We start from the raw sequence: 115,343 nt of genomic DNA, 5'->3' as shown, positions 1-115,343 counted from the left end.
TTTTTGTCTCTGTAGAAAAACCCGTCACATGTGGCACAGGCAGATACGCCAAACCCCTGAAACTTATCCTCAGAGTCTAAGCCCAGCCATTTAGCCTGTGCACCGGTGGCGATAATCACTGTATCGGCTGTATAGGTTGCGCCGCTATCGCCTTTAAAGGAGAAGGGCGTTGCTTTCAAATCCGCGTCCGTAATGATATCCGATATAATTTCAGTTCCAACATGGGCTGCTTGCGCCTCCATTTGTTCCATCAGCCATGGGCCTTGGATAGCTTCAGCAAATCCAGGGTAGTTTTCTACATCTGTTGTAATAGTAAGTTGACCGCCGGGTTGAAGGCCGCGGACCAAAACAGGTGAAAGCATAGCTCTGGCAGCATAAACAGCAGCCGTATAACCGGCAGGGCCGGAACCAATAATTAAGACTTTTGAATGAATAGAATCTGACATGTCTTCTTATGCTTAGAATCCCGACATATGGTCAAGATAAAAAATTGACTCCCAAATTTTTTGAAGAAATTAAGTGTTTAAAACTTAACTAAGAAAAAATATTGCGCTAAAAGGTAATAAAATTACAATGCTCATAAACCAATCTGGCCTCTCGATATTATGAAAAAAGAACTCGATAGAATAGATATTAAAATCATTTCCGCTTTACAAACTGATGGGCGGATGACCAATGTCGATTTGGCAGATAAGGTCGGAATTTCTGCCCCACCTTGCTTGCGTAGGGTACGCGCACTTGAAAAAGCTGGCTATCTCACTGGCTATCATGCCGATGTTGACTCGGCCAAGCTGGGCTTTACTGTCACAGTTTTTGCCATGGTTGGCCTTCACAGTCAGGCAGATAAGGATTTGCAAGCTTTCGAAGAACTGGTGCGGAGTTGGCCAGAAGTCCGCGAATGCCACATGTTAAACGGGGATATTGATTTTATTCTCAAATGTGTCTCTGAAGATTTGTCTTCTTTTCAGATGTTTCTAACCCAGAAACTTACGCCTGCGCCTAATGTCGCAAATGTCAAAACATCTTTGACAATACGTCAGACCAAAAAACAGCCCGGCGTGCCGCTCTAGAACTTAAGTACCGCTTTAAAGGGGCTAGATAAATTTAACGTCGAGAATTTCGTAGAATTTACTTCCGCCGGGTGTTCTTACTTCAACGCTATCACCGACTTCCTTGCCAATGAGACCGCGCGCAATTGGTGACGAAATTGAAATGCGGCCCTCTTCCACATTTGCTTCATAATCTCCAACAATCTGATAAGTCATTTCCTCGTCAGTATCCTCATCGACAAGGCTGACTGTGGCCCCAAATTTGACGTTATCCCCCGACAGAGAACTGATATCGATGATTTCGGCACGGTTCAGCATATCTTCCAGTTCAAGAATACGGCCTTCATTATGGCTTTGCTGTTCCTTTGCAGCGTGATATTCGGCATTTTCAGATAAATCACCATGCTCACGCGCTTCGGCTATGGCCTTGATGATGCGCTGGCGTTCAGGACCCTTGAGAAATTTAATTTCCTCATCAAGTTTTTGATAGCTTCCATCTGTCATTGGCACTTTTTCCATGACTCAGACCCTTTTCATCAAAACGGAAAGCCAAAATACCTTCCGCATACACTCTAAACCTAATGTTCGGACATAAAGCCCGTTTAGGTCAACTCTTTATGTGATATTGGCGGTGTAATCCTGCAAGCTTCGGACATTAAGCGGGCCAGCGCGAACAGCTTTAATCCCTGAAATTGCCGCTTCAGCGGCTGCAATAGTTGTGAAATAGGGAATTTTCATCTCAAGTGCCGTTCGTCTGATAGATTTACTATCCGCCAATGATTGTTCACCTTCCGTGGTGTTGATGACTAACTCGACAGTGGCGTCCTTCATGGCGTCAACAATATGCGGTCGACCTTCCAGCACTTTGTTCACCTGTGTAACACTAAGGCCGTTTTCTTCTAATAATTTACAGGTACCGGAAGTTGCCAGTATCTTAAACCCAAGTTCAAGTAGTTCTGCGGCGAGAGAAACAATTTTGTTTTTATCGTCATTTCTGACCGAGATAAATGCTGTTCCTTCAACAGGGAGAACTGTACCGCCACCGATCTGGCTTTTGGCAAAAGCGGTAGCAAAATTCGTATCCAGCCCCATTACTTCACCCGTTGAGCGCATTTCCGGCCCAAGTATTGTATCAACGCCAGGGAAACGTCCAAATGGGAAGACCGCTTCTTTCACAGCTATATGCTCAAAGTTGGGGGCAGCCAGACTAAAATCTGAGAGTTTCTTACCAGCCATGATTTTTGCGGCGATGCGGGCAATTGGCTGACCCAAGACTTTTGCCACAAATGGTACCGTCCGACTGGCGCGCGGATTGACCTCAATCACATAAATTACGTTGTCTTTGACGGCAAACTGAACATTCATCAAGCCGATAACGTTCAGAGCCAAAGCCATTTCTGTTGCTTGGCGTCCCAATTCTTGAATAATTTCCGCTGGGAGAGAATGTGGTGGCATTGAGCAGGCGCTATCACCTGAATGAACCCCTGCTTCTTCGATATGTTCAAGGATACCTGCTACATAGACATCCCCACCGTCGCACAGCACGTCAACATCGACTTCGGAAGCATCACGCAAATAACCGTCAATAAGCACTGGGCTGTCTCCAGAGACAACCACGGCTTCGCGCATGTATCTTTCGAGTTGTTCTTCGGTATGAACAATCTCCATCGCCCGCCCACCAAGTACATAAGACGGGCGAATAACGACAGGGAAGCCAATTTGCTGCACAATTTCATACGCCTGTGTTGCGCTGCGGGCAATACCGTTTGGTGGTTGTTTAAGCGATAAGCGATCCAGTAAATCTTTAAATCTGTCTCGGTCTTCCGCCAAATCAATCGCATCCGGCGATGTACCGAGTATCGGGATGTTGTTTTCTTCAAGTGCTTGCGAGAGTTTTAGTGGGGTTTGCCCCCCAAATTGCACAATGACACCTGCTAATTCACCTTGAGATTGCTCACAATGAAGAATTTCCAAAACATCCTCTTCAGTGAGTGGCTCGAAATACAAACGGTCAGAGGTGTCATAATCGGTGGAAACTGTCTCAGGGTTGCAATTGACCATGATGCTTTCAATCTCGATATCACCCATGGCATAAGCCGCATGGCAACAACAATAGTCAAACTCGATGCCCTGACCAATTCGGTTTGGGCCACCGCCCAGAATAACCGCCTTCTCTCGCGAAGATGGTTCGGCTTCATTCTGATTGCCGAATGGGGAGATGGTTTCATAGCTTGAATAGAGATAGGGAGTCTGGGCGGCAAATTCAGCCGCACAAGTGTCAATACGTCTGAAGTTTGGTCTCAAACCCAGTGCTTGTCTGGCTTGACGAACATCACTTTCGCTTTTGCCAATCAGTTCGGCTAGGCGGCGGTCTGACAATCCCAACTTTTTGATGGCGCGGAAATTGTCTATATCATCTGGGAGACCGAATTCTCTGATTTTGGCTTCCATATCTATAATGTTTTTAAGTCGCGCCACAAACCAAGGGTTAAAGCCGGAGAGTGTGCAGATTTCTTCCTCGCTCATACCCGCGCGAAGAGCATCTGCAATATGAAGTAACCTATCCGGTGTTGGTGTTTTCAGGGCGGCATGCAACTGGTCGGTTGTCGCGTCAATGAGCCTCTCGTTTAATCCTGTGAGACCTGTTTCAAGAGAGCGCAAGGCCTTTTGCAGGGATTCTTCGAAACATCTTCCGATTGCCATGCTTTCACCGACTGACTTCATGGCGGTGGTAAGAACAGGTTCGGAGCCAGGAAATTTCTCAAATGCAAAGCGCGGAATTTTGGTTACGACATAGTCAATTGTTGGTTCAAAACTTGCCGGGGTAACGCCGGTAATGTCATTTCTTAATTCATCCAGCGTATAGCCAACAGCGAGCTTTGCGGCGACTTTTGCAATTGGAAAGCCCGTGGCTTTAGAGGCGAGCGCTGATGAACGCGAAACGCGCGGGTTCATTTCGATAATTATTAATCGCCCATCTACTGGATTAACCGCAAATTGCACATTTGAACCACCGGTTTCAACACCGATTTCCCGCAACACGGCAATCGAGGCGTTGCGCATGATTTGGTATTCTCTATCGGTCAATGTCAGGGCAGGCGCAACTGTGATGCTGTCCCCAGTATGAACACCCATCGGGTCAACATTTTCAATGGAACAAATAATGATGCAATTATCCGCCCTGTCGCGCACAACTTCCATCTCATATTCTTTCCAGCCGATAATGCTTTCTTCAATTAAGACTTCTGTGACGGGAGAGGCTTCAAGTCCTTGTTCGACAATTTGGACAAACTCTTCGCGGTTATAAGCAACTCCGCCGCCGGTTCCACCCATGGTGAAAGAAGGACGGATAATGGTTGGTAAGCCAACAAATTCAATATTTTTAAGGGCTTCTTCAACCGACTTTACAACTTTTGAGCGCGGACTTTCTAACCCGATTTTTTCCATTGCCTCACGGAACAAAAGCCTATCCTCGGCTTTGTTGATGGCTTCCAAATCCGCGCCGATAAGTTGCACATTATGTTTTTCCAATACGCCAAGCTCAGCGAGGGCAATGGCTGTGTTCAAAGCAGTCTGACCGCCCATTGTCGGCAAAAGCGCATCCGGTTTTTCAATTTCTATAATCCGTGTCACCATATCGGGTGTGATGGGCTCTATGTAAGTTGCGTCCGCTAACTCAGGGTCGGTCATAATGGTGGCAGGATTAGAGTTAATCAGAATGACGCGATAGCCTTCTTCTTTGAGGGCCTTACAGGCTTGTGTGCCAGAATAATCGAATTCGCATGCCTGTCCGATGACAATTGGTCCTGCGCCTATCATGAGAATAGATTTTATGTCGGTCCGTTTCGGCATTCTCAATTCCCCATAGCCGTAACGAAACGGTCAAAAATATAATGGCTATCCTGTGGGCCTGGCGAAGCTTCAGGATGATACTGAACAGAGAAAACCGGCTTATCCTTAAGTGAGATACCGCAATTTGTGCCGTCAAAAAGGCTTATATGGGTTTCAACAACATTGTCAGGCAGGCTATCTCGATTGACTGTAAAGCCATGGTTCATTGAGGTGATTTCAACTTTGTCCGTGGTGAGGTCTTTGACGGGGTGATTGGCGCCATGATGACCTTGCAGCATTTTCTCGGTTTTGGCTCCTAGCGCGAGCGCAAGCATTTGGTGTCCGAGGCAGATGCCAAATATCGGTTTGCCGCTGGCGACAAGTTTCTGAATTTCCGGTACAGCATAGTTGCCTGTGGCGGCAGGGTCGCCGGGGCCATTGGATAGAAAAATGCCGTCAGGGTTATGGGCTAGTACATCTTCGGCGGGGCTATTTCCGGGTAATACGGTAACCCGACAGCCTGCAGATGACAGGCAGCGCAAAATATTTTTCTTGAGACCGTAATCAAGAGCAACAACATGCTTTGATGTGTCGGTTGTGACGAAACCATCACCCCAACGCCAACGGCCTTGATTATTTTCATAGCTCGTTTTTGTGGAAACATTGATAGCCAAATCCAGACCTTCTAGACCACAGAACTCTTTTGCCTGAGCCTGCAATGCTGCCATATCAAAATTGCCATCAGTGGCATGGGCGATAACGGCATTGAACATTCCGTTTTCGCGGATGTGACTTGTTAATGACCGCGTATCGACTCCGCTTAACCCGATAAGATTCCGCGCGGTTAGCCAGTCATTAAGATGCGATGCACTTCTATAATTTGCTGGCAAAGTGATATCTTCTCGGATAATCAGCCCTAGAGCAGCATCTTCATTATTTTTATTGGTGATTTCAGTGTCGTCGCGATTGGTGCCGACATTCCCAATATGAGGGAAAGTGTAAGTCACAATCTGTCCAGAATAGGAGGGGTCAGTAAGAATTTCTTGATAGCCGGTAATGGCCGTGTTGAAGCATACCTCGCCTGCAACTGAGCCCACTGCACCAATGCCGACTCCAAAAATAGATGTGCCGTCTGGGAGAACAAGAACCCCGGTGGGTTTGCGTGTTTCCCAGCCCGCCATCAGTATGTGTCTCCAGTTAATAACACAGGTAAAAAAAGAAAAGGAGAAGTAATAAAAAAGCCGGGATATGTGATTTTCGTTTTTATTGTGGCGGCTTTTATATTTTGCATATTATCCTCGGATAGAGTTTTACGCGGGCTCAAAATTTTGTCTTTTGACTGATAGAACATCAGCCAAATTGACGGGAAATTAATTAAAACATGAAGGCGGGTCAAGGAGGAAATCTTCAAAACCATAAGTAACAGAAAACAAATGTGAATTAAAATTTCCTGTTGTACGCTAAGCATGTTTTTTTTAACTAAAAATTAGTTCAAGAACGTGGCCATTAGACACGATTCTCTCCTTCAGTTCATAAGGCATCCAGCGATACGACAAAAAAGCTTGAGGATAATCGTTGCATGAACACACGCTTTGAAGTATTTTCCGCCAGCTTACAAGCATAATGCTCATGAGCAGGTTTTTTAAAACCATTAAGGTGTTTTATGCGTGATCAAATCAACGAAGCTTTAAAAGAGGCCGTTAAGGCTAAAGACAGCAGGAAAAGCTCAACACTCCGCCTTATCAATGCTGCGATTAAAGACCGGGATATTGCAGCGCGGAGCAGCGATAACACAGAGGGTGTTTCGGATGATGAGATTCTTGAAATCCTCTCCAAAATGGTTAAGCAGCGGGTTGAGTCTGCGGAAACATATAAGCAAGCAAACCGGCAGGAGCTTGTAGATCAAGAACTCGAAGAGATTGAAATCATTAAGATTTTCTTACCGCGTCAACTTGACGAAGACGAGTCACGTGCCGCCGTTGAGAGTGTTATCAATGAATTGCAAGCCAGCGGTCTAAAAGATATGGGTCGTGTTATGGGTGAGTTAAAAGCGCGTTATACCGGCCAGATGGATTTTGGCAAAGTTAGCAGCATTGTGAAAGATTTGCTCGGCTAGAGAGTTTTCCCCAGTTCATGTGCGGGAGAACCATTTCAATGAGAATTTGCTACTGACGTGTCAGGTCTCTGACAGTAAGATAGAAAAATGGCCTATCCGAGAAGCTTCATAGAGGAAATCAAGAATCGCGTTTCCGTCTCGGATATCGTCGGGCAGAAAGTTAAGCTCACCCGGCGCGGACGAGAGTTTGTCGGCCTTAGTCCCTTTAAAAATGAGCGCACACCGTCTTTTACTGTGAATGATGAAAAGCAATTTTATCATTGTTTTTCAACGGGTAAGCATGGGACTGTTTTTGATTTTCTGATGGAGACAGAAGGTTTGGGTTTTCCTGAGGCGGTGGAACGCCTTGCCGCGCGGGCGGGTATTCAGGTCCCCGCTCAAGATCCGCGCATGCAGGAAAAAGAAGAGAAAAATGCCTCTCTGATTGATGTTTGTGAAATGGCTTCCGTGTATTTTAAAACTCGGCTTGGTGGGGCAACAGGTCGTGAGGCATATGAATATCTTGTCAAAAGAGGTTTGGATGACAAGCTTATTCAATCATTTGGTTTAGGTTATGCGCCGGCTGATCGTGTTGGTCTTACGCGGCATTTAAGAGATCAAGGTATTGCTGATAAAGATATCATCGAAGCAGGTTTGGCAGTTCAGCCTGAAGGGCGAAGCGATCTGATTGACCGATTTCGCGATCGAGTGATGTTTCCGATAAAAGACTCGCGTGATCGAATTATTGCATTTGGCGGGCGCGCTTTGGAAGCTTCAGTGCCTGCAAAATATCTGAATTCTCCCGAAACACCGTTGTTTCATAAAGGGCGGGTGTTATACAACTTCGCTAAGGCACGTCAGTCAGCTTTTGACACCAAAACGCTTCTTGTTGTTGAAGGGTATATGGATGTTATCGGCCTTGCACGCGGTGGCTTCAATAATGCTGTTGCTTCACTGGGTACGGCGGTCACCGAAGAGCAAATATCATTACTCTGGCGGTTGGTTGAGGAGCCTGTTCTGTGTCTGGATGGTGATGAGGCAGGGTTACGTGCTGCTTATCGGGTTATTGACCGCGCCTTACCACTCTTAAAACCCGGATATTCCCTGCGTTTCGCTGTTTTACCACAGGGTAAAGACCCGGATGACTTGGTCAGGGAAGGGGGGGCAGAGGCATTTAATAATGTCCTTGAGCGTGCCAATAGTCTGATTGACATGCTCTGGGAACGTGAACTTGCTTATGCGCCTTATGACACACCGGAAAGACGTGCGGCTTTCTCGAATAGGTTACGAAAAGCAGTAAGGCAGATAGAGCATATGGATGTTCGAAAATTCTATGGTGAGGAGATAAAAAAACGCCTGGATGCGCTATTTGATCCTGCCAATCGAAATACGCAAGCAAACGGTGGGCACTCTTATGGTGCAAATTATGCCCGGCAAAAAAGTAGTGGCACATTCTATAAATTTAAATCAGGTGCATCTGCCGAGGCGCGCCGTTCAGCTCTGGTAAGTGGGGCCGTCATGTTACCCCCACGAGAAGCAATGATAATACTCGGCTTTATCCGACATTATAACCAACTTTTGGCGCATCTAAGTCAACTTGAAAAGCTTGATTTTGTTACGGATGATTTAAAATCTCTTCGTGATGCGATTGTTGACGCAATTTCTCACAATGCCCCCCTTGACAGTGGCGGTCTTAAGGGGCATTTGATAGGAATAGGATTTGAAAATCTCATGACGCGGCTGGAGCAATTACCCGATGCGCGTATGTTGGATTTTGTCCGCCCCGAAAGTGATCCTGAAGACGTTGTTTCCGGCTGGCTTGACGCGGTTGAACTGCAGCATAGGTTAATAACATTAACCGCAGAAAAACGCGAAGCTGAAACGGATCTGGCCGCCGATACAACTCAGGAAAACTTTGAACGCTTAATGGCTATTGAAAACGAAATAAGTACCCTAGAAAGCAAAACATTAAACTAGGGTTGGGAAATGTGTGGGGAAGCGATATAAATGAGCGCGAAAGCTAAGAAAAAATCAGAAGAAGCTGAAACAAAAGACTCTTCTGACAGCCCGTTAATTGACTCTGATGTTGCTGTTCGCAAAATGATTAAGTCCGCAACACAGCGAGGCTTTATCACTGCGAGTGAGCGAGACAAAGTGCTGACATTGGATAAATTTACCTCTGAACAAATTGAGGACATCCTGTCTCAGCTTTCAGAGCTAGGCATAAATGTCATTGAAAATGATGATGAACATGATGATGAGGATGAGGATTCAGAGTCCGACAGTCTTGTAGAAAGTCAATCTACAGCCGTTGTTAAATCTACAAAAACCGGAACTGGCGGCGACCGCACGGATGACCCTGTGCGCATGTATTTGCGCGAAATGGGTTCCGTAGAGCTTTTATCTCGTGAAGGTGAAATTGCTATTGCCAAACGGATAGAAGCTGGACGCGAAACAATGATTGCTGGACTGTGTGAAAGTCCGCTGACGTTCCAAGCTATTATCATCTGGCGAGATGAGTTGAATGACGGCAAAGTACTTTTGCGCGATATTATCGATCTTGATGCTACTTTTGCCGGGCCAGATGCTAAGAAAATTGACCGAAGTGCGGAAGGTGCTGCGCCGCCGCCATCTGGAGCGCCGACTGGTGAGGCCGAAGGTGTGCCGAGCGACGATGAGTCCGATGAAGAAAGCAATCTGTCAATCTCTGCAATGGAAAATGAACTGAAGCCGCAAGTACTTGAGACATTTGATGTCATTGCCAGTATCTATCAAAAATTACGCCGAATTCAGGATCGCAAAGTTGAACTGAAATCCGGTAATAAGGAACTTACTAACGCACAATTGAAAAAACTGGAGGAAATGACCTCCGAAGTTATTCAGCATGTAAAAGTGCTTTCGCTCAACAACAGTCGGGTTGAGGCGCTTGTTGAACAACTTTATATGATTAATAAACGGCTTTTGATGCTTGAAAATCAAATCTGGCGCATGGCCGACAAATCTGGTGTCGATCGTGAAGAGTTCCTTAAGCATTATCAAGGTAATGAATATGAATCTGGTTGGACACGACGTGTTTCAAGGTTAACCGGCAAAGGTTGGAAAAATTTCATTACCGATAACCGTGTCGAAGTTAATGCTCATCGCGATGAAATTCAGCAACTTGCAGGGGAGACAGGGCTGGATATTGCAGATTTCCGTCGTATTGTTCGTAAAGTTCAAAAAGGTGAACGCGAAGCGCGTATCGCTAAAAAAGAAATGGTCGAGGCCAATTTACGTCTCGTTATCTCAATTGCCAAAAAATACACCAATCGAGGTCTGCAATTCCTGGATTTGATTCAGGAAGGCAATATCGGCCTGATGAAAGCCGTAGATAAATTTGAATATCGTCGTGGTTACAAGTTTTCAACTTATGCGACATGGTGGATCCGCCAGGCCATTACGCGTTCCATTGCCGACCAGGCACGGACTATCCGTATTCCTGTCCACATGATTGAAACCATTAATAAAATTGTTCGCACATCACGTCAGATGCTTCATGAAATAGGACGGGAGCCAACACCTGAAGAATTATCAGATAAGTTGTCTATGCCTCTTGAAAAGGTTCGTAAGGTTCTCAAAATTGCCAAAGAGCCGATTAGCCTTGAAACACCTATTGGTGATGAAGATGACAGCCATCTTGGTGATTTTATCGAAGACAAGAATGCCATATTGCCGATTGATGCAGCGATTCAAAATAATCTGCGAGAGACGACGACACGGGTTCTTGCTTCTTTAACGCCGCGTGAAGAGCGTGTGCTTCGGATGCGTTTCGGTATCGGAATGAATACAGACCACACTTTGGAGGAAGTTGGACAACAATTCTCCGTAACTCGTGAACGTATTCGCCAGATTGAAGCAAAGGCATTGCGCAAGCTGAAGCACCCATCACGTTCCAGAAAATTACGGAGTTTTCTAGATAGCTAAGGCCAGTGGTGCCTTGACAATTTAGCTCAATCGGCGCAAAAGTGCCCACAACTTTATTGATATTTAGGTGCTGGCAAATGCTGCTCACACTCATGAAATCTAAAATACACCGTGCGCGGGTTACTCAATGTGACATGCACTATGAGGGGTCTATTACAATTGACCGTGACTGGCTGGATGATGTGGACATTCTGCCTTATGAGCAGGTTGATGTTCTGAATATCAATACCGGCGCACGTTTTACCACTTATGCTATTGAAGCTCCGCGTGGGTCTCAGACCATTGGTATTAACGGTGCTGCCGCGAGGCTAGTGCAGCCGGATGATCTGGTAATTATCATTTCCTACATACAACTGGCTCCCGAAGACGCAAAAAGTCATGACCCAAGGGTTTTGACTCTCACGCCGCGCTAGTTTTTTCTGTTTCAAAGTGTTAGATATTTCTCGGAGGGCCTGTAGCTCAGTTGGTTAGAGCGAACCGCTCATAACGGTTTGGTCGCAGGTTCGAGTCCTGCCGGGCCCACCATTCTCCTTAAAATTGTGTAAGTAGGTTAAAGCGTGAAAGTCTCAAAGTTTACAATTTTTGATGTGCCATTTCTCATCCCCATTCTAAGCAGGGGCAGCCGTTTCTTGGGGTCTCTTCTGGGTTGGAGTATTGAAGGTGAATTTCCTGATTATCCTAAAATGATGCTGGCTGCCGTGCCTCACACTAGTAATTGGGATTTTCTGATGTTTATTTACGCGATTTTAACTAAGCGTATTCAGCCGAATGTCATGGGAAAGCACACTCTTTTCTGGTGGCCTTTGAGTGCATTTATGAGTTTCTTCGGAGTTGTCCCGATTGATCGAACAAAAAAGGGGGGAGTGGTTGAGCAGGGCATTGAGTATTTCAATTCTGTCGAGAAAACTATTATGCTTGTTACGCCAGAGGGAACGCGTTCTTATCGTAAGGAATGGAAGTCTGGCTTCTATCATATTGCCTGGGGGGCAAAGGTTCCGCTGATTTTATGTAAAGTTAATTTTAAAACACGGACTATTTTTATCGGAGAAGAATTTGCTATGACTGGTGATTTCGACAAGGATATTATCGGGATAAAAGAATATTTTAAAGACTGCGTTCCGCTGATAGCTGAAAATTTTGGTATTTAGCTCTTTTCAATAGGCGTCTCATGAGCCAAGCTGACCGCATAAATTGATGTAACTTCGGAGGGGAATATGGAAATCAGTACAGCACTACTTCAACCTGTTATTGTTTTGGGCCTATGGTCTGTTGTGATGATGGTCGTCACGATTTCTGCGCGTGTAAGGTATATGTCCAATCTGGATATTGCGCCGGAAGAAGCCAAGCATACATCCGATGTTGCTCCCAAACTGCCGAGCAATATTCGTCAAATTGGTGATAATTATAACCATCTGCACGAGCAGCCCACAGTGTTTTATGCTGTTGCTATTGCCATAGCGCTTTCTGGTCATGGTGAGGGTATTCAGGTTCAATTGGCTTGGGCTTATGTTATTCTGCGGATAATTCACAGTCTTATTCAATCCATCTATAACAATGTCATGCACAGATTCATTGTCTTTTTCATTTCTGGCATTCTTATCGGTGCTATGGCGACAATTGAAATTTTAAACTGGATCTAAAATGGCTTCATACCAATATGTCTATGTTATGGACCAGTTGTCCAAAACCTATCCCGGTGGGAAACAGGTTTTAAAGGACATCAGGCTTTCCTTCTTTCCAGGTGCTAAAATCGGGGTTGTTGGGGTCAATGGCTCAGGTAAATCTACCCTGCTTAAAATCATGGCAGGTTTAGACTCTGAATATTCAGGCGAAGCATGGGCGGCTGAAGGCGCAAAGGTTGGATACCTTGAGCAAGAACCTCAGTTGAATCCATCCAAAGATGTTTTGGGCAATGTCATGGAAGGTGTTGCTGAAAAGCTCGAGAAAGTTGAGCGTTACAACGAACTGGCTATGAATTATTCGGACGAGACCGCCGATGAAATGGCTTCTTTGCAGGATGAGTTGGACAGCCAGAATCTCTGGGATTTAGACAGTCAGGTTGAACAAGCTATGGATGCCTTGCGCTGTCCACCATCTGATGCTTCGGTGGATAATCTGTCCGGTGGTGAAAAGCGTCGTGTGGCACTGTGTAAGCTTTTATTGTCAAAACCGGATATGCTTCTGCTTGATGAGCCAACCAACCACCTCGATGCTGAGACCGTTGCATGGTTACAGCATTACCTTTCAGATTACGCCGGCACGGTTGTTCTTGTAACGCACGATAGATATTTTCTGGATCAGGTCACAGGCTGGATACTGGAGTTGGACCGTGGTTCCGGCTTCCCATATGAAGGAAATTACTCCTCTTGGCTCGAGCAAAAACATAAAAGACTTGAGCAAGAGGCTAGAGAAGATGCAAGTCGCCAGAGAACCTTGTCGAGAGAACTTGAGTGGATTCAAGCCTCACCAAAAGCGCGGCAAGCCAAGAGCAAGGCTAGAATCTCGGCCTATGAGGATTTGGTTAATCAGAAGGAACGCGAAGAAGTTGGTCGCGCACAAATTTCTATTCCTGCCGGCCCACGCCTTGGCGGTGTTGTTATTGAAGCCGACAATTTGACCAAAGGGTTTGATGAAAAATTATTGATTGATAATTTGTCGTTTCAGCTTCCTCCGGGGGGAATTGTTGGCGTTATTGGGCCAAACGGTGCAGGTAAGACGACATTATTTAAAATGCTGACAGGCGTTGAAAACCCTGATGATGGAAATTTAAAAGTCGGGGAAACAGTTGTTATGGGGTATGTCGACCAGAGTCGGGATAATCTTGATGATGGCAAAACTGTCTGGGAAGAGATTTCTGACGGGAATGATATCATTGAGCTGGGTAATGGCGAGGTTAATTCCCGCGCTTATGTCGGGGCATTTAACTTTCGAGGCGGTGACCAGCAGAAAAAAGTGGGTCTGTTATCAGGTGGAGAAAGAAATCGTGTGCATCTAGCAAAGATGCTTCGCTCAGGAGCAAATTTGCTACTGCTCGATGAGCCAACCAATGATCTTGATGTTGAAACCCTTCGCGCACTTGAAGAGGGGTTGGAGGATTTTCCGGGATGTGCGGTTATTATTTCTCACGATCGCTGGTTTTTGGACAGGCTCGCTACGCATATTTTGGCTTTTGAGGGCGACAGCCATGTGGAATGGTTTGAAGGTAGCTACTCAGACTATGAAGTCGATAGAAAAGCCCGTCTTGGGACGGATGCTGAAGTGCCCAAGCGTATAAAATACAAACAATTTAGTCGCTAGTTTTGGTTGACCCTGTTGCTATTTGTTGGCGCAGATTATCTAGCAAGACATCAAAATCTTCATTATTGTTTTTGAGGATAGACAAGAATGTCTCGCGCTGTTCGAGTGCCATCCAGATGCCTAAAACACGTAGATCAAAGAGTGTAATTCTGCCGTCTTTCTCTTGACGCAAGCGCCATACAATCGCAATTGGGTCACTACCATCCTTGAAGCGTAATTCAGTTTCGACAAGATAGTCTTTTTTCTTCTTTTCACTGCCAAGCACAATAATCTGCTGGTCCTCATAAGTACCCAGCCTGTTGGCATAAACTTTCGTAATCATGGTTTCAAAAAGCGATTGAAATTCTTGAAGTTCTGCCGGTGAAAGTTGGCGTCTATATTTGCCGAGTGTAAAGGCCGCAATGCGCTTCAGATTGGCTTTTTCGTTGAGTAATGTTCGGAATGCATCTTCTTTTTCTGTGGTTGAAGTATAGCTGAGAATATCGATTACTCGATTGGAGACATCCATAACAAATGCTTCAGCTTCAGGCGACTTCTCGGCCATTACCGGAGAAAGGGACAGGAAAAATACCGAACATAAGATTATAATTTTTCTAATCATGATAGTTACCTGAACTTGAACTCAGAATTAAAAATCTTCGAAATCGTCAATTTCAGGCAAGGCGTCAATATCCGTTGCCCCATTTGTAATTTCCGACTCTCTGTTTTGCATATATAGGCTTCTGACGGTTGCGTAGTAATCGACAGATGTATTTTCCAACTCCTCTAGCAATTCTAAGGCACCTTCGCGTGCGTGAATACCTGAAATAATCGTTACCCCTAGTCTTATGTCATCTTCATTGTCATTGTTTCCAGCCCAGTAAACTGGATTCATAACTGTGTCACCCGCACGACCAATTAAGTCACGCGGATTGCCGGGGCCGAGTATTGGTAGAAATATGTATGGACCCGAACCAACACCATAAACGGCAAGTGTTTGACCAAAATCTTCTTTCTCTTGTTTGACGCCTAAACCGGTCGCCACATCAAAAATGCCGATGAGACCAATAGTAGAATTTACAGAAAATCTTACCAAAGTATTTCCTGCAGAGTCTATGTTGCCTTGTAATGTCTGGTTTATGAAAGTAACTGGCAAGGACAGATTTGATAGTACATTACCAACTCCCGTCTTGACCGGCTGGGGGAGAACACCATAGACCTGTGCCGTTGGTTTCAGAATAGCTTTGTCCAGCCCTTGATTGACGGCAAACATGGATCTGTTGAAAGATTCAAACGGATCAGATTGATCCGAATTTGAACTGGCACATCCATTAAACAAGATTAAAACTGCTAAGAGATATGGGATTTTCGAATTCATAGAATTACCAATAAAGAATCTAAATTTACGCAGAGTATACATAAAAAATTAATGACAAGAAAGCTGGACAGAATTAATGTTTAGATATAAACATATCTTTATATGATTTGTAAATTTTTTAATAATTTCATATTACAGGTTTTTTAGGGGTTTTAAATGGAAAGCTTACTGTCAGCACTTAAAGCCGCGGGTGAAGAAACGCGTCTGAGACTACTCGCAGTGCTAAATTATGGTGAATTAACCGTTACAGAGCTTACCCATATTTTAGGGCAAAGCCAGCCGCGGATCAGTCGTCACTTAAAACTTCTGACTGAAGCGGGACTTGTGTTACGTTATCCGGAAGGGAGCTGGGTATTTTATCGCCTGTCAGATCAAGGACACTCGGCAGATATCGTTTCTGCTGTTGTTTCCATGTTGCCGGGTGATGATTTAATTCTGCAACGTGATTATGACCGTTTTCTTCAGGTGCAATCCAATCGTTCGGAAAAAGCACAAAATTATTTTTCTTCAAATGCAGAAAACTGGGAAACCCTAAGAAATCTTCATATCGCCGATAGTCAAATCGAATCCAAAATGCTGAAAATGCTTGGTGATAGGGAAATAAACGAGTTTGTCGATTTTGGCACCGGGTCAGGACGTATGCTTGAATTGTTTGGCCCGCGCGCAACAAAAGCTGTTGGTTTTGACTTAAATGCGGAGATGCTGGCTCTTGCGCGTATGCGGCTTGAAGAATTGTCTCTCACAAACTGTCAGGTTCGCCTTGGAGATGTTACTTTGCTTCCATTACAAAGCGCCTCGGCTGATCTTATTATTATCCATCAGCTTCTGCACTTTTTAGATGACCCTGCTGCGGCAATTTCCGAGGCTGCTAGAATCCTTGCACCAAATGGTTTGCTTATGGTTGTTGATTTTGCGCCCCATGAAATAGAAACTTTGCGCGAGCATCATGAACATAGACGTCTCGGATTTTCCCAAGATGAAATACTAAGAATTTTCGATGATGTTGACATTATGTCACAAGACTATGTCCATTTGGATAAGCGAGGGACTAAATTGGGCCCCTCTGACAGCCTCACCGTTACCATTTGGTCTGGTGTTAAAAGTAATATTGCAGTCTTAAACCCAGACACACAAAGCAAACAATTAAGCAAAAAACAGAAAAGAAGCATATGACCTCTATGTCTTTTGAATTTTTTCCGCCCAAATCTGCTGAGACTGAAGCGAAACTTTGGGATGTTGTTAATGAGCTCTCCGTTATCGGGCCTGATTTCGTGTCAATTACCTATGGTGCTGGAGGATCGACACGCGACCGTACGCATAAATGCGTAAAGCACATTGTTACAAAAACGGATTTAAAGCCGGCTGCACATCTCACTTGTGTTGCGGCATCCAAATCTGAAGTAGATGAGGTGATTGAGGATTACGCACATGCAGGCGTTAAGCATATCGTTGCTCTACGCGGCGATATGCCAGATATGGCAGCTTTTAGTCCTCATCCAGATGGGTATAGCGGCTCTGTTGAATTGGTCGAGTCTCTAGCAAAGCGTGGCGGTTTTGATATTACAGTCAGCGCTTATCCTGAAAAGCACCCCGAGTCGGATAATATGCAAACAGATATTGACCTTCTGAAAGCAAAAATTGATGCGGGTGCAACGCGCGCTATTACACAATTTGTTTTTGATACTGAAAAATATTATCGTTTTCGGGACTTATTAGTCGATAACCAAATCAACATTCCGGTTATCCCAGGCATTATGCCAACCACAAATTTTAAAGGTGTGTTGCGGATGTCGGAAGCCTGTGGTGCATCTGTGCCTGAGTGGATGAAAAATAAATTCGACGGGCTGGATGAAGATCTCGAAAGTCGCCGCGCGCTCGCCATCGAAATCGCGACAGATCAATGCCGAGATTTAATTAAAAGCGGTTTTGAAAATTTACATTTTTACACACTCAATCAAGCAACTGTTACAAAAGCCGTTTGTAATGCCCTAAGTTTAGAAAAAGTTGGAGGTCACTCATGAGTTGGGATCGCGCAAAAAGAATTGCGGAACTGCCGCGTCTAACTGAAAAGCGTATCCTAACCCTCGATGGGGCGATGGGGACAATGATTCAACGTCACAAGCCTGATGAAGCAATGTATCGTGGCAGCCGCTTTTCTCAATTTAATATGGACCTCCAAGGTAATAACGATCTTCTGTCTCTGACCCAGCCGGATATGATACGGGAGATTCATGAAGTGTATCTCGACTCAGGTTCCGACATTATTGAAACAAATACTTTTTCTTCAACCAGAATTGCGCAAGCTGACTACGCGCTAGAAGACTACGCCTACGAAATGAATTTTGAGGGTGCAAAACTTGCGCGCCAAGCATGTGATAAATTCGAGGCGACTGACCCATCCCGCCCGAGATATGTGGCGGGTGCTATTGGGCCGACAAACCGAACGGCGTCCATATCACCGGATGTAAATGACCCCGGTATGCGCAATATATATTACGATGAATTGGTTGAAAATTATGTTGAAGCGACGCGCGGACTTATTGAAGGCGGCTCTGATATCATCCTCGTTGAAACAGTTTTTGACACGTTGAATGCAAAAGCGGCTCTTCACGCTGTTCACATTGCATTTGAAGAGACAGGTGTTGAATTGCCCTTGATGGTATCAGGTAGTATTACGGATCGTTCTGGTAGAACTCTGTCAGGTCAGACGACGGAAGCTTTCTGGAATTCAATTAAACACTCTAGGCCTTTCGCTGTCGGGCTAAACTGCGCTTTAGGTGCCGAAGAGATGCGCCCTTATGTTGCTGAATTTTCGCGTATTGCGGACACAAATATTTGTATTTATCCCAATGCGGGTTTGCCGAATGAATTTGGTGAATATGATCAGCTTGCAGAAGAAATGGCTGAAATTGTTGGTGAATTCGCTGAGTTGGGTTTTGTAAATATTTTAGGTGGTTGTTGCGGGACAACACCTGACCATATCTCTGCGATTTCCGCTGCAGCAGCGCAAAACAAACCACGGCCTATCCCAGAAATTGATAAGCGGCTGCGACTCTCCGGTCTGGAGCCTTTCACCATGACTGATGATATCCGTTTTGTGAATGTTGGAGAGCGAACAAATGTCACCGGTTCAGCAAAGTTTAGGAAACTCATCACTGAGGGTGATTATGAAACGGCTTTAGAAGTGGCGCGTCAACAGGTTGAGAATGGCGCTCAGATTATTGATGTGAATATGGATGAAGGCATGCTCGACAGTGAAGCGGCTATGACCAAATTCTTGAACCTTGCGGCAACCGAACCTGATATCGCACGTGTGCCAATTATGATTGATAGTTCCAAATGGTCAGTTATTGAGGCTGGCTTGAAATGCGTTCAGGGCAAGGCTGTTGTGAATTCTATTTCGCTTAAAGAAGGTGAAGAGGAGTTTTTGAGTCACGCAAAACTGTGTTTGCGCTATGGGGCCGCCGTTATTGTCATGGCCTTTGATGAGCAGGGGCAGGCTGATACGGCTGATAGGAAATTTGAAATTTGTGCGCGTTCTTACCGATTGCTGGTAGATGAAGTTGGCTTCCCTCCTGAAGATATTATTTTTGACCCGAACATCTTTGCTGTCGCCACTGGCATCGAAGAGCATAATAATTATGCGGTTGATTTTATCGAAGCTACTAAGAGGATCCGTACTGAGCTTCCCGGAGCACATGTTTCGGGAGGGGTGTCAAATATATCCTTTTCGTTCCGTGGCAACGATGCTGTTCGCGAGGCAATGCATTCAGCTTTTCTCTACCATGCTATTCATTCTGGGATGGATATGGGGATTGTGAATGCAGGTCAGCTCGCAATTTACGAAGACATTGATGCAAAATTAAAAGCCGCAGTTGAGGATGTGTTGCTCAATGCGAATGATAACGCTACCGATAACCTATTGAAAATCGCCGAAGAGTATCTTGGTCAAGGCGGCGCCAAGCAAGAAGCCGATCTAAGTTGGCGTGAGACATCTGTCCCGGACAGGCTGATGCATGCCCTCGTTAACGGCATTGGTGATTATATTGAGGAAGACACTGAGCTTGCCCGCCAAAGTTATGACCGTCCGCTTAATGTGATTGAAGGCCCGTTAATGGATGGCATGAATAGGGTTGGGGATTTGTTTGGTGACGGTAAGATGTTTTTGCCTCAAGTGGTCAAATCTGCCCGTGTGATGAAAAAAGCTGTGGCTTATCTTGAACCCTTTATGGATATGGAAAAAGAAGAGGCTCAAAAATCTGGCGCAAATATTCAATCTTCCAGCAAGGGTAAGGTTTTGATGGCTACGGTTAAGGGCGATGTCCATGATATCGGCAAGAATATTGTGGGTGTCGTTTTGCAGTGTAATAATTTTGATGTCATAGACATGGGGGTCATGGTACCTGCAAATGATATTATCGATCGCGCTGTTGAGGAAAAGGTTGATATTATCGGTCTCTCTGGCTTGATCACGCCTAGCCTTGACGAGATGTGCCATGTCGCTTCTGAGATGGAGCGTCGTGGTCTCAATATTCCACTATTGATTGGTGGCGCGACGACCTCAAAAATCCATACAGCCGTGAAGATAAATCCAAATTATGAACGTGGGCAGACCGTTTATGTGACTGATGCCAGCCGCGCAGTAGGTGTTGCCAGCCGTCTTTTGTCAGACGAAACTGCAGAAGATTATCGCAAGGAAATTCGGTCTGATTATGAGAAAATGGCAGAGAACCATGCGCGCGGACGTAATGAAGATAAACGTTGTCCGATTGAGCAGGCACGGGAGAATGCCTTTAAGAACGATGATGTGAAGCCAGTCAAACCGTCATTTCTTGGGACGAAGGTGTTTGAGGATTATAATCTAGCTGAATTGCGCGACTATATTGATTGGACGCCTTTCTTCCAAAGTTGGGACTTACACGGGCGTTATCCTGCCATATTGTCGGATAATGTTGTTGGGGAAGCGGCAAAAAATCTCTTTAAAGATGCTAATGATATGCTCGATAAAATGGTCGAAGAGAAATGGGTAACGGCAAAGGCTGTAATCGGTTTTTGGCCTGCGGCACGTGACGGCGATGACATCATCGTCTATGAAGATGATACCCGAAACGCTGAATTGGCAAGGTTGCATACTTTACGTCAACAAATGCTGCGTACAAATAATCGTCCGAATTTTGCTCTGGCGGATTATATCCAGCCAATCGGCGGCAAGCCGGATTATATTGGCGGCTTTGCTGTTACGTCAGGCCATGGTGAAGACGAGGTCGCTAAAAAATTTGAAGCAGATGGAGATGATTATAGCTCCATCATGTCGAAAGCTCTTGCAGATAGGTTGGCGGAAGCGTTTGCCGAACGCATGCATCAGCTGGTGCGTACAGAATTTTGGGGGTATGAACCTGACGAGGCGTTAGATAATGATGCACTTATTAATGAAGAGTTTAAGGGTATTCGACCGGCTCCGGGTTATCCGGCGCAGCCAGATCATACCGAGAAGGGCACTTTATTTAAGTTGCTGGATGCCGAGACTGCTATCGGGCTATCGCTGACGGAAAGCTTTGCTATGTGGCCCGGGGCTTCTGTATCTGGGCTTTATTTCAGTCACCCTGATAGTGCTTATTTTGGAGTTGGTAAAATAAACAGCGATCAAGTTGTTGATTATGCCGAGAGAAAAGGCATGACGCTCGAAATCTGTGAAAAGTGGATGGCGCCGATACTTTCTTATAAATCCTGAACCTCAAGGTCTTATGCCTGACTCATCTTACGAAAGCTGATAATCTTCTGTCATGTCGATATGGGGAAAATTTGCGGGTGCTGTTGTTGGGGCTTATTTTGGCGGTCCTTTAGGGGCTGTGGCTGGTACTGTTGCCGGTCATTATGCCTTTGACCGTGAGCTGGATAAAGAGGTTGCTTTCACAATCGCGCTCATTGCTTTATCGGCCAAAATGGCAAAGGCAGATGGTATTGTTTCCCCTGTTGAAGTGGATGCTTTTTACCGCATTTGCCGTGTTCCTGAAGGTGAGCAACGCAATGTTGCTCGCGTCTATAAGTTGGCTCAAGAAGATATTGCTGGTTTCGAAGCTTATGCGCGTCAGGTGGCTGAAATATTTGCTGACCGCCCTAAAGTTTGTGAAGATGTTTTAGATGCGCTTTTTTATATTGCCTATGCGGATGGCACACTCAATCATGCAGAAGAAGTATTCCTTAGGCGCGTGGCAGAAAATTTTGCTCTTAGCGAGGCAGACTTTTCGCGTATTCATGCCAGACATAATCCTAATGTTTTTGATCCATTTGCCGTTCTTGGTATTGACCCAAACGCTTCTTTTGATGCCGCGCGATCAGCGTGGTTAAAGGCCTCGCGCGAAAACCATCCTGATCAGTTGCAAGCCCGTGGTGTACCAGTGGAGATTCTGCACTTGGCGAATGACCGAATGGCGATTATTAACAGTGCATGGGAAATGATCAGAAAAGAACAGTTTAATAAAGATGTCTAAGAGCGATGACTTAAAAAAACAGGCGGCCCTTCGCGCTTTGGAGCTTGTTGTCTCTGGCATGAGGCTAGGCCTTGGCACTGGGTCTACGGCTAAGCATTTTGTTGCCGGTCTTGGTGAAAAATGTGCGGCAGGGTTAGATGTAAAATGTGTGCCGACCTCCGAAGAAACGCGTAAGCAAGCTGAAGGTTTAAATATCCCACTTTCAAACCTTGATGAACTCGGCGGGCTAGATTTGACTGTGGATGGTGCAGATGAAATGGATGCAGGTCTGACGCTTATCAAGGGAGGCGGGGCGGCATTGCTTAGAGAGAAAATTGTAGCTGCGGCCTCAACCCGGATGATTGTTATTGCAGATGAAAGCAAGCTAACTGAACGTCTTGGCGCCTTCCCCTTGCCTGTGGAAGTTAACCCTTTTGCACATGAAACAACAGCACAGATGATTTGCGAAGCAATTAGCACCAATGGCTTGTCCGGCGATGTAACTTTGCGTGGTGATGATAATCCAATCATGACCGATGGCGGTCATTATATTTATGACTGTGCTTTAGGGCATATTGAGGATGCGTCTTCTCTATCTGAGGCTTTGCTCAATGTGCCCGGTGTTGTTGAGCATGGTCTTTTTCTCGGTCTAGCGACCGGCGCAATAATAGCATCTGATACCGGCTTAAAAGAGTTTGGTGAGATATGAGTTTTGATTATGACCTGTTTGTGATTGGGGCTGGAAGTGGTGGCGTTCGGGCAGCACGCATGAGTGCATCCCATGGTGCCAAAGTCGCCATTGCTGAGGAATACCGTGTCGGGGGTACTTGCGTCATTAGAGGTTGTGTACCTAAAAAGCTTTTTGTTTACGCTAGTCATTTTGCCGAAGAATTTGAAGATTCCGTCGGTTTTGGTTGGGAGGTAGGTTCACGCTCTTTTGACTGGCCTACGCTCATTGCTAATAAAGACACTGAAATTGATCGCTTAAATAAAATTTACATGCGAAATTTGGAAGCTTCTGGCGTGGAAATATTAAACGGTAGGGCTGTTTTCAAGGATGCACACACAATCTTGGTGGATGGACGTGAAATCACTGCAAATTATATCTTGGTAGCTACAGGCGCCACACCCTTCATGCCCCATATTGAGGGGATTGAACATGCCATTAGTTCCAACGACGCTTTTCATCTTGAGGATTTTCCTTCCGATATCACGATTGTCGGCGGTGGATATATTGCTGTTGAATTTGCCGGTATCTTCAATGGGCTAGGTTCGGATGTTATGCTTGTTTATCGTGGCGAGGAGATATTGCGCGGCTTTGATGGCGATATTCGCACCCATGTTCAAGAAGAAATGATTAAAAAAGGCGTTGATGTTCAAACCGAGAATGATGTGACCTCTATTCAAAAAAATGATGATGGTTTTGAGATCACCTTAAAGGACGGTACGAAAAGGAAAACATCATGTGTTATGTATGCGACGGGTCGGATTCCATATGTCCAAGGATTAGGGCTGGATGTTGTTGGCGTTGAACTCGGCGCAAAAGGGGAAATTAAAGTTGATGCTTATTCCCAAACCTCAGTCGAAAATATTTATGCTGTTGGTGATGTGACTGACCGAAGCCAACTGACGCCTGTCGCGATTAGGGAAGGGGCGGCTTTTGCTGAAACAATCTTCAACAACAACCCGCTTGCTGTTGATTATTCAAATATCCCTACAGCCGTTTTCTCTCAGCCGCCCGTAGGGACTGTCGGTATGACCGAAGAAGAAGCACGCGATGAGATGCTTGAGATTGATATCTACAAATCAGTGTTCCGCCCAATGAAACACACATTATCTGGCCGCGATGAAAAAACACTGATGAAGCTGATTGTCGACCGCAGGACTGAAAAAGTTCTCGGCCTTCATATTGTTGGCCCTGATAGTGGAGAAATGATTCAAGCTTTTGGTATTGCAGTAAAAATGGGCGCTACCAAGTCGCAATTTGATGCGACCGTCGCAGTGCATCCAACAGCTGCAGAAGAGATTGTAACAATGAAACAACCTGTAAGTTAAAAAAGAAAGTTACGTTTCTTAATTAAGCGACTTTGGTGTTTTCTTCGTGGTGGCGTTTCAGTTTCTCACTGATGAGGAAAGCCAATTCGAGAGCTTGTGAACCGTTCAGTCGCGGGTCGCAATGCGTGTGATAACGGCTGGACAAATCTGCTTCTGTGATGGCTTGTGCGCCGCCTAAACATTCAGTCACATTTTGACCTGTCATTTCAAAGTGGACACCGCCAGGATGCGTACCTTCTGCCTGGTGCACACCGATAAACTGCTCTACTTCCGTTAAAATACGATCGACAGGGCGTGTCTTATAGCCATTCGAAGCCTTAATCGTATTTCCATGCATCGGGTCGCAAGACCAGACGACTTTACGGCCTTCAGCTTTAACTTTTCTAATAAGAGCTGGGAGATGATCTTCAACCTTATCATGACCAAATCTTGAAATAAGCGTGATCCGACCTGCTTCATTTTCTGGGTTGAGTTTATCAAGTAGTACGATTAACTCTTCTGGATTGAGACTTGGGCCGCATTTCAAACCAATAGGGTTTTTGATGCCGGATAAAAATTCAACATGCGCGCCGTCAGGCTGGCGCGTCCGGTCTCCAATCCAAAGCATATGAGCAGAGGTGTCATAGAAATCACCACTTGTGCTATCTAAACGGGTGAGGGCTTGTTCATAGACAAGTAAAAGCGCCTCATGGCTGGTGTAGAAGTCAACCATGCTCATTTGCGGTGCGGTCAGGCTGTTAATACCACAGGCATTCATAAAGCTCATCGCAGCATCAATCTGATCGGCGATTTCCTGATAGCGTTCGCCTTGTGGGCTTTCAGCGACAAACCCAAGGTTCCAACGGTGTACTTCATTCAAATCTGCGTAGCCGCCCTTGGCAAAGGCGCGGAGCAGGTTGAGTGTCGAAGCAGATTGTCTGTAAGCAGATATCTGTCTGGTCGGGTCTGGAAAGCGAGCTTCTGCTGTGAATTCAATTCCGTTAATGATATCACCACGGTAGCTTGGCAATTCGACACCATCCTGAACTTCTATATCTTCAGAGCGCGGTTTGGCAAACTGACCGGCCATTCGTCCGACTTTAACAACTGGAAGTTTGGTGCCAAATGTCAGCACCACGGCCATTTGAAGCATCACACGGAATGTGTCACGAATATAATCTGCCTGATGTTCGACAAAACTTTCAGCACAATCACCACCTTGTAATAAAAACGCATCGCCATTGCACACATTTGCTAACTGGCTCTTCAAATTCCTTGCTTCACCGGCAAAAACTAATGGTGGAAAACCGGCCAGGCGTTCCTCCACTTCTTTCAATGCTTTTTCATCATTATAAGTTGGCACTTGCTTCACAGGCTTTTTGCGCCAACTGTCTGGTGACCAGCTCATTTTGTAAACCTCATTAATTTAAGATGGCACTAACCTATTAAAGTTATTCCATTTTCAACTTTCTTTTGTCAGCTTTTCAGACAAAATTCAAGGGGAAGGAGGTTGGACTTGTTCTCAGCCGTGACTAACGCTAAATACCTGCTATGGAAGAAAAAATAACCATATCGCTGGCACAACTTAATCCCAAGGTCGGAGATGTCTCCGGCAATGCGGGTTTATTGCGTGCAGCACGCGCTGAAGCTATCAAAGTTGGTTCTGATTTTGTTGTTTCCAGTGAGTTATTTTTGTGTGGTTATCCACCTGAAGATTTGGTGATGAAACAAGCATTTGTGCGTCATATAATGGATGTTGCTGAACAGTTAGTTGCTGAAACAGCAGATGGGGGGCCGGCATATATTTTCGGGTTACCTTTTGTAGAAGATGGCGCGCTTTATAACAGCGTCATGGTGGCAGAAGGTGGGCGCAGTCATATCCGACATAAAGTGCATTTGCCAAATTATTCAGTTTTTGATGAAAAACGACTTTTTCTCACCGGATTATTTCCTGATCCCGTCACCGTTTCTACATCTGCGGGTGATTTGAAAATTGGCTTACCGATTTGTGAAGATATTTGGTTCGAAGATGTGTGTTCGCATTTAAAATCATGTGGGGCGCAAATTCTAGTATCTCCAAATGGTTCACCTTATGAAACCGGCAAACAAGAGAGACGTTTGGCGCATGCGATAGAACGATGCCGCGCTACCGATTTGCCATTGGTTTATGTTAACCAGCTTGGGGGGCAGGATGAGTTGGTCTTTGACGGCGCAAGTTTTGTGATGTCGTCGGCAGGTGAAGTCCAAATTCAATTACCAGCCTGGCAAGAAAACATTGTTCACACCACTTGGTCTTTAACTCAGGGTACAGCCACATGCTTAAGTGACGATAAGGCTCTATTGGAAAAGGGGTTGGCTGCAACCTATCAAGCGGCGATGCTGGGTTTACGCGATTATGTGCGTAAAAACGGATTTCCGAGTGTCTTACTAGGTTTATCTGGCGGAATAGATAGTGCAATTTGTGCGGCATTGGCGGCTGATGCTTTGGGGCCAGAGCAAGTGCATTGTATAATGTTACCTTCCAAATTTACCTCTCAGGAAAGTCTTGATGACGCAAAAGAATGTGCTGACTTACTCGGAGTGAAACTAGATGAAGTTTCTATTGAAGATAGCGTCGGTGTTCTTGAGGGTTCTTTATCGTCGCTATTCGGCGATTTGCCGAATGATATTACGGAAGAAAATATCCAGTCACGGTTGCGCGGTACATTGCTGATGGCTCTATCAAATAAATTTGGTTCGATGGTGGTGACGACGGGCAATAAGTCCGAAGTGTCAGTTGGCTATGCGACGCTTTACGGCGACATGAATGGTGGTTTTAATCCGATCAAAGATATTTATAAGACCGAAATTTTCGCGCTTGCAGCATGGCGCAATTCACATTTTCCTGTCGGCGCTTTGGGGCAAAAGGGCAAAGTCATTCCGGTTTCCATTATCGAAAAACCGCCAACGGCTGAATTGCGCGATAACCAGAAAGACGAAGATAGTTTGCCACCTTACGACGCGCTGGATGATATTTTGTCAGGGCTTGTAGAAGAGGAGCTTGGTTTTGACGAGATTGTTTCTAGAGGTCATGACCCTGATACTGTGAAACGCATAGAGCATTTGTTATACATCTCTGAATATAAGCGGCGTCAGGCGGCGCCTGGTGTCAAAATAGGACATCGAAATTTTGGGCGTGACCGTCGTTATCCTATTACGAACGGTTTTAGAAACGCACGCCTTAAGGGCTGAAGAAAGGTACAAAAATGTCAATTATTACCCGCTTTGCGCCAAGCCCGACTGGTCGCCTACATGTCGGCAATGCCCGAACCGCATTGTTCTGCGCGCTCTTTGCCAAAGCCAGTGATGGGCAATTTATGCTGCGTTTAGATGATACTGACTCTGAAAGATCCACTGAGGCTTTCGCGCAAGGTATTATTGACGATTTGACATGGCTCGGTTTGCCGTATGATTTAACTGCAAAACAATCTGATCGTTTTGATGCCTATGATGCAGCTTTTAATAAGCTAAAAGAGATGGGGTTAGTTTATGCTTGTTATGAAACGCCCGATGAACTCGACCTGAAACGCAAGCGCCAACGCGCCAGAGGTAAACCCCCGGTTTATGACCGCGCTGCTCTGGAGCTAAGTGATGAAGATAAAGCCAAACTTGAGTCCGAGGGTCGAACGCCGCATTGGCGTTTTAAATTATCCGGCAATAAAGTGAGTTGGCAGGATTTGGTACGTGGCGAACAGCTTGTGGACACCTCCAGCCTTTCTGATCCGGTGCTTGTTCGCGCTGACGGCACATATCTCTATACTTTGCCTAGTGCGGTGGATGACCTTGATTTCAACATAACGCATATTATTCGCGGTGAAGACCATGTAACAAATTCTGCGGCTCAAATCGAATTGATCACCGCCCTTGCTGGAGAAGGTGTTGATATTCCTGTTTTTGCTCATCACCCGCTACTGGTTATGGCTGACGGGAGTGCATTGTCAAAACGACTTGGGTCGTTATCGCTTGAGTCATTGAGAGAAGGGGGTGTTGACCCGATGTCGATAAACAGTCTGATTGCGAGACTCGGCACACCTGACCCGGTGGAAGCGCATGCTGAAATGGATGCGATTGTTGCTGGTTTTGATTTGACGCGCCTAGGTAGAGCCCCCGCGCGCTTCGACCCAGCGGAATTGCAAAGATTGAATGTTAAATTACTACAAAGCCTGCCCTATGAAAAAGTGGCTGATAGATTGTTATCTTTGGGTATTCAGTGTGATGACATGCAAACTGGCGCATTGTTTTGGGAGACCGTGAGGGGGAATATCGACAAGCTTGAGGATGCTCTGGCGCTCTGGCAAATCATTCAAGGCCCCGTGGAAAGTGTAATCGACGCTGGAGACAGTGCTTATCTCGAAACGGCTTTGGACTGTTTACCCGATGAGCCATGGGATGAAACAAGTTGGTCACAATGGACGACGAAGCTTAAGCAATCGACAGGCCGAAAAGGTAAAGAACTTTTTATGCCCCTTCGTAAAGCGCTTACCGGTCAGTCCCACGGACCCGAAATGCAAAACCTGCTGTTGCTTATCGGCCCGACGCATGTCAAGAATCGTCTCAAGGGATAATAATTGAGACAATGAGTGAAAACGACAGCCTTGAGAGGCTCTACTTATTTGACACAACTTTAAGGGACGGGCAACAGACGGCTGGCGTTGATTTTTCTGTTGATGATAAAATAACCATTGCCAAAACACTCGATGAGTTAGGTCTGGATTATGTTGAGGGCGGCTATCCCGGTGCCAACCCGACCGATACAAATTTTTTCTCTAAGTCCCATGATTTTTCTCATGCAAAGATGACTGCCTTCGGCATGACAAAGCGAGCAGGAAGGTCGGCGGCTAATGATCCGGGGTTAGCGCAAATCTTGGGTGCTGAAGCGCAGGCTGTTTGTCTGGTAGCGAAAAGCTGGGATTATCATGTTGATGTCGCGCTCAAGATAAGCCTTGAAGAAAACCTTGAATGTATTTCTGAGAGTGTGAAAGCCATTGTTGAACATGAAAAAGAAGCCATGATTGATTGTGAGCATTTTTTTGATGGGTATAAGGCCAATCCTGACTATGCGTTGTCTTGCATTGAAACAGCACTTGAAGCTGGCGCACGCTGGGCAGTGCTATGCGATACAAATGGTGGCACATTGCCGGGCGATGTTTATGATATTGTCACAGCGCTTTCGGCTCGTTTCCAAGGTGATAGGCTGGGCATCCATGCTCACAATGATACCGAAAACGCAGTTTCCAATTCTCTTGCTGCCATTGATGCCGGCGTTCGACAAGTACAGGGTACACTTAACGGGCTTGGTGAACGTTGCGGTAATGCGAATATGGTGTCGCTCATTCCAAGCTTGCTTTTAAAGCCAGGTTATGCCGATAAATATAAAACCGGCATTAATCTCGCTCATTTGAAAAAACTCAAAAAAACCTCGCTCTTGCTGGATGAAATTCTTAATCGTACGCCAAACCGTCATGCTCCCTATGTCGGAGATAATGCCTTTGCTCATAAAGGGGGGATTCATGTTTCTGCAGTGATGAAAGACCCCTCCACTTATGAACATGTTGACCCCGAACAAGTAGGTAATGCGCGTATTATTCTTGTCTCCGACCAGGCGGGACGAAGTAATATTTTGGCACGTCTTGAGGCTGCGGGTATTTCTGTCGGAGAGGATAAATCTGCCGTTGAACGGATTCTTTCCGGCATTAAAGATAAGGAACTTGAAGGGTATAGTTTTGACAGCGCCGGCGCGTCTTTTGAATTATTGGCACATGAAATGCTGGGAACCTTACCGACTTATTTTAATGTGCTGAATTACGAGGTAAAAGTCGCTTGGGATGAAGCCAACCCCGCACCACGTGCGACGGCGATAGTTAGTTTGAATATTGACGGTCAGAGTGTAACCACTACCGGGGAAGGTAATGGCCCAGTTAATGCGCTAGATATGGCTATTCGAGGGGATTTAAGACGATACGCCCCCTATCTTGCGGATATGCGTCTCGTAGATTTTAAAGTCCGTATTCTTAATACCGGTACTGGCGCGGTGACCCGTGTGTTTATTGAAAGTGCTGATGGTGAAGGGCAATCATGGCGTACTGTCGGGGTGTCGGAAAATATAGTGGCAGCCAGTTTTCAGGCGCTTCATGACAGCATTGTCTATAAGTTGATGAAAGAAGGCGTCTCGCCTAATCCGGCAAATACTGATTAAGTCTCAGTTTCTAATTCCATCATAACATCATCAAGAGTGGCGCAGACTTTTAGCAAGTCCCGACTGCCAGGATAGATAAATCCAGCATTTTCGAATGCATCCATCATGGTGAAAAATGGATCCCAGAAGCCGTTAAGATTTATGATGTAAATTGGTTTGTTTTGTTGCTTTAAAAGGTTCATCGTAAACATCTGCATCAATTCATCAAGCGTACCTATCCCGCCTGGTAACACAATAAATGCATCCGAACGTTGTTCCATTTGTTTGATTCTATCGCGTAAGGTTTTTGTTTCAATCACCTGAGAGATCTCGTCGAAGCGTATTTCACGTTTATTAAGGAATTCAGGGATAATGCCGGTTACATGCCCACCTTCTTTCAGAGCAGCGCGTGCCAGATGCCCCATTAGTCCGACTTGACCGCCACCATAAACCAGATTAATGCCTTTTTTAGCAAGTGATTGCCCTAGTTCATTGGCAATCTCTTGAAATTCAGGCAAATTGCCATCTCTCGATCCACAAAAAACACAAACAGACTTGGTCATAAAAGAACCTCAGTTTAGTATATTATCAAGTCTTAATGATGATTCTGACAAATCTGTGACGTTAAAGCATGATATTATTAATTACAGAACAAGAAGGAGCTTTTAATGCATAACTTCCTATCCCTGATACTGCCGATACATCCGGAGGGATACAGATTTATTCTTATTTTTGCAGTCGCAATGGTCGCTCTGTTTTTCGTTTCAACTTTTTTAGGTTGGCTCGGTGTGATTGGCATCGTTTTTTGCGCCTATTTCTTTCGTGACCCGCTGAGATATGTTCCCAATCAGGAGGGGCTAGTCGTCAGTCCTGCAGACGGCGTTGTAAATATGATAACTGAGGCCGTGCCACCGCAGGAGCTTGAACTTGGCGAAACACCTATGACACGTATTTCAATTTTTTTGAATGTGTTTAACTGTCATATTAATCGTGTCCCACATACGGCGAAAATTAAAAAATCACTTTATCGAACGGGAAAGTTTTTGAGCGCTGATCTGGAAAAGGCCAGCGATCAAAATGAACGCCAGTCACTTTTATTGGAACTCCCTGACGGTAAGGAAATGGTAGTCGTTCAAATTGCCGGTCTTGTCGCACGACGCATTTTATGCTGGGTAGAGGAAGGAGAAAGCCTCAAAACTGGAGAACGATTTGGCCTGATACGATTTGGTAGTCGCGTCGATATATATTTGCCGGACGGTATTGCGCCGAAAGTTGCTGTAGGTCAGCAGGTACTCGGTGGTGAAACAATTATGGCTGATTTAGCGGACAAAGATAACCAAATTCAACGCGTCGCAGATCCGATATAATGTTTCGGGTTTAATAGGTAGTAATTTAGTCAATAAAGGGCAGCCATAAGGCTGATAGAGTCATTAAAAAATCCAACTCACAAACAAGCCAAAACCCTAAAGTTAAGCCAAATAAACAAAAGGGGGGGAAACAGAGGAATTTTGTTTATTTCAGAACCCTTGTTCCCAGCATCATCACCACTCTGGCACTTTGCGCAGGACTAAATTCGTTCCGCTTCGCTCTTGAGGGGCGTTATGAATTGGCGGTTGAATTTATTTTCCTTGCTGCTTTGCTTGATGCGATTGACGGGCGCGTTGCGCGTGCGCTCAAGGCAGAGAGCAAAATTGGTGGGCAACTCGACTCTCTCGCAGATTTTTTTAATTTCGGTATTGCGCCGATTATGATGATTTATTTCTGGCAACTTAATGAGATAGAACGACTAGGCTGGTTGGTTGTGATTTTATATACGGTTTGTACGGCTCTGCGTTTGGCGAAATTTAATGTTCTTCAAGACGATCTTTCATCTGATGATGGTGAAACCATGCCGATTTGGACTCAAAACTTCTTTGTGGGTGTTCCATCTCCTGTAGCTGGAATTATGGTTCTTTCACCCCTTTATTTATCCTTTTTAGGGTTTGATATGTCTTCCTTTTTGATGTCTATTGCTTGTTTGGTTGTCATCCTTTCTTTGCTGATGGTCAGCAGTATTCCAACCTTTTCGCTTAAGCATCTCAAATTTAAAGTACCACGCGTTTATTTGATTTCTATTTTTCTTACATTCGTACTCATAGCCGGAGCATTGTCTACTTTTCCTTGGATTATGATACTTATTTTATGTGCTGCGTATTTGCTGAGTATTCCCGTTGCTATCTATAAATATCGTCAGATGGAACGCACTTTATAATAATTTTTATCCATTTCTAAGCACGGCATATTGCTGTTTAAATTTTGGAAAAACCTCCTTGCGGAGATAATCCGGCAACATAATCAAAACCGGAATTGTTATCAGCGTCAACACGGTTGAAAAGCCGAGACCAAAAACAATAGAAATCGACATATTTGTCCACCATGCCGAAATCGGATTATTTAATTCGATAGAGCGGGTGAAAATATTAATACTGGTTCCCATTGCCATGGGGAGCAAGCCGATAATTGTCGTGCCAGTTGTGATGAGAATAGGGCGAATTCTTTGTCCGGCAGCGCGTAAGACAGCCTCTTTTAATTCTATACCAGATTTTTCTAGCCGTTGATGCGTATCAATCAAAACAATCGAATTATTCACGACAATGCCTGCAAGAGCGACAATCCCGACACCAGAGAAAACTACAATAAATTGTTCTCCAGTCGCCATTAGTCCGATGAGGACGCCAATGCTAGATGAGGCCACTGTCGTCAGGGTTAAGATGGCATAGTAGAAGCTGTTAAACTGAAGAAGTAGGATAATAAACATCAAGGCTAAACCGCCCAACATGGCATTTCCGAGAAAGCCGGCAGCGGCTTCCTCTTCCTCGCTACTACCACGAAAACGGAAAAGGTATTCAGGCCCGAAATTTTCTTCATCAAGCCATTGCTGGATTTCCGACATGGCCTCAGCAATAGGATATTTCTCATTTGTGACAGGGTTAATTAGAACATTGGCTTTTACAGTAATTTGGCGATAACCATCTGTCCTGTCGATTTGGATTTTGCGTTGGTCGGCTGTACGGCTAACAAAATTACTGATTGGCACACTTCCTAGAGGTGTATTAACGCGTAAGCTATCCATATTTTTAATGTCCCGATATTCTTCGGGATAGCGAATACGAATTTCTACTTCATCATCAGCATCAATTGGTCTGTAAGTCCCAAGTTCCACACCATTGGTAATCATTTGAACCATGGCGCCAACAGTGGATATGTCCGCCCCAAAAAGCCCCGCTTTTTCGCGGTCAACTTTAATCTTCCATTCAATTCCGGGTGATGAACGATTGTCTTCAACATCGGTGAGCAGTTCATCAAAGCTTTTGAATTTGGCATTGGCCTTTTCGGCAATATCAACCAATCCTTCATAATTATTCGATCTGATTTCAAGTTGGATATCTTTCCCAATGGGAGGGCCGTCTTCTTGCTCACGAATTTCCACAATGATGCCAGGGAAATCTTTAGTTCGATCTTTAATTTTTTGGATTATTTTTTTTGAGCTTTCGCGAACTGTGAAATGCTGAAATTCAATAAAAATTGATCCAATAAGATCTGTCGGATTTTCGTTATTCCCGGAGCCACCATAAGCGATGTTAGGCCCGAATTGTGTAAGCGCGGCTTGTATCCCTTTTATCTGCATGACTTCTTTTTCAACAGAGCGCGTAAGTTTTTCTGTGTCATCGAGAGATAGATTACCTCTTGCACGCACCAGAACAATTGCCTGTCTGGGTTCAATCTCAGCAAAATACAGCGTGTCTTTTTCGAAAAATCTGTAAGTTATTATAATGGATGCGAAAATCAGCATTAGTGCTACAAAAGTTCGAAGCGGATTCACCATCAGCCGTTCTAAAATCCTAAGATATCTTCCCGTCAAGGTTGTTTCATCAATGATAAAATCAGGGTTGGCCGCTGATAAAGCTGTAAGCGTCCTGTCGCCTGCTTGTTCAGTTTTACCGTAAAGGCCACCTATAGCTGGTAGGAAGAAAAGCGCCATAACCAATGATGAGGTTAAAACAAAAATAAGCGTGCGAGGCAGGTAGCTCATAAACTCACCTGACACACCAGGCCAAAATAACAGAGGGGTGAAGGCTGCCAGTGTTGTGGCCGTTGATGATAATATTGGGAAAAACATCCGTTCGGCTGACCGCGCATAAGCTTGCTTGCGATCTAGCCCCTCTGCCATTTTTCTATCGGCATATTCAACAATTACAATAGAACTATCGACCAGAATCCCGACACAAAGGATGAGTGAAAACATCACCATCATATTAAGTGAGTTACCGAAAAGGCTTAGCAGAACAAAACTCATCATAAAACTTGTTGGGATTGCGATGCCAACCATCATCGCCGAACGAAATCCCAGTGCGCCGATAACGATGAGCATCACCAGCACAATCGCATTGGCAATTGAACTTTGAAGGGAGCTAATCATATTGAATACATGAGAAGACTGATCAAAGCTAAAATTCACATAAATATTTTCTGGCCAATTAGCAGTATATTCTATTGTTCTTTCCCTGACTTGATCAGTCATTTCCAAAACATTGGTACCCGTTTTGCGTTTAACCTTTAAAATTAATGCTGGATCGCCATTATAAAATGTCCTGGTTTGTTGGTCTTTATATGTCCGCCTGATTTCTGCAATATCAGAGAGGGTAACAACCGCATCCCCTCTTACTTTTACGGGGAGTTTGAAAACATCTTCAGCGGTTTCAAATAAACCCGGCACAGAAATTGTGAATCTTCCAAGGCCAGTATCCATTTGCCCAGCTGGAATGACACGATTGTTATTGGCGATAATCGCATATAAATCATTATGCGAAATCTGATACGCCTCCATACGTGCCGGATTTATGGTCACTTCAAGCTGCTCTTCCCTGTCGCCCATAATTTCGGCGCCCAGAACATTGGGTAGGTTTTCTAATTCATTTTTAAGAGTTTTTGCCCGCCGGATAAGTTCGCGCTCACTGACCTTCCCGGACAAGGCAACGAAAAGAGCTGGGAAAGCCGTTACGTTGACTTCTTTAATTAAAGGTTCTTCACTCTCCTTCGGGAATTTTGGTTTAACCAGATCTACCAGGCGAGTCGTTTCCAGTAAGGCCTCATCGACATCTACGTCAACATCATATTTAACGATGACAGCGCCGTAATTTTGTCCGCCAAATCCAAGGACTTCATCAAGTCCCTCAGCCAGCATCAGTTCTTTTTCCAGCGGACGGACAATGAGCCTTTCCGCATCCTCAGGCGAGATACCCGGATGAATTACTGATACATAAATATATGGAATTGGAATATCAGGTTCAGCCTCTTTGGGGATGTTAATGAGAACAGCTATGCCAGACAGCAGAATTACGCCCATCAGAAAAACGACGGCTCTTCCGCGCTCAATAGCGGATAACACAATATTGTACATTATTGGACTAATGCCTCACCAGTAGAGGCGTTATCCTTTGAAACTCTGGTTTCTGTTACCTTGAGAGGTTGACCGTCAATGACGAATTCCTGCCCAACAGTAATAAACTTTTGGGGGCCATTTAGTCCTTTTATCCAGACACCCTCTGGCCCGTCAGATAAAATTGTGATTGGGTGGAAACGGGCAAGATTATTCTCAACGGTCATCACACCCACATCACCGGAGGTATCTAAAGTAATAATTCCATGCGGAAGCAAATAGGCTTCAGTAATGCCGGCTTCCACCTCAAGATTGGTGCTGACGCCATCTCGTAACAAATAATCGGAATTATCTACTTCAACTTCCATGCGAAAAGTGCGGGTTACTGGATCGGCTTTTTCAGCGAGATAGCTAATAACGCCTTCAACGACTTCTCCTGTAGCCAATGTCGCCTTTCCTTGCGCGCCGGTTTTTAGAGAACTGACTTGTTTTTCAGAAACTTGAGTGACGACTTTGAGAGGGTTTTTGTCAATTACTGTGCCGCAAGGTTGTCCTATTGTTATAAAGTCACCTAATTCGACATGCCTAACATCCAGAACACCATCAAATGGCGCACGTATCATTGTACGTTCTAGCTCGATCTGACGTTGAGCAACAAGAGCTTTTGCTGTGTCAAAGGCGGCTTGCGCCGCCGCAGCACGGCTTAAAGAAAAGTGACCTTTTTCAACTAATTTTTCGGCGGCTTTGAAGTCTATTTCTTTGGCGCGCATAAGCGCTTCGGCTTCAGCGAGTTTAGCCTCACGAGCACCAACGCGGATTTTGCAAATTAGCTCGTTCTTTTTGACTTTTTGACCTTCTTTAACAGGGAGGGCATCAATAATGCCCGACGTCTCGGAGGCAATGCTCACACTTCTTTTAGCCTTGGTATAACCGCGGATAGAAAGAATTTCATTAAAATCTTCGGCAAATATTTCTTTGGAGACAACTTTAACGGTTTCTGCATTATTGCTTTTTTCTGAAATACTTGAGGGGACTTCTAAAGCTGGACCGGATGGTACAAGAAATCCACTTATCAGCCACACAAAAACGCCGACACTTGCGATAACTGACAGCTTGACGGTTTCCGGCAACGGTCTCATCACTGGAATTTTGTCTATGTAAGCAATTATGTAAGCAAAATACTTCATCCTAAACCTTTACGGATGTTCTTTGCAAAAGGTTCACTGAATAAAATACATTTTATTTATTTTTAAGCAACTAAAAGGTTTTTTCGATAAATTCTGCAAAATTGGCAAATTGCGCTACCCAAATTTGGCTTTTCATGTCTATTATCTGAGTAACGATTCAGTTCGATCCACTTGAGTGGCTAATAATTACGGAAAGCTATTATGGCTGAAAAAGACGCCCAAAATGGGTATGTTAGTTCGACTATACCGGCAAATATATCGCCTGACAGCGATGTACGCCCGCAAATGCATACTGATGATAAGCTTGATACAGGTGTTAATCTAGAGATTGACAGTTATTTAAGGGTTAAATCAGGTGATAATCAAAGTAGCGGGCAAGAGCAAACTTCGTCCGAAAAAAACAAATACCCTCATAAATCCCGTAAAAACCCCCACAAATCTAAGTCTCGAGAAACCTATGCTGCGATTGACCTTGGCACAAATAATTGCCGATTGTTAATCGTCGAGCCACAAGGAAATAGTTTTAAGGTCATCGACTCTTTTTCGCGTATTGTGCGTCTGGGTGAGGGGTTGGAAAGCTCCAACAATTTGTCCGCCGACGCCATGCAACGCACGATTGACGCTTTACGTGTATGTGCAACGAAAATTCGTCGTCATCGTGTTCGATGGATGCGTTGCGTCGCCACAGAAGCTTGCCGTAGAGCAGAAAATGGCCAGGCCTTTATTAATCAGATAGAAAAATCGACACGTTTGCGCTTTGAAATTATCGACGGTAAAGACGAAGCGGAACTTGCTGCGATTGGATGTGGCGCTCTCTTCGACAGGCAATTTCCACATGCTATCGTGTTTGATATTGGTGGAGGGAGTACAGAAATAACGTGTTTATCTTTGAAAAAAGGACGATATGAACTTCAGGATATGATTTCCCTACCATTGGGCGTGGTTCGTCTATCTGAAAAATATGATGGCAAAAATATGTCGCAGGAGATTTATACACAAATCAGAGATGAAGCTGAGAAAACAATACGCGCTTTTGCTGAGAAACAGACATTCCATGCCGATAATTTGAACGACATTCAACTTATCGGGACATCCGGCACAGTCACCACGCTTGCTGCCATTCACAAGGGAATAAAAAAATACAACCGCAATATTGTTGATGGTACGGTTATGAAGCGTGAAGAAGTTGTTGCCGTTATTCAATCCTTAATGAACATGTCCCATGAAGAACGGCAGAATAATAACTGTATTGGTAAGGAAAGAGCCGATTTGGTGCTTTCAGGGTGTGCCGTGCTAGAGGCGATTATCAGAGCTTGGCCTCTGGAAAATCTTAAAATCGCTGATAGAGGAATCCGCGAGGGTATTCTTCTCAGACTGATAAGGAAAACCCGTAGACGCCAAAAAATGCGGCGTGCAAGAAAAGCCAGAGGAGCGTCATAATGCCAAAATCTGGACGTGACGGACGGCTTAGAACAAAAGTTAAAACAGCAAAAGGGCGCAAAATCTCTTCTACGCGCTGGCTTGAGCGACAGCTAAATGATCCCTATGTCGCGCAGGCTCAGAAGGAAGGCTATCGTTCACGGGCGGCATATAAACTTATTGAGATTAACGATAAATACAAACTTTTAAAGCCCGGACAATGTGTTGTTGACCTGGGATGCGCGCCGGGCGGCTGGACGCAAGTAGCCGTAAAAAGAACGAAGTCGGATAGAAATTCTGGCGCTTATGTTATTGGCATTGACATTCAGGACGTTGATATGCTTGCCGGTGCTGAGATTTTAAAAATGGATTTTATGGATGATGCTGCCCCGGAAGAGATTTGTAATTTAGCCGGTCGTGCACCTGATCTCGTTTTGTCAGATATGGCAGCGGCTGTGACAGGGCATAAAAAGACAGATCATTTACGCACTATTGCGCTGGCAGAAGCAGCAGCTTATTTTGCCATTGAAAATCTTGCTCCTGATGGTGCGTTTTGCGCTAAGGTCTTTCAGGGCGGAACAGAAGCAGATTTATTATCTGAATTGAAGAAAAACTTCACGCGCGTTATCCATGTAAAACCCAAAGCCAGCCGTAAGGAATCATCTGAGCTCTATGTAATTGCGCTTGGGTTTAAACCCAGTGCTTAATAGGTTTCTCATTTTTTCGATGCTTTGATGCCGTTGTTTTTATTGATTAAAAAAATTAATTGAAAAAGTCTGATATTTTTTAGACCTTAGTCATGTTTGGTGTTAAGAACACTTGCCAAGCAACAGTGACGATTTAAATATGGTCATAACCGGATATTGGCAATGAGCAAAAACATAGAAACCTTTCAAGAAGCCCTCACATTTGATGATGTTTTGCTCCGCCCTGCGGCTTCTAACATCCTGCCTTCTCAGGCCGACACAACCACAAAACTGACAAAAACTATAACGCTGGGTATTCCTTTGCTATCTGCTGCTATGGATACGGTAACGGAGTCTCAACTTGCTATTGCGATGGCTCAAGCCGGGGGGCTTGGTGTTTTGCATCGTAATATGACACCTGCTGAACAAGCCGCTGAAGTTCGCAAGGTAAAGAAATTTGAGTCCGGCATGGTCGTTAACCCTGTTACGATTTCTAAGGATGATAAACTTTCCGATGCCCTCGACTTGATGGCGGAACATAAAATTTCCGGTATTCCCGTAACGGAAGCGTCGGGCAGGCTTGTTGGCATTCTCACTAACAGAGATGTTCGTTTTGCCAGTGAACCTAACAAGCCCGTCTCTGAATATATGACAAAAGAAAATCTGGTAACTGTCCGCGAAGCAGTAAGCCATGAAGAGGCGAAGAAACTGCTTCATTATCATCGTATCGAAAAACTTTTGGTCGTTGATGATGATTATAAATGCGTCGGCTTGATTACTGTTAAAGATATGGAAAAAGCGCGTCTGCACCCAAATGCAGCGAAAGACCCGCAGGGCAGATTGCGCGTTGCTGCCGCCAGCACAGTTGGTGATGAGGGTTATGAGCGTGCTGAAATTTTAATTGATGCTGAAACGGATTTGATTGTGGTCGATACCGCGCATGGTCATTCCGTGCGTGTAGCTGAAATGGTGACACGGATTAAGAAAAACTATCCCGACGTTCAGGTGCTAGCCGGTAATGTGGCGACAGGAGAGGGGACACAATCTCTGATTGATGCCGGTGCTGACGCAGTTAAGGTTGGTATTGGGCCAGGGTCAATTTGTACAACGCGAGTGGTCGCCGGTGTGGGGGTTCCTCAGTTGACGGCGATTATTGATGCAGTCAGTGTCGCTGAGAAAGCAGGTATCGGTATTATAGCTGACGGCGGGATTAAATATTCAGGTGATATGGCAAAGGCAATCGCAGCTGGCGCCTCATCAGTGATGATTGGATCTTTATTGGCTGGGACGACGGAAGCACCTGGAGAGGTTTTCCTTTATCAAGGGCGGTCATATAAATCTTATCGCGGCATGGGTTCTGTTGGTGCGATGGCACGCGGATCAGCCGATAGATATTTTCAGCAAGATATTGCCGATACTATGAAGCTCGTGCCTGAGGGCATAGAAGGTCAAATTCCCTTTAAGGGTATGGCTGGGGATGTCATACACCAGCTGGTTGGTGGTCTTCGTGCCGCCATGGGGTATACGGGCGCAGCAAATATAGAGAGTTTCCAGAGAGATACGAGCTTTGTGAAAATGTCTTCAGCGAGTTTACGTGAAAGTCACGTTCATGATGTGGTAATTACACGTGAAGCACCAAATTACAAAGGGTCTGGGCAAGGTTAGGTAAGGCTTGAGTTTTTCAGGAGTAATTGAGGCATGATGAAACGATTTTTGATTTTACCTGTGACGGCTTTATTCTTCTTGGGCATATTTTTGGTGTCTCAACCCCTCACGGCCGCTACCTCTGATATGGAAATGCTGTCTAAAAAGCTTTACCTTGAGGCTGATTTAGCTTTCAAAAATAAAGAGCTTGATAAAGCCGATAATCTTCTCACGCAATCATTGCTTGCCAATCCTGCCAATGCTGATGCTTTTTTCCTCAAAGGACACTTATCAAGTTTGAATGAGGATCCTGCAGAGGGGTTACGACTTATCTCGCGTGGTTTGAACATCAACCCAAAGGATTTGAAGGCTCTTCTTTGGGCAGGTGAGGCAGCGGTATCGTTGGAAGATTTTGAAGAGGCTGATATTCACCTAAAACGTCTTGAGAAACTGTGCGGTGACTGTGCCGAACAACAAACGCTTTTATTAAAGATTGAAGATGCCTCAACTCAAGATCAAGATGAGGCTGAAAAAAATAAACCCGAACAGTCGGAAGAATAAATGGATCGCATTCTGATAGTTGATTTTGGCAGTCAGGTAACTCAGCTTATTGCCCGACGAGTCAGAGAAAGCGGTGTCTATTGTGAAATTGTTCCTTTCCAGAGTGCCTCGGAAAAATTTACAGAAATTGATCCAAAGGCCGTTATTTTATCAGGCGGCCCTAATAGCGTTGCTGATCTGGATACGCCGCGTGCCCCAGATGAAATTTTAAGTTCCGGCAAACCGTTACTCGGTATTTGTTATGGTCAACAAACTCTATGTGCCCAGCTTGGTGGGCGTGTTGAAACGTCTGATGAACGTGAGTTTGGTCGTTCTATGCTATCTTTATCAAAAGCCAGCCCTCTCTTTGAAGGTATCGCAAGTCCGGGTTCTGACATTCAAGTCTGGATGAGCCATGGCGATCGCGTTATGTCGCTCCCTGAAAAATTCGAAGTGATTGGCACATCCGAGAACGCACCTTTTGCTGCTATTGCAAATGAAACGGACAAAATCTATGGGGTTCAATTCCATCCCGAAGTGGTGCATACGCCTGATGGCGCTAAAATGTTACGGAATTTTACTCATCATATCGCTGGATGTGATGGAAAATGGTCAATGGCAGCTTTCAAGAAAAAGGCTATTGATCAGGTGCGTGCACAAGTTGGCGAGGGGCGGGTAATTTGCGGTCTCTCCGGCGGGGTGGATAGTTCTGTTGTTGCCGTATTGCTCCATGAGGCGATTGGGGAGCAACTAACCTGTGTCTATGTTGATACTGGCATGATGCGTGCAGGCGAAAGTGAGCAGGTGGTTAGCTTGTTCCGTGACCATTACAACATCAAGCTTGTTCATAAAGATGCCTCTGATTTGTTTTTATCCAAACTCGATGGTGTCTCTGATCCCGAGCAAAAGCGTAAGATTATTGGTGCAACTTTTATTGATGTTTTTGAAGCTGAGGCAGAAGCTATTGGTGGCGCTGATTTTCTGGCACAAGGCACGCTTTATCCCGATGTTATCGAAAGTGTGTCTTTCACTGGCGGCCCGAGTGTGACGATTAAGAGCCATCATAATGTTGGTGGCTTGCCTGAGCGCATGAATATTAAGTTGGTTGAGCCGGTGCGTGAGCTGTTTAAAGATGAAGTGCGTGACTTAGGGCGTGAGCTAGGTTTGCCAGATGCTTTTGTCGGGCGGCATCCATTTCCCGGCCCTGGTCTGGCTATTCGTCTTCCCGGTGAAATTACGTCAGAGAAATTGGATATTCTAAGAAAAGCCGATGTCGTTTATCTCGATGAGATACGCAAGCAAGGCCTTTATGATGAGATATGGCAAGCATTCGCAGTCTTGTTACCAGTGCGAACTGTAGGTGTTATGGGTGATAGCCGGACTTATGATTATGTATGTGCGCTTCGTGCTGTGACTTCTACCGATGGTATGACAGCGGATTATTATCCTTTCACACATGAATTTCTTAGTCGTGTTTCAACGCGTATTATTAATGAAGTACGCGGCATTAACCGCGTTGTGTATGACGTGACATCTAAGCCACCTGGAACAATTGAGTGGGAGTAATGATGCGTACGCTAAAAATCAGCACCTATTTAGCAGCAGATTTAGAGACGGTTAAGAGTTATTTAATGACGCCAGCGCTACTCAATTATTTGGTGGCTGGTTTAATGAAATTCCATCCTATCGAACCAAATTTCTTTCCGTCAAAATGGGTTGAGGGTAAGTTCTCTGTAAAAATGTTCGCATTTCATTTTTTACCCATCGGAAAACAAATTGTAGGTATAGAATTTCCACAAAAATTCGATCATTGGGTTCTCAGAGATAATGGAAGTGGTTCTATAGCAAAAACTTGGGATCATCTAATTTTTTTAGAATCGAAGGGAGGCGGAACTCGATATACAGATGAGGTTTCTATCGATGCTGGTCTTTTCACATTACCAATCTATATCTACGCATTCATTTTTTACTCCTATAGACAAATGAGATGGCGGAAACTAGTAAATCTCAATTTTAGGCCTCTGAATGATCAACTAATCGAGTAGATGTTGCGGGGAAATGGTGGAAAACTGAAAGAGAGTAGCCAATCCTTTCAGTTAAGTTCCTATAGCGTAACTTTTTTAGAAAGAAATATTTGGAGTAGGGCATTAGCACTTGTAAAGTTTACAAGTCTAAAAGTGCTAAAATACTGATTACATTAGGAATTTGAGGGAGTTACAAAAGCAGAAATGAAGAACGAAACTTGTAAACTACTTGTAAACTCAGTTTTGCCCCTCGCAAACCCTTGCTACATAAGGCTTTGTAAAAGTGTAACTATTGAGTGGGAGTGATTAAAAATTCAATAAAATCAATAATTTAAATTATAAAGGCAATATCATATGTACTGTTTGAAAGTAGATATACCGGAAGATATATGCAAAATAGACGACGAACTGAAAGCAATATATCATAGCAGTGATACAGTTTGCATATGGGTTTTTAAGACAAGAGATGATAGAAATAATTTTATGGATGAAACCAAAGGAATGATTAAAGCCGATAGAGAAAACCATTATTATATGAACTATGCTTAGGTTCTTTCAAAGTAGTTTCAAAGTATTAAAAAATTCAATAAATTCAATAAAATCAATATATTATAGTAATAATATTATTGAGTGGGAATAACCGAGATTGCTGAAGCCTACGTTTGCTGACTTTTGAAGTTACAAACTATTATTTGTCACTATGTAACCCTCATTAACAAAGGGTTTTTTCATAATTCCTCGCAAGAGTGGGGATAAGGTGATTAATAAATAATTTTTAAATCAAGTGTATTTAAGGAAATTTAGTTGAACAAATTTTTTCAAGGATTTGCATACTCAACACTAGTGGGTTTTAAAAATACATTCAATTTCTCCGGCAAATCGAATAGGGGAGATTTTTGGTTCTTCTTTCTTTTTTTTCTCATAGCTTATTTATGTGTATGGATTTTGGACGAGTTGTTTTTCGACGTCACTGTCGACCTTAATGACTTGCCCCTAATGACCTTTATGCCACTTGGGTACATTGACCCCGAAGTGGGTTTAATAGTTTTGCTGTTTCGGCCTGTAATGGTCGTACCATCAATGTCTGCAACTATCAGAAGATTGCACGATGTTGGAAAAAGCGGATGGTGGAGTATTTTATGGATTTTTCCACTGCCGATATTGGGTTGGTTTTGGTTGGTACCTTTACTTTTGCGACCAACCAAGGACTCGGCAAGAGCGGTTGAGTAGGATTAGTCCGTTCAAATATTCAAGATTAAATTTTATGAAGTTAGTTAGTTAGATAGGTATTGGTTATTTTTTTGGAGAGTGCTTTTGAAGTTTATTAAATCCTTTTTTTCTTGGATCGGACTATTTTTGGAAAAGGCAAGGTTTTTCATCTTAAACCTCGGTACAGCCTTCATTTTGATCTTATTTATTCTCATAATTATCAACGTGCTAATTTCCAAGCCTGAAGTAAAAGACTCTATCGGCAGTGTGTTAATAATTGATCCTAAGGGTAGTGTGGTTGATCAAGAGGTGTTTAATAAATATTTTTTATTTAATGCCAGAGACGCTTCAGCTGAACAAATTCAAACAAGAGATCTTATACAATTAATAAGATCGGCAGCAGCAGATGACGACATTCCTGCTGTACTGATTGATTTCTCATCTACGAGTTTTGCTGGCCCAACCACAGCAATCAATATTGCAAAAGAATTAAAAGCTCTTCGAGAGTCTGGTAAAAGAGTTATTGCTTTTAATGATCATTTATCTACAGCTTCTTATTTAATGGCATCACAGGCTTCAGAGTTATGGGTTCATCCTGTTGGAAGCGTCAGCGTTCGAGGTCTTGGTGGATTAAACGCGTATCAAAGAGAACTATATAAAAATCTAAAAGTTAATTTTCACAATTATTCTCAAGGAGAATTTAAGTCTGCGCTTGAGCCAAATACAAGGTCAAACATGTCAGAAAATGAAAGAAACCAGAGACAGGCATTGTTAAATCCAATATGGAATGAAATGAAATCTCTTATGGCAGACGGGCGCAGCATTGAGGCCAGCGTGATACAATCTTTTGCGGACAATTTCGTTGGATTTATTGGTGAAGCTGCATTAGGGAATATTGATTATGCCAAAACGAATAATATCATCGATGGCACAAAATCATTTCCAGAATTTCGTCAGTATATGATTGATGAATTTGGTCTAGACGAAGAGGCTGAGATCGATACTTACAAATCTATTTCCTATAAGGATTATGAAAAGCATATAAATAGAAAAGATATCTACAGTGATAATCAAATATCTGTAATTACCGCTGAAGGTGCCATTATGGAAGGCGAAGTTTCTAGAGGTGTGGCGGGTGCAAACGAGCTTATAAGGCAAATCAGGTCTGCATATGAAGAAAACAATACAAAAGCAATAATTCTGAGGGTTAATAGCCCAGGTGGGTCTATTATTGCCAGTGAAATGATAAGAGATGAGCTACTAGCTGCAAAAAAAAAGGACATCAACATAATTGTATCTATGGGCGATTACGCTGCATCTGGGGGGGTTTATATTTCAACTCCAGCCGATTACATTTTTGCTGAACCGACAACCATTACTGGCTCTATAGGCGTAGCATTTGCTATCCCAACATTTGAAAAAGTAATTGATTTTATTGGTGTTAACTTTGATGGCGTTGTTACATCTAAACATGGTGGCTGGAATTTGGCTCAAGCTATTGATGATGATTTGGATAAAATCTTTGTGAGTTGGGGGGCAGATGCCTACCGCCGATTTATTCATTTTGTATCTGAGTCAAGATCTCAATCACCTAAAGATATTGAAAAAATTGCAAATGGCAGGGTCTGGATTGGAACAAATGCTAATGCAATAGGTTTGGTAGATGAAATCGGAGGAATTGAAGAGGCTATCAAATATGCGGCAAACATGAATGCACTAAAAGACTATCAAGTTAAGTATTATGGAGATGAACTTACTTACGGAGAAAAAATAATCAAAAAATTACAAAAAAATAGTGAAATTTCACAAAGGGTGCCCAGTGTTCTGTCTGCTCTTGATGGTTTAGTAGGACTCTTAGAAACATTTATAAGTATCAAAGAACCAAAAGCTTTATTTACTTGTATGGATTGCTTGGTTGAACTCGATTAATTGATAACTATCGAGAAGGTTATAAAAGAATTTATAAGGTAATTATGAAAAACTCTCACTATATTAATGGATTGCTGTTTCGGACAAAACTTTTTGTTTTATCTATATTATTAACAACCTCAAATTCTTTTTCTGCGGAGACGAACTTAAAAATAAATATTTTAAACTTAGACAAACCAGGAGTGTTATATCTAAGCGTTTGTCAAGATAAGGAAAGTTTTGAAAGGACAGTTAAAGAGACTGAAGAAAAAAATTGTATTCGTGCCTCACAGGAAATGAGTCCTCAAAATTCTCAAACAACAATGAAGTTGCCCTTTGGCGAACATGCAATAAGTCTGTTTGTTGATTTTAACGGAAATAAAAAAATAGATAAAAATTTTTTAGGGATTCCAAAAGAGCCATATGGGTTTTCTAATAATGTTATTGGTAAAATGTCTGCACCAAAATTTGATCAGGCTAAATTTAAGATCTTAGGGCCTACCTCGCAAAATATAAAACTTAGGATTGGTATTCCTAAGCAAGATTAAAAAAATATACCTAATGATTTTATTATTATCATGAGGAAAAAATGCGGTTAGCAACAATATTATTAATATCATTTTTCATTAACTACAAAGCGTTAGCTGAAACGTATTTTCCTGGCGACACCTGGGAAACAAGAACTGCTGATGATGTCAATCTTAGCAATAAACAAATTGATAAGCTGTTTAGATTAACTTTTAACGACCATGCAACTATGGGTGCTGTTCTAATTAAAGATGGTTACATTGTGAAAGAGCAATATGCGAATGGATTTGATAAAAATTCATTTGGCACTTCATGGTCTACAGCGAAAAGTTTCTATGCAGCATTAATTGGTATTTCAATTGATAGAGGTGAAATTTATAGTCTTGATGACCCTGTCAGCAAGTATGTTGAGGAATTCGATAAACCAGAAAAGAAAGATATTTCTATACGGCAAATTCTTAACATGACAAGTGGCCTTGAATTTCCAAGTCATGAACATGAAAAGATGTTTTTTGAGAAAGATCACATGAAATATGCACTTAATATTGATTTAGAGAGTAAACCCGGAGCAAAATTTGAATACAACAATGTCAACTCGATGTTGATAGGTGAGATTTTAAGGAATGCGACTGGCAAAACAGCAAAAACTCTTATTAAAGAAAGAATATTTAGCAAGATTGGTTTGGATAACTTTACTGCATGGGAGGATAGCGCTGGAAATACTCTTACTTATTGTTGCTTAGACATGTCTGCCAGAGATTACTCAAGATTTGGATTATTGTTTTCAAGGGACGGTAATTGGGATGGAAACAATGTGATTTCTAAAGATTATGTTAATGAAACACTTAAACCATATTGGGGAAGCACACCTAGTATGGGGTGGGTACATAGTGACACTAGAGGCTATAGCTTACAATGGTGGATTTCAAAATATGATGAACAAGCTAAGATTTATAATACTAGCGGCAAATTTGGACAGTTTATTTTCATAGATAAAGACAGAGATATTATTTTTACACGTATAACAAAATACTATCCAACTAAAGGAGATGTTCAAAACTTTGGACCTCTTAAATTTTTGAAATTTTTGGGTAGTGTTGATGCTGCCATCGGTTTAGCAAGGTTTCTTAATAATATAGGTTTAATAAATTTTTCGGGGGGGGATATTCAAACTCCGGTTACCCTTGAAGAGGGTGAGTCAAATGAGTTTTACGAGCAATATATCGAAATTGTAAATACCTTAGCTACACTTCAAGCGAATTAAACTTTGAAAACTTTATTTATTAAATATGGACCAAGTTTCTCAAGTAACCGTTGGAGATGCGTTTGCACAGTCCTCTGCGTCAAAGAATAATATCAATTTTTACACCAGTAACTAAATAGTATGGTGATTAACCGATGTTCACTCCTTTACTAATTCTTTTAATTTTAGTTTTTCCATTATTTGTTGCTTATTCTTATTCCAGCTTTAATGGATATCCTATAAATATTAAAAAATATTCTTGTTGGGGTTTAGGCTTTAACTTTCTGTTCTTTTCTCTAGGACATTTTGTATTAACTGACGGAATGATCGAAATGTTACCTATGTGGGTTCCTTTGAAAACCTTATTAATTTATTTTACAGGATTAATAGAGTTATTTGTTGGACTTATGCTTTTTATCGCTAGATTTCAGACATTTGCAGCAAAATTGGGAATTTTGATTTTTATTATTTTTTTTCCAGCAAACGTTTATGCAGCAATCAACGGAATAGGTCTTGGCGGGCATCAATGGGGACCAATATATCTTTTGATAAGAGCACCTTTACAAGTTCTTCTGATAGCTTGGGCATATTTTTTATGTTTAAAAGATATTAAATTCAATAATATAAATTTGAGTGATTAGACCCTATCCAAAGACCCTTAAAACAATCTACTTAGATAAATTATCAAACATAATAATTTTTTTTGACAAAGATGATCATCTAATTTTTAGTTCTAGTAATCAATAATTCCTGATTTAAGGTGTTTATATGGAAAACATTTGGGACGTTATCTGTATAGGTGCGGGTTCTGCGGGGCTGCCTTTAGCAATTCAAGTTGCTAAAAGAAATGGTAAGATTCTTCATATTGAAGCTGATAATAGAATTGGCGGAACTTTACATTGGTCAACTGGACAAGTGGCAGCTGCTCAAACAAAGCTACAGAAAAGGATGGGAATTCAAGACTCTCCTGATGAGCATTATGAAGATGCGCAAAGAATTGGTAAGGGAAAAATAGACCCAACAATTTTGAGACTATTTGTTGATAATGCCGCAGCAACTTTAGATTGGTTAGAAGATTTAGGTTTTTGTCCTGCACCTAATATGCCTGTTGCTGGAGAAAATCATGAGGCATACAGAACAAGAAGATACCTTTGGGGTGAAAAAGGCGGAATATCTTTTTTAGAGATACTTAAACCAATTTATGAAAAATTTTTAAATGAAGGAAAAATTACTTTAAAGACACAGACAAAATTTACGGAATTAATTTTAAATAATTCTGGTGAGGTAACCGGTGTAAAAGTAATTAATAAAGATGGTAGCCAAGAAAATTTTTCGTCAAAAAATATTGTACTGACTACTGGTGGGTATGCATCAAATAAGGATGAATGGGAACTAAATACCCCTCAATATCCTTTTTATTCTCATTGTAACCCCTTTTCTCAGGGGGATGGTTTGAGGGCTGCAAGATCAATTGGGGCGGATACAGGTGGGGGTGAAAATTTCTTATGCACATTTTCGGGCTGGCTTGAGCGACCTCAAGATCCACTTTCAATTGAATTTTTGATGTTGTCACCAAAAGACAGAAATATTTGGGAAATTTTTGTAGATTCTAATGGTAAGCGTTTTATGCAGGAAGACCATCCTAGTATTGAATATCGTGAACATGCACTAATGAAGCAACCTGAAATGAGAATGAATATTATTTTTGATGATAAGATTATTCAAAATGCTACGCCAATTTCATTATTAGATTTTGATAAATATAAAAGTAAGTTTGGTAATCATGACAATTTTGTGAAGGCAGATACTATTGAACAGCTAGCTGAAAAAATTAATGTGCCATTCGGTAATTTATTGAAAACAATTGAAAATTATAATCATGCAGTAGAAAATCAAATTGATCATGAGTGGAATAAGTTTTTTCTTATACGAAAAATAGAAACCCCACCATTCTATGCAATCAAAAGTAATGGCTTTACAATTGTCAGTCCTGAAGGATTAAAGGTAAATGATCAACTAAATGTAATAAATAAAGAAGGAAAATGTATTAAAAATTTATACGCTGCAGGAGAAATTTTAGGATTTGGTAATACATCAGGCCATGGTTTTGTGGGAGGAATGTCGCTTACACCTGCAATGACCTTTGGCAAGATTTTAGGTGAAAATATTCTTAAATGGTAAATATAAAAAGGCGGGAGTAAACCTTTTACATATACGATTTCAATACTTGTGATCCAGCAATTATTTTTTTTGCTCGATAACTAAACAGAAATAAATTTTGTATTGTAGGCTCATGACTGGGGTGTTACCTCGCAACCTGAGTCGAGGCCTAGCACGTGGGTCATACGCCCCAATCCCATCCACATAGCAACGCAATAGGTTAAATCCGTCAATTCCGCTTCTGAGAATTCGGTACGCATCTCATTCCAGAAGGCATCATCGGCTGACAGTTTTTGAGGGTCTGTTCCCATAAGCTTGGCATATTGTATGGCGAGTTCTTCTTGTCGAGAGAGTCCGGTATAATCATCATCTAGTAGGGCCAAATAAAATTCTTCATCAGGTGCATCACCATTTTTGTCGACACCATTCTCTATGCCGAACTGGCTGACATCTCTTGCAGCACGCCAGTTCATGCATATTTTGCAGCCATTAATCATTGCTGTAACAATTCGGGCAGCCTCAAATGTTCTTAATGGTAGCTTGCTATTTGAATAAACGGCTTTAGCAAATGCTCCGCCTGCTTTGGCGATTTCAGGAATATAAACAGCACCCGGATCAAACTCGGTTGCCGTCGTTGTATCTGGTAAAGAAATTCTCATAAGCACCTCCACTATCACCTAAAAATCTAAACAAAAAACCTATTCTCGCCAAGTTATTCTTACCTCTTCTCTGGGCTATATTCGTTTTGGCTTGCCAAGATTTGGCCTTTTGGTTGAATATGGTCTCCAATATTGAGGGATATTGAAGGGAGATAACATGTCAAATAACGAAGAAAATAACAGGTTTACTATCCAGTCTTTCAAAAGCGTTGAATGCTTTGACGTTTCAGCAGATGTGCTTGTTTGCGGTTTTGGTGGTGCAGGCGGTAGTGCTGCTCTTGAAGCGGCTTTAGCTGGTGCTGAAGTGGTACTATTTGAGCGCGCAAGTGGTTCAGGTGGCTCAACAGGTATGTCGAGTTGTGAAATGTATCTGGGCGGCTCCGGCGGTACAGCCTTACAAAAAGAACTGGGTTATGAGGACAGTACTGAAAATATGATTTCATATCTTGAGATGGCGCTTGAGGAGCGCGGTGACCCAGAGAAAATCAGAACCTATGTAGAAGGGGCTGCGGACCATTATGATTGGGCTGTCAGTCTCGGTGTGACTTATAAACCTGCTGTGATGCTCGAACGTGACGTCGTGCCGTTAACGGATGAGTCATTACTGTTTACAGGTAACGAGCGCACCGAAATTTTTAAGCGCAAAGCTGACCCAGTCCCGCGCGGACATGTACCTTCTCATGAAGGTGATTTTGGTGGGCGAATTTTTATGGATGCCCTTACAGATGCTGTAGAAAAGGCTGGGGTCGATATTCATTATGACAGCCGGGTCATAAGATTGCTGGTAAAAGCGGATGGCCGTGTTGCTGGTGTTGTCGCGCGCGAGGATAATAAAGAGGTTTTTTATGAGGCGCGGCGCGGCGTCGTATTGGCTTCAGGCGGTTTTATTATGAATAAGGAGATGACGGCAAAATATATTCCTGAAATTCATAGCTGGGCGACACCTTATGGCAATCCGTTTGATATGGGCGACGGCATTCGCCTGGGGATGGCTGCGGGCGGTTCGGTGATAAATATGGATCAGGCTTTCTTGTCCTTTCCGCTTTACCCGCCAGCCAAGCTGACCAATGGCATTATGGTCAATTTACAAGGCGACAGATTTGTTAACGAAGATGCCTATCTTGCCCGGCTTGGGCATTATTCAAGCTTGCAGGATGAACAGCGCACTTATCTTCTCGTCGATCAGGATGATTATGATCACCCGATGTACATTGAACGTCTTGATGTTGTGGCTGTGGGTGACACAATTGAAGAAATTGAACGCGAGTCTGGTCTTTTCCCCGATGGGGCATTGCAAGAAACCGTTGCCTTTTACAATAAATTTGCTGAGACGTCCCAAGATCCAAAATTTCATAAATCCCCAGAATGGATAAAGCCGCTCAAAGCTAAACCTTTTGCTTTGCTGGATTTGTCATTTGAAAATCAGACTGCGGTTATAATGCCGGGTACAACAGGACCTTTGACTTTTTCACTTGGCGGGCTGGATACCTTGCCAAGCGGGGAGGTCATTAGTGTTTCAGGTTCAGTCATCCCTGGCCTATATGCCGCTGGACGCGTAACAGCCGGTTTGCCGCGCACGTCAAAAGGGTATGCCAGCGGCATGTCTGTGGGGGACGCAACATTCTTCGGGCGGCTTGCAGGTAAAAGTGCTGCGGCTAACGCGGGCCAGGTTTAAACAGTTTTAACAGCTTGTAGGACGGGTCTGATGTTCCTGGACATCCAATATGCACACCGTCAATCATAGGGTGATCAAGTGCTACATCCGAGGGGTCACTCACATAAACCCAATCAGCGTCAATGCATCGGCTGGAAAACTTCCAGACACCTTCACGCTTTTCGTAAATATCAAAGTACCGCCCGCCGATTAAGACATCATGTCCGTTCGGGTCATCTTCTGGCTGAACCTTGTGAAACGCAATGATATAAGTCTCGCCTTCGGCATAATTAGGGTTTTCAGGATCAAAAAAGATATTATGGGTCGTTACATTGTGATGAAGGATTGCCATTGCTTTTTGAATTTCAGGGAGCATATCAATGAATTCCATCGCTGGGCCCTTGAAGAAATTGCCATGATCGTCAAAGGCATCCTCGTGATATAATGACCGCATGAGTTCATGGTCATGTCTGTCGGCTGCACGACAGTATATTTGTACAAGTTCTCTAATAGCTTCTTTATCTAGAAGCTTTTGAAGTTCGTTCTGCGCATCTAATGGTGTTTTCGACATAAAGTTCTCCTTTTTTGGTAATAACTTTATTAACCACACTCATAAACTACAACATGAAAACTTAATAAAAACATACTGTGATATATTTGCTCAAATCATTTTTTTGGGTTAATTTCCGCACAATATTGGGTTTATGAGTATAACCCTCCAGGCAAAGGAGACGGATATGTCCGTTCAAAAGGTTCAGAAACGCTTTACGGTCCCCAGTCTCACCTCACGTAAGGCTGCCGGGGGAGACCCTATCGTTTGTCTGACATCTTATCATGCCCATACAGCCCGCTTGATTGACCCCTATGTTGACCTCCTGCTCGTTGGCGATAGCCTTGGTATGGTGATGTATGGCATGGAAAGTACGCTTGGTGTCACTCTGGATATGATGATCGCCCACGGTGCGGCAGTTGTGCGCGGCTCAGAACGTGCATTAGTTGTAGTAGATATGCCTTTTGGAACTTATGAAGAAAGCCCCGAAGTGGCTTTTAGAAATGCTGCTCGCATTATCAAGGAAACTGGCTGTCAGGCAGTTAAGCTTGAAGGTGGGCAATCAATGGCGGCTACCATTGCCTACATGCATGAACGCGGTATTCCCGTAATGGCACATATCGGCCTGACACCTCAAAGTGTCAATGTGATGGGTGGATTTAAAACTCAAGGCCGTACACATGAAGAATGGGCAGAACTGGAGGCAGATGCAGCCGCGGTTGCAAAGGCAGGGGCATTTAGTGTTGTTCTCGAAGGCATGGCGGCCCCCTTGGCTGATAAAATTACTGCCGAATTGACCATTCCGACTATCGGTATTGGGGCCTCCTCACAATGCGATGGTCAAATATTGGTGACCGAAGATATGCTGGGTTTGTCGCCAGAAGTGCCGCGTTTTGTGAGAGAATTTGCGACATTGGGGGCACAGATTGCCGGTGCGGCGGAAGCCTATGCGCGTGAAGTGCGTGCAAGAACTTTTCCAGCAGAACAACATACCTATGGTATGAAGAGAAAAGTTGATTAATCTAACGTCCTTGCGACATCACAATTTCTGGAGTGACCTGTGAGTGAATTATTTGATGAAATAGAAGCTGAACTTCGCAGCGATCGCCTAAAGGCATTTTGGGATAGATATGGTTCTACCATTATTATTGCACTCGTAGCGATCGTTGTCCTTGTTGCTGGAACGAATATTTATAGCTCTTACAGAACTTCGCAAAATATTAAAGCTTCAGAAAGATATGAAGCACTTATCATGCAAATTGGTGATGCCAATCAGGAGACCAGTATCCAGCTAATTTCGGATTTTATTCAGGTTGAAAATAACGGATATGGAAAAATCGCCGCTTTTCATAAAGCGCGTCTCCTTCATCAATCAGGTGATACCGATGCCGCAGTTAATGCTTATGATATTTTATCCGATGACGGCTCCTTACCTTCGTCTTTGAATGCGCTTGCTGAACTGAGTGCGGCTTCTCTGTTGGTCGGATCTATTGAAGCATCCGAGCTGGATGCGCGTTTACAAGATCTGTTGTCCCCCGATAATGCCTTTCGTCATTCGGCACGTGAATTGGCCGGTCTGGCTTATTTCCTATCTGAGGAATATCTGACAGCGCGTGAGATATATGATATGGCACTTGCCGATAGCGAGTTGCCCGAGTCTCTCAGGGCGCGTATCATCATCATGCGAAGTCTTGTTGTTGATGAATTGCTGAATAATAAAACTTGAAAGTAACTTTATGCACCATCTGAAAACCAACCCGCTTAAACTGCTTATCGTTGGCATGATTACGACATTCATGGTGAGCGCTTGTTCGGATGATAGTCGTGAGGAAGCTAAGAAAAAACTCAAAGGTGACCGTATTTCCGTGCTCAGTTATGAGCGTAGCCTGCGCGCTGATCCACGTTTGTCAGGTGTGCCGATTGTACTTCCCCAACCATATGAAAATGATAGTTGGCATCAGCCCGGTGCCTTTGCTGACAATGTTGCTCATCATTTAATGATTAATGATGAGACACGGAAAAAATTCTCTGTCTCATTTGTGAGCGGCAGTACGAAAGATTTGAAAATGACTGCGACGCCTGTCATTGCCGAGGATATGATTTTCGGCCTTGGTGCGGATATGCGCCTGACAGCGGCAAATGCGCATACTGGTAAAAAAATTTGGACGATAAAAGTCTATCAAAAGGGCGCGGAAACAGAAGACGGCTTTGGCGGCGGTATCTCTTACTGGGGAGGGCAGATTTTCGTGGCCACTGGCTTTGGAACACTTCTTTCGGTTGACGCTAAAACAGGCCGAATAAACTGGCGTGAGACAAGCGCAATACCTTTTAAAACATCCCCCACAGTAGATGACGGTAAGGTTTTCGTTGTCAGCCATGATAACCAGCTTCAGGTATTTTCCACTGATGACGGGCGTCGTATCTGGACGCATTTGGCGATTGTTGAACCCGCCACTATTCTCTCCTCACCAAGCCCTGCCGTTTCTGGCGATATTGTGGTGACTGGATTTAGCTCTGGTGAAGTTGTCTCTTTGCGTGTGGCGAATGGCACAGTTAACTGGGAAGATATGCTTTCCCGTGCGGGACAGTTAACACCTTTATCAGATTTAAATCCGATTGTCGGGCGTCCAGTCATTGACCGCGACAGGGTGTTTGCCGCTAGTCATGGTGGGCGCATGGTCTCAATTGATTTGCGTACTGGCGAGCGTGTCTGGATGGCAGAGGTTAAATCCATAGAGACACCATGGGTGGCGGGAGATAATTTGTTTCTTGTGACGACAGATGCCAAAGTGATTTGCCTGTCCAGAGGGCAGGGGCGTATTCGCTGGATCACGCAATTACAAGATTATGAGGATGATGATAACAAGGATGATCCTGTATCTTGGTCAGGGCCTGTTCTTGCTGGCGATAGGTTACTTCTGGCATCCTCCCTTGGAGATTTGGTTTCCATCTCGCCCTATACAGGTGAGATAGTAAGCCTTTCAGATGTTGGCGATCCGGTATCCATTTCACCGATAGTTGCGAATAAGACAGTTTATGTTTTGACCGATAAAGGTAGGCTGATTGCTTATCGCTAACAGGTCGCTTTTTTAAGTCAGGGAAGAAACTGATGAGCTTTACGCTTGCTATAGTCGGGCGTCCGAATGTCGGTAAATCAACGCTTTTCAATCGTTTAACGGGTAAAAAACTTGCCCTTGTGGATGATCGCCCCGGTGTAACACGCGACCGGCGGGAGGGTGAGGCGCGTTTGGGGGAATTGCGTTTCACTGTTATTGATACTGCGGGACTTGAAGATGCAAAGACCGGCACACTTGAAGCTCGCATGCGTCAACAAACCGAAATTGCCATAACGCAAGCAGATATGGTGCTGATGCTTGTAGATGCCCGAACTGGGCTTCTTCCCGAAGACAGATATTTTGCTGACCTTATTCGGAAATCCCCGCATGAGGTTGTGCTGGCAGCAAATAAATATGAGGGTGATAAAGCTGAGGCAGGGTTTTTAGAGGCCTATGAGCTAGGTTTTGGTGAACCAATCGGCTTGTCTGCTGAACATGGGCATGGAATTGGTGAACTTTATGATCGTGTTAAAGCAGCTATGGGTTCTGAAGCTGATCTTTTTGAGGAAGAAGAGGACGACGAAGCTTTTGATCCGGATACCCCTTTTGAGGTTGATCCGGATGTTCCATTGCGGGTTGCAATTCTAGGTCGTCCAAATGCCGGTAAGTCTACCTTAACCAATCATATGCTGGGCGAAGAGCGCATGTTGACAGGTCCAGAAGCGGGTATTACGCGAGATGCGATTGGCATTGACTGGCAGTGGCAAGAAGGTGACCAGAAAAGACCCATAAAGTTATGGGATACTGCGGGTATTCGCAGGAAATCTCGTGTATCTGAAAAGCTTGAGAAACTCTCCGTCGCCGATGCTTTACGTGCTGTTAAATTTGCTGAAATTGTTGTTTTGCTGATTGATGCTGATACCCCATTTGACAAACAGGATGTACAACTTGCTGATCTGGTTGAGCGCGAAGGGCGTGCCATGGTTATTGCCATTAACAAATGGGATCTCAAGCTGGATAGAAATAAAGTACGAGAAATTATTCGTGACAAGCTGGAATTCGCTTTACCTCGTCTGCGCGGAATTCCTGTTATCACGATGTCTGCGAAAACCGGAAAGGGTGTTGAGAGGCTCATGCCAGCTGTCATTCGACAGCACGAAATCTGGAATGGGCGTGTCCCGACAGCTCGATTAAATAAATGGCTAGCGGATGCCATTACTCGCCACGCGCCACCGGCTGATAAAGGCCGCCCTGTTCGTTTGCGATATGTCACTCAAGCAAAAGCTAGACCACCAACATTCGCGGCTTTTTCAGGTCGCGGCCATGCAGTTCCTGAAAGTTATATAAGGTATTTGATTAATTCTTTGCGTGAAACATTTGATTTGCAGGGCGTGCCAATCCGGTTTTTCATTCGTAAGGGTAAAAATCCTTATGATGATAAGTCCTAAATAAAATATACCTCTATATTTTCAAGTAAACACGCAACAAGTGCGGCAAAATTTTACTTTTCTGTTTTATAAGACGGATTAAATTCATGTTTACGTTATATACTAATATTGTTTTAGGGTAATATTATGATGATAAATCTAAAGAAATTTAATCCAATGATCTTTTTTAAAAGAATTGACGACTGTAAACATTCAAATTCACTTTTTTTCGTTATGTTTGCCTTTCTTTTGACCGCATGTGCATCTGCGCCACCTTTTGAGGAAAGAGCAGAAGGTTTAATTGGTCTTGATGAAAAAGAGCTTCTTGCTTGTTCAGGATTGCCGAATGCAAGCTTTACAATGCAAGATGGTGTTCAAATTCTGGTTTATTCAATAAGAAGATCAGAAATTAAAGATTATGGTTTTGGTTCATATTGGGGTCATTGGGGAGGTTGCAAACCATACTATGGCAGTTTTACAAACCGATGCAGTCCCTTTGGTATTGCCGGCGATCTTGAAGTGAGAGAACGTAGCTGTCAGGTCGGCTATTGGATTAAAGACGGCAAAGTTACAAACATTATGGGTGAAAACACCGTCGGGGGTAACGGACTGTGTGGACAGATTCTTAATCGCTGCCTAAAGCCACTTGAACAGGCTGAAGAAGGAGCGAGTGGAGATCAGGCAGAAAACAAAACCGATAAACCGAGCTACTAAAGAAGTTCACCTTTTGGATATAATCTCACCAGTCTCCTGATAATCGGGTGAACAAAGTGATACAATTTGTGGTGCAATATCTTCGGCAGTCGGCAAGGTCGAAGGGTTTTCTCCTGGCATGGCCTGTGCGCGCATTGCCGTTCTGACCGGGCCGGGCGAATAGAGATTTATTTTCAAAGAAGTATTTTTTTGTTCATTAGCCCAACTCTTTACCAGCGCGTCCAGTGCGGCTTTAGATGTACTGTAAGCGCCCCAAAATGGCTTGGTAGAATAAGCCGCGCCTGAAGTTAAAAACACTGCCCGCCCGTTATCAGATGCAAGTAAAAGTGGCTCCAACGCTCTAATGAGACGTGCGTTGGCGGTTACATTAACGGCAAGAGTTTTTTCAAACTCATCGGGTTTCATGTGGGCGACGGGTGAAATCGGCCCGAGAATACCTGCATTTCCGACAAAAATATCCAGTTTTCCCCAGCGCTCTGCAATCACCCCGCCCAGTCGGTCAATGGCTTCATAATCGGTTAAGTCCATAGGGACACCTGTTGCCTCACCGCCTGCATTGACAATCTCGTCATAGACCTCTTCAAGTCCTCCCTGAGTTCTAGCAAGCAGAAGAATATGAATATTCTGTTCTGCAAGGGCTAGTGCTACAGCTCTGCCGATACCGCGATTGGCACCTGTCACCAGCGCGACACGCTGGCTGTCCGTGGTGATTGAATTCATTAACCCTGTTCCTGAAGTAATGAGAGCTGACGGAAATCCTCATCTCCCTCACGGTCCGTAAGGGCAGTCGGGTAATCACCCGTAAAGCAATGATCAGTGAATTGCGGCAGGTCTTTATTCCGGCCTTCTTCATAGCCCATAGCACGATACATGCCGTCAATAGTAAGAAAGGCGAGACTATCCGCCCCGATATATTCTTTCATTTCTTCCATTGAATGTGTTGCTGCAAGAAGCTGATCCTGCGTTGGCGTATCAATACCATAGAAATCTGGATGCGTGATTGGGGGGCATGCAATCCGCATATGGACTTCTGTCGCACCTGCCTCGCGCATCATCTGAACAATCTTCACAGATGTCGTGCCGCGGACAATACTGTCATCAATCAACACGACCCGCTTGCCGGTCACATGCGCTTTATTGGGGTTATGCTTACGTTTCACCCCAAGTTGTCTTCCCAGTTGGGTTGGCTCAATAAAGGTTCTGCCGACATAGTGGTTTCTGATTATGCCCATCTCAAATGGGATATTGGCATGCTCGGCAAAGCCAATAGCTGCCGGCACACCACTATCGGGCACTGGAGTTACGACATCTGCTTCGACATAACTTTCTTTGGCAAGCATTGCCCCAAAATTCTTACGGCAATTATAAACACTCTTACCCAGGAGAATGCTGTCAGGTCTCGAGAAGTAAATATATTCGAAAATACAAGGGCGTGGCTTCATTTGTGGGAATGGTTTGATGCTTTCAATACCGTCTTCATTAATGACAACAATCTCGCCATTTTCTAAATCACGTACAAACTGCGCGCCTATGATATCCAACGCGCAAGTTTCCGATGCCAGCACAGGTGATCCGTCCAGGTCACCAAGTACCAGTGGTCGAATACCTAGCGGATCCCGCGCGCCAATCATTTTTTTATTAGTCAATACAACGAGACTATATGCGCCCTGAATTTGGAAAAGCGCATCAATAAGTCTGTCAATGGTCCTCCCACGCTTACTGCGCGCGACAAGTTGTAAAATTGTTTCCGTGTCGGAGGTGGATTGGAAAATCGCTCCCTGTTGAACAAGCTCATTCCTGAGTGTTAATGCATTTGTCAGGTTGCCATTATGCGCACAAGCAAAGCCACCCCCAGCAAGGTCGGCAAAAAGTGGCTGCACATTTCGTAAAGCTGTTTCGCCTGTTGTGGAATATCGGACATGTCCAATGGCGGAAGTACCTTCTAGGCGATCAATCACGCTGGCTTTCGTGAAATTATCACTGACCAGACCTAAACGTCTCTCGGACTGAAATTTCTCACCGTCAAAAGAAACAATGCCTGCAGCTTCTTGACCTCTATGTTGAAGGGCGTGAAGGCCAAGTGCAGTCAGTGCGGCGGCATCAGGGTGATTATAGACTCCGAATACACCACATTCTTCGTGAAGTTTATCACCGTGAAGAGATTGAATAAGGGATGTCATTTCACTATCGGTCAATGCATCGTATCCTTTGCCGTTTACTCAATTTACTCAACGGTTTCTTCTATAAGAGCATCAAGTAATTCGCGTGTTTGTTCATTATAGCCTGCACTATCATCTTTGTCAGATAATTTGCCAGAAAAATTATCTTTTATATCTGGCGGCAAGTTTGGCATATTGTCGTCTATGGCATTTTTCAGTACGTCCGTTTTCATTAAATCATCAATATCCGGGACTCTGTCGGATAAATTATCAAATGGGATAACGCGAACCAGAATAGCTGTTGAAGATTTCAGGACGGGTTTGGATTTTGCCTCACGCACCCATTCCGGGTGATCATCAGGTGGCAATAGCAATAAAAGAATGAGATAAGCAAAAGATACTATCACAACGCCACGGGTGACGCCAAAAACCAGTCCCAGAAGGCGATCAAGCATGCCGATTGGACTCTTTTTTAATTTATCAGTAAATGCCTTGGAAGCGAGGCTAAAGCCGATGAGAATGATAACAAAAACCACAACCAGGATGACACCATCTGCAATCCAAGCCGGAGAAATGAACTCTCTAACCATGTCCCGCAATAATGGCAAAGCAAACAATGCACCGTAAAAAGCAGCAATCCAGCCAATAATAGACAGCACTTCGCGGGTTAAGCCGCGTATCAGTGCAATAATGCCTGAAAGCGAAAGAACCGCTATGACGATGTAATCAAGTGCTGCTAATTCAGTCATATTTTTTATTTAACATGACTCGTCTGTAGGGGTGACATTCATCTGTTTCAATAAGTCGGTCAGCTTATCAAGATCGTTCACTTCAAGCGGCGGTTTTTCAATATTAGCTGGCAAGGCTGTATTGGCGGAGTGGAAACCAAGTTTGGCAGCTTCTTTAAGTCGTAACCCTGTCTGGCTCACCGGGCGGATCGCACCTGAGAGACTGATTTCGCCGAAGGTTACACTGTTTGGCGCCAGGGGCTGATAGCAAATTGAGGAAATTAAAGCCGCAGCAACGGCTAAATCCGCGGCGGGTTCATTGACTTTGAGACCACCAGCAATGTTCAAGAACACATCCCGTCCAGCAAAGCTGATGCCGCATCGCGCTTCCAGCACAGCCAACACCATTGAAAGTCGGTTTGAGTCCCATCCGACTACTGCACGCCGGGGCGTGGCAAGAGATGAAGGCGCTGCAAGAGCCTGAATTTCGACAAGTAGCGGGCGTGTCCCTTCTAGTCCGGCAAATACAACTGAGCCTGGAACATTATCTTCCCGTGCTTCCAGAAAAAGTGCCGATGGATTCGCGACTTCTACCAATCCGGCACCGCGCATTTCAAAAACACCAATCTCATCTGTCGGGCCGAAACGGTTTTTCACGGCCCGTAAAATTCTGAAATGATGTCCGCGGTCGCCTTCAAAATAAATAACAGTATCAACCATATGTTCGAGCACACGCGGCCCTGCAATTTGGCCTTCCTTTGTCACATGCCCGACCAGCACAAGTGAAGTATCTGCCGATTTAGCATAATGAATCAAATCCTGCGCTGAGGCACGAACCTGACTGACAGTGCCGGGTGCGCTTTCTATAACAGGTGACCAGATAGTCTGAATGGAGTCGATAATGACAAGATCCACATGCCCGTCAGATTTTTCTGACTTTAAAGTGGCGATGATGTTTTCAACATTTGTTTCTGCGCCGAGCTGAACGGACGCGTTTGATAGGCCAAGCCGTGCAGCGCGCATTCTGAGTTGGGCGATAGCTTCCTCACCGGAAATATAAACTACTCTTTTTCCATATGCGGCGAGGGCAGCAGCAGCTTGCATAAGAATGGTAGATTTTCCGATACCCGGGTCGCCACCAAGTAAAATGGCCGAGCCTGGTACAAAGCCGCCACCAATTACCCGGTCAAATTCATTCAAACCGGATAGGGTTCTATCGGGTGTATCACTATCGCCGGACAGGCCAGTTAAACTAATTTTTTGCGCCTTCGTCGCTGCTTTCAGGCCTTTACCTTTGGGTGGTGTTTCATTGCTGCGTTCTTCGATAATTGTGTTCCACGCGCCACAGCTTTCACATTTTCCTGACCATCTTGGCGTTACGGCTCCGCAGGACTGACAGACAAATTTTGACTGAGTGCGCGCCATTTAAGCCCCAGAGATTTCTATTGGCCCGTCTGCAAGCCCGTTAACGAATTGCACAAGGAATGGGTCATCGCTTTGATCAAGTGAATCTACATTGCCCGTCCAGATAATTTTACCCTGATATAAAAGCGCGGCCTTATCTCCTATCGTGCGAACACTGCTCATATCATGGGTAATGGTCATTGTTGTGGCGCCAAGCTCATTGACGCAGTCCCTGATAAGGTGATTAATCACATCTGTCATAATCGGGTCGAGACCCGTGGTTGGTTCATCAAAAAAGATAATGGGTGGTCGTGTGGCTATCGCGCGCGCCAACCCGACACGTTTGTGCATACCGCCCGAAAGTGAGGCTGGATAGAGGTTAAGAATATTTTCACCCAGACCAACCAAGGCAAGGCTTTCCTTTGCAAGTTCATAGGCTTCATCTGCCGGCATATTATTCCCTTGCATTGCTGCAAATGACACATTTTGCCAGACGGGAAGGCTGTCAAACAAAGCACCGTTTTGGAAAAGCATGCCAAACTGCCGGTTCACCAGATCTCTTTTTCCGCCCTTTAGCCCGACTGTGGGGAAACCGTTAATTTCAATCTCTCCTTTTTCGGGTGTCAGTAATCCAAGAATGCTTTTCATCATGACTGATTTGCCACTGCCCGAGCCACCTATCACGACTAGCGAACTGCCTTTTTCAACGGATAAATCAACCCCTTTAAGCACATGCTTAGGGCCAAAAGATTTATGCACATTTGACAGTTTAATCATGTCCGTCATTGAGAATGTCCGGTCATGATGAAAATAACAGAGAAGTCATAAGATAATTGGCAGATAGTATGAGAATGGAGGCGGAGACAACTGCATTCGTTGTTGCGCGTCCAACCCCTTGAGCACCACCGGCGCTATGATAGCCGTTATAGCACCCCATAATGGCGATGATAAAACCAAACACTGCCGCTTTAATCAGACCCGAAGTAATGTCATCAGGCGTGATAAAATCAATTGTTAATTGCATGTAAATTGCGGGGTTAAACCCTAATGATTGGGTACCGACAACAAAGCCGCCCATAATGCCAATAATGTCAGCAACCAGTGCCAGTAATGGCATAGACAGAACGGCAGCAATCACACGTGGCGCAACAAGATATTTAAATGGCTCAGTTGAGAGTGTGGTCAGGGCATCAATCTGCTCTGTGACGCGCATGGTACCAATTTCGGCTGCAATAGCGGCACTGACACGACCTGCCACCATCAAGCCACCCAATACCGGGCCAAGTTCGCGGGTGATGCCTAGTGCCACAATGCTTGATACAATTGCTTCGGAATTAAATTGGTTGCCACCATAATAAATTTGCAAGGCCAGCACCCCGCCCGTAAAAAAAGAGGTGAGGGCGACGACTGGTAAAGAAAAGTACCCAATGCGTATCATTTGCTGCCCAATTAGGCGAAGATAATAAGGGGGTTGGATAATCGCTAGAAATGATTGAGCGATAAAAACAGCCAGTCGGCCAGTATGCGCCAGAAAGCCTAGAAAAAATTTACCTATTCTTGCCAGTGGGTTCATTATTATCTCCGGTTATGGCTTGTCGGATTGTTTATAGTACCGCTTATAACGTGTGCCAAGTCGTGTCAAAATTTCATAGCTTATTGAATTGGCTCTTTTAGCAACATCTGCAAGCTTTATATTCTCGCCAATAAGTTCAACCATCATACCTTTTTCGAGTTTTCCGTTAAAGTCGGTTACATCAATCGTTGTCAAATCCATTGATATACGTCCAATTAAAGGAAGCATTTGTCCTTCAAGAGCTACAGTGGCACTTGCGGGCTTGTTCTCTAAATCCCCTAAATGTCTGAAGATACCGTCTGCATAGCCGATACCGAGAATTGCAACTTGGCTATCACGTTGGGCGATGAAATCACACCCATACCCGACAGTTTCGCCCTGCTTCACATCACGAATTTGTAAAATCGGTACATGCAGGGACAATACATTTTGCAAACCTGCATCGGCAGTATCGAATTCAACACTACCGTAGAGGCCGATACCGGCTCTAATCAGGTTATAATGAAAATCGGAACCCAGAAAAATACCGCCACTATTTGCGAGACTGGCTGTTACATCCGGGAAAAGTTGCCGTGCAGCCTCGAATTTTTCCAACTGAGAACGGTTTTTGGGGTGCTCTTTATGTTCCGAGCAGGCCAGATGGCTCATTATCAGTCGCGGGGTAAATAGGCCGGCCTTCACCTGATCTGCTATTTCAGGCCAGTCATCGGGGCAAATGCCAAGGCGGTTAAAGCCTGTATCAATATGAATGGCGGCGGGGAGGTTAGAGCTTCTGTCAGCGCAAAGTGTTATCCATCTTGCCACTTCTTCTGCAGAAGCAAGGCAGGGGGCAAGCTTTTTATCTGCCAGTTCTGCACCGTCACAAGTCAGGCCATTCATAATATATATGTCGCTATCATTTGTGATGGCTCTCAGTGCGGCGGCTTCATTAGCGGTAGCGACAAAAAAACTTTCGCATCCTGCTGCTTTTAATACGGGTACGATGTTATCTATGCCCAGACCATAGGCATCAGCCTTGACGACTGTCGCCAGTTTCGCATTTCCAGATTTTTTCTGAAGTGCGACGTAATTATGAGACAAGGCCGTGAGGTCAATCGACAGGATTGGACACAACTCATTAACTGGAAATTTAGAGCTTACACTATTCGTCAATATAACCGTCCGGGTAACCATCCGGCAGATGTGTATCTTTCACCAAATCATGGAAGCGTGTGAATTGAGCTTCAAACGCCATATCGACGGTCTTAGTTGGCCCGTGACGGTTTTTCCCAATAAGAAGTTCGGCTCTACCCATTGCCTGATCCATATCTGCCTGCCATTTAAGATGCTCTTCAGTGCCCGGCTTGGGCTGATTTTTATTAATGTAATATTCCTCTCGGTAAACAAACATAACAATATCAGCATCTTGTTCAATAGACCCCGACTCGCGTAAGTCTGCAAGTTGAGGGCGCTTGTCATCTCTATTTTCAACCTGACGCGAAAGCTGGGATAGTGCGAGGACTGGAACTTCGAGTTCTTTGGCGAGAGCTTTCAGGCCTTGTGTGATGATGCTGATCTCGTGAACTCTATTTTCAACACCGCCTGATGATGACGCACGAACAAGTTGAAGGTAATCAACGACGATGAGTCCCAATCCATATTGTCTTTTGAGCCGTCTTGCGCGGGCTGTAAGAGTTGAAATCGGAATAGCGCCAGTGTGGTCAATATAAAGCGGTAGAGACTGAAGTTCCTTTGCCGTATTAAACAGCCGGGTATATTCTTCATCTGTCAGACTTCCTTTCCGAATGGAGTCGGATGAGATTTTAGTTTGCTCTGCAATGACACGCGATGCGAGTTGTTCGGCTGACATCTCTAGAGAGAAAAACCCAACAACAGCACCGTCTTTTACAATCTGACGTCCATCGGGCTGAATTTCAACATTGCCGTCGGCTACGGCGCGGGCATATTTGCGTGCAATGTTAAAAGCGATGTTGGTGGCTAAGGCCGTTTTACCCATGCCGGGGCGCCCTGCCAAAATCAGCAGATCACTTTCTTGTAACCCGCCCAGTACATCATCTAAATCTATAAACCCTGTGGAAATGCCTGAGAGTTTTCCTTCACGCTTATAAGCCCGGGTGACCATTTCAACTGCCCCGCTGACAGAATTGTCAAAGCTCATAAAACCTGAGCTGTGATGGCCTTTTTCAGCAATTTCGTAAAGCGCTTGTTCTGCAGTCTCAATTTGTTGTGATGGGCTGTCGTCAATCTCTGCATCATGTGCCGTGACCACCATATTCTCGCCAAGTTTGATGATTTCACGACGTAAAGCGAGGTCATAAATGGTTTTACCATATTGCTTAGCATTAATAATGGTGGTGGCGTTACTGGCGAGTTTAGATAAATATGCTGTACCGCCAAGTTGGTTAACACCCTCATCATGCTCAAAATAGTTTTTGAGTGTTACGGGTGATGCGGCATTGCCATTATCAATAAATTTTGCAGCGGCTTCAAAAATTCTGCCGTGAACTGGGTCATGGAAATGATGAGGTTCCAGAAAATCTCGAACACGGTCAAGGACATCGTTATTGACGAGCAGAGCCCCCAAAAGCCCTTGTTCTGCTTCGATGTTATGCGGGAGTGAGCGATATTCTGCTTCCTGATTGTTGTTGAGAGGTTGAATAATGCTTTCCATACAAATTTAATATCAGATAAAAAATAAAAAAAATGCAAAAAAAAGCTCCGCGAAAACTTAATTTCAGCGGAGCTTGTGAACAGTGGGGAAAAATCAAAAATAAAATTTTTCTCTAGCTTGACAAAGGCTACTCGGTGCTATCTTCGGCCTCTTCTGGAGTAATTTCTTCAGTACTTTCAGCCTCAGAGTCGTCTTCTGTTTCTGGAGCAGCTTCAACTTCTGGAGCGTCTTCGCTTTCAGTCTCATCGGAAAGATTCACATCTGCGCCTTCCTCAAAAACTTCCTCGGCTTGAAGCATGATTTCTTCTTCTTCAATCTTTTCGATAGTGACATCTTCGCCTTTACTTTGACGTTCAGCCTCTTCTTCAGTACGGGCGACGTTGACTGTCACTGTAGACGACACTTCAGGGTGGAGTGTCACCTTGGTTTCATGAAGACCAAGAACTTTAATAGGTGCGTCGAGGCCAATTTGACCACGTTCAAGATTAAAACCTTTTTCTGTTAAGGCTTCAGCAATATCGCGTGGACTAACAGACCCGTATAGCTGGCCGGTTTCGCCGGATTGCCTGATGATGATAACTGTCTCGCCGTCCAGCTTGGCTTTCACGCCTTCAGCTTCTGATTTCTGCTCGAGATTTCTAGCTTCAAGCTGGGCGCGTTCATTTTCAAAGCGCTCCAGGTTGGATTTATTGGCGCGTAAGGCTTTGCCCTGAGGTAACAGAAAGTTTCGGGCATATCCATCTTTGACAGTGACGACGTCGCCCATCTGTCCAAGTTTTGCAATTCTTTCGAGCAGTACAACCTGCATTTTATTCTCCTTAGTCGTCAAACTAAACGGCTAAATCGTTTGACGTCCATTCCGTTTAAAATCTTGATCTGATACCTATGCGGGACTCAACAAGCCCGGTAATGCTTACGAGAATCGCAACCCAAGGCACCAGAAAAACAATAAAATAAACAGCCGTAATGAAAACTCCACGACCATTCCATGTGCGGGAGATAGCATGAATTACCGCAAGACCCAATAGAAAATATGCGGTTAAACACAAACAAACCAGAACAAGGAAAAACACCGAAACCCAGTCTGAAGATATAAATATCAGCAGAAGGAGACCAGTCAGAACATATTCTAACTTGCCCGGCAGTTGCATCACCGAATAATCGGGTGTTGGTCGTAAATTAATTTTAAAAAACTTGGCTATTGTCTGTGCAGTTTGCAGACTACCCAGGATAATTAACATCCATGTTAATGGCGTCAAAACAATAATTGTCTCGGCCAGAATTCTGACAAGATTATCCGTTAATTCTACTTGATAAAGGGTTTCAATATCGCGGATAAAATTCTCATTACTAAGTATCATTGTTTGCAGGATACCAGGTAAACCGCCCGTATTATTTGCCGATAAACCAAAAGCCAAAAAGGAAAAGCTGGCGCAAAAAGCTATGGCCCAGATGATTAAACGCTCAGGCGGATAATAGACACGTTCATTGACGGAAGTATCTGCATCTGAAGAGGCGGTGTTTTCGTTATCTGCTTGCATAGAGCGCGATAACAAAGCTTGGCGGACAAAGAAAATGGCGGGCAAACCAATAGTGATAGCCATGCCAATAGCAATACCAATATTCAGCCACAGGCCGAGTAAAATAAAAGAAATGATTATACTGGCAATGGTTGAATACAGGCCCCAAGCCAGCCCAACCAACATGCTGGGTATCATCGCAAAGGGGGAAAGCAGCACACTCACCGTCAAAAGAGCTGTTACCAACCCAGCGATTACATTCCTTAAGAGAAAGTCATATGGCATATGCGACCCCAATCAGGGCTTGAACTACTCGACTGTATAAGGCATCAGAGCCAGAAAACGTGAGCGTTTGATAGCTTTTGCTAACTCTCTTTGTTTTTTGGCTGAGACGGCGCTTATCCGGCGGGGGACAATTTTGCCGCGTTCGGATACATATTTTTGAAGCAAGCGCACGTCTTTATAGTCAATTTTAGGAGCGTTCTCGCCTGAAAAAGGACAGTTTTTCTTACGACGGTTAAATGGCTTACGACCAAAACTCATGAGTCTTCTCCTGAATTTGAACTTATCTCTTCGCTGGCGGATGAACCTTCACCATCATTGTAGTCGCCACCGCGTCTTTTTCTTTCATCTTTATTTTTGCTGCTCAGAGGAGCAGAGGGCTCCGTATCATGTTCATCAACACGAATGGTCATGAAACGTAAGATGTCATCATTGAGACTCATTTGACGCTCCATCTCTGAAATCGCCGAATGATCAGCTGTGATATTAAGAAGCGAATAATGGCCTTTACGATTCTTTTTAACACGATAGGCAAGGCTTCTAAGGCCCCAATATTCTGTTTTTTCGACGCTACCACCCTGTTCAGAGAGAATGGCTGTCAAGTTTTCGGTAAGACTCTCAACCTGTTGCTGAGAAATATCCTGACGGCAAATAAACACATGTTCGTATAGAGACATATGCCTTTCCTTTCTTTAACCTTACCGGATGATTCCGATAAGAAGACCAATGTGAACTCGGCGCTGAGCCTCCAGCAAGCCCCAATCCGGTCTGAGGGAAAGGCTTACAGGGAACGCGAGAGCGAAGACACGGGAATACGGATTTAAACCTGTCACAATAAATCTAAAAATGAAAAGATTTAATGTGATATTCCGTTCAGCCTTCAGCCGAGCAAATTCACGAAGGGTGATACACGGTAAAGCACTATGTAGCAAGGGTTTTTTAATTGAGAATTTATAGTACTTGGCAATCTCCGTCGCGATATGTAAGTAATGTGCTTAAGACAAGGAGGGATTATGAGCCGAGCTATTATTTTTCCCGGTCAAGGGAGTCAGTCAGTAGGCATGGGACGTGGGCTAGCCTCGCAATACCCAGAAGCCAGAGAAGTTTTTGAGGCTGTAGATGATGCATTGGGCGAGAAGCTGTCTGCTGTCATCTGGAATGGTCCTGGTGAGGAATTAACTCTAACAGAAAATGCGCAACCCGCTTTAATGGCCGTTTCGCTTGCGACTTTTCGTGTTCTTGAAAATCAAGGGTTTAACCTTTCCATTCATGCCGATTATGTCGCTGGTCACAGCCTTGGCGAATATTCAGCTTTGGCTGCGTCGGGTGCGTTAACACTTGCGGATACAGCAAAATTACTTCGGATACGAGGCAAAGCCATGCAACAAGCCGTTCCTGTGGGTGTTGGTGCAATGGCAGCCCTATTGGGGCCAGATTTTGATACTGTTGTTGAGATTGCTGCTAAAGCAAGCACCGATGAAGAAATTTGCAGTGCTGCTAATGATAATGCCCCAGGCCAGGTCGTGATTTCTGGTTCTGCTGCTGCTGTTGCGCGGGCAATTGACCTGGCAAAGGAAGCTGGCGCGAAGCGGGCCGTTGAGTTACCAGTTAGCGCACCTTTCCATTGTTCACTTATGTCACCCGCCGCTGATGCAATGCGCGATGCTCTGGCGGATGTTGAGATTTCAGCACCCCAAATCCCTATAGTCACCAATGTGACGGCAGCTTCTTGTTCCGACCCAGAAGAAATACGTTCTCGGCTTGTTGAGCAGGTTACTGGAAGTGTCAGGTGGCGTGAGTCCGTAGAATGGCTCTGTCAGAATAACGTGACTGAACTGGTTGAAGTCGGTAGCGGTAAGGTGCTGACCGGGCTGGCGCGACGTATCACTAGGGAATTAGTTGCTTCAGCGATTAATGAGGCCGAGGACGTTGACGCATTCATAGCAAGCCTTACATAGGCCAACATTAAAAAAGAGAGAGAAAAACAATGTTTGATTTAAGCGGAAAAACAGCTCTGATTACCGGAGCATCAGGCGGTATTGGTCAAGATATTGCTGCACGGCTTCATGAAGCGGGTGCTAAAGTAGGACTTGCCGGTACTCGTGAGGCGGTCCTCAAAGAGTTAGCCGACAAGCTTGGCGATGGAGCTATGCCTTTGGTGGCTGACCTATCAACATCCGAAGGCATTGAAAGCCTTATAAAAAGTGCTGAGGAGGCACTCGGCGGTATTGATATTCTTGTCAATAATGCAGGTATCACGCGTGATAATCTGGCATTACGGATGAAAGAGGAAGACTGGAATGATGTACTGGATGTTAACCTAAAAGCAGGTTTTCTATTATCAAAAGCGTGTCTTCGCGGAATGATGAAACAACGCCACGGACGTATAATTGGCATCACCTCAGTAGTAGGGACCACCGGAAACCCTGGGCAGGCGAACTACGCCGCTGCTAAAGCTGGCATGGTTGGGATGAGCAAAGCGCTTGCACAAGAAGTTGCCTCACGCGGTGTCACAGTTAATTGTGTGGCTCCTGGTTTTATAGCTACACCAATGACAGATGTTCTGCCTGACGAACAAAAAGCAACACTGACTGCGGCTGTTCCGGCGGGTCGGCTTGGTAGCGGTAATGATATTGCCGCAGCTGTTCTTTATCTGGCTTCCGATGAGGCTGAGTATGTTACGGGTCAAACGCTTCATGTGAATGGCGGCATGGCGATGATATAAAGGTAAAAATTTCAGTGCTTAGACTGAAAGTTTTATATATTCCATTTTATTTCCTGTATAAGCGTCGCTTTACAGGAAATAAAAAGGGTGTTATTCAGCCGAATTAAATTTTGAAGGATGGTTCATTCTTATTTAGATTTTACATAAATGAATGAATCCTGCTATTGAGTTACAAATTTCAACCATCAATTTAAGGAATTTTGAAATGAGCGATGTTGCCGAACAAGTTAAAAAAATAGTTGTTGAGCATTTGGGTGTAGATGCGGGTAAAGTTGTAGAAAACGCAAGCTTTATTGATGATTTGGGTGCTGACAGTTTGGATACGGTTGAGCTAGTCATGGCGTTTGAAGAAGAATTTGGTATTGAAATTCCTGATGATGCCGCTGAAACAATTTTGACAGTTGCAGATGCCGTTAAGTTTATCTCAGAGGCTTCATAAGTCGCCTACTGATCATAATTTCATAACGATATTGTCTCCTGTCTCTAATAAGATTGGGGTTTAACTTGAGAAGAGTTGTCATAACAGGACTTGGGACTGTCAATCCTCTCGGTGCTTCTTTTGATGAGAGTTGGCAAAACATCCTGCTTTCTCAATCCGGGGCGGGTCGTATTGAGGCTTTTGATGTCTCAGACTTACCTTGTCAGGTCGCTTGTCACGTTCCGGATAGTTTTAATGCTGATGACTGGGTTGAACCCAAAGACCAAAAAAGAAGTGATACCTTCATTATTTATGGCATTGCAGCTGCCACAATGGCACTTCAAGACTCTGGTTTTGTAGCTGAGACGGATGAGCAGCAATATAGAAGCGGTGTTTATATTGGATCTGGCATAGGTGGACTTGCCAGCATTGAGGAGACGGCTTTACTTCTGAATGAAAAGGGCCCTAGACGTGTCAGCCCTTTCTTTATTCCCGGCTCAATTTCCAATCTTGCAAGTGGTCAGGTTTCTATCAGAAATAATCTGAAGGGTCCAAACAGTACTGTTTCTACAGCCTGTTCTACGGGAGCACATGCAATTGGTGATGCTTTTCAGCTTATCAAGCTGGATCAAGCCGATGTGATGGTGGCAGGGGGTGCAGAGGCATCTATTTGTCGTCTGGGGATAGCTGGGTTTGCAGCCTGTCGAGCGCTTTCAACGAGTTTTAATGACACACCAGAAAAAGCATCACGCCCCTATGATAAAGACCGTGATGGTTTTGTTATGGGGGAAGGTGCAGGCGTCGTCGTGCTGGAAGAATATAAGCATGCAAAAAAACGCGGTGCCAAGATTTACGCTGAAGTAATTGGTTATGGTATGTCGGGTGATGCCTATCACATTACGTCTCCTGCGGAAGATGGGGATGGTGGCTTCCGTTCCATGCAAGCTGCCCTAAAAATGTCAGGACTTAATTTAGAAGATATTGATTATGTTAATGCGCATGGTACATCCACGCCAATGGGCGACGAAATTGAGTTGCGCGCCATTGAAAAGCTTTTTGGTAGCGCTAGTGCTAACCTGACAATGTCTTCGACAAAGTCATCTGTAGGTCACTTGCTGGGTGCTGCGGGTTCTGTTGAAGCTATTTTTTCTATTTTGGCGATGCAGGATAATGTTGCGCCGCCGACAATTAATCTCGAGTCACCTTCAGTTGAAACTAAAATTGATCTCGTGCCTAATCAGCCAAAAGAGAAAAATATTGAAGCCGTACTATCTAATTCTTTTGGGTTTGGTGGGACAAACGCCTCTCTGATATTTAGAAGCTGCCCCTAAATGCCAGGCGATACCGAAAGCGTACCGCCACAAACGAAAAGCAAGTCGGCTATCTTTCTCACACGTCTAAAAACTATTTTATCTGCCGGGATTATTACCGCATTTATATTAGGTGTTGCGATAGGCGCGCTTTTCTTTTTACCGTTTCAAAATGATAAGGACACAGTTTTTACTATTGAAACAGGTTCTCCGCTGCCTTTAATCGCACAGCGTCTTAAAAATGAAGGTTTGATTTCCAATCAATATGTTTTCCGGCTGGGAGTTATATTGTTCGGTAATGCCGCTCAGCTAAAAGCAGGCGAATTCAGCATCTCATTGAGAAGCTCTATGTATCGAATCATGCATGTTTTGACTGAAGGGCAGGCGGTTCTTCATTCTGTGACCATTCCTGAAGGCTTAAGTAATGTTCAGATTTACAGTCTGCTTGCGAAGACACCTTTATTGAACGGAGATATAACACGCATGCCGCCAGAAGGTTCGCTTCTGCCTGAAACGTATTATTTTCCGAGAGGTGGCAGTCGAGACGCGTTGATTTTGCAGATGGAAAAAGCCATGCGGCAAACACTCGACCAGCTATGGGATAACAGAGCACCGAACTTACCGCTTCAAAATCAAGACGAAGCCCTTGTTTTGGCTTCAATTGTAGAAAAAGAAACAGGTGTCGCTGCGGAAAGAGCCTTAGTCGCTTCGGTTTTCATCAATCGCCTGAATAAAAATATGCGTCTACAGTCTGACCCAACCATTATTTATGGTCTCAAAAAAGGGCAGGTGTTGGGTCGACCAATACGCAAAAGTGAAATTAAAATGCCAACCGCCTACAATACATATGTAATAAGAGGCTTGCCACCTACACCGATTGCGAATCCTGGACGGCATGCCCTTGCTGCAACGTTAAATCCTGCGAAAACAGATTACCTATATTTTGTTGCTGACGGGACAGGGGGGCATGTTTTTGCGAAAACGCTGTCGGCGCATAATAAAAATGTTGAAAACTGGCGACGTATGAGAGCAAGACAATAAGCTATAATGTAAAACATGAGTGATTCTTCAGGACAAAAAATGACAGATGATTTCTCCCGGCGCGGATTGATGCTTGTGCTGTCGTCCCCGTCCGGTGCGGGTAAAACGACCTTAAGCCGAATGCTGTTGGAAGAAGATAATGAAATTACTATGTCCGTTTCCGCGACGACGCGCCCCCCGCGTACAGGTGAGACGCATGGTGAGGATTATTATTTTGTCGATAAGGAAACTTTTGGCCTGATGGTCAATAAAAATGAGCTTCTCGAACACGCTAAAGTATTTGACAATTACTATGGCACGCCACGAGGCCCCGTTGAGGAGGCTTTGGTCGCAGGTAAAGATGTTCTATTCGATATTGATTGGCAGGGAACACAACAGCTTGAGGAAGCCTCAGCAGATGATCTTGTCCGCATATTTATTTTGCCTCCTTCAGCCGCAGAACTTGAGTCACGGCTTAAAAAAAGAGCGCAGGATTCACTTGAGACTGTGACGAAAAGAATGGCGCAGGCATCAGATGAAATCAGTCACTATGCAGAATATGATTATATAATTTTAAATGAAGATATTGCTGTTAGTCACCGTAAAATAATGACTATTTTAAAAGCCGAGAGACTGAAACGTGTGCGCCAAACGGCTTTGTCTGATTTTGTTAAACAATTACGCGCCTCCCTATAAACTCACTTTCAAATCTATATGTATTCTTTTAATGCTCTAGCGAGTGTGCAGAATTCTTCAATCGTTAAGGTTTCTGCGCGGCGCGTCGGGTCAATATTGCAAGCGATAAGTATGGTTTCTGCTTCATTCGTAATCTGCTTAAGGCTTGCGCGTAGCATTTTCCGGCGCTGGCCAAAAGCCGCTGCTGTCACTTTTTCAAGCGTCGGTAAATCTGCCTCAGCCAGTGGGTGTTCTCTGGGGATAAGGCTGACAATCGCTGAGGTTACTTTGGGCGGGGGGACAAATACGTCTGCTGGCACATCAAATTCAATTCTTGTTTCAGCCAACCAATTGCTGAGGACGGCTAACCGTCCATAGTTATCTTCGCCAGGTTGAGCGCAGATACGTTGTGCAACTTCTTTTTGGAACATTAGCGTGAGACTGTCCCAACCTATAGGAGATTGTGATAGCCATTTGATGAGAAGAGGAGTTGCAATATTGTAGGGCAGGTTGGCGACAATTTTATAATTGCCTTCTAGGATTTCAGAAGGATTGATTTTAAGCGCGTCTCCCATAACCACGGACAGCCTGTCTGGATAGGTAGTAGCGATATCTTCCAGAGCTGGACGAAATCTCTCATCCGCTTCTATAACTGTCACGTGCTCGGCACCTTCCATAAGTAGTCCGCGCGTCAAACCGCCAGGGCCAGGGCCAATTTCAATGACTTTATGTAAGGGGGTGGCGCCTGCTTGCGTTGCCGTTCGGGCTATACGCCGTGTCAGGTTTAAATCCAAAATAAAATTTTGTCCCAGAACTTTGCTTGCGCGTAAATCATGGTCACGAATTATGTCGCGTAAGGGCGGTAGTGGGTCGTCCGTTTCCGGCACTACCGATACTCTACGATTGAGTCACGCCTTAATTCTCTCAAATGACGGCGTGCCATGATAGCCAGTCTTTGTGAGTAAAGATTGTTTTCAATTGCGTCGCGGGAAATGGTCGCGCCTTGGTCATCTTTGCGGTCGCAGACGACGACCATTTCGGCGATTTTCTCGTTCTTTTTGGGGCCGATTACTTGCCCAGCTTCCGTCGTGCTGATTTCAGATTGTAGGTTTTTCGGAAAGCGGCGAAGTTCCACCTGTCCTGTTCTGGTCACATTTCGAGCGTCCATTTCCTTGGCTTTTGCCTCTGTATTTTTACAGGTCGTAAAACTATCCCGTAAAGACTCAAGCTTTGCCAAATGGCCTTCAGTGGCAACATCATATGTGATAATCAGCAAATCAAACAGATTACGCATAGGGTCAATGCCGCCAGATTGTTGTTTGCTGTTTAACTGAACAATATAGATACCTGCTGAGGTTTCTATTGGATCGGATATGTCTCCTGCAGCCATATTTTCAATAATCGGGACAATATTTTCATCAAGCTGGTTAACAGGGGTCCAGCCCAGATTGCCGCCACTCGCTGACGATGAGGCAGCACTGAATTGTCTGGCGACTGCCCCGAAATTAATACCAGCGCGAAGTTGTTGCACAATTTGTGCAGCTTCTGACATGAGCCTTTGTCCGTCTAGCTGGTTATTTGCGAGTAACAAAATTTCGCTGATATTTACACGATCCTGATTCATAGCCGCTTCAGCACGTTCCAGTGTCTCGTCAATTTCTATTTCACCGATTGAAACTTGCCCGCCAAATCGACCTCTCACAAAGCGATTCCAAGCTAGTTCAGCTTCTATTTGATCTTCCATGGTGCGGATATGGACGTTATTTTCTTTAAGGAATTTCTCAACTTCATCAAGACTTCGATTTGTACCAGATGCCATATCTTGCATCGCCGCGTTTATCTCTGCGCGTGAGATTTCGATTTCGCTATCACGGGCTTCTTGCAATTGTAGTTTTTCTTGTATCAGAGTGCGGAGAACCTGACGTCTCAAGCCATCAATATTTTGCGGGGTGCGCTCAATACCTGATGTCACCAGAAAAAGATTAACACGTTGGTCAACGTCAAATTTAGAAATTACCTCATCATTCACAATGGCAGCAATACCTTCAACCTCTCGTGCTTCGGCGGTATTGAAGGTCATAAGAGCCATAAAAATAAAGGCTATAAATTTATTTTTTGTGGTCATAAATTTACTCAAAGATACAGTTTTGCTCATAATATGGGTCAATTAGGTAATTTCCGCTTACATTTAGTAATTAATAATCGAATCCACTAATAGAAGTTCGCAGGTTCGCATGTGAAAGGTTTGGAAACAAGACTTGAGTTAAAAATTCTCTTTGTGGTTTGGCCGATTTTATTTACCGCCGAGAGTGCGTAAAATAATTTTAAACGTCACGCCATTACGTGGTCCGATATTCCCGTTTCGTGTGAATGACTGATTAAAACTCAGGCTTATATCAGTGCAATCATCCCGATAGATTAGCCCGATTGAATTTTTTAGGCGTTTTTCTCTTTCCATATCATATCTTATATGGCCATTTAACAACCAGTTTTCAGATAAGCTGAAATCAAAGGAGCCTCTCGATTCTTCTCGCTCAACGCCGTCAGGCGTTATCGACGCATCCAGATGTGTATAGTGGAGTGAAAAATTTGCCTTTTTGATACTGGCATAAATTTCGCCATCGCTTCGAATGAGCTTCTGATCATCATCGTCAAATCTTAATTGACCATTGAAACCCAAAGCTGAGCCTTGCTCGAAACCTATATCGAGGAGCCAGTCTGAGGCTTTCGCGTCCTGCTCGGTGCCAATTGTCGGGCGCTCTAAAGCTTTATCCCGATAAGACTTACCGACAAACATGCGGTAGGAACTCCCCTTATCCCCTTCAAAAACCGTATTGACCCCGACATCAAACCGATTACCCGTATCAAAGCGGTCATAGCCGGTGTGACGGTAAACATCAAAAAGGTTTAAACTGTCAAATTCCGACGAAAGACTATCTTCATTCGGAATTGCCCCCTCACTGGTTTCCTCATTGGCGATTATTATTTGCGCTGTCGGTTCAATAATCACCGCTCCAGATGTCTGTCTTTTGATAAAGGGCATGCGCCACTTAATGCCTGCATGTGCAAGTAAAACGGACTCCTCATCCTTATTTCTTTGCTCACCACTATCAGTTTCATAGTCATAATAGGCACCACGCACACCGCCGAAGTAATCAAGAATTTGACCAGATTTGAGGATTGACTGACGGTTCCATTCTGTCTCTGCCGCGGCACGATTCAAGTCTGCACCGTTTTTTCGGGACATTGATATTATGTCAGATGTTACACGCAATTCACCGCCGGCGAGATTATCAAAATAATGTTCAGTTCTGATTTGGGGGGCGACTTCTGGCTGAGCGTCTTCATCAATATTGAAAATAGATGTTTTAAAATCGAGTAAACGAACATCAACTATATTCCTTCCATTTGTTTGGCGGATATAGGCTTTAGAGGTGAAAAAATCATCATCATCAATGTCATAGCGCCGCATAAATGATTTATCGGATACCCACCAATAATCATAACCCGCCTGCCAGTTTTCACTCAGCTTAAATGCACCTTTACTTTGAATATTACCTCGGAAGGTTTTGTCATTATCGAGGTTATCCTCTTCATCAAGCCAAAGGCCATTTCCCGAAATGTTATAAGTGCCTTGTGATGTTTTCTGACGCCAATCAAAACCGAGCATGGAGCTTCCATCTGAAATGTAGCGAGGGGAAAGCGTTAAATCATAATCTGGCGCGAGGTTAATGAAATAGGGGAGAGCGACATCAGCTCCCGTGTCGGTTGAGGATTTGAAAACCGGGAAAAGAAAACCACTACGCTTTTTAACATTTGGTGCTGGATGTGTGAGATAGGGTAGATAGAAAACCGGTACACCGCGCATTTCTAAGCGGACATTTTTGTGGGAAATTGTTTTATCTTTTTCATCATAGACAGTTTGGCCACTTCTTAATTGCCATGTCGGAGACGCGTCAGGATTATTTTTGCAGGGTTTGCAAGCCGTAAAAATTGATTTTCTGACGCTGGTTAACTTGCCGGATTCGCGTGATGCCGTTTCCCCCTTAAAACGTAAATTATTTTTCATCATCAGACTGAATTTTTTCAGTGTGGCTTGCTTCATTTCATCTTGAAGCTCGGCACTTTGCGAGGTAACGCTTGTGCCGTCGGTATCAATGAGGATGACATTATCACGAGCTATGATGCGATCTGATTTTTGGTCCCATGTGATTTTACCGGCACGAAGCTCTCTCCCACGATATTGGATTTTTACATCCCCTGAGGCCGTCACAATTTCGGTATCTTGAGCATATGACATGCTCTCAGCTTCAATAAGCGCCTGCTCATCATTAAGGGTTTGGGCATTTATATGAAGCGGGATCATGCACATACAAATGATGAAACCGGTTATAAGAAAATGGCGCATCATCCATCCTCGCGGTGTAAGAGCAGGGTAATTCCAAGCAGGCTAGCAATAACACCCGGCGTCCATGCCGCCAAGGGGGGGGATAACATCGCCAATTCTCCGAGCGTTTTCATAAATTCTGCAAATATAAAAAGCAAAAAGCCGGAAATAACAGACAAAACCACCCCGGATATATGCCCGCCTGACCTTGCATGCTTAAGTCCAAAGGTCGCTGCTATCAGCACCATAGCCACCATTAATAGAGGTCGGGCAAGCAGAAGATGAAAATACATTTCATATTTCTTTACCGGTAATCCGGAAGCTTCGGAAATATTAATGAAGTCATGTAAATCCCAAAAAGAAATAGAACTCGGTGCTTGAAAATTATCAACGATTTGGTCCGTTTTAAATTTTGTAGGTATGTAAATGCTATCTTTTTGAAATGTTTCTAAAGTTTCTTCTTGTACCAACACGTTTTTCAGATGCCAGTTTTGAAAACCTAAAATACCGCTTTTTGCAGTTGCCCGACTGATCAATTGATTTTGATTGTTAAATTGCATTACCACCGGATTTCCAATCTGAATTGGATTTGTTTCTGACACGCTTTCGGCATGTAAAATGTAGAACCCGTCTTTCGTATTCTCTCTTAGCCATAAGCCGTTTTGAGAAATTTTAAGCTGATTGTTTTTTTCGTAAAATTTACTTTCTTTATATTGTTCACTTTGCATGTAGAGATACGATGAGATTGGTTGCCATAGCATCATAAAACAGCTCCCGACGAGGAGTGTTGCCGCTAACCCCGGGGCCAAAAATTGCCATACAGATATGCCTGAAGCTCGGGCGATAATCAGTTCGTTTGAGTTCCGCATTTTTGTAAAAAACCCGATTGTGCCAAACAGGAAAACAAATGGTAAAGTTTCATTTAACAAATTTGGTAAACGCATTAACGAAATAAGCGCAATATTAAAAAAATTGAATGCTTCCTTATTTGAATTGGTTTGAGCGATTTCTGACATATCAAAAACCAAACTAATGAAGGCGGTAAAAATAAACGCACCTCCAACCCATAAAAGGAATTGATGACCAAGATATTTTTTTAATCGCGTGTTGAGTGTCATTTTGATTTCTTGTTTCGTGGCTCGTTTTAATGATTTGGTTTGTTTAGGTCTGCTGTAGAGGTGTGTGACGTCATTGATTTAAAAATTGATGGCCAATTATTTTTAGAACCTCCAAATTGAAGATACAGACAAGCAATTATTAATGCAAAAACCGGAGGGGTATAGATATTCGCAATAATACCTGACTTACTTTCTGCGAGTCCTGCGAAAATCATAGCGATTATATAATATCCCAGCGTAACTATTATGCATGTGCTCATTCGCCGTTTATTGCCAGTGCGTCCAAAGATACCGGTCAGGATACAGGCTGAAACAATCAGCCCGATAATGAGTGGGGTCAGGATGTTTGCGATACGTTTGTGACCTGAAATTTCATATTTTCTAAGGGTTTGCGGAGCCAGTTGAGACGCGTTAGGGGGACTCAACAAATCTCTGAGATACATTTCATCGGTTTTAAACCTGACGTCTTTGGGTTTTTTTGTTTCTAATGTGTTTTGATAGACATATTCTTCGAACGATAGACTGCCCTTTATATCATTTTGAAGGTCCTGCAAAACCTTACCATTCACTAACCTCATGCCCGGCTGATTATTATTCTGAACAATTTCAGCACTCTCAGCAATATAGACAACAGACCTGTCCTCTTTGGTTGCATCATAGATGATGATGTTTTCATAAAAACCTTTGTCAGAGATGCTGTTTACATAAATTGTGAGGCCTTTGCCGATTTCACTGAAGGTGCCAGGCTTTATGAGATTTACAAAAAGATTATCGGCGATTTCTTTTCTTTTTTCTCGAAGCTCTTGCATAGTCATTGGTTGCACCTGAAATTCCATCAAGGCCAGAAAAACTGTAACCCCTAAACAAAGCAGGAGGCCCGGCGCGGCAAGTTGCCAACGGTTTTGCCCAGAAGCAGAAAGTATAACCAGTTCATTATCGTTAATCATGCGTTGCTTGACGGAGACAAGTGCTGCAAGCATTGATAAAGGCATGACATGAACAAATAGTTTTGGCAGGAGTAAAAGCGTCAATCCGAAAAAATACAAAAGGCTGTCAATCCGCCCATCAATTTTGTCGAGTAACTGGACAGATTGGACGATATAAACCATTCCCCCAAACATGAGGGTAAAAATCAGGAGCGCGATCAGATATTGCTTAAACAGATATCGGGCGTAACGGGGCATCGCTCTCTCTTAGATGACTTGACCTTGTTTAGCATATTCGAAATGATTTCCCTACCTTTCAGAAAATTAATATATATATTTAACCGATATTTCAGAAACATAACCAATCAGGAGCTTTACATGAACCTCACCTTCTCAGCTTTAAAAATCCCCACATCCGGCACTTTAGGTATCACGGTTGGCGATAAGGGGCTTGGGACGTTGGGCAAAAAACTAAACAAGATGACAGGTGGCGCTCTTGAGCGCGCAATGAAAAATAGCGGCTTCAAAGCTGTATCGAAGTCATCTCTGACAGTTCTTGAGCCGTCTGGAACAAAGCTCGGCAAAATTATTCTAATAGGAATGGGACGTTCTTCTGCTGTCAAATCTCATGACCTTGAGCTGCTGGGCGGTAAATTTGCAGCGGCATGTGAAAAAGATAAAACGGCGACGGTCTTGTTTGAAACACCAGAGGGATATGCCCTTAAGTCGGATGAGGCGGCCGCACGTTTTGCACTTGGGGTTTTATTGCGCAGCTATAGATTTAATAAATACAAAACCGTCAAAAAGAATGCGCCTGTCTTAAACAAAGTGACAGTTGGTGTGAGTAACCCGACATCGGTGAAGAAGGCTTATACGCCGCTTAAAGGACTTGCTGCAGGTATGATGACAGCGCGTGACTTGGTTAATGAGCCAGCGAATGTTTTGCATCCAACAGAATTTGCCAAGCGCGCTAATAATCTGACGAAACTGGGTGTAACAGTTGAGGTGTTGACTGAAGCTCAAATGAAGCGTTTGGGTATGGGAGCGCTTTTGGGAGTCGGCCAAGGCAGTGTTCAGCCGAGTAAAATGGTTGTGATGCAATGGAAAGGCGCTGCTAAAACCAAAAAGCCGGTGGCTTTTGTCGGCAAGGGCGTGTGTTTTGATACGGGCGGTATTTCAATTAAGCCTTCAGCAGGCATGGAAGATATGCGCGGCGATATGGGCGGTGCTGCGGCGGTCACAGGTCTTATGGAAGCTCTTGCACGCCGTAAAGCCAAAGCCAATGTGGTCGGGGTGATTGGCCTGGTTGAGAATATGCCATCTGGTGATGCACAACGCCCGGGCGATATTGTGACGTCCATGTCGGGGCAAACGATTGAGGTTTTAAATACAGACGCTGAAGGACGTCTGGTCTTGGCGGATGCGCTTTGGTACACCCAGCAACGCTTCAAGCCTCAATTTATGATTGATTTGGCAACCCTGACGGGCGCTATTTTGGTTGCACTTGGTCAGGAATATGCAGGACTGTTTACCAATAATGATAAAATCGCTGAACGTCTGACACAGGCGGGCGAGGCCGAGGATGAAAAAGTATGGCGCATGCCCTTGCATGAGAAATTCGATAAGATGATTGATACTCCCAATGCTGATATGAAAAATATTGGTGGGCGTTATGCCGGATCAACCACGGCGGCGCAATTCCTTCAGAGGTTCACGAATAAAGTCCCATGGGCGCATCTCGATATCGCTGGTACGGCGATGGGGTCACCTAAAACCCCGACAAGCCAATCATGGGCGAGTGGTTATGGTGTAAAATTGCTTAACCGCTTTGTGCAGGATTTTTATGAAGGCTGAACATGACGGATGTTCTGTTCTATCATCTTGAAAGGCAGTCTTTAGAGCAGGCTTTGCCGATTTTGCTGGACTTAAGCATGCAACGTAATTGGCGTGTTGTCGTTCAGGCCGGGTCACCCGAACGCGTGAAAATCCTCGACGAGCATTTGTGGACATACCAAGATGATAGTTTCATGCCGCATGGCGCATCCGGTGATATGGCGGCTGAAGATGCCGCTACACAACCGATTTGGCTGACAGACAGCGCAGAAACCCCTAATGATGCACAAGTGTTGTTTTTGGTGGACGGTGCTGACCGTGATGAGATTAGACAGTTTGAACGGTGTATCTATATGTTCGATGGCGGTGATGATGAAGCTGTTCGCCAAGCGCGGGATAAATGGAAGTCTCTGTCCGATGAAGATTATAGCCTGACTTATTACCAGCAAAACCATGCAGGAAAATGGGAAAAGAAGGGCTGAAGGCTTTTCTTTAAACGCTAAATCAAAATGTATTTCTGACCGAATATGCCTGTTCTTGTGAGGCCTTGCAAAGTCTGTAAACACCTCTTATAAGGCCGATAAGACAATCTACAGGACAATTTAAGAGGATAAACTCATGGCTTTAGAACGTACTTTTTCAATCATCAAGCCCGATGCAACTAAGCGTAATCTGACCGGGAAAATCATTGACCGTTTTGAAAGTAATGGTCTTCGTGTGGTTGCTTCTAAACGACTTCACATGAGCCGTGAGCAAGCGGAAGGTTTTTACGCTGTGCATAAAGAGCGTCCTTTTTTTGGTGAGTTGGTTTCTTTCATGATTTCCGGCCCAGTGGTTGTGCAGGTGCTGGAAGGCGAAAATGCCATTGCCAAAAATCGCGAAATTATGGGCGCGACAAACCCGGCTGATGCCGATGAGGGGACAATCCGTAAGGATTTTGCCGAGAGCATTGAAGCCAACTCAGTGCATGGTTCAGACGCACCGGAAACCGCCGCAGAAGAGATTAAGTTCTTTTTCTCCGATGACGAAATTGTTGGCTAATTAACTAACGCTACTTAAATCGCTCTGCTTAAATCTTTAAGTGATGTTTTGTATATCGGGGGTGCGCACCGCCGCTTTTGGCTTGTAGAACTGCCTTTACATGTGCCTTGCGCCCGTTCTCAATACGCTGACACACGGACGGTATGGTGTATTTGATTGACGTCAATCTCTTTTATTTGACCATGCCCCCGATACAAAACTCGTTTTTGCTGCCACAAAAAAACCGGCACCAGGTTATAAACACTTGCTTTTCCGCAGGGAAAGCCCAGTGTGCCTTCCCCCGCCGAAGCCGTTTCGCGCCCTTCATGGGTCGTGAAACGGTGAAGCGGCTATTCCCGTAAACACGGTGCTGGCAACGCATAAATAAAAACCGGCACCATCAAGAAGATGGCGCCGGGGTATTAACAAACCGGTAACATTCGGCTACGACGTATTCGGCATAAACCTTATTTCGCCGCCACCCCGACTTATCGGAGTGAACGGATTTTCCGCGCAAAACATAAAAAAAGGCCTAACGTCCCAAAAGGAGCATTAAGCCGCATACGCTTCATGAATTGCAGCTTGTTACAGAGGGTGTTAATCCCCACTCATACGCCGTCCGCGTACAAGCAAGATTAATATATCAGAAATTGTCATTAAAAAAGGAGATAATAACTTGCTACACTTCGAATTTGTGGGGTGATGGCTTATCACCCGCGCAGGCGTGACAACATAATATCCAACGCTTCGGGATAGGCGATTAATTCTTGCTCCATTACCCGGGCTGCGAGCGTGTCCTCCGTATCGGTGGGAAAAACGTACACTTGTTTTTGTACCAATATCGGGCCTTCATCCATCTCAGGCCTTATCAGATGCACCGTGCAGCCGTGAGTGTTCTCGCCTGCTTCCAATACGCGGCGATGCGTGTGCAAACCTTTATAGGCTGGGAGCAGAGATGGGTGAATGTTTATGATGCGGTCTTGCCAGTAATTTACGAACTCCGGTGTTAGCAAGCGCATAAAGCCGGCAGCACAAATAAGTTCGATATCTGCCGCCTGCAAAGCTGTTTGCATTGCAGCATCAAAATCAGCGCGGTCACTATAATCCGTGTGGTTTATCAGTTCATGCGGGATATTATTATCGCGGCAAAAATCCAGCCCTTTTGCTTCCGGCCGGTTACAAATCGCCAGTTCCAGCGTGGCGGGGACATGCGCGGCATTTATATGCGCCGCAAGATTGCGTAGATTAGTCCCCGTTCCGGAAAATAAAATAGCAATACGGGTTGAGGCGGTTGTCATGTCTAGTTAGTTTTGAGGCCGGAGTATGTGACAGCGTCAATGTTTCGTTCAGTGATATGCCCGATGGCAAAACATGTCTCGCCTTGTTTCGTCAGGCTCGATATCAGCTTATCGACGTCCTCAGGCGCGACTACAACCGCCATACCAATACCGCAATTAAAGGTACGCAGCATTTCCGTCATCACCATATTGCCAGCCCGTTGTAACCAATCAAAAATCGGTGGCATCCCCCAAGTCTGCAGGTCAATATGCGCACTAAGTTCTGGTGTTAAAATACGCGGTAGATTTTCTTGAAACCCGCCGCCTGTAATGTGTACGAGACCTTTAATATTTTTAACCGTTTTGATTGTTGCGAGCAGAGGCTTGACGTAAATTTTTGTTGGTGTCAGCAGCGCTTCTGCAAGTGTCTTATTGCTACCCGTTGGGTCAAGGGATGACCAGTCAAGATTTTGTTGCGCCACCAACCGTCGAATGAGTGAGTAACCATTCGAATGTGGCCCGCTAGAAGCGAGACCTATAATCACATCACCGGATTGAATATCTTTGCGTGGCAAGATGGCGTCGCGTTCCACTGCGCCGACAGCAAAACCTGCCAAATCATAATCCCCATCTGCATACATGCCCGGCATCTCGGCTGTTTCCCCGCCAATCAAGGCGCATCCCGCTTGCTTGCACCCCTCTGCAATTCCTGCAACCACCCGCGTTGCAACCTCTACCTCCAAATGACCAGAGGCAAAATAATCGAGGAAAAACAATGGCTCGGCGCCTTGAACCACAAGGTCATTCACGCTCATGGCGACTAGGTCAATACCGACTGTATTATGGATATTGCTTTCAATTGCAACTTTGAGTTTTGTGCCCACGCCGTCATTCGCCGCGACCAACACCGGATCTTTGTAATGACAGGCAGCTAAATCAAAAAGGCCGCCAAAACCGCCAAGATCGGCATCTGCGCCGGGGCGGGAGGTCGCCTTCGCTAAAGGGACAATGCGGCGGACGAGTTCATTGCCGGCTTCAATATCCACGCCAGCGGCTTTATAGGTTTCTTCGGAGGGCTGAGTTCTGTCTTTTTTGTCTGTCATGTTTGGTTTATAACTTACTTTCCGCGTTATTGACCGTAATCGACATGAAAAAGCCGTTTTTTTCAAGTTGTATAACAGTATATCGGCTTTTGAGGAAAAAATGTTGAAATTCTTAACAAAAACAAGCGTATTTCTGGCGCTCACTTATGCTGCTTTTATCGGCTCTACTTTGGGCGCGCAGGCCTCTAACCTGTTCGAGGTTAAAAATGTCAACGTTGATGCCGAAGCTTCATCTGCACTTGAAGCACGGGGCATTGCCTTAAAAGATGGTCAATCTCGGGCCTTCCAGATTTTGTTAAAACGCTTAACCCGCGTTGAGGATTGGCCTGTTCTGCCTATTGTCAGTGAGCAGGAGATAGAAACTTTCGTTCGCAGATTCCGTGTGCAGGATGAAAAAACTTCCAGCCGTCGCTATTTGGCCTCCATGTCAGTCGTTTTTGAACCTGAAACCGTGCTAGATTTGTTACGCACGCTCAATATTCCGTTTTCAGAGACCCAAGCGCGCCCCATGTTGCTTTTGCCCGTGCTGGAAGATGTTGATGGTTACCGTCTCTGGGATAATCACTGGTGGGCAGAAAGCTGGGCGCAGGTGGACTTAAGAAATATTCCCGCGCCTATGGTTTTGCCGCTGGGTGATCCGGAAGACCGCGCCATGCTGGATGTCGAGGATGTCTTGCTCAGTGATACACAGAGCATGGCAGCGCTGGCTAAAAGATATAATGTCGACACGGTTGTGATTGCGCACGCATTGGCAACAGAAAAAGGAAGGTTGGATGTTTCGGTCTATCAATATTCCGCAGCCGGCAGTCGGCTATTTGTCAGAAATTATAAGGGGCAACGTAATCCGGCAGATATTGCTGGCGAGGCTGTAGAGGATATTCTTTCAGCTTTTGCGAAAGAATGGAAACAGACATCCGTTGTTGAGGTCGGCGATCAGGTCACTTTTACCGTTGCCGCCGATTATGAGCGCATGGGCGAGTGGCTTACAATGCTTGAACGTCTTGAGGCGGCGAGCTTTATAAAATCATTGGACATTCATGTGCTAACCTCACAAGGTGCAATTTTGTCGTTGGCCTATACAGGTTCAGTTGACCAGTTGGCGTCAAATCTGGCGCAAAGTGATATGCTGTTACGAGAAGAAAAAAATGGCTGGCGACTTAAATTGAGACGCTGATAAAAGGAAAAAAAGTGCAAAGCATCACAATGAAACAACTCCTCCTTCTCATTGCCGCCGCGCTCAGCGTGTGGTTATTCGTTTCTCTGGCAGATATAATGTTGCCATTCATTGCCGGTTTTGTGGTCGCTTATTTGCTGGACCCTCTTGTGGATAAGCTGGAGAACATTGGCCTGCCAAGACTTCTGTCAAGTTCGCTGGTGATGGGGACGTTTATGTTACTCATCATAATCTTGTTTACTTTAGGGTTGCCCGTCATTGGCGAGGGTATTCAAGAAGCCATAGCTGCTTTGCAGGAACAATATGCGAAATTTAAACTCTGGTTTGCAGGGGTTGAGGACACATATTTGAAAGATAATGAAGACATTCAAAATACCATAAAAGAATTCTCATCTACGGCGGTGGATAATATCTCGGCTGTGGGGCAGGGCGTATTGTTGCGGGGGCTATCTTTCCTAAATATTTTGACCCTGATTTTTATCACGCCGATTGTTTCCTTCTATTTGTTAAATGATTGGGACAGAATGATTGAACAAATAAACAACATTCTGCCACCAAAACATGCCACGGCAATTCGCGAAGTCGTGGGTGAGGTTGAGGAGGTTCTCGATGGCTTTATTCATGGGCAAGCCACGATTTGCGTTTTCCTCGCTATTTTTTATGCCGCTGGATTATATTGGGTTGGCTTAAATGGCGCCATAGCCGTGGGTGTTCTGGCGGGGCTTGTCAGTTTTATTCCTTATGTTGGTGCATTATTTGGCGGCGTTTTAGCCGGGCTTCTTGGGTTGATGCAATTCTGGCCCGATATTACGAGCTTGTTGCTTATCGCAATGGTCTTTGCAGTCGGGCAGTTTATAGAGGGGAATTTTTTGACGCCGAGATTAATTGGCGGCAGGGTGCGACTGCATCCTGTATGGATTATGTTTGCCTTGCTTGCATTTGGTTCTTTACTTGGTTTTATCGGCTTGTTGCTTGCGGTACCCGCCGCTGCAGTGATTGGTGTGTTGGTGCGTTATACAATCAGGAACTATCAATCAGAAAATCAAACGGATAGTGCCTCACCTGCCGGGCAGGATTAATGCCCGAATTAGAAGGTGAGCAGCTTGTTTTTGATTTGCCAGTTCGGCCTGCATTGGACAGGGAGAATTTTCTTGTCTCAGACTCCAATCTTCGGGCAGTTGATACGATTGACAGTTGGCCGTCTGGTTCAGAGATAGAAACAGATTATGTGAAAATAATCTGCGGCCCTGCGGCCTGTGGGAAATCTCATTTGGCTGCAGTTTGGGGGCTTAAGATGGATGCTTACATTCTTGCCGCTAAAGATTTACACCTCCATGAACTCGATCAATTGATGGATGAAAAAGCGTTAGTCGTAGATGGTGTTGAAAATATCGGTAGTGATCCTCTCACCCAAGCTGCGAATGAAGAAATATTGTTTCATTTGTTTAACAATGCGCGTCAAAGGCGGCATCCGCTTTTGTTGACCGCGAGCTTGGCTCCGGGGCATTTGCAAATTGACCTTGCTGATTTAAAATCACGATTATCCGCTTTGGTCGTTGCTACGATGTTGCCACCATGTGATATGTTGATGCGGGCAATTCTTGTTAAACTTTTTACCGACCGGCAGCTTAAAACAGATGAAAAGGTTGTGTCTTATCTTGTCTCAAGATTGGAAAGGTCATTTTTGAGTTTGAATGAAATTGTCTCAACAATTGACCGTACGACGCTGAGTCGGAAAGCACCGATTACTGTGCCAATGGTCCGCGAGATTATGGCGCATAACGATGATTAACTGAACGATGAACCGGGTAGAGACCTCATGAGTGAAAAAATAATTAAAGATAATCAATCTAAAAAAGAAGATAAGAAAAACGTCACCGGTCGGCTGGGCATAATTCGCAAAAGTGGTGATCCGCCCGATAGCTTGTTTGGGTTTTCGCGTTCCGCGCGTTTCATCAACCGCGAACTTTCTTGGCTGGCTTTCAACACACGTGTTCAGGAAGAAGCCGATAATAAAGATCACCCGTTAATGGAACGGCTTAAATTCTTATCTATATCCGGCAGTAACTTAGATGAATTTTTTATGGTTCGGGTTGCCGGCTTGCACGGGCAAAAACTCGCTGGTGTTGATAAACGCAGTCAGGAAGACATGACGCCCGCTCAACAGCTTGAAAAAATTCTGGCGCGCACGAATGAACTCATGACGCGGCAGCAGAATAGTTGGTTGACTATTCTCGAGGAAATGAAGGCGCATAATATTGAAGTTGTAGGATCCCATGATATCCCGCAAGAAAATGAGGAGTGGTTGGAGTCCTATTTTTTATCCGAGGTGATGCCCGTCTTAACACCATTAGCCATTGACCCGGCGCATCCATTTCCATTTATTCCAAATCTTGGTTTTGCGCTTGTCCTGCAGATGTCGCGTCTCACAGATAGCAAGAAAATGAATGCGCTCTTGCCGTTACCTCAACAGCTTAAGCGCTTTATAAAACTACCAACAAATGCTGATAAAACCGTATTCCTGCCGTTGGAAAATCTGGTGTCACTTTATTTGGAGCGTATTTTTCCGGGCTATGAAATTTTAGGGCAGGGCGTTTTTAGAGTTCTCAGGGACAGCGATATTGAAGTTGCAGAAGAAGCCGAAGACCTTGTGCAATTATTTGAGACAGCATTAAAACGCAGGCGACGAGGTATGGTTATACGTCTCGAGATTGATAAATCCATGCCGGATAATCTGGTGCGTCTGGTTGTGGATGAACTTGAGGTGCAGGCCGAAGATGTGGTTTTTGTTGACGGCCTGGTCGGTGTCTCGCAGACGGATCAGATTGTTGATGCGATTGGCTCAGAATTTAAGTTTAAACCTTTTATTGCGCGTTTCCCGGAACGTGTTCGGGAACATGGTGGCGATTGTTTCGCGGCTATTCAAGTGAAGGATATTCTGGTTCATCACCCCTATGAAAGCTTTGATGTTGTTGTACAATTTATTCGTCAGGCTGCAGCAGACCCTAACGTGGTGGCAATTAAGCAAACGCTTTACAGAACCACTGAAGACAGTCCGATTGTGCAAGCTTTAATTGAAGCTGCGGAGGCTGGTAAAACTGTCACAGCACTTGTCGAGTTGAAGGCGCGTTTTAATGAGGCGACTAATATTCGCTTGGCGCGCGACTTGGAACGCGCAGGTGTTCAGGTTGTTTATGGTTTTATTGAATTGAAAACGCATGCCAAAGTCTCGCTGGTTGTAAGGCGTGAGGGTTCTGGATTAAGAACTTATGTGCACCTTGGCACGGGTAACTATCACCCGATTACGGCTAAAATTTATACTGATTTATCCCTTTTTACTTGTAATCCCGAGATTGCCAGTGATGCCGGTCAGGTTTTTAATTTCTTTACAGGTTACGCTGAGCCGAGTGATTTACATCAGATTGCTGTATCACCGGTTAATTTGCGTGAGACGGTTGTTGAAAAAATTGATGCTGAAATTGAGCATGTAAAAAATGGGCGCCCTGGTTCCATCTGGGCAAAAATGAATTCTCTTGTTGACCCTTTCATTATCGACAAACTTTATGAAGCTGCTCAAGCTGGTGTAAAAATCGATTTGATTGTGCGGGGAATATGTTGTTTGCGCCCTGGTGTTGAGGGACTTTCGGAAAATATCAGAGTGAAAAGCATCGTTGGGCGTTTTCTGGAGCATGCGCGAATCTTATGTTTTGGCAATGGTCATGAGATGCCCTCTGAACACTCATTAGCGTTTATTACTTCAGCTGACTGGATGCCTCGAAACCTTAACAGACGCGTTGAGGTGCTTACACCAATTCTTAACCCGACGGTGCACGAACAAGTTGTTCATCAGATTATGCATGTCAATTTGCTGGATAATCAACAAAGTTGGTACATGCAGCCTGATGGAACTTATAAACGAGGGGTGGTCGCTAATGGAGAATCATCTGTAAATGCTCATGATTATTTTATGATCAATCCAAGCCTCTCGGGGCGCGGTAAATCGGCTAATCAAAGCGACTTGTAACGAAGCCTACTGACCGGAAACTTGAATACGATGGCAAAAAACGGTCTTAAATTCCCAAAAATCAGCTTCGGACGTCAATTCCGTTCACCGGAAGCTCCCCTTGGAATTGTCGATATTGGGTCAAACTCTGTGCGTCTTGTTGCTTTTGGCGGATCTGCCAGATCTCCTGTGCCAATTTATAATGAAAAAATCTTTTGTAAGCTCGGTGAAAGTGTTGCAGCTACAGGTCATATTGAAGGCGCGTCACTTGAATTGACACTTGCAACACTGAAGAGATTTCGTGCAATCGGTAAGCGACTTGGTATATCGGATTACCGCGTGGTTGCAACTGCCGCCGTACGTGAAGCCGAAAATAGAGATGAGTTTGTCAAAAAAGCCAGCCTTGCTTTGGGAACGGATATTCAGGTTATTTCTGGTCAGATGGAAGCCAAATATGCCGCGAAAGGCGTCATGATGGGTTTTGAAAAAGTGGATGGCGTTGTAGCAGATCTTGGTGGTGGCAGCCTCGAACTTGTAAGGGTTGTCAAAGGCGAGATTATTGATGCGGAAACGCTTCCGCTGGGTGTTTTGCGTCTTACAGCCGAATTTGGTGATGATAAAGACAAAATGGCAGCCCATATCAAAAAACAAATCTCATCACTTCAATGGCTTAAGAAATCTTCCGATAAGCCTGTCTATATGGTTGGGGGAACGTGGCGGGCTTTGGCACGCATCCATATGGCGCAAAAAAAATATGAACTCAAAATGCTCCATCACTACAAGATGCGTTCTGCTGATATTTTAGATTTCTCCAGGCTTATCGGCAATTTGTCGCCTGAGTCGGTTGAACATATACATGAGGCGAATGCTGTGCGGCGGCCCTATCTCCCTGTCAGCGCCATGGTACTTTATCGCATTACCAAATTAACAGGCTGCAACAATTTAATTGTCTCTGCTAACGGGTTACGTGAAGGCATTATTTACAATTCGCTATCGACAGCTTTGAAAGACAAAGACCCGCTTATGGTTGCATGTGAAGATATTTCAAAAAGAATGACCAAAGACCCGCTTTATGGCATGGAACTTCTGGAATGGACTTCCGGCTTGTTTAATGGTCAGGGCTTGTCACCTAAGAAATTAAAAAAATATAACAGACTTCGCAGAGCAGCTTGTCTCATCGGGGATATGGCATGGAATCAGCACAATGATTATAGGTGCTGGTTTGCAGCTAATACGATTTTACGTGCACCGTTGAATTGCATCAATCACGAGGGGCGTCGCTTTCTCGCTCATACTTTATATTCGCGCCATAATGGGAACTTGAGTGAGTTGCCGCTAGGTATGGAGCCTGTTGAAGATACGACGCTGGCGCTGAGCCGTGCTTTAGGGTTGGCGTTTAGGTTAGCGCATTGTCTTTCAGGTTCGCTGCATGGATTGATTAATGATACACGGCTTTCACGGCACGGGAAAAAACTCGTTTTTGAAATGGATGCCGGGCGAAGCCGTCTTTACGGTCCCATCGTTGAGAAAAGAGTATGTGCTCTTGCAGATGCGTTAAATTTACAACCCGAAATTTATGTTGGTGCGGATAAGATAGAGCTTGGTTAAATTCAGCCTTTAGTCGCGTTTGATAATTAAGATTCTGTCATTTTCGGAGGCAAGAGCCAGCCTGCCGTTTTTCAAATCCATAGCGGCTGAACCAAAAACATCCTTGCGCCAGCCCTCCATGCATTTGACATCGGGATTATCATCGCTAGCGATACGTTCGAGGTCAGCAACGTTGGCTATAAGCTTGGGTGCGACTTGATTTTCTTCACAGCAATACTTCAAAAGAACTTTCAATAAATCTACCAGAGGGCCAATACCGGGGCGATTCTCAACCACGGGTGGGGGGGCGGTAAGTCGTTTTTTGTCAGCTTGCGCCCAGCTTCAATCGCTTCCATCAGTCCTGCTGCATTTCGAGAAGAGATAAAACCTGTGGGGACAGAGCGCATTTTGTCAAAGTCTTCCGGCTTTTTAGGGTTTTGAAGCGCTATTTCTCGAATGGCGTCATCTTTGAGTATCCGGTTTCTTGGGAGATCGCGGGTTTGTGCCTGAATTTCCCGCCATTTAGCCAGTTCAATGACGACCCCCATAATATGAGGTCGTTTATCTTGATATTTTAAGCGTTTCCAAGCGTTTTCTGGCGATTGATTATAGGTTTCAGGATTAGTGAGCATATCCATTTCTTCTGAAAGCCATGCTAAACGTCCTGTTTTTTTAAGGTCATTCTCAAGGTTTTCAAAAATATCCCGCAAGTAGGTCACATCCGCGAGTGCATAGGTTAGCTGGTCGTTATTTAAGGGGCGTCGACTCCAATCCGTGAATCGTGAACCTTTATCAATTGTTCCCTGTGCGATACGCTTTACAAGCGCTTCATAGCTGATTGAGTCACCATATCCACACACCATGGCCATGACTTGGGTGTCCATCATCGGGCTAGGGATAATACCGGCTTCTTTGTGAAAAATTTCAATATCCTGCCGGCAGCCATGCATGACTTTGAGGATGTTCGGATTCTTTAAAATTTCGAAAAATCCCGACATATCAATGCCTTCAGCCAGAGGGTCAATAAGAGCCTCAAAGCCGGGCATAGCTATTTGAATAAGACAAAGCTTGGGCCAGAATGTTTTTTCGCGAAGAAATTCAGTGTCAATTGTGACATATCTACTGGTTTGAAACTGGGCGCAGGCCTGATTAAGCTCTGAAGTTGTCGTAAGTAATCGCATCGGTTTGGTTTATAGACCAGTCGGGGGTATTCTAAAAGCTAATTTAAGTCTCGAAAGGTGCTTGACAAAACAGGCTCAGGCATGTGATTTCCGGCACACAGAGAGTCTTCTAACTACCACCCGACCGGAGGTTTCATGAACATCTACAGGACTCATAATTGCGGAGAACTTCGCAAAGAAAATATTAACGAAACAGTGCGCCTCTCAGGCTGGGTGCACCGTAAAAGAGACCATGGCGGTTTGCTTTTCATCGACCTGCGCGATCATTTTGGTTTGACGCAGTTGGTGGTAGAGCCGGAAAGCCCTTTTTTTGCCGATGTTGAGAATGTTCGGGCGGAGAGTGTTATCCGAATAGCGGGCACGGTAATTGCGCGTGACGGTGAGGCGATAAACCCCAATTTACCAACTGGCGAGATTGAGATTCGACTGGATGAATTTGAGCTTCTTTCAGCCGCAGGTGATTTGCCATTGCCGGTTTTCGGTGAGCCGGATTATCCAGAAGATATCAGGCTTCGTTATAGATTTTTGGATTTACGCCGAGAGACGATTCACAAAAATATTGTTCTTCGCTCGCAGATTATATCTTCTCTCAGGCAACGCATGATTGCGCAGGGGTTTACAGAATATCAAACCCCTATTTTAACAGCCTCCAGTCCGGAAGGTGCTCGGGATTTTCTGGTACCTTCCCGCATGCATCCGGGCAGTTTTTATGCCCTACCACAAGCACCACAACAGTTTAAGCAGCTTTTGATGGTGGCTGGTTTTGACCGTTATTTCCAGATTGCGCCTTGCTTTAGAGATGAGGATGCGCGTGCAGACAGGTCTCCCGGTGAGTTTTACCAGCTTGATATAGAAATGAGCTTTGTCACCCAAGAAGATGTGTTTAATGCCGTTGAGCCGGTGCTTCATGACATTTTTGTCGAATTTGGTAATGGCAAGCGTGTCACAGAAACATTTCCGCGAATTCCTTATGCCGAAGCGATGCGGAAATATGGCTCAGATAAGCCGGATTTGCGTATTCCTATCGAAATGGAAAATGTTACGGATGCTTTCCGCGGCTCAGACTTTAAAATCTTTGCCAAAATGATTGAGAAAGATGACAAGGTTGAGGTTTGGGGTATTCCAGCCAAAACGGGTGGAAGCCGCACATTTTGTGATCGCATGAATAGTTGGGCTCAAGGTGAAGGGCAGGCCGGACTGGGCTATATTTTCTTTAGGGAAGGTGAAGGCGCAGGCCCTATTGCGAAAAATATTGGGCCGGAGCGAACCGAACAAATCCGTACTCAGTTCGGATTAGAAGATGGCGATGCCATATTTTTCTGTGCCGGTGTGCCGAAAGACTTTATGAGTTTCGCAGGTGCGGCGCGCAACAAGGTCGGGCATGATCTCGAGCTTATTGATGCGGATCAGTTCTCATTTTGCTGGATTGTTGATTTCCCACTTTATGAATTTGACGAGCAGGCACAGAAAATTGATTTCTCGCATAACCCGTTTTCTATGCCTCAGGGCGAGATGGACGCTCTAGAAACCAAAGACCCGTTGGATATTCTTGGCTACCAATATGATATTGTGTGTAATGGCATTGAATTGTCATCAGGTGCTATTCGGAATCACAAGCCGGAGATTATGCTCAAAGCCTTTGAGATTGCCGGATATGATGCGGAAGTTGTCGAAAAAGAATTTGGTGGCATGCTGAATGCCTTTAGATTTGGTGCACCGCCTCACGGTGGTATTGCGCCTGGTGTTGACCGAATTGTGATGCTTCTAGCGGAGCAGGAGAATCTTCGTGAGGTTGTGGCGTTCCCAATGAATCAACAGGCAGAGGATTTGCTTATGCAAGCACCAAGCCCGGCAACAAATGCTCAACTGCTTGAGTTGGGTCTGCGAGTTATTGAAACCAAGAAAGATTAAATTTCTCTGACTGGACGCAAGATATGTTAAATGGCAAACTGTAAGTAGAAAGAGAGTCGGTCTATGCAGTTCTTGAAAATGCTTTTCACTTGGTGGCACGGCGCAACATTGGGTACGGCTCTGTTTACGAGTCGTCGTGGTCGCCTCATCGGAACAGATGACCAAGGCAATAAATATTATGTCGATAAGAAAAACCAATCACTAAATGGCAAAGTTCGCCGCTGGGTGATTTATGAGGGCGATGTGGAAGCGAGCCGTGTGCCACCGGAATGGCATGCATGGCTGCACTACACTGTTGATACACCGCCGAGTGAAGTGATGCCGGAACGCAACAGCTGGGAAAAGCCGCATCAGGTGAATATGACCGGCACGTCACATGCACATAAACCTAAAGGTAGTTTGTTGGATGATGTCCCTGAAGCTGCCGAAGGTGTTGGATATCAGGCTTGGAAGCCTGAATAGCTAAACAAGAATAATAATTGAACAGGATAAAAATCATGCAACATAATCTTGTAGAAACCTTGGTCGGGGCATTTGTCATCGCTGTTTCAGCTATCTTTTTGTCCTATGGCTATTCTGTCAGCGATATGTCGCCTAAATCCGGATATAAGCTTATTGCTGAATTTGATCGTATTGATGGTTTGACTGTCGGAAGCGATGTCCGCATGTCCGGTATTAAAGTCGGCACCGTGATTGATCAGGAATTGAATAAGCAAAATTTTTACGCGACAGTCACACTCTCCATCAATGATGATATTGAACTTCCGGATGACACCAGTGCTAAAATCACTATGGAAGGGCTGCTCGGTGGGAATTATGTTTCGCTCACTCCGGGTGGGAGTTTTGATTTGCTTACTGACGGTGATGAAATTTCTTATACCCAAGGCTCAGTAGATCTAATTGGGCTTGTCAGTCAGGCGATGTTCAGCACACAAAATGAAGACAGCGAATAAATTTCAATTCCTCGGGCTTTGTTTGGTCTGGGTGATGCTTTTGTCGCCAGCATCGGCTCAGATGGTGACATTCAAAACTCTTGATAAAGTGACAGCAAAAATAAGTCGTCTGGAGACAGAGGTCGGGCGCCCCACCGTTCTTGGACCGCTTACCATTACTGTGCGTACTTGTAAAACGACGCCGCCGGAAGAGCCGCCTGAAACAAGTGTCTATCTTGAAATTGACGAAAGCCGCGAGAGTAAAACCGAGCGTCTGTTCTCTGGCTGGATGTTTGCGTCCAGCCCTGGGCTAAATGGGTTGGAGCATCCGGTTTATGATTTATGGCCTGAAAGCTGTAAAATGCTTGCCGATGACGTGCTTATCGGCAAAGAATAAAAATCAGCTGGTTGCTCAAGAGCATCCTGTAAATAGGTATGATACCGCCCACGCGGCACTTCAATAGCTCCAAAGCGTGAAAGATGTTCTGTCGTGAATTGCGTGTCCAGCATGGTGTAACCCCCATGCTTCAAACGTGCTATAAGGTAAACAAGTGCAACTTTACTGGCATCAGTTTCAAAGCTGAACATGCTTTCACCAAAGAAAGCTGCGCCAATAGAAACACCGTAAAGCCCACCGACGAGCTTATCTTCTTTACCATCATTCAGCCACGCTTCTACCGAATGGGCGTGTCCGCGCTCAGCAAGATTGCAATAAAGGTCGAGAATTTCATCATTAATCCAGCTATTTAAACGGTCTGGTCGGGTGGCGCGGCAATTCTCCATGACACCCCGAAAATCTTTATCGATATGAATTGTAAATTTTTCTTTTTTTACCGTCTTAACGAGACTTTTAGGAATATGGAAATTTTCGAAAGGCAACATGCCACGGCTTTCTGGGTCGACCCAAAATATCTCTTTGGACTCTTTGGTTTCCGCCATTGGGAAAACACCCAGCATATAGGCACGTAATATGACGTCGGGGGCAATGTTAAGTTTGGTGCGGTTACTCATTTAGCTTTCGCTCGAGTTTTCCAGCCAATTCTCAAGCCAGTGAATATCATAATCAGCAGTATTAAACGCTTCAGCCTCGAGTAGTTCCTCAAAAAGCGGAATAGTACTTTCAATGCCGTCTATCACGAGTTCATTCAAAGCGCGTTTCATCCGCATGAGACATTCGTCGCGATCACGCCCATAAATAATAAGCTTACCGATAAGACTGTCATAATGCGGCGGGATAGAATATCCGCCATAGGCTGCCGAATCCATTCGGACACCTAATCCACCCGGCGCATGGTAATGTGAAATCAGTCCGGGAGAGGGGGTGAATGTTTTGGCGTTCTCCGCATTAATTCGACATTCAACCGCATGTCCTTGAAATTCAATATCCGCTTGTGTGAAGTTCAGCTTTTCACCTGAGGCGATACGAATTTGTTCACGCACAAGATCAAGGCCGGTAATCATTTCAGTAACCGGATGCTCAACCTGCAGTCGCGTATTCATTTCAATGAAGTAAAACTTTCCGTCTTCATAGAGAAACTCGACTGTGCCGACGCCGCGATAACCAAGGTTTTTAATGGCTGTTGAAACTATCTTACCAATATCCTCACGGGCGGCATCATCGAGAACTGTGGATGGGGCTTCTTCAAAAACCTTTTGGTGACGACGTTGAAGAGAGCAATCTCTTTCACCGAGATGAGCGACATTCCCATGAGTGTCTGCAATCACTTGGATTTCAATATGGCGGGGTTTTTCGAGAAATTTCTCAATATAAACTGCATCATCACCAAAGGCGGCTTTTGCTTCACTCCGCGCTGTTGAAAATGCTTCTTTCATTTCGGTATCGTTTCGAGCGATCTTCATGCCACGTCCGCCGCCACCCGAGGAGGCTTTGACGAGAACCGGATACCCGATGTCTTGCCCGACTTTAATGGCATCCTCTACTGTGAGAACCTCTCCATCAGAGCCGGGAACCACAGGTATGCCCAGTTCTTTGACTTTATCTTTAGCGGTGATTTTGTCACCCATCAGACGTATATGATCACCGGTTGGGCCAATAAAAGTGATGTGGTGTGCATCCAAAACATCCACAAATTTGGCATTCTCGGATAAAAACCCGTAGCCTGGATGAACGGCATCCGCCCCGGTAATTTCACAGGCGGAGACAATGGCAGCTATATTGAGATAGCTATCTTTCGCAGCAGGTGGGCCGAGACAGACACTCTCATCAGCAAGCCGGACGTGCATTGCTTTTTCATCAGCCGTTGAATGAACGGCGACGGTGGCAATGCCCATTTCCTGACAGGCTCTTATAACCCGAAGGGCAATTTCACCGCGATTGGCAATGAGAACTTTTGAAACCATCAGGATATGTCTCAGCTAATAATCGCCAGCACCTCACCGAATTCAACGGCTTGTGCATTGGCGACAAGTATTTGGTCGATTTTTCCGCTTTTATGCGCCGTGATCGGGTTCATCGTTTTCATAGCTTCGACGATGAATAGCGTTTGCCCTTCACTGACTTGATCCCCGACTTTGCAGAATGGCTGTGCACCTGGTTCAGGAGCGATGTAAGCGGTACCTACCATAGGTGATTTTAATGCGCCGGGATTTGCGGATAAATCTGCAGAGGTATCATCTTTAGTTACTGGTGAAGCCGGTGCAGCAGCTTGTACAACGGGTGTGGCTGAAACGGACACGCCACCTCGTGCGACACGAATGCGCGTATCGCCGCTTTCTATTTCGATTTCGCTCAAACCTGTTTCATTAAGAAGGTCTGCGAGTTCACGAATTTTTTCGCTGTCAGATTTTTTAACCATTCGGGCGTCCTTTTTTTAAACCTATGATTGTGACAGATAATCAATAGCCATCACATAACCTTGAGCGCCTAGACCACAAATCAAGCCTTGTGCAGCAGGTGTGATGAAGGAGTGATGACGGAATTCTTCTCGTTTGAAAAGATTGGAGAGATGTACCTCGACAACGGGAATTTCAAGAGCCAATATCGCATCGAGTATCGCAACTGAGGTATGTGTGTAAGCTCCGGCATTGATAATGACACCCATGCCCGAACTTCTGGCTTTTTGTATGAGCTCCACAAGTGCCCCCTCATCATTTGACTGGTGAAAAGAAACAGACAGGCCATGCTTTTCGGCATGTTTTAGACACATGGCTTCAATGTCAGCCAATGTGGTTGTCCCGTATATTTCGGGTTCCCGCGTTCCCAGCAAATTCAGGTTGGGGCCATTAAATATGTATATGGTTTTAGCCATTTGTTCCCGAGAAAGGTTTTATTAGTAATAACTGATTCATGTTTCATACTACATCAGACAGCAAAATACGAGTAAATCTAGATTAATGAGTTGTTTTGATTATTTTGCTTTCGATATCTTGCAAATTTAATCAATTATAAGCAAACTCCGGCAAATTGGCACCTAAATGTCCTATGAGCATGAGCAGGCACAAGATGAATATTGTTTTAAATGGCGAAGAAATAAATATAGCTGACAGTTTAAATGTTATGGGATTAATCGAACTTTATGAATTGCCTGCCAGTAAAGTAGCCGTTGAGCGTAATCTGGAAATTGTTCCCAAATCAGCTTATGTAACCACCATGCTAAAAGAAAACGACAAAGTCGAGATCGTTCATTTTATTGGGGGCGGATAAACTTATGGATGATACACTTCTGGAGATTGCAGGTCGAAAATTTCATTCCCGTCTCATTATAGGTACAGGAAAATACAAAGATTATGCCGAAAACGCTGCCGCCGCCGAAGCGGCAGGGGCAGAAATAATTACTGTTGCGGTGCGCCGCGTGAATCTGACTGATCCGAATAAACCCATGTTGGTCGATTTTCTGGATCAGAAAAAATATACCTATTTGCCCAATACTGCAGGCTGTTTTACTGGAGAAGATGCCATTCGCACATTGAGGCTCGCCCGTGAGGCCGGCGGGTGGTCTTTGGTTAAACTAGAAGTTCTAGGCGATGAAAAAACACTTTATCCGAATATGCCTGAAACCCTCAGGGCCGCAGAGCTTTTGTTGGCGGACGGGTTTGATGTGATGGTGTATTGCAGCGATGACCCGATTATGTGCAAACAACTTGAGGATATGGGGTGTTGCGCCATTATGCCATTAGGAGCACCGATTGGTTCGGGGCTTGGGTTACAAAACCCCGTCAATATCAGGTTAATTATTGAGCAATCAAATGTGCCGGTTCTCGTCGATGCCGGTGTTGGTACGGCCTCAGACGCAGCCATTGCAATGGAGCTCGGCTGCGATGCGGTGTTGATGAATACAGCGATTGCTGAAGCAAAATCGCCCATATTGATGGCGGAAGCCATGAAAAATGCTGTTATCGCTGGGCGTCAGGCTTATCTGGCTGGTCGGATGCCAAAAAAAATGTATGCCGATCCAAGCTCGCCGCTTGCCGGACTTATTTAGAGTTGGGTTGATTTAGTTTGCTGAACTTCTGATTTCATCAATCAGACTTTGCATGTCGTCATAGCTTAATGCGCCGCTAAACAGCTTATTATCAATTATAAATGCAGGAGTGCCATTTACCCCAAGGCTTTGTGCGAGATTTCTTACATCCATAATATGCGCATCAATGTCCTTATTTTTACCACGGGTAACAATCTCGTCAGCATTAAGACCATGTTTTTCAATTAAGCTAGAGAGTGCCGCACCACTAACATTGCCACGTGCATTGAGAAGGCTTTGATGAATTGCAAAATATTTGCCGTCACTCTTGCTTGCAAGAGCCGCACGCGCAGCTTGCTCTGAGGCCGGGCCGAGGATTGGGAATTCTTTGAACACCACACGGACATCAGGATTTTTTTGTGTGAGTTTCATGATATCTGGAAAGGCACGCTTGCAGTACCCACAATTGTAATCAAAAAATTCAACGACGGTTATTGGTGCATCTGGACGTCCAATGCTGAAATCTCGTTTATCATTATAAAGCGCATCACTGTTTTTCTTTAATATCTCGCTTTGACGTTTTTCATCCTCTGCAATCAGGTATTTTTGCGTGTTCTCAAAAACTTCAGCCATTACCGCCGGGTTTTCAAGCAAGTAGCTACGTATAGCTTCTCCTAATGCATCCTCCGACATAGTTACGGATTTATCGGTTGCATTCACATTCAATGAGGCCGTCGTTAAGACAGTGAGGAAAAGCACGAGAAAAACTTTTTTCATTACAATCTCCGGTCAGAGGTTAGCCATAATGTCTTGAGCTTTGAGCCATTCCGGTGAGTTTTTAGGAAGATGTTTCATGGCACGATGTGCATGCATAGAGGCTATCTCAAGTCTTCCGAGAATATAGTATCTTTCTGCCGTTGCAAGCTCTGCCCGTCCGGTATCGCCTAAAAGTGCATAGGCTGTTGCCATTTGATAGTAAGCGGTCATATTGTCCTTTTCCATACGGAGCGCCTTTTTGAGTATTTCCAGCGCTTCTTTGGCGGATGCTTTGGTTTCCAATGATATTAAAGATGTTGCCAGCCCGATTTGAAGGAGAGGCTCTTTAGGAGCTATTGCCACACTCTTCCGGTAAGGGGCGATGCTTTTGTCCAGATGACCCGCTTCATAGAGTATCTGTCCTTTCAGCTCAAAAAAGTAAGGATTGTCAGGCTGGAGCTTTATGAGTTTATCGACCAGTTGAACAGCTTTTTGAGTTTCCCCGTTTTTATAAAATGCAATGGTGCGGGCATATTTAGCGGGCAGAGTTTCCTGCCTTGCGTATCGCCGTAAAGTTGTGCCTGGATGGTCAAGAAAACCATATATTTTCGCTTTCGCCATATCATGTCTGAATTGGAGTTCAGGGCTGTCAGTCCGGTCACTAAAATTAGATAATTTCATGCCTTCTTCAATAAAGTTCACACGATTACGAGATAGGGGGTGAGATCTGACATAAGGGTCTTGATGAACACCAGAAAGTGCTTCTTGATCGGCAAGTTCATCCATCATATCTCGGATACCGCGTGCGGATTGTTCGGTCTTTTCCAACAGTCGGAGCGCAATCTGGTCTGCGGATGCTTCCTGAGCGCGGCTGAAACTCAAATAACTCCCTTTTGCGATTTGTTGTCCGCCGGTGATGAGCGCCATGCCCGCATCGGCCTGGCCAGCGGCTAACGCACCGACCCCTAAAATAGTCGCCAGCAGCATAGGTTTGCTTGCTGAGGCAATTGCATCGGACGTACGGGCGAGGTGCCCCCCGACAATATGTCCGGTTTCGTGAGCAATTACCCCAATAACAACATTTGGTGTTTCTGCCTCAAGAATAAGCCCGGTGTGGAAATACATATTTTTGCCTCCGGCTACAAAGGCATTTAAACTTTTGTTATTAATAATTCCGATATGTACTTCGTCGGGTTTCAACCCAGCGGCTAGAAAAATCGGATTGCTATAATCCTCAAGAAGATTTTCTATCTCAGCATCACGGATAAACTGAGCCTTAGCTTGCTGGGTTATAAAGAAAGTAAGAAAAATAAATATAGTTATATGCTTCTTCATAATCGAAGGCAGTTTCATATTTCTGTCGCTTTGAATTTTGCTTTTATTATGGTAGAGATTTTGCATTGTCGTTTATGTGCCTGTTCAATTAGCTGACTAAGCTTTTTGGCCAAACCGGTAAGCTTGACTCGATTGTCTTATCAGATACATAAACATACTTTTTCATACCATAGAACATGCAGTCCAAACATTAAAAAATCTGAGAGGTTTGGTACTATGACGTCCTCATCTTTTTCGCGCCGTGGCGATATTGCATCCTTTTTGGCTATGGATGTCATGCGTGAGGCAAATCAACTGCAACAAACCGGGCAGAATATTAGTCATTTGGAAGTCGGGCAACCCTCAACGAAAGCGCCGCGCGTGGTGCTGGATGCCGCAAGATATGCGATTGATAGTGAGCTTATTGGTTATACAGATGCTTTAGGGCTTGATGACTTGAGACAGGCACTCAGCGCTTATTACCATACGACTTATAAGGTTGATGTTGCGCCTGAGCGCTTTGTTATCACAACAGGATCCTCTGCAGGCTTTATTCTGGCGTTCCTAGCCTGTTTGGATGCCGGACAGAGGGTCGCTGTAACCGCGCCGGGTTACCCAGCCTATACGAATATCATCCAATCGTTAGATCTTACACCAGTGACCATAGCTTTAGGCCAGGAAAATAATTGGACGCTAACGCCTGATGATTTGCGCGATGCGGAGAAAACGCATGGTGCTATAGATGCCCTATTAATAGCAAGCCCTGCTAATCCAACAGGCACAATGTTAAGTAAACAGGCATTGACCGAGCTTTCATTGGATTGCGCGCATGCCGGGCGTTGGTTTTTTTCTGATGAGATTTATCACGGTTTGACCTATGCGCAGGAGGCGACATCAGCTTTGCAAGTCGGTGACCATAATCGGCTAATCGTGATGAATAGCTTTTCAAAATATTTTTCTATGACAGGCTGGCGGATTGGATGGATGATTGTACCCCCCCAAATGGTGCGCGTAGTTGAAAGGCTTCAACAAAACTTGTTCATATCCGCGCCAACCCTTTCGCAATATGCGGCATGTGCTGCACTTACGCAAAGCGCACAAGATGAGCTTCAAAAGCACGTGGAGCTCTATCGTCACAACCGGGATAAGTTGATTGCCTGCCTACAGGATAAGGGTTTGACTGACATTGCACCTGCGGATGGTGCATTTTATCTTTATGCAGATTTGCATTCTCTATCGCCGTCTTTGGAAAGCGAAACATTCTGCGCTCAATTACTCAAGGAAGCACAGATTGCCATAACACCAGGTGTGGATTTTGATAAAAATAGGGGCGCACGATTTGTTCGCTTTTCCTTTGCCCGTGCTGCAAATGAGATTGATCTTGCCGTTGACCGCCTTAACGCATTTCTAGGCCTTTTACGGTAAGTCAGAAGTCTTATCGACGCCACCATCCTGACCGTTTTTCCCCCTCATTTGCATCTATCTCCTCGGATTTAGTTTCAATATTTTCAGATGCTATAACTTCAACAGGAGGTTCTTGAGCAGAAGATGTTTCAGGTGCAGATGTTTCTTCTTTTGTGCTGGCCTTTTTACGCGGCGAGCGTCTCGGTTTTTTAGCTGCTGTTTTGGGCTTTGGTGTTTCTTCGGGAGCAGATGTTTCCGATGAAGCTGCATCAACATTATCTTCTTGTTTCTTTTTTCGTGGGGCGCGTCTTGGCTTTTTTGCCGGTTTGTCCTCCGCCGCCGCGTCAATGGCTGCCTCAGCAGGACTTTCTTCTGAGTTCATTGGTGCGGGGGAGGTAATAATCAACCCGTCATTTATGTCGTCATTTTGAGAGAATTCAAATGGCGGTGCAGGTGGAAGTTCTGAGGCTGAAACATTATCAGAAGTACTGTCAGTTGCGCTTCCATCGCCATTATTGACAGTGTCACCATTGGCTTGATTATTTTCATCATATTCGGATGAAGCTTTACGCCTTCTTCTCCCGCCACGACGTCCTCTTCTCCGGCGACGTGGCTTGTCTTCATCATCCTCAATTCCATCGGCGCGTTCTGAGGGTCTTTCATCGGCTTCGGAGCTAACTTCATCCTCCGAACCAGACGCTTTTTGATTATCTTCAGAATTATCACGCGCATTGTCATTCGAACCATCACCACTGCCACGTTTTCCACGTCTGCGACGTTTACGTCCGGACGGCTCTTCTTCGCCGCCAGGTGTGATTTCTGGATTACCGTCCATTCTTATTTGTGTGGCATTGCGCGTTACGGCACTGGAAATAGACATCTCCATCGCATTCAGCGCTTCGTCGCTGGAAACTACTATAAGGCAAACTGAATTGCTCTCAATGGTGACAAGATGTGTGCGTTTGTAATTCAGAATATATTCCGCAACCTCACGCGGCACTTTCACCTCGATTGTTTTGTCATTTTGGTCTTTTAAGCTCACGGCCTCTTGCTCAATTCTGCGCAGAACATGCAAAGCGCGACTTTCAATTGAACGAACCATGCCGGTACCATTACAATGACTACAATGTTCTGAGCTTCCCTCCAGAACGCCAGAGCGCATTCGCTGGCGTGACATTTCCAGTAATCCGAAGGGACTGATTTTGCCGACTTGTATGCGTGCACGGTCTTTTTTAAGCGCGTCTTTAATGCGGCGCTCAACGGCTCTGTTATTTCTGTTTTCATCCATATCAATGAAATCAATCACCAACAGACCTGCAAGGTCTCTGAGCCTCATTTGACGGGCTATTTCTGTCGCGGCCTCTAAATTTGTTTTTAATGCGGTTTTTTCAACGGAGTGTTCTTTGGTCGAACGCCCTGAGTTAACGTCCACCGAAACCAAAGCTTCGGTCGGATTAATAACGAGATAGCCCCCAGAGGGCAAAGGCACGACAGGATTGAACATGGCGGAAAGTTGGTCTTCAATACCGGTCTCTTGAAACAGGGCTTCATCTTTTTTGAATAGCTTAATTTTACGCGCATGGCTCGGCATGAGCAGTTTCATATATTCTTTGGCGTTTTTATAACTGTCTTCACCTTCAATAAGAATTTCTTCAAAATCCTTATGATATAAATCCCGAATGGATCGTTTAATCAGACTGCCTTCTTCATAAACGAGAGAGGGGGCTGAACTTTCAAGCGTAAGTTCACGAATATTTTTCCACATCCGCATGAGATATTCAAAATCACGTTTAATTTCGACAGCCGTTCTCTGCGCGCCTGCTGTTCGGATTATCAAACCCATACCTTGAGGCACGTCGAGTTTTTCCGTGATTTTCTTCAATTTTTTTCTGTCGTTAATGTTGTTGATTTTTCTCGAAACACCGCCGCCTTTGGCTGTGTTTGGCATCAGGACACAATACCGTCCCGCCAAAGAGAGGTATGTTGTTAAAGCTGCACCTTTATTGCCGCGTTCCTCCTTAACCGCTTGCACGAGAATTACCTGGCGACGTTTGATAACTTCCTGAATTTTGTATTTTCGCGAAAGCTCTCTCAGGCTTCTGGAACGGGAAGCTTCCTCATGGGCGTCCCCACCAATATCTTCCACATCCATAGAGGGTGTATCGCCACTATCTTCTTCGCTATCTTCATTATTATTACCATCGCTTGCGCTGGAAGAGTCAGTGAGGTCATCATTATCGTCATCTTCGCTGTGAGCCTCTACTTGGGCTTGTATCAGTTCTTCCCTGTCGGAAAGTGGGATTTGGTAAAAATCTGGATGGATTTCATTGAACGCAAGAAATCCATGTCGATTGCCGCCATACTCAACAAAAGCAGCCTGAAGTGAAGGCTCAACTCGGGTAATTTGTGCGAGGTAGATATTGCCCCTTATTGGGCGCTTGTTTTCGGACTCAAAATCAAATTCTTCGATCTGGTTCCCATGCATTACCACGACCCGGGTCTCTTCCGAATGGGCTGCATCGATTAGCATTTTTTCTGTCATAAATTTTTTCTCCGCGATCCAAGCGGCGGGCGAGTAAGGTCTCAGCCAGCGTCTCAGCGCAATGGGTTAGGGTATGCAGTTGAAATGCAGGCTGGAGTGACTTGAATTCACTGCAATTTTGGATTTTGAGAATATATTCCATTTTCTATTCTAAACCTTAACACTTCACTGCTATTTAGCTGAATGTAGACAACCTGATGGGTAGTCATACACGTCAAAATTCATTTTTTAACCATTAATGCAAAAAGTTTTTTTGAAATTTTCAAATTCCTTTAATCAAAAACGGATAATTAATTTGGTAATCGGATTCCGTTCTAAATAAAACTGAATAATTACCGACATAGACTGTTTAACCATACGCCAATAGCATTGCAAGCAGATGACATGATTATTTAACATCGATTTTTACAAAATTTTTGTATGATGGAAATAAGTTTCATGAGTCGTTGATGAATAAACAAAGAAACATAATAATATTTATCGTCTTGCTGGTCTTAAATTCGGTTTTAAGTCCTGCCTTACCGTTGTCCTCTTTTTTGTCTTCTGTATATGCCCAGACGTCATCTCCGTTGACAGCTAAAAGTTTAAGACTCGGCGCAATTGAAGAACATACGCGTGTGGTTGTCGAGTTTACGGAGGCGGTGGATTACAAACTTTTTACCTTGTCGAGCCCCTATCGTGCAGTTATCGACCTCCCGGAAACCAAGTGGGATATTCCCGACACAATTCAGGATAAGGGATTGGTATCAGGCGTCCGCTTTGGATCTTTCAAGCCGGGGCAGGGGCGTATTGTTGTGGATTTGCGTGGGCCCGTTAATGTGCACAAGCATTTTCTTTTGCCGCCCACGGTGGCGATTAAAAATCACCGACTTGTGATTGATTTTGAACCGGCGACCATTGCAACTTTCCGGCAGATGAAACCAGCTATCTCTCAAACACAAACAGCCTCAATTTCAGCCCCTGATTTTCAGCCGACGCCAACTCCACAACCTCAATTTTCTTTACCGACTGGGGAATTTACACCTAAGCCTCGTCCTCGTAAAACGCGGAAAATTATTGTCATTGACCCGGGGCATGGTGGCGTAGATCCTGGGGCGTTAGGCACTCGTTCACGTGAGAAAGACATCGTGCTTGCGTTTTCAAAGGAACTGGTGAGGCAACTCAAGGCGACACGTCGCTATGATGTATATTTGACCCGTTCGTCAGATATTTACATTCCCCTGCGACAGAGAGTTCAGATTGCAAGAAACCGTAACGCAGATTTGTTTATTTCCATTCATGCGGATGCCATTAAGAAGAAAAATATTCGTGGCCTTTCTGTGTATACCTTGTCTGAAAAAGCTTCTGACCGAGAAGCAGCGGCACTCGCAAAGAAAGAAAATCAATCTGATATTATTGCCGGTGTTGATTTTGGCGACCAGTTGCCGGAGGTCACAAATATTCTGATTGATCTTGCACAACGTGACACCAAAAATGCTTCCGTGAAATTTGCTGAAAGTCTTATCAGTTCGGCGCGTGGCAAAACCTTGTTACTGGACAGAACACACAGATTTGCAGGTTTTAGGGTTCTTAAAGCCCCAGATGTGCCCTCTGTTCTGGTTGAATTGGGCTTTATTACCAACCGTACGGATGAAAAACAGCTTTCATCGAGTAAATGGCGCCGCCGTGTCGCAACCGGCATGGTAGAGGCTATAGATAATTATTTCCGCCTTAAATAAGTCGAAAATTTAATAATTTTATGTCACAGGGTTGCCTTATTTGTGGTCTAACCACACACTTGAACCGCGTACAGTATTGTACGTTCATGTTGGAGTAGAGCTTGATACGCATAATCGGTTATTTATTTGGGCTGGGTCTTACAATGGCGGCATTGCTTAGTTTTTTCGCCGGTGTCTATCTATGGCGTTTAAATAAGCAGCTTCCTGACCACGATCATCTTGCTGATTATGCGCCTCCAATCATGACACGTGTACATGCGGCTGATGGTGATTTGATTGCTGAATTTGCTCAAGAACACAGGTTTTTTGTGCCGATTGGGGTTATTCCCAAAAATTTGATTCAGGCGTTTTTATCCTCAGAGGACAAAAACTTTTACGAACATAAGGGCGTGGATGGGCTTGGCGTTGTGCGCGCGATGATAAAAAATGTGTCCAACATAACTCAAGGTAAAAGGCTTGAGGGCGCGTCTACAATCACGCAGCAAATCGCAAAGAACTTTTTGCTGACAAGTGATGTCACCATTGAACGAAAACTAAAGGAAGCCGTGCTTGCTATTCGCTTGGAACGCACTTTCACAAAAGCTGAATTACTAGAGCTTTATCTTAATGAAATTTATCTCGGTATGGGAACATATGGCGTGGCTGCCGCGGCATTGGCTTATTTTGACAAACCTCTGGACAGCCTTTCAATTTCAGAAGTGGCCTATCTTGCGGCGTTGCCTAAAGCGCCAAATAATTATCACCCATTCCGCAAAACCCAACGCGCCTTAGCGCGCCGAAATTGGGTTATCGATCGTATGTATGAGAATGGTTATATCACCCAGCTTGATGCGATGGTGGCCAAGCAAAAAGACCTTGGGGTCAAATCAACAGGAAGAAAAATTAAGTCTATTGATGCAGCATACTATGTTGAAGAAATCCGACGGCAGGCATTCGATATGTATGGCGAAAAACAGCTTTATGGCGGCGGTCTCTCTATTCGTTCTACACTGAACACAGATTATCAAAAATATGCACAAAAAGCATTGCGGGACGGTCTGTTGAATTATGATAAGCGCTATGGATGGCGTGGGCCAGTCAGGCAGGTTGCGCTTGAGGACTTTGAAGATTGGGCGCTTCCTGTTCAGGATGTTCCTATTCCATCCGATCTCGCACCTTGGCGATTAGCTATTATTTTAAAGGTGGAGGAGGATAAAGCCGAAATAGGTTTGCGCCCGCGTCGAACGGCGGCAGGTAAGTTTGAAAAAAAACGCGAAACCGGAAAGATATTTTTGGACGGTGTTAAATGGGCCCGCAAATCGGTCAAGGGTGGGTTAGGGCCGAATATCTCATCTGTAAAAGATGTCTTATCTTCCGGAGATATTGTCTGGGTCGAGAAATCGGGTGCTGGACATATTTTACGTCAGATACCTGAAGTGAATGGTGGTCTCGTAGCGATTGACCCGCATACCGGCAGAGTGCTTGCAATGGTTGGCGGATTTAGTTTTCAGGCAAGTGAGTTTAACCGAAGCACTCAGGCCATCCGACAACCTGGTTCAGCCTTTAAGCCTTTCGTTTATGCGGCGGCTCTTGATGCCGGATACACCCCAACAAGTCTTGTGCTTGATGCGCCTTTTGTTATGCAGCAGGGCAAGGATATGGGGTTATGGAAACCAGAAAATTATGGGCGACAATTTTATGGATTGTCGACTTTGCGTCTAGGCATTGAGAAAAGTCGGAACTTGATGACAGTCAGGCTCGCCCAACAAATAGGTATGCGTCCGGTGGTGAGTTATGCGCGCAAATTTAATATCGTTGATCACATGCCACCTGTGCTCTCGATGGCGCTGGGGGCAGGTGAAACAACCTTGATGCGCCTTACAACGGCCTACGCTATGCTTGTGAATGGCGGTAAACAGGTATCTCCAACACTCATTGACCGAATACAAAACCGTTATGGTGAAACAATCTATAGATATGATGAACGCCCATGCGTCGGTTGTAATGCTATTTGGACAGGGCAAGATACCCCTATTCTGCCAGATGTCAGGGAACGAGTATTATCCCCTCAAACCTCCTATCAAATTGTTTCCATGCTTGAAGGTGTCGTGAAGCGCGGCACGGGGCGTTCTATTCGTTCCGTTGGCAAGCCGTTAGCTGGTAAAACCGGCACCACTAATGATAGTCGTGATGCATGGTTTGTCGGGTTTGCACCTGATTTGGCTGTTGGTGTATATATTGGTTTTGACTCGCCGAGAACGCTTGGTGAGGGGGAGACAGGCGGACGGATAGCGGCCCCGGTATTCAGAGATTTTATGTCCAGGGCGTTACGCGATGCACCTGCCACACCATTTCGGATTCCTCCCTCCGTTAATCTTGTAAGGGTCAACGCCCAAACAGGTAAACTAGCCAAGGCTGGTGACGGGTCTGTTATTCTTGAAGCCTTCAAGGTCGGCACGGAACCAGCTCCCGGGCGTGCGCAGGCTGTGATTGGTCGTGGCGAAATTGCTCCAAAATCTGAAAGCACGGAGAATTCTGCGATTGGCTCCGGCACGGGTGGGTTGTACTGAAATTTATCATCAGGGCTTTACTCCTGACAGTTCTGGATTTTATAAAAAACTTTTTGGGAAGAAGCTGTGAAAGCCGAAATACAAGTGCAAGTAGATAAGATTAAGCAGTCACTCGAACTGCTGAGGAGGCATCTTTGACTGGGATGCAGCACTCAAAAGGCTGGAAGAATTAAATAGTAAAGCTGAAGACCCTGACTTGTGGCAAGATCAGGAAAAGGCGCAGGCTCTTATGCGTGAGCGCACACGGCTGGATGAGTCTATAAAATCCGTCATGGCGGTTGAGCGCGAACTTGCCGATAATCTTGACATGATAGAAATGGCTGAAGCTGAAGGCGATGACGATATTGTTGCTGAAAGTGAAGCTGTTATTTCTCGGCTTTTCTCTGAGGCTGAGCGCATGGAAGTTGAGACGCTCCTATCCGGTGAAGCGGATTCAAATGACAGTTATCTGGAAGTTCATGCCGGTGCTGGCGGGACTGAGAGTCAGGATTGGGCCTCAATGTTATTGCGTATGTATCTCCGCTGGGCTGAGAAAAAAGGATTTAAGACTGAGCTTATTGAAGAAACCTCTGGCGAAGAAGCAGGCATTAAATCTGCGACAATAAAAATTTCCGGGCATAACAGTTATGGATGGGCCAAGACGGAGTCCGGTGTGCATCGTCTGGTGCGTATCTCACCTTTTGACAGTCAGTCACGTCGTCATACCAGTTTTGCAAGTGTTTGGTGCTATCCGCATGTTGATGAGAATATCAATATTGAAGTGTCGGATGCGGATGTACGTATTGATACATTCCGTGCCAGTGGAGCAGGCGGGCAGCATGTCAACACTACAGATAGTGCTGTGCGGATTACGCATAATCCAACGGGAATTGTTGTGCAGTGTCAGAATGAACGCTCACAACATAAAAACCGAGCAACGGCTTGGAATATGCTGCGCGCGCGACTGTATGAGATGGAACTCAAGAAGCGGGAAGAAGAAGCCAATGCCGCCGCTGAAAGCAAAACTGAAATCGGCTGGGGGCATCAAATTCGTTCTTATGTGCTTCAACCTTATCAGATGGTTAAGGATTTAAGAACGGGGGTAGAAAACGGCAACCCGCAAGCCGTTCTGGACGGTTCACTAGACCCGTTTATGGAAGCAGCACTCGCGCAAAGAGTAAGCGGTGAGACTGTCGAAGTTTCTGATATAGATTAATTAATTGTTTGACCAGATGGCTGTTGGGCCAACTTATCTGGATGTCCGTTTGTTGCAGGTTTAGTATCAGAGCTTGGGGCAGGGACATTCAGAGGGATGGAGGCTTTGGCAAGTGGGTCTTTCTCACGATGGACAGAGCCGTTAAAAAAGGAACCGGACTCAATTGCCAATGCTTCATGAAAAATCTCACCTTCAACATGACTGGTTGCACACAAATGTACACGTTTTCCTAGGATTGTGCCTTTGACGCGTCCACGAATGGTTACATCATCAGCAGCGATTTCACCTTTTACATTTGCGGACTCGCCGATAACAAGCTTACTTGAGCGCACATCACCGTCAACATGCCCGTCAATATGTATTTCGCCATCGGCAAAAAGTTGACCCAGAACATTGATGTCTGAGCTCAAAATTGACGGCGCTGCTTTACCGGATTTACTGATTTTTGGCGCGTTCATTTTCGTAGAACTCATCCGAAACTCCTATTGTCCACTGGGTAAACCACTTGAAAATAAGTGCTTACCAGCCTGTGTAAAATTCATTGGATTTTGAACTTTATCTTTATACCAAATCTCATAATGGAGATGCGGCCCTGTGCTTCTACCACTTGAACCTACCGTACCAATAACCTGATGGAAGTCAATTTTTTGTCCACGTTTAACTTTTATTGATTTGAGGTGGGCGTATCGGGTGCGGAAACCATTGCCATGATCAATCTCAACAGCTAGCCCGTAAGGCCCTTTGTGGCCTGCTTTAACAACTCTCCCGGGAAGGGTGGCATGAACGTCGGTGCCTGAAGGTGCGCCAAAGTCAAGGCCTGCATGAAAGGCACGGCGTTTGTTGATAGGATCAATACGAGGGCCGAAATCACTGGTTGTTTTGTAATAATGCACCGGTACGGATAGAGGTAATTGTGAAAGAGACAAATTTAAATTTGAAAGTTTTTCCAGATTGTTAGATATGCGTAACATCTGTTTGAACTTTGGATCAGCGCGATCAATATCTGCGACCATGGGAATGAACGGTCCGCCAGAAGCAACAGAAGTATCAGGGAGAATGCTTGCGATAAATTCTTCTGCATTGACAGTTTCTGTCGCATTAATGATTGCGGTAGCTTCAGCAATCTTCTGGTCGGTATTTTCTTCCAGCGCGTCAAGAAGCTCTTGTTGGCGGATTGTGAGCCTTTGAACCCTGTCACGGATATTGGCTGGTACATCCATCAGATCTTGTTTGCTAACAAAATCATTGTAATTAATCTCATAGCTATCAGAGAGAATAATTTTGTCGGTGTTATTTACGCCGGTATCAACGCGGCTTTGAAATTGATCACTTTTATTACCGATAGGCGAAGCGATAATATTTGTGCGAGATTTACTCCTGACGACGCGGTTAGAGGCGATCGCAAATTTGGCTTTCATCTCTTCAAGCTGAGCTGTAACGCTCGCATTTTTTTCAAAGATTTTTGTTAACTCTTTATGTCGGAGTTCAAGTGTTGATGTGATCTCTTTGAACCATTCCTGCGTGAGCTGGTGCTTTTTGTCGAGTGAGTCAATATTTGACTGCATTTGAGCCAGCTGAATTTCATAACTCTGGACTGTTTCCTGAAGTTTTTCGTTTCTAAATGCGATAATTTCATCTTGCATGCTGATGAAAGTGACTGAGGCGACAAGGGTCAGAACAAGCAAAATAGAAATAATGAGACCCGAAATTTGCATTCCTGGCGTCAGGGTAAAATATTTTACCGAGCCTTGGTTTCTAATATAAAGCTCTTTGCTTGAGAAAATTTTAATTAAAAATTTGCGCACTATACTCGCCCCAGAATGTTACAAAGAAAGTATTTACATTATTTTTCAACATCTTGAAAACAAAAAAGTTATCTGGCGAAAATGTAAAACCTCTCTGGCAGGCCGGCTTCATCTCGTGCTGGTTTATTAAAAGGGGGTTTAATGTCCCCTTTGAAATAGGTTTGCACAAAATTTTGATATCGGGTTTGCGGATCTTTATTTTGTTTCCGACAAAGATAAGAAAACCATTTACTCCCAATAGCAACATGAGTTTTTTCATCCTCGTAAATAATACCAAGGATATCGGCACTTTCTTTGTCACCATTTTTAGTAAGTTTTTCAATCATTTGCGGAGTGACATCCAGACCGCGAGCCTCCAAAACCAT

102 protein-coding genes, 1 tRNA gene and 1 pseudogene (2 of these 104 cut by a window edge) are annotated in these 115,343 nt (G+C 44.5%); 62 read left to right on the top strand and 42 right to left on the bottom strand.

Features of this window, described 5'->3' with window-relative positions:
* Nucleotides 1-446, bottom strand: partial view of a thioredoxin-disulfide reductase gene (gene trxB, locus RS24_RS02775; protein WP_021776659.1) — the 5' end (the start) only. 505 nt of this gene lie to the left of the window's left edge; 446 of the gene's 951 nt are visible here — the first part of the coding sequence; the start codon lies at nt 444-446; its stop codon lies beyond the left edge, outside the window.
* Between the two features lie 156 nt (nt 447-602).
* Here trxB and RS24_RS02770 point away from each other — a divergent pair, with 156 nt between their 5' ends.
* A complete protein-coding gene (locus RS24_RS02770) occupies nt 603-1,070 on the top strand; it encodes an Lrp/AsnC family transcriptional regulator (RefSeq protein ID WP_420885940.1) in 468 nt (155 codons plus the stop codon).
* A gap of 24 nt (nt 1,071-1,094) precedes the next feature.
* Here the strand turns inward: RS24_RS02770 and greA are convergent, their stop codons facing one another.
* From greA to carA, 3 genes are all read right to left on the bottom strand, one after another.
* Nucleotides 1,095-1,568: a transcription elongation factor GreA gene (greA, locus tag RS24_RS02765; RefSeq protein ID WP_021776657.1), complete on the bottom strand. Its 474-nt coding sequence runs from the start codon at nt 1,566-1,568 to the stop codon at nt 1,095-1,097.
* A gap of 96 nt (nt 1,569-1,664) precedes the next feature.
* Nucleotides 1,665-4,901 carry a carbamoyl-phosphate synthase large subunit gene (carB, locus tag RS24_RS02760; protein WP_021776656.1) on the bottom strand — a complete coding sequence of 1,079 codons (3,237 nt, stop codon included), beginning with the start codon at nt 4,899-4,901 and terminating at the stop codon, nt 1,665-1,667.
* Between the two features lie 2 nt (nt 4,902-4,903).
* Entirely contained in the window at nt 4,904-6,061 is a 1,158-nt protein-coding gene (carA, locus tag RS24_RS02755; RefSeq protein WP_021776655.1) for a glutamine-hydrolyzing carbamoyl-phosphate synthase small subunit, read from the bottom strand.
* 482 nt (nt 6,062-6,543) lie between these two features.
* Here carA and RS24_RS02745 point away from each other — a divergent pair, with 482 nt between their 5' ends.
* The 8 genes from RS24_RS02745 to ettA all read left to right on the top strand — a co-directional run bounded on the left by RS24_RS02745 (nt 6,544) and on the right by ettA (nt 14,235).
* Nucleotides 6,544-6,996 (top strand): GatB/YqeY domain-containing protein, encoded by a 453-nt coding sequence (locus RS24_RS02745; protein WP_021776653.1) that lies wholly within the window; start codon nt 6,544-6,546, stop codon nt 6,994-6,996.
* 87 nt (nt 6,997-7,083) lie between these two features.
* The gene (dnaG, locus tag RS24_RS02740; protein WP_021776652.1) at nt 7,084-8,952 is read left to right on the top strand and encodes a DNA primase; all 1,869 of its coding nucleotides are present in this window, start codon (nt 7,084-7,086) and stop codon (nt 8,950-8,952) included.
* Nucleotides 8,953-8,982: 30 nt separating this feature from the next.
* On the top strand, nt 8,983-10,938 hold the full coding sequence (gene rpoD, locus RS24_RS02735; RefSeq protein ID WP_021776651.1) for an RNA polymerase sigma factor RpoD: 1,956 nt from the start codon (nt 8,983-8,985) through the stop codon (nt 10,936-10,938).
* Between the two features lie 77 nt (nt 10,939-11,015).
* Entirely contained in the window at nt 11,016-11,351 is a 336-nt protein-coding gene (gene panD / locus RS24_RS02730; protein WP_021776650.1) for an aspartate 1-decarboxylase, read from the top strand.
* A 35-nt stretch (nt 11,352-11,386) separates the two neighbouring features.
* A tRNA-Ile gene (locus tag RS24_RS02725) sits at nt 11,387-11,463 on the top strand.
* Between the two features lie 32 nt (nt 11,464-11,495).
* Complete coding sequence (locus RS24_RS02720) at nt 11,496-12,086, top strand: 1-acyl-sn-glycerol-3-phosphate acyltransferase (protein ID WP_021776649.1); 591 nt, start codon at nt 11,496-11,498, stop codon at nt 12,084-12,086.
* Nucleotides 12,087-12,152: 66 nt separating this feature from the next.
* Nucleotides 12,153-12,578 (top strand): MAPEG family protein, encoded by a 426-nt coding sequence (locus RS24_RS02715; protein WP_021776648.1) that lies wholly within the window; start codon nt 12,153-12,155, stop codon nt 12,576-12,578.
* Nucleotide 12,579: 1 nt separating this feature from the next.
* Nucleotides 12,580-14,235: an energy-dependent translational throttle protein EttA gene (gene ettA / locus RS24_RS02710; RefSeq protein ID WP_021776647.1), complete on the top strand. Its 1,656-nt coding sequence runs from the start codon at nt 12,580-12,582 to the stop codon at nt 14,233-14,235.
* Here ettA and RS24_RS02705 read toward each other — a convergent pair.
* Both RS24_RS02705 and RS24_RS02700 read right to left on the bottom strand, forming a co-directional pair.
* Nucleotides 14,225-14,836: an MlaC/ttg2D family ABC transporter substrate-binding protein gene (locus RS24_RS02705; RefSeq protein ID WP_021776646.1), complete on the bottom strand. Its 612-nt coding sequence runs from the start codon at nt 14,834-14,836 to the stop codon at nt 14,225-14,227. The genes ettA and RS24_RS02705 overlap by 11 nt on opposite strands.
* Before the next feature lie 27 nt (nt 14,837-14,863).
* Entirely contained in the window at nt 14,864-15,592 is a 729-nt protein-coding gene (locus tag RS24_RS02700) for an MlaA family lipoprotein (RefSeq protein ID WP_038300446.1), read from the bottom strand.
* A 156-nt stretch (nt 15,593-15,748) separates the two neighbouring features.
* On the opposite strand from RS24_RS02700, the gene RS24_RS02695 reads away from it, so the two are divergent.
* The 6 genes from RS24_RS02695 to gor are packed head-to-tail and all read left to right on the top strand — an operon-like array spanning nt 15,749 to nt 24,117.
* The gene (locus RS24_RS02695) at nt 15,749-16,765 is read left to right on the top strand and encodes an ArsR/SmtB family transcription factor (protein WP_021776644.1); all 1,017 of its coding nucleotides are present in this window, start codon (nt 15,749-15,751) and stop codon (nt 16,763-16,765) included.
* Nucleotides 16,766-16,770: 5 nt separating this feature from the next.
* Nucleotides 16,771-17,613, top strand: coding sequence for a methylenetetrahydrofolate reductase [NAD(P)H] (gene metF, locus RS24_RS02690; RefSeq protein ID WP_239642385.1), 843 nt, complete (start codon nt 16,771-16,773; stop codon nt 17,611-17,613).
* Nucleotides 17,610-21,323 carry a methionine synthase gene (gene metH / locus RS24_RS02685; RefSeq protein ID WP_021776642.1) on the top strand — a complete coding sequence of 1,238 codons (3,714 nt, stop codon included), beginning with the start codon at nt 17,610-17,612 and terminating at the stop codon, nt 21,321-21,323. The genes metF and metH overlap by 4 nt, the downstream gene beginning before the upstream one ends.
* 52 nt (nt 21,324-21,375) lie before the next feature.
* Complete coding sequence (locus RS24_RS02680; RefSeq protein WP_021776641.1) at nt 21,376-22,083, top strand: TerB family tellurite resistance protein; 708 nt, start codon at nt 21,376-21,378, stop codon at nt 22,081-22,083.
* The gene (gene rpiA, locus RS24_RS02675; RefSeq protein ID WP_021776640.1) at nt 22,076-22,771 is read left to right on the top strand and encodes a ribose-5-phosphate isomerase RpiA; all 696 of its coding nucleotides are present in this window, start codon (nt 22,076-22,078) and stop codon (nt 22,769-22,771) included. Before RS24_RS02680 ends, rpiA begins: the two co-directional genes overlap by 8 nt.
* Nucleotides 22,768-24,117 carry a glutathione-disulfide reductase gene (gene gor, locus RS24_RS02670; RefSeq protein ID WP_021776639.1) on the top strand — a complete coding sequence of 450 codons (1,350 nt, stop codon included), beginning with the start codon at nt 22,768-22,770 and terminating at the stop codon, nt 24,115-24,117. Before rpiA ends, gor begins: the two co-directional genes overlap by 4 nt.
* Before the next feature lie 22 nt (nt 24,118-24,139).
* Here gor and RS24_RS02665 read toward each other — a convergent pair whose 3' ends face one another.
* Nucleotides 24,140-25,504: a class II 3-deoxy-7-phosphoheptulonate synthase gene (locus tag RS24_RS02665; protein ID WP_021776638.1), complete on the bottom strand. Its 1,365-nt coding sequence runs from the start codon at nt 25,502-25,504 to the stop codon at nt 24,140-24,142.
* Between the two features lie 143 nt (nt 25,505-25,647).
* Here RS24_RS02665 and RS24_RS02660 point away from each other — a divergent pair, with 143 nt between their 5' ends.
* From RS24_RS02660 to cimA, 3 genes are read left to right on the top strand one after another with little or no spacing between them, the layout of a single operon-like run.
* A complete protein-coding gene (locus RS24_RS02660) occupies nt 25,648-27,327 on the top strand; it encodes an NAD+ synthase (protein WP_021776637.1) in 1,680 nt (559 codons plus the stop codon).
* 14 nt (nt 27,328-27,341) lie between these two features.
* Nucleotides 27,342-28,700, top strand: coding sequence for a glutamate--tRNA ligase (gltX, locus tag RS24_RS02655; protein WP_021776636.1), 1,359 nt, complete (start codon nt 27,342-27,344; stop codon nt 28,698-28,700).
* An 11-nt stretch (nt 28,701-28,711) separates the two neighbouring features.
* A complete protein-coding gene (cimA, locus tag RS24_RS02650) occupies nt 28,712-30,331 on the top strand; it encodes a citramalate synthase (protein WP_021776635.1) in 1,620 nt (539 codons plus the stop codon).
* Here cimA and RS24_RS02645 read toward each other — a convergent pair.
* Nucleotides 30,328-30,873, bottom strand: a complete 546-nt coding sequence (locus RS24_RS02645) for an LOG family protein (protein WP_021776634.1) — start codon at nt 30,871-30,873, stop codon at nt 30,328-30,330. The genes cimA and RS24_RS02645 overlap by 4 nt on opposite strands.
* A gap of 105 nt (nt 30,874-30,978) precedes the next feature.
* On the opposite strand from RS24_RS02645, the gene RS24_RS02640 reads away from it, so the two are divergent.
* Nucleotides 30,979-31,677, top strand: a complete 699-nt coding sequence (locus RS24_RS02640) for a phosphatidylserine decarboxylase (RefSeq protein ID WP_021776633.1) — start codon at nt 30,979-30,981, stop codon at nt 31,675-31,677.
* Between the two features lie 32 nt (nt 31,678-31,709).
* Entirely contained in the window at nt 31,710-32,561 is an 852-nt protein-coding gene (locus RS24_RS02635; protein ID WP_081696222.1) for a CDP-alcohol phosphatidyltransferase family protein, read from the top strand.
* 6 nt (nt 32,562-32,567) lie between these two features.
* Here the strand turns inward: RS24_RS02635 and RS24_RS02630 are convergent, their stop codons facing one another.
* Nucleotides 32,568-35,750 carry an efflux RND transporter permease subunit gene (locus RS24_RS02630; protein WP_021776631.1) on the bottom strand — a complete coding sequence of 1,061 codons (3,183 nt, stop codon included), beginning with the start codon at nt 35,748-35,750 and terminating at the stop codon, nt 32,568-32,570.
* Entirely contained in the window at nt 35,750-36,859 is a 1,110-nt protein-coding gene (locus RS24_RS02625) for an efflux RND transporter periplasmic adaptor subunit (RefSeq protein ID WP_038300444.1), read from the bottom strand. Before RS24_RS02625 ends, RS24_RS02630 begins: the two co-directional genes overlap by 1 nt.
* A gap of 258 nt (nt 36,860-37,117) precedes the next feature.
* On the opposite strand from RS24_RS02625, the gene RS24_RS02620 reads away from it, so the two are divergent.
* From RS24_RS02620 to RS24_RS02560, 12 genes are all read left to right on the top strand, one after another.
* Nucleotides 37,118-38,356, top strand: coding sequence for a Ppx/GppA phosphatase family protein (locus tag RS24_RS02620; protein WP_021776629.1), 1,239 nt, complete (start codon nt 37,118-37,120; stop codon nt 38,354-38,356).
* A complete protein-coding gene (locus RS24_RS02615; RefSeq protein ID WP_021776628.1) occupies nt 38,356-39,042 on the top strand; it encodes an RlmE family RNA methyltransferase in 687 nt (228 codons plus the stop codon). The genes RS24_RS02620 and RS24_RS02615 overlap by 1 nt, the downstream gene beginning before the upstream one ends.
* Before the next feature lie 162 nt (nt 39,043-39,204).
* Entirely contained in the window at nt 39,205-40,686 is a 1,482-nt protein-coding gene (guaB, locus tag RS24_RS02610; protein WP_021776627.1) for an IMP dehydrogenase, read from the top strand.
* 33 nt (nt 40,687-40,719) lie between these two features.
* On the top strand, nt 40,720-41,226 hold the full coding sequence (locus tag RS24_RS02605) for a tetratricopeptide repeat protein (protein WP_021776626.1): 507 nt from the start codon (nt 40,720-40,722) through the stop codon (nt 41,224-41,226).
* Nucleotides 41,227-42,771 (top strand): glutamine-hydrolyzing GMP synthase, encoded by a 1,545-nt coding sequence (gene guaA / locus RS24_RS02600; protein WP_021776625.1) that lies wholly within the window; start codon nt 41,227-41,229, stop codon nt 42,769-42,771.
* On the top strand, nt 42,771-43,250 hold the full coding sequence (locus RS24_RS02595; RefSeq protein ID WP_051295571.1) for a hypothetical protein: 480 nt from the start codon (nt 42,771-42,773) through the stop codon (nt 43,248-43,250). Before guaA ends, RS24_RS02595 begins: the two co-directional genes overlap by 1 nt.
* 822 nt (nt 43,251-44,072) lie before the next feature.
* Entirely contained in the window at nt 44,073-44,459 is a 387-nt protein-coding gene (locus RS24_RS02585; RefSeq protein ID WP_081696232.1) for a DUF805 domain-containing protein, read from the top strand.
* A gap of 84 nt (nt 44,460-44,543) precedes the next feature.
* Entirely contained in the window at nt 44,544-46,367 is a 1,824-nt protein-coding gene (gene sppA / locus RS24_RS02580; protein ID WP_021776621.1) for a signal peptide peptidase SppA, read from the top strand.
* A 44-nt stretch (nt 46,368-46,411) separates the two neighbouring features.
* Complete coding sequence (locus tag RS24_RS09650) at nt 46,412-46,894, top strand: DUF2141 domain-containing protein (RefSeq protein ID WP_021776620.1); 483 nt, start codon at nt 46,412-46,414, stop codon at nt 46,892-46,894.
* A 41-nt stretch (nt 46,895-46,935) separates the two neighbouring features.
* Entirely contained in the window at nt 46,936-48,138 is a 1,203-nt protein-coding gene (locus RS24_RS02570; RefSeq protein ID WP_021776619.1) for a serine hydrolase domain-containing protein, read from the top strand.
* A 134-nt stretch (nt 48,139-48,272) separates the two neighbouring features.
* Nucleotides 48,273-48,758: a DoxX family protein gene (locus RS24_RS02565; protein WP_021776618.1), complete on the top strand. Its 486-nt coding sequence runs from the start codon at nt 48,273-48,275 to the stop codon at nt 48,756-48,758.
* A 127-nt stretch (nt 48,759-48,885) separates the two neighbouring features.
* Nucleotides 48,886-50,298, top strand: a complete 1,413-nt coding sequence (locus tag RS24_RS02560) for an FAD-dependent oxidoreductase (protein ID WP_021776617.1) — start codon at nt 48,886-48,888, stop codon at nt 50,296-50,298.
* A 110-nt stretch (nt 50,299-50,408) separates the two neighbouring features.
* Here RS24_RS02560 and RS24_RS02555 read toward each other — a convergent pair whose 3' ends face one another.
* Nucleotides 50,409-50,936: a carboxymuconolactone decarboxylase family protein gene (locus RS24_RS02555; protein WP_021776616.1), complete on the bottom strand. Its 528-nt coding sequence runs from the start codon at nt 50,934-50,936 to the stop codon at nt 50,409-50,411.
* A 157-nt stretch (nt 50,937-51,093) separates the two neighbouring features.
* On the opposite strand from RS24_RS02555, the gene RS24_RS02550 reads away from it, so the two are divergent.
* On the top strand, nt 51,094-52,611 hold the full coding sequence (locus tag RS24_RS02550; RefSeq protein WP_021776615.1) for an FAD-dependent oxidoreductase: 1,518 nt from the start codon (nt 51,094-51,096) through the stop codon (nt 52,609-52,611).
* Here RS24_RS02550 and RS24_RS02545 read toward each other — a convergent pair.
* Nucleotides 52,592-53,161 carry a nuclear transport factor 2 family protein gene (locus tag RS24_RS02545; protein WP_021776614.1) on the bottom strand — a complete coding sequence of 190 codons (570 nt, stop codon included), beginning with the start codon at nt 53,159-53,161 and terminating at the stop codon, nt 52,592-52,594. The two genes, RS24_RS02550 and RS24_RS02545, sit on opposite strands and share 20 nt — an antisense overlap.
* A gap of 166 nt (nt 53,162-53,327) precedes the next feature.
* Here RS24_RS02545 and panB point away from each other — a divergent pair, with 166 nt between their 5' ends.
* The 5 genes from panB to RS24_RS02520 all read left to right on the top strand — a co-directional run bounded on the left by panB (nt 53,328) and on the right by RS24_RS02520 (nt 58,337).
* The gene (gene panB, locus RS24_RS02540) at nt 53,328-54,161 is read left to right on the top strand and encodes a 3-methyl-2-oxobutanoate hydroxymethyltransferase (protein ID WP_021776613.1); all 834 of its coding nucleotides are present in this window, start codon (nt 53,328-53,330) and stop codon (nt 54,159-54,161) included.
* A 39-nt stretch (nt 54,162-54,200) separates the two neighbouring features.
* The gene (locus tag RS24_RS02535) at nt 54,201-54,866 is read left to right on the top strand and encodes a tetratricopeptide repeat protein (protein WP_021776612.1); all 666 of its coding nucleotides are present in this window, start codon (nt 54,201-54,203) and stop codon (nt 54,864-54,866) included.
* 10 nt (nt 54,867-54,876) lie between these two features.
* Nucleotides 54,877-56,217: a PQQ-like beta-propeller repeat protein gene (locus RS24_RS02530; protein ID WP_021776611.1), complete on the top strand. Its 1,341-nt coding sequence runs from the start codon at nt 54,877-54,879 to the stop codon at nt 56,215-56,217.
* Between the two features lie 32 nt (nt 56,218-56,249).
* Nucleotides 56,250-57,644 (top strand): ribosome biogenesis GTPase Der, encoded by a 1,395-nt coding sequence (gene der / locus RS24_RS02525; RefSeq protein ID WP_021776610.1) that lies wholly within the window; start codon nt 56,250-56,252, stop codon nt 57,642-57,644.
* Between the two features lie 126 nt (nt 57,645-57,770).
* Nucleotides 57,771-58,337, top strand: a complete 567-nt coding sequence (locus RS24_RS02520) for a hypothetical protein (RefSeq protein ID WP_021776609.1) — start codon at nt 57,771-57,773, stop codon at nt 58,335-58,337.
* Nucleotides 58,338-58,343: 6 nt separating this feature from the next.
* Here the strand turns inward: RS24_RS02520 and RS24_RS02515 are convergent, their stop codons facing one another.
* From RS24_RS02515 to rpsF, 12 genes are all read right to left on the bottom strand, one after another.
* Nucleotides 58,344-59,057, bottom strand: coding sequence for an SDR family NAD(P)-dependent oxidoreductase (locus tag RS24_RS02515; protein WP_021776608.1), 714 nt, complete (start codon nt 59,055-59,057; stop codon nt 58,344-58,346).
* The gene (purF, locus tag RS24_RS02510; protein ID WP_038300596.1) at nt 59,057-60,517 is read right to left on the bottom strand and encodes an amidophosphoribosyltransferase; all 1,461 of its coding nucleotides are present in this window, start codon (nt 60,515-60,517) and stop codon (nt 59,057-59,059) included. Before purF ends, RS24_RS02515 begins: the two co-directional genes overlap by 1 nt.
* 44 nt (nt 60,518-60,561) lie before the next feature.
* Nucleotides 60,562-61,245, bottom strand: coding sequence for a CvpA family protein (locus RS24_RS02505; protein ID WP_021776606.1), 684 nt, complete (start codon nt 61,243-61,245; stop codon nt 60,562-60,564).
* Nucleotides 61,246-61,254: 9 nt separating this feature from the next.
* Nucleotides 61,255-62,649 (bottom strand): DNA repair protein RadA, encoded by a 1,395-nt coding sequence (radA, locus tag RS24_RS02500; RefSeq protein WP_021776605.1) that lies wholly within the window; start codon nt 62,647-62,649, stop codon nt 61,255-61,257.
* Complete coding sequence (locus RS24_RS02495) at nt 62,650-63,414, bottom strand: ABC transporter ATP-binding protein (RefSeq protein WP_021776604.1); 765 nt, start codon at nt 63,412-63,414, stop codon at nt 62,650-62,652.
* Between the two features lie 13 nt (nt 63,415-63,427).
* Nucleotides 63,428-64,201 carry an MlaE family ABC transporter permease gene (locus RS24_RS02490; protein WP_021776603.1) on the bottom strand — a complete coding sequence of 258 codons (774 nt, stop codon included), beginning with the start codon at nt 64,199-64,201 and terminating at the stop codon, nt 63,428-63,430.
* A 12-nt stretch (nt 64,202-64,213) separates the two neighbouring features.
* Complete coding sequence (gene alr, locus RS24_RS02485) at nt 64,214-65,353, bottom strand: alanine racemase (protein ID WP_021776602.1); 1,140 nt, start codon at nt 65,351-65,353, stop codon at nt 64,214-64,216.
* On the bottom strand, nt 65,343-66,872 hold the full coding sequence (locus RS24_RS02480; protein WP_021776601.1) for a replicative DNA helicase: 1,530 nt from the start codon (nt 66,870-66,872) through the stop codon (nt 65,343-65,345). The genes alr and RS24_RS02480 overlap by 11 nt, the downstream gene beginning before the upstream one ends.
* Nucleotides 66,873-66,999: 127 nt before the next feature.
* Complete coding sequence (gene rplI, locus RS24_RS02475) at nt 67,000-67,680, bottom strand: 50S ribosomal protein L9 (protein WP_021776600.1); 681 nt, start codon at nt 67,678-67,680, stop codon at nt 67,000-67,002.
* A gap of 55 nt (nt 67,681-67,735) precedes the next feature.
* Nucleotides 67,736-68,677: a DUF2232 domain-containing protein gene (locus tag RS24_RS02470; protein ID WP_021776599.1), complete on the bottom strand. Its 942-nt coding sequence runs from the start codon at nt 68,675-68,677 to the stop codon at nt 67,736-67,738.
* Between the two features lie 24 nt (nt 68,678-68,701).
* Nucleotides 68,702-68,935, bottom strand: a complete 234-nt coding sequence (gene rpsR / locus RS24_RS02465) for a 30S ribosomal protein S18 (protein ID WP_008517847.1) — start codon at nt 68,933-68,935, stop codon at nt 68,702-68,704.
* Nucleotides 68,932-69,351, bottom strand: a complete 420-nt coding sequence (gene rpsF / locus RS24_RS02460) for a 30S ribosomal protein S6 (RefSeq protein WP_021776598.1) — start codon at nt 69,349-69,351, stop codon at nt 68,932-68,934. The genes rpsR and rpsF overlap by 4 nt, the downstream gene beginning before the upstream one ends.
* Nucleotides 69,352-69,687: 336 nt before the next feature.
* Here rpsF and fabD point away from each other — a divergent pair, with 336 nt between their 5' ends.
* The 6 genes from fabD to gmk all read left to right on the top strand — a co-directional run bounded on the left by fabD (nt 69,688) and on the right by gmk (nt 74,843).
* On the top strand, nt 69,688-70,632 hold the full coding sequence (gene fabD / locus RS24_RS02455) for an ACP S-malonyltransferase (RefSeq protein WP_021776597.1): 945 nt from the start codon (nt 69,688-69,690) through the stop codon (nt 70,630-70,632).
* A gap of 29 nt (nt 70,633-70,661) precedes the next feature.
* Nucleotides 70,662-71,399, top strand: coding sequence for a 3-oxoacyl-[acyl-carrier-protein] reductase (gene fabG / locus RS24_RS02450; protein ID WP_021776596.1), 738 nt, complete (start codon nt 70,662-70,664; stop codon nt 71,397-71,399).
* A 205-nt stretch (nt 71,400-71,604) separates the two neighbouring features.
* The gene (locus RS24_RS02445; protein ID WP_021776595.1) at nt 71,605-71,838 is read left to right on the top strand and encodes an acyl carrier protein; all 234 of its coding nucleotides are present in this window, start codon (nt 71,605-71,607) and stop codon (nt 71,836-71,838) included.
* A 65-nt stretch (nt 71,839-71,903) separates the two neighbouring features.
* Nucleotides 71,904-73,148 carry a beta-ketoacyl-ACP synthase II gene (gene fabF / locus RS24_RS02440; protein ID WP_021776594.1) on the top strand — a complete coding sequence of 415 codons (1,245 nt, stop codon included), beginning with the start codon at nt 71,904-71,906 and terminating at the stop codon, nt 73,146-73,148.
* Nucleotides 73,149-74,168 carry an endolytic transglycosylase MltG gene (mltG, locus tag RS24_RS02435; RefSeq protein ID WP_021776593.1) on the top strand — a complete coding sequence of 340 codons (1,020 nt, stop codon included), beginning with the start codon at nt 73,149-73,151 and terminating at the stop codon, nt 74,166-74,168.
* Between the two features lie 39 nt (nt 74,169-74,207).
* Nucleotides 74,208-74,843: a guanylate kinase gene (gene gmk / locus RS24_RS02430; RefSeq protein ID WP_021776592.1), complete on the top strand. Its 636-nt coding sequence runs from the start codon at nt 74,208-74,210 to the stop codon at nt 74,841-74,843.
* A 14-nt stretch (nt 74,844-74,857) separates the two neighbouring features.
* Here the strand turns inward: gmk and rsmA are convergent, their stop codons facing one another.
* From rsmA to RS24_RS02405, 5 genes are all read right to left on the bottom strand, one after another.
* The gene (gene rsmA, locus RS24_RS02425) at nt 74,858-75,709 is read right to left on the bottom strand and encodes a 16S rRNA (adenine(1518)-N(6)/adenine(1519)-N(6))-dimethyltransferase RsmA (protein WP_021776591.1); all 852 of its coding nucleotides are present in this window, start codon (nt 75,707-75,709) and stop codon (nt 74,858-74,860) included.
* The gene (locus tag RS24_RS02420; RefSeq protein ID WP_021776590.1) at nt 75,709-76,947 is read right to left on the bottom strand and encodes a peptidylprolyl isomerase; all 1,239 of its coding nucleotides are present in this window, start codon (nt 76,945-76,947) and stop codon (nt 75,709-75,711) included. The genes rsmA and RS24_RS02420 overlap by 1 nt, the downstream gene beginning before the upstream one ends.
* 168 nt (nt 76,948-77,115) lie before the next feature.
* Nucleotides 77,116-79,230, bottom strand: coding sequence for an LPS-assembly protein LptD (locus RS24_RS02415; protein WP_021776589.1), 2,115 nt, complete (start codon nt 79,228-79,230; stop codon nt 77,116-77,118).
* The gene (gene lptG, locus RS24_RS02410) at nt 79,230-80,327 is read right to left on the bottom strand and encodes an LPS export ABC transporter permease LptG (RefSeq protein WP_021776588.1); all 1,098 of its coding nucleotides are present in this window, start codon (nt 80,325-80,327) and stop codon (nt 79,230-79,232) included. The genes RS24_RS02415 and lptG overlap by 1 nt, the downstream gene beginning before the upstream one ends.
* A 26-nt stretch (nt 80,328-80,353) precedes the next feature.
* Nucleotides 80,354-81,511 (bottom strand): LptF/LptG family permease, encoded by a 1,158-nt coding sequence (locus tag RS24_RS02405; RefSeq protein ID WP_021776587.1) that lies wholly within the window; start codon nt 81,509-81,511, stop codon nt 80,354-80,356.
* Between the two features lie 120 nt (nt 81,512-81,631).
* Here RS24_RS02405 and RS24_RS02400 point away from each other — a divergent pair, with 120 nt between their 5' ends.
* From RS24_RS02400 to ndk, 3 genes are all read left to right on the top strand, one after another.
* The gene (locus RS24_RS02400; protein ID WP_021776586.1) at nt 81,632-83,107 is read left to right on the top strand and encodes a leucyl aminopeptidase; all 1,476 of its coding nucleotides are present in this window, start codon (nt 81,632-81,634) and stop codon (nt 83,105-83,107) included.
* A 2-nt stretch (nt 83,108-83,109) separates the two neighbouring features.
* A complete protein-coding gene (locus RS24_RS02395; RefSeq protein ID WP_021776585.1) occupies nt 83,110-83,568 on the top strand; it encodes a DNA polymerase III subunit chi in 459 nt (152 codons plus the stop codon).
* A gap of 136 nt (nt 83,569-83,704) precedes the next feature.
* Nucleotides 83,705-84,127: a nucleoside-diphosphate kinase gene (gene ndk, locus RS24_RS02390; RefSeq protein WP_021776584.1), complete on the top strand. Its 423-nt coding sequence runs from the start codon at nt 83,705-83,707 to the stop codon at nt 84,125-84,127.
* A 689-nt stretch (nt 84,128-84,816) separates the two neighbouring features.
* On the opposite strand, the gene purN is transcribed toward ndk, so the two are convergent.
* Together purN and purM are read right to left on the bottom strand one after the other, a co-directional pair.
* Nucleotides 84,817-85,404 carry a phosphoribosylglycinamide formyltransferase gene (gene purN / locus RS24_RS02385; protein ID WP_021776583.1) on the bottom strand — a complete coding sequence of 196 codons (588 nt, stop codon included), beginning with the start codon at nt 85,402-85,404 and terminating at the stop codon, nt 84,817-84,819.
* A 2-nt stretch (nt 85,405-85,406) separates the two neighbouring features.
* The gene (gene purM, locus RS24_RS02380) at nt 85,407-86,486 is read right to left on the bottom strand and encodes a phosphoribosylformylglycinamidine cyclo-ligase (RefSeq protein ID WP_021776582.1); all 1,080 of its coding nucleotides are present in this window, start codon (nt 86,484-86,486) and stop codon (nt 85,407-85,409) included.
* A gap of 100 nt (nt 86,487-86,586) precedes the next feature.
* Between purM and RS24_RS02375 the strand changes: the two genes are divergently transcribed.
* Genes RS24_RS02375 through RS24_RS02355 form a run of 5 tightly spaced genes read left to right on the top strand, consistent with a single transcriptional unit; the run spans nt 86,587 to nt 93,271 of the window.
* Nucleotides 86,587-87,660, top strand: a complete 1,074-nt coding sequence (locus RS24_RS02375; RefSeq protein WP_021776581.1) for a DUF2066 domain-containing protein — start codon at nt 86,587-86,589, stop codon at nt 87,658-87,660.
* A 14-nt stretch (nt 87,661-87,674) separates the two neighbouring features.
* Nucleotides 87,675-88,739 carry an AI-2E family transporter gene (locus RS24_RS02370; RefSeq protein WP_021776580.1) on the top strand — a complete coding sequence of 355 codons (1,065 nt, stop codon included), beginning with the start codon at nt 87,675-87,677 and terminating at the stop codon, nt 88,737-88,739.
* Nucleotides 88,739-89,452, top strand: a complete 714-nt coding sequence (locus RS24_RS02365) for an HdaA/DnaA family protein (RefSeq protein WP_021776579.1) — start codon at nt 88,739-88,741, stop codon at nt 89,450-89,452. Before RS24_RS02370 ends, RS24_RS02365 begins: the two co-directional genes overlap by 1 nt.
* 27 nt (nt 89,453-89,479) lie before the next feature.
* The gene (locus RS24_RS02360) at nt 89,480-91,684 is read left to right on the top strand and encodes an RNA degradosome polyphosphate kinase (RefSeq protein WP_021776578.1); all 2,205 of its coding nucleotides are present in this window, start codon (nt 89,480-89,482) and stop codon (nt 91,682-91,684) included.
* A 30-nt stretch (nt 91,685-91,714) separates the two neighbouring features.
* Nucleotides 91,715-93,271, top strand: coding sequence for a Ppx/GppA family phosphatase (locus RS24_RS02355; protein ID WP_021776577.1), 1,557 nt, complete (start codon nt 91,715-91,717; stop codon nt 93,269-93,271).
* 9 nt (nt 93,272-93,280) lie between these two features.
* Here the strand turns inward: RS24_RS02355 and rnd are convergent.
* A pseudogene (gene rnd, locus RS24_RS02350) lies at nt 93,281-94,431 on the bottom strand (ribonuclease D).
* A gap of 135 nt (nt 94,432-94,566) precedes the next feature.
* On the opposite strand from rnd, the gene aspS reads away from it, so the two are divergent.
* The 4 genes from aspS (at nt 94,567) to RS24_RS02330 (ending at nt 97,671) form a co-directional block, all read left to right on the top strand.
* Nucleotides 94,567-96,342: an aspartate--tRNA ligase gene (gene aspS, locus RS24_RS02345; RefSeq protein ID WP_021776574.1), complete on the top strand. Its 1,776-nt coding sequence runs from the start codon at nt 94,567-94,569 to the stop codon at nt 96,340-96,342.
* A 63-nt stretch (nt 96,343-96,405) separates the two neighbouring features.
* Entirely contained in the window at nt 96,406-96,804 is a 399-nt protein-coding gene (locus RS24_RS02340; RefSeq protein WP_021776573.1) for an NADH:ubiquinone oxidoreductase subunit NDUFA12, read from the top strand.
* 35 nt (nt 96,805-96,839) lie between these two features.
* Complete coding sequence (mlaD, locus tag RS24_RS02335) at nt 96,840-97,295, top strand: outer membrane lipid asymmetry maintenance protein MlaD (RefSeq protein ID WP_021776572.1); 456 nt, start codon at nt 96,840-96,842, stop codon at nt 97,293-97,295.
* Nucleotides 97,296-97,329: 34 nt separating this feature from the next.
* Complete coding sequence (locus RS24_RS02330) at nt 97,330-97,671, top strand: DUF2155 domain-containing protein (protein WP_051295589.1); 342 nt, start codon at nt 97,330-97,332, stop codon at nt 97,669-97,671.
* Here RS24_RS02330 and aat read toward each other — a convergent pair.
* Genes aat through aroQ form a run of 4 tightly spaced genes read right to left on the bottom strand, consistent with a single transcriptional unit; the run spans nt 97,608 to nt 100,543 of the window.
* Nucleotides 97,608-98,285: a leucyl/phenylalanyl-tRNA--protein transferase gene (gene aat, locus RS24_RS02325; RefSeq protein ID WP_021776570.1), complete on the bottom strand. Its 678-nt coding sequence runs from the start codon at nt 98,283-98,285 to the stop codon at nt 97,608-97,610. The genes RS24_RS02330 and aat overlap by 64 nt on opposite strands.
* Nucleotides 98,286-99,635, bottom strand: a complete 1,350-nt coding sequence (gene accC, locus RS24_RS02320) for an acetyl-CoA carboxylase biotin carboxylase subunit (RefSeq protein ID WP_021776569.1) — start codon at nt 99,633-99,635, stop codon at nt 98,286-98,288.
* Nucleotides 99,636-99,646: 11 nt separating this feature from the next.
* Nucleotides 99,647-100,090, bottom strand: a complete 444-nt coding sequence (gene accB, locus RS24_RS02315) for an acetyl-CoA carboxylase biotin carboxyl carrier protein (protein WP_021776568.1) — start codon at nt 100,088-100,090, stop codon at nt 99,647-99,649.
* Between the two features lie 21 nt (nt 100,091-100,111).
* The gene (aroQ, locus tag RS24_RS02310) at nt 100,112-100,543 is read right to left on the bottom strand and encodes a type II 3-dehydroquinate dehydratase (RefSeq protein ID WP_021776567.1); all 432 of its coding nucleotides are present in this window, start codon (nt 100,541-100,543) and stop codon (nt 100,112-100,114) included.
* 194 nt (nt 100,544-100,737) lie between these two features.
* Here aroQ and thiS point away from each other — a divergent pair, with 194 nt between their 5' ends.
* Nucleotides 100,738-100,938, top strand: a complete 201-nt coding sequence (gene thiS / locus RS24_RS02305; RefSeq protein ID WP_021776566.1) for a sulfur carrier protein ThiS — start codon at nt 100,738-100,740, stop codon at nt 100,936-100,938.
* A 4-nt stretch (nt 100,939-100,942) separates the two neighbouring features.
* Nucleotides 100,943-101,716: a thiazole synthase gene (locus RS24_RS02300; protein ID WP_021776565.1), complete on the top strand. Its 774-nt coding sequence runs from the start codon at nt 100,943-100,945 to the stop codon at nt 101,714-101,716.
* 12 nt (nt 101,717-101,728) lie between these two features.
* Here RS24_RS02300 and RS24_RS02295 read toward each other — a convergent pair whose 3' ends face one another.
* Nucleotides 101,729-102,472 (bottom strand): DsbA family protein, encoded by a 744-nt coding sequence (locus RS24_RS02295; RefSeq protein WP_021776564.1) that lies wholly within the window; start codon nt 102,470-102,472, stop codon nt 101,729-101,731.
* Nucleotides 102,473-102,484: 12 nt separating this feature from the next.
* On the bottom strand, nt 102,485-103,804 hold the full coding sequence (locus RS24_RS02290) for a M48 family metalloprotease (RefSeq protein ID WP_192814048.1): 1,320 nt from the start codon (nt 103,802-103,804) through the stop codon (nt 102,485-102,487).
* A 198-nt stretch (nt 103,805-104,002) separates the two neighbouring features.
* On the opposite strand from RS24_RS02290, the gene RS24_RS02285 reads away from it, so the two are divergent.
* Nucleotides 104,003-105,190, top strand: a complete 1,188-nt coding sequence (locus RS24_RS02285; protein ID WP_021776562.1) for a pyridoxal phosphate-dependent aminotransferase — start codon at nt 104,003-104,005, stop codon at nt 105,188-105,190.
* 10 nt (nt 105,191-105,200) lie between these two features.
* On the opposite strand, the gene RS24_RS02280 is transcribed toward RS24_RS02285, so the two are convergent.
* The gene (locus RS24_RS02280) at nt 105,201-107,711 is read right to left on the bottom strand and encodes an Rne/Rng family ribonuclease (RefSeq protein ID WP_021776561.1); all 2,511 of its coding nucleotides are present in this window, start codon (nt 107,709-107,711) and stop codon (nt 105,201-105,203) included.
* A 449-nt stretch (nt 107,712-108,160) separates the two neighbouring features.
* Between RS24_RS02280 and RS24_RS02275 the strand changes: the two genes are divergently transcribed.
* The 3 genes from RS24_RS02275 (at nt 108,161) to prfB (ending at nt 113,173) form a co-directional block, all read left to right on the top strand.
* Nucleotides 108,161-109,429 (top strand): N-acetylmuramoyl-L-alanine amidase, encoded by a 1,269-nt coding sequence (locus RS24_RS02275; RefSeq protein ID WP_021776560.1) that lies wholly within the window; start codon nt 108,161-108,163, stop codon nt 109,427-109,429.
* 101 nt (nt 109,430-109,530) lie between these two features.
* Complete coding sequence (locus RS24_RS02270; RefSeq protein ID WP_021776559.1) at nt 109,531-111,978, top strand: penicillin-binding protein 1A; 2,448 nt, start codon at nt 109,531-109,533, stop codon at nt 111,976-111,978.
* A gap of 66 nt (nt 111,979-112,044) precedes the next feature.
* A protein-coding gene (gene prfB / locus RS24_RS02265; RefSeq protein WP_108912099.1) for a peptide chain release factor 2 occupies nt 112,045-113,173 on the top strand; the annotation gives its coding sequence in 2 pieces (ribosomal slippage) (nt 112,045-112,113 and nt 112,115-113,173; 1,128 coding nt in all).
* Here prfB and RS24_RS02260 read toward each other — a convergent pair.
* From RS24_RS02260 to RS24_RS02250, 3 genes are all read right to left on the bottom strand, one after another.
* On the bottom strand, nt 113,170-113,646 hold the full coding sequence (locus tag RS24_RS02260; RefSeq protein ID WP_021776557.1) for a bactofilin family protein: 477 nt from the start codon (nt 113,644-113,646) through the stop codon (nt 113,170-113,172). The genes prfB and RS24_RS02260 overlap by 4 nt on opposite strands.
* Before the next feature lie 9 nt (nt 113,647-113,655).
* A complete protein-coding gene (locus RS24_RS09645) occupies nt 113,656-114,978 on the bottom strand; it encodes a peptidoglycan DD-metalloendopeptidase family protein (protein WP_051295569.1) in 1,323 nt (440 codons plus the stop codon).
* A 68-nt stretch (nt 114,979-115,046) separates the two neighbouring features.
* Nucleotides 115,047-115,343, bottom strand: the final stretch of a protein-coding gene (locus RS24_RS02250; RefSeq protein WP_021776555.1) for a ferritin-like domain-containing protein. Its footprint extends 513 nt past the window's final position; the window shows 297 of its 810 coding nt (coding positions 514-810); its start codon lies beyond the right edge, outside the window; the stop codon is at nt 115,047-115,049.

It is taken from the genome of Candidatus Micropelagos thuwalensis, assembly GCF_000469155.1.
In the GTDB taxonomy this organism is placed as follows: Bacteria; Pseudomonadota; Alphaproteobacteria; order RS24; family RS24; genus Micropelagius; species Micropelagius thuwalensis.
The sequence above is the reverse complement of the archived record's forward strand: the minus strand, read 5'-3'. Positions and strand labels throughout refer to the sequence as shown.

Bases quoted from the DNA above. Each gene is read 5' to 3' on its own strand.
- RS24_RS02745 (WP_021776653.1), top strand. From the start codon at position 6,544: ATGCGTGATCAAATCAACGAAGCTTTAAAAGAGGCCGTTAAGGCTAAA.
- panD (WP_021776650.1), top strand. From the start codon at position 11,016: ATGCTGCTCACACTCATGAAATCTAAAATACACCGTGCGCGGGTTACT.
- fabD (WP_021776597.1), top strand. From the start codon at position 69,688: ATGAGCCGAGCTATTATTTTTCCCGGTCAAGGGAGTCAGTCAGTAGGC.
- RS24_RS02520 (WP_021776609.1), top strand. From the start codon at position 57,771: ATGATGATAAATCTAAAGAAATTTAATCCAATGATCTTTTTTAAAAGA.
- metF (WP_239642385.1), top strand. From the start codon at position 16,771: ATGTCTTTTGAATTTTTTCCGCCCAAATCTGCTGAGACTGAAGCGAAA.
- RS24_RS02595 (WP_051295571.1), top strand. From the start codon at position 42,771: ATGATGCGTACGCTAAAAATCAGCACCTATTTAGCAGCAGATTTAGAG.
- RS24_RS02680 (WP_021776641.1), top strand. From the start codon at position 21,376: ATGTCGATATGGGGAAAATTTGCGGGTGCTGTTGTTGGGGCTTATTTT.
- RS24_RS02555 (WP_021776616.1), bottom strand. From the start codon at position 50,936: ATGAGAATTTCTTTACCAGATACAACGACGGCAACCGAGTTTGATCCG.
- RS24_RS02495 (WP_021776604.1), bottom strand. From the start codon at position 63,414: ATGACGGACATGATTAAACTGTCAAATGTGCATAAATCTTTTGGCCCT.
- RS24_RS02660 (WP_021776637.1), top strand. From the start codon at position 25,648: ATGGAAGAAAAAATAACCATATCGCTGGCACAACTTAATCCCAAGGTC.
- gltX (WP_021776636.1), top strand. From the start codon at position 27,342: ATGTCAATTATTACCCGCTTTGCGCCAAGCCCGACTGGTCGCCTACAT.
- RS24_RS02375 (WP_021776581.1), top strand. From the start codon at position 86,587: ATGTTGAAATTCTTAACAAAAACAAGCGTATTTCTGGCGCTCACTTAT.
- dnaG (WP_021776652.1), top strand. From the start codon at position 7,084: ATGGCCTATCCGAGAAGCTTCATAGAGGAAATCAAGAATCGCGTTTCC.
- RS24_RS09650 (WP_021776620.1), top strand. From the start codon at position 46,412: ATGAAAAACTCTCACTATATTAATGGATTGCTGTTTCGGACAAAACTT.
- aroQ (WP_021776567.1), bottom strand. From the start codon at position 100,543: ATGGCTAAAACCATATACATATTTAATGGCCCCAACCTGAATTTGCTG.
- metH (WP_021776642.1), top strand. From the start codon at position 17,610: ATGAGTTGGGATCGCGCAAAAAGAATTGCGGAACTGCCGCGTCTAACT.
- fabG (WP_021776596.1), top strand. From the start codon at position 70,662: ATGTTTGATTTAAGCGGAAAAACAGCTCTGATTACCGGAGCATCAGGC.
- RS24_RS02530 (WP_021776611.1), top strand. From the start codon at position 54,877: ATGCACCATCTGAAAACCAACCCGCTTAAACTGCTTATCGTTGGCATG.
- purN (WP_021776583.1), bottom strand. From the start codon at position 85,404: ATGACAACCGCCTCAACCCGTATTGCTATTTTATTTTCCGGAACGGGG.
- rpsR (WP_008517847.1), bottom strand. From the start codon at position 68,935: ATGAGTTTTGGTCGTAAGCCATTTAACCGTCGTAAGAAAAACTGTCCT.
- RS24_RS02705 (WP_021776646.1), bottom strand. From the start codon at position 14,836: ATGATTAGAAAAATTATAATCTTATGTTCGGTATTTTTCCTGTCCCTT.
- RS24_RS02415 (WP_021776589.1), bottom strand. From the start codon at position 79,230: ATGCGCCATTTTCTTATAACCGGTTTCATCATTTGTATGTGCATGATC.
- guaA (WP_021776625.1), top strand. From the start codon at position 41,227: ATGGATCGCATTCTGATAGTTGATTTTGGCAGTCAGGTAACTCAGCTT.
- rplI (WP_021776600.1), bottom strand. From the start codon at position 67,680: ATGCAGGTTGTACTGCTCGAAAGAATTGCAAAACTTGGACAGATGGGC.
- RS24_RS02295 (WP_021776564.1), bottom strand. From the start codon at position 102,472: ATGAAAAAAGTTTTTCTCGTGCTTTTCCTCACTGTCTTAACGACGGCC.
- RS24_RS02645 (WP_021776634.1), bottom strand. From the start codon at position 30,873: ATGACCAAGTCTGTTTGTGTTTTTTGTGGATCGAGAGATGGCAATTTG.
- RS24_RS02300 (WP_021776565.1), top strand. From the start codon at position 100,943: ATGGATGATACACTTCTGGAGATTGCAGGTCGAAAATTTCATTCCCGT.
- cimA (WP_021776635.1), top strand. From the start codon at position 28,712: ATGAGTGAAAACGACAGCCTTGAGAGGCTCTACTTATTTGACACAACT.
- RS24_RS02700 (WP_038300446.1), bottom strand. From the start codon at position 15,592: ATGAATTCGAAAATCCCATATCTCTTAGCAGTTTTAATCTTGTTTAAT.
- accB (WP_021776568.1), bottom strand. From the start codon at position 100,090: ATGGTTAAAAAATCTGACAGCGAAAAAATTCGTGAACTCGCAGACCTT.
- purF (WP_038300596.1), bottom strand. From the start codon at position 60,517: ATGACATCCCTTATTCAATCTCTTCACGGTGATAAACTTCACGAAGAA.
- purM (WP_021776582.1), bottom strand. From the start codon at position 86,486: ATGACAGACAAAAAAGACAGAACTCAGCCCTCCGAAGAAACCTATAAA.
- RS24_RS02260 (WP_021776557.1), bottom strand. From the start codon at position 113,646: ATGAGTTCTACGAAAATGAACGCGCCAAAAATCAGTAAATCCGGTAAA.
- RS24_RS02420 (WP_021776590.1), bottom strand. From the start codon at position 76,947: ATGACCACAAAAAATAAATTTATAGCCTTTATTTTTATGGCTCTTATG.
- RS24_RS02515 (WP_021776608.1), bottom strand. From the start codon at position 59,057: ATGAATTCAATCACCACGGACAGCCAGCGTGTCGCGCTGGTGACAGGT.
- RS24_RS02505 (WP_021776606.1), bottom strand. From the start codon at position 61,245: ATGACTGAATTAGCAGCACTTGATTACATCGTCATAGCGGTTCTTTCG.
- mlaD (WP_021776572.1), top strand. From the start codon at position 96,840: ATGCAACATAATCTTGTAGAAACCTTGGTCGGGGCATTTGTCATCGCT.
- RS24_RS02470 (WP_021776599.1), bottom strand. From the start codon at position 68,677: ATGCCATATGACTTTCTCTTAAGGAATGTAATCGCTGGGTTGGTAACA.
- RS24_RS02620 (WP_021776629.1), top strand. From the start codon at position 37,118: ATGGCTGAAAAAGACGCCCAAAATGGGTATGTTAGTTCGACTATACCG.
- ettA (WP_021776647.1), top strand. From the start codon at position 12,580: ATGGCTTCATACCAATATGTCTATGTTATGGACCAGTTGTCCAAAACC.
- ndk (WP_021776584.1), top strand. From the start codon at position 83,705: ATGGCTTTAGAACGTACTTTTTCAATCATCAAGCCCGATGCAACTAAG.
- RS24_RS02365 (WP_021776579.1), top strand. From the start codon at position 88,739: ATGCCCGAATTAGAAGGTGAGCAGCTTGTTTTTGATTTGCCAGTTCGG.
- RS24_RS02275 (WP_021776560.1), top strand. From the start codon at position 108,161: ATGAATAAACAAAGAAACATAATAATATTTATCGTCTTGCTGGTCTTA.
- radA (WP_021776605.1), bottom strand. From the start codon at position 62,649: ATGGCGCGCACTCAGTCAAAATTTGTCTGTCAGTCCTGCGGAGCCGTA.
- rpsF (WP_021776598.1), bottom strand. From the start codon at position 69,351: ATGTCTCTATACGAACATGTGTTTATTTGCCGTCAGGATATTTCTCAG.
- rpiA (WP_021776640.1), top strand. From the start codon at position 22,076: ATGTCTAAGAGCGATGACTTAAAAAAACAGGCGGCCCTTCGCGCTTTG.
- gor (WP_021776639.1), top strand. From the start codon at position 22,768: ATGAGTTTTGATTATGACCTGTTTGTGATTGGGGCTGGAAGTGGTGGC.
- RS24_RS02340 (WP_021776573.1), top strand. From the start codon at position 96,406: ATGCAGTTCTTGAAAATGCTTTTCACTTGGTGGCACGGCGCAACATTG.
- accC (WP_021776569.1), bottom strand. From the start codon at position 99,635: ATGGTTTCAAAAGTTCTCATTGCCAATCGCGGTGAAATTGCCCTTCGG.
- RS24_RS02630 (WP_021776631.1), bottom strand. From the start codon at position 35,750: ATGTACAATATTGTGTTATCCGCTATTGAGCGCGGAAGAGCCGTCGTT.
- RS24_RS02360 (WP_021776578.1), top strand. From the start codon at position 89,480: ATGAGTGAAAAAATAATTAAAGATAATCAATCTAAAAAAGAAGATAAG.
- rpoD (WP_021776651.1), top strand. From the start codon at position 8,983: ATGAGCGCGAAAGCTAAGAAAAAATCAGAAGAAGCTGAAACAAAAGAC.
- RS24_RS02330 (WP_051295589.1), top strand. From the start codon at position 97,330: ATGCTTTTGTCGCCAGCATCGGCTCAGATGGTGACATTCAAAACTCTT.
- RS24_RS02545 (WP_021776614.1), bottom strand. From the start codon at position 53,161: ATGTCGAAAACACCATTAGATGCGCAGAACGAACTTCAAAAGCTTCTA.
- aat (WP_021776570.1), bottom strand. From the start codon at position 98,285: ATGAGTAACCGCACCAAACTTAACATTGCCCCCGACGTCATATTACGT.
- RS24_RS02665 (WP_021776638.1), bottom strand. From the start codon at position 25,504: ATGAGCTGGTCACCAGACAGTTGGCGCAAAAAGCCTGTGAAGCAAGTG.
- RS24_RS02405 (WP_021776587.1), bottom strand. From the start codon at position 81,511: ATGCCCCGTTACGCCCGATATCTGTTTAAGCAATATCTGATCGCGCTC.
- RS24_RS02640 (WP_021776633.1), top strand. From the start codon at position 30,979: ATGCATAACTTCCTATCCCTGATACTGCCGATACATCCGGAGGGATAC.
- der (WP_021776610.1), top strand. From the start codon at position 56,250: ATGAGCTTTACGCTTGCTATAGTCGGGCGTCCGAATGTCGGTAAATCA.
- RS24_RS02715 (WP_021776648.1), top strand. From the start codon at position 12,153: ATGGAAATCAGTACAGCACTACTTCAACCTGTTATTGTTTTGGGCCTA.
- RS24_RS02280 (WP_021776561.1), bottom strand. From the start codon at position 107,711: ATGACAGAAAAAATGCTAATCGATGCAGCCCATTCGGAAGAGACCCGG.
- mltG (WP_021776593.1), top strand. From the start codon at position 73,149: ATGCCAGGCGATACCGAAAGCGTACCGCCACAAACGAAAAGCAAGTCG.
- gmk (WP_021776592.1), top strand. From the start codon at position 74,208: ATGACAGATGATTTCTCCCGGCGCGGATTGATGCTTGTGCTGTCGTCC.
- RS24_RS02570 (WP_021776619.1), top strand. From the start codon at position 46,936: ATGCGGTTAGCAACAATATTATTAATATCATTTTTCATTAACTACAAA.
- RS24_RS02355 (WP_021776577.1), top strand. From the start codon at position 91,715: ATGGCAAAAAACGGTCTTAAATTCCCAAAAATCAGCTTCGGACGTCAA.
- RS24_RS02560 (WP_021776617.1), top strand. From the start codon at position 48,886: ATGGAAAACATTTGGGACGTTATCTGTATAGGTGCGGGTTCTGCGGGG.
- thiS (WP_021776566.1), top strand. From the start codon at position 100,738: ATGAATATTGTTTTAAATGGCGAAGAAATAAATATAGCTGACAGTTTA.
- RS24_RS02565 (WP_021776618.1), top strand. From the start codon at position 48,273: ATGTTCACTCCTTTACTAATTCTTTTAATTTTAGTTTTTCCATTATTT.
- carA (WP_021776655.1), bottom strand. From the start codon at position 6,061: ATGGCGGGCTGGGAAACACGCAAACCCACCGGGGTTCTTGTTCTCCCA.
- lptG (WP_021776588.1), bottom strand. From the start codon at position 80,327: ATGACACTCAACACGCGATTAAAAAAATATCTTGGTCATCAATTCCTT.
- RS24_RS02395 (WP_021776585.1), top strand. From the start codon at position 83,110: ATGACGGATGTTCTGTTCTATCATCTTGAAAGGCAGTCTTTAGAGCAG.
- RS24_RS02695 (WP_021776644.1), top strand. From the start codon at position 15,749: ATGGAAAGCTTACTGTCAGCACTTAAAGCCGCGGGTGAAGAAACGCGT.
- RS24_RS02490 (WP_021776603.1), bottom strand. From the start codon at position 64,201: ATGAACCCACTGGCAAGAATAGGTAAATTTTTTCTAGGCTTTCTGGCG.
- RS24_RS02290 (WP_192814048.1), bottom strand. From the start codon at position 103,804: ATGAAACTGCCTTCGATTATGAAGAAGCATATAACTATATTTATTTTT.
- panB (WP_021776613.1), top strand. From the start codon at position 53,328: ATGTCCGTTCAAAAGGTTCAGAAACGCTTTACGGTCCCCAGTCTCACC.
- RS24_RS02480 (WP_021776601.1), bottom strand. From the start codon at position 66,872: ATGGAAAGCATTATTCAACCTCTCAACAACAATCAGGAAGCAGAATAT.
- RS24_RS02285 (WP_021776562.1), top strand. From the start codon at position 104,003: ATGACGTCCTCATCTTTTTCGCGCCGTGGCGATATTGCATCCTTTTTG.
- RS24_RS02400 (WP_021776586.1), top strand. From the start codon at position 81,632: ATGAACCTCACCTTCTCAGCTTTAAAAATCCCCACATCCGGCACTTTA.
- aspS (WP_021776574.1), top strand. From the start codon at position 94,567: ATGAACATCTACAGGACTCATAATTGCGGAGAACTTCGCAAAGAAAAT.
- RS24_RS02445 (WP_021776595.1), top strand. From the start codon at position 71,605: ATGAGCGATGTTGCCGAACAAGTTAAAAAAATAGTTGTTGAGCATTTG.
- RS24_RS02550 (WP_021776615.1), top strand. From the start codon at position 51,094: ATGTCAAATAACGAAGAAAATAACAGGTTTACTATCCAGTCTTTCAAA.
- guaB (WP_021776627.1), top strand. From the start codon at position 39,205: ATGAGCAAAAACATAGAAACCTTTCAAGAAGCCCTCACATTTGATGAT.
- greA (WP_021776657.1), bottom strand. From the start codon at position 1,568: ATGGAAAAAGTGCCAATGACAGATGGAAGCTATCAAAAACTTGATGAG.
- RS24_RS02615 (WP_021776628.1), top strand. From the start codon at position 38,356: ATGCCAAAATCTGGACGTGACGGACGGCTTAGAACAAAAGTTAAAACA.
- carB (WP_021776656.1), bottom strand. From the start codon at position 4,901: ATGCCGAAACGGACCGACATAAAATCTATTCTCATGATAGGCGCAGGA.
- RS24_RS02605 (WP_021776626.1), top strand. From the start codon at position 40,720: ATGATGAAACGATTTTTGATTTTACCTGTGACGGCTTTATTCTTCTTG.